We start from the raw sequence: 111,595 nt of genomic DNA on the forward strand, positions 1-111,595 counted from the left end.
TTTAAATTCATTTTTTGCTACGCGAGCTGTAAATTTAAAGACGCAATCAATATAATTTCGCAACAAATTAAATTAATTTCTTACATGCAGCATTTTTAAATTTCATTTAAGGATTTGCCGCTAACATTGCTCGTAATTTTTCACAGGGAGAAACAATGGCAATCAGTGCTAGAAATCAGCTTCACGTCGTAATCAGCGACGTAAAAACAGGTGCGGTAAATTCGCTAATCACAGCTAAAACCAGAGGTGGCGACGTGCTAAAAGCGACCGTGACGGTTGATTCTGAAAAAACTTTGGATTTAAAAGCAGGTAAAGAGGCGGTATTTTTATTCAAAGCCCCGAATGTCATCATTTCAAAGGGAGAAAATGATCTTCGCCTAAGTGCTGCGAACCAGCTAAAAGGCAAAATCACCGCCGTTAAAGAGGGCGCAATCAATGCTGAAATCGATGTCAGAACCGCAGGCGGCGAAAATTTAAGCGCGATCGTCACAAACAGCTCCGTTAAAAATTTGGCGCTAGCAGTCGGCGACGAAGTAACCGCGATCATAAAAGCTACTCAAATCATCGTCGGCGTAAAATAATCAGGCGTAACGGTGCGTGCGACAGCGATGTGCACGCTTTAAACATCACAAAATCGAGGAGCGAATTTTATAAATTCTGCTCCTTCTTCAAAAATCTCTTTTGATAAATCAAATTTCGTAGCAGCTCAAATAGCGCCGCAAGCGGTCTTTTCTCTCATGCGCGCAGATACACCCCGCGCGACATCCAGCCACAATCACACCAAGAGCGGTCTTACCTATTTTATCTTTTACCGCAGTGCGCGTTTCGCGCAGGCTTTGCGTCTATGCGGCGCGAAAGCCCCACTAGCACGAGATATCTATGAAACGCAGACCTCTCTTCACTCTGCTCGCTCGCTTATAGCAATGTGCTTTCATATTTTGCGCGCTCGCTACGCTACTTTGCTCGGTAATGACCGATCACCACACTTTTACAGCGGCTGGCTCAGCATATCTTTTCGCGGCAGCGGTACGATGTTTTGCAAAATACTACGCGATGCGGTAAACTTTAAAATTTAAACTCTCTAAGCGCGACAGAGACCGCTTCGCAAAAACCCAGACCTGATCCAAAGATCACGACACACACTTCACCCCCTACTTTGCCACTTGCTACGAAATTTAACCGCTCTTGCGCAAATAAACACGATGAGTTTTACGCCGATGACTTCGAGCCGAACGCCCATTCATGCCTCCATAGATGACAACATTAGCTAGCCGATGTGCACCTTTTAAATACGCTTGTACCTTGCAAGCAATCAACACTGGCTACGACGAGTGCACGCACGTATTAGTCGAGCCATCCATAGCGTGTTTCGATCCACTTTGAGCTTTTGTCGATCGGCTCGTTAAAAGCGGCAGTTTCGCGGCTAAAATTCGCCATCGTAAAATTTCAGCTCATCGCCGCGGGTAACGGGCACTTGCTTTGCTAAATTTGATACTCGCCGGGACTTAGTTCGCCTCGTAAAAGTTTGCCGAAGCGTGCGGCTGCGGCATCTACGACATCGTCACCAAACTCGCCGGGCTCAAATCCGCTGCTGACAAACGGCACAGCAAAGTCCATCCCGCAGTAGTTTGCTGCGATCTTAAGCGGCGTTAAAATTTCATCCAGGCTAAAGCCGATAGAACCCTGTTTGGAGTACTCGCTAAGCGGCGTACTAGCGCTTAGCGCAAGCTGCAGAACCTTGCCCCTAAGCGCGCCGGAACCCACCAGCTCGTGCGAAAAGACGATGTCGATATAGGCTTTTAGCATAGGCGGCACGTTTAGCCAGTACATCGGGTACAAAAATACGATGCGGTCGGCGCCCAATAGCGCGTCTTGCTCTGCGCGGGCGTCAATGCGCGCAGTATCGGTGCCGTAAAGTCCCTCCAAATGACGCACCTCTACGCCGGCAGCGCCCTTTGCGACCTGCGATAGGGCTTTGTTCACACGCGATGCGGCGAGATTGGGGTGCGATAAGATAACTAGCGTTTTCATATTGTTTCCTTTGTTTAAATTTGCGGAATCATATCGCTAAAAAGCTAAAAGTAGATTAAGAGGGCTTGCGAAAGCGAAGCGTTATTTTGCTTGTGAGGAACCTGGATTTGCGTGGCACAATAGATACGAGGCGCTCTCGTACCATACTGCCTCAAGGCATGTGCAACAAAATGTTTTTACGCGTGCCGCAAAGCAAGCCCCTAGCCCGCTCTTGTCTGGAACGATCTCGCTTGCGATCCACCCGATCGCGTGCGGCTGCGGCACGGGGCAAAATTTCATCCAAGCAAGGATAAATTTATGAAAAAAGATTAAAATTTAGCCGCGATTTGGGCTAGGAGCCCGAAAATTTCAAAAAAAGGACACGATATGCAGAGAAAAACACAGATCGAAGGCGAGTTTAGCGCAGAGGATCGCGAGCGCAAAATCACGCTGCAAGCGGGAGACGTAGCGCCCGCTTTTACGCTACAAAACGCCGACGGAGCGAGCGTCGCGCTAAAGGACTTCGCAGGCAAGAGGGTCGCGCTGTATTTTTACCCCAAGGATAACACCCCAGGCTGCACGACCGAAGCGTGCGAATTTAGCGCCGCGTACGATGATTTCATCGCCGCAGACTGCGTGATCGTAGGCATCAGCCCCGACAGCGCCAAATCCCACGCGGGCTTCATCGCCAAGCAAAGCCTAAAGCACATCCTGCTGAGCGACCCGCAGCACGAGGTAGCCAAGCTATACGGCGCGTGGCAGGTGCGCAAAAACTACGGGCGCGAGTATCTGGGCATCGTGCGCTCGACCTTTCTGATAGGTGCGGACGGCAAAATTTTAAAAGTCTATAAAAGCGTCAAGGCGAAAGATCACGCGGCAAAGGTGCTCGCGGATCTGCTAGCTGCTGGGAAATAAAGCGCCAAGCCAGCGTTTTGAAATAGGGCTCCGGCGCATTTGGGTGCTAAGCTTTAATTATGAAATTTATGCACTGAAATTTATTATGGAATTCCGGCGTCAAATTTAAGCGCCGAAGCTTCGGCATTAAAATTTCGCCTTAAAATTTTGCCTCAGAATTCCGACGCTAATTTGAAAATAAAATTTCAAAGCGGGGCTATATCTGCGATTTTAGCGGCAAATTTTATCGCCCCAAACCAAAATTTTAAAGGAAAAATAGGAAAAATTTAATCATCCTAGCTCGCCCCGACATCGAAAATTCGCTCATAAACAAGCGGTTTTTAAAAGAGGCTGCCGCGCAAAGCTTCGACGAGTTTATCGCTCTTTTCCTCGCCGCGCTCACGGACAAAAGCGCCGCGAAATATCCGCTTTCTTGCTTTGCGTAGCGGTATGCGATGCTAGCAAAGCGGTACTGCGAGCGCGAGTAAAACAGCGGCGGGGTGCGGTAAATTTTAGTCTCGTGAAAATCTGCACCGCGGATCACATCGGAAAGTAAAATTTCGCTCGATATTTAGAGCAAGACGCGGGAAAAAACGGCGCCGCAAATTATACAAGCCAAAAACCCGCCCGATGATTTGTAATAAATTTTGAGTTTAAATTTTACACGCTTAGGCCAAAGGTTTCGGAGCCTCCAAACAAGCCTCGGCCGCAAAAATTTTGATCTAAAATTTAAGCAGCCCGTCCTCGTCAAATTTAAAATCAGGCCCCCAAGCCACCTCCCAGTAGTATCCGTCCGGATCGGCAAAATACGCGTGGTATCCGCCCCAAAACGTATCTTGGGGGCTCCTTGACGATGGTGCCGCCTGCCTTTTTTACTAGCTCTATGACGCTAGCTACGTCCTCTTTGTTTTTTACGTTATACGCTAGCGTGATACCGCTAAATCCGCTGCCTCTGGGCGGATCGCTTTCGTTGATATCTCGCGCCAGCGCGTCCAAGGGATAGAGCTCAAATTTGGTCCCCGGCGTATTGAAAAAGCATACCGGCGGGTCGTCGTCTTTACAATCCGTCTCGTAACCTAGTCCGTCTCTGTAAAATTTCAGCGCCCTTTGCATGCTTCTCACGCCTAGGCAGACGCAGGTTATTTTATTCATTTTAGCCTCCATAAATTTTAACGTATCTATTTTGGTTTCTTGTGCCGTAGTCAAGCCTGCGCTCAAACAAGCCGTCGCCGCGATAGCCGAGCGCGCCGTTCGAACTTTTTAATCGCCGATCATTAAAATTTTAAAATTTCGCCTTCAAGCTCGGCGTTAAATTTTAAAATTTAAGCCGCCTTACCTAGCCCGCAAGCTAACTCAAAGCCCGCGCTTTACGGCTCAAACGAGCAGGCTTTTAGGTTTCCGCCCGTTAAGCCCTTTTTAAACCACTCTTTGCGCTGCGCCGAGGTGCCGTGCGTGAAGGAATCGGGCACGACGCGACCGCTAAATTTGCGCTGCAACGTATCGTCGCCGATCGCGCTGGCGGCATTTAGCGCCTCGTCGATGTCGCCAGCCTCCAGCACGCGCCCTGTTTTTGCGAGATAATGCGCCCAGACCCCCGCGTAGCAGTCCGCCTGTAGCTCGACTTTGACCTGAAGCGCGTTTTGCTCGGCTTCGCTGCGAGCGCGCCTTTTTAGAGCGGCGACCTGCTCCAGCGTACCGATTAAATTTTGAACGTGATGTCCTACTTCGTGCGCGATGACATAGGCCTGCGCGAAGTCGCCGCCCGCTTTGTATTTGTTCGCAAGCTCGTCGAAAAAGCCGAGATCGAGATAAATTTTATGGTCCCTCGGGCAATAAAAAGGTCCCGTCTGCGCGCTCGCAAAGCCGCAGCCGCTTGCGATCTGATCGCGGAAAAGCCGAAGTCCGGGCTCCTCGTAGCGCGCGCCCGCACTTTTAAATATCTCGCCCCAGACGTCCTCGGTTTGGGCTAGCACCGCCGAGACGAAGGCGAGCTTTTCCTGCTCCTGCGGGCTATCCGTCGGCTCTCTTTGCGTGCTGGCGCCCCCGTCTAAAAGCGCCAAAGGGTTGTAACCCATAAAATACGCTACGACGCCGATTACGAGCACTATGCGCCCGATCTTTGAGCCGAGCAAAAACCTAACGATCGGGATCAGCATCCCAAGCGAGCCGGAGCTCATGCGCATGCTGCTTGCGCGGTCATCTTCTACATTTGAGCTTCGTCTGCCGTCTTGCCATTTCATATTTTTCCTTTAAAATTTTTGAGCCATTATACTGAAATTTTAAAAAGAGCGCCGCCTTGCTTTTGTAAAATACTGCGCGCGTAGCGAAATAAATCTGAAATTTTGCTTATTTTAAATTTCTTTTAAGCTGTTTAAAATTTTAAATTCTATATAATCACCCTTTTTAAATTTAAAAGAAAGGAGAATTTGTGGCAAAAGACGACGTCATAGAGATCGACGGCAACGTCATAGAAGCGCTGCCGAACGCGACTTTTAAGGTCGAGCTCGATAACAAACACGTGATTTTATGTCATATCGCTGGCAAGATGCGGATGCACTACATCAAGATAATGCCGGGCGATCGCGTAAAAGTCGAGCTGACCCCTTACAGCCTCGACAAAGGCAGGATCACCTACCGCTATAAGTAAGGATAAAGTTAAATTTAGATATACTCGCGGTTTTGCGACTAAACTGTAGGAAGAAGTGTTTTCAAAATCCCCACTATTTTGAAAACAGTTGGTTTGATACTTTCGCTTTTGAAATTTCATTAAACCTAGGTGCAGTTTGCATTTAAAGTGGAGAAAATTTTAGGAGAGTGGAATGAAAGTTCGTCCATCCGTTAAGAAAATGTGCGACAAATGTAAAATTGTCAAGCGCAAAGGTGTTGTTCACGTTATTTGTGAAAATCCAAAACATAAACAAAGACAAGGATAAGTTATGGCTCGTATCGCAGGTGTAGATCTACCAAAGAAAAAAAGGATTGAATACGGACTAACTTATATCTACGGTATAGGTTTATTTACGTCGAGAAAAATTCTCGATGCGGCAGGAATTTCTTACGATAAAAGAGTCGCCGATCTGAGCGAAGATGAAGCCGCCGCTATCAGAAAAGAGATCCAAGAGCACTATATGGTCGAAGGCGACCTTCGCAAACAAGTGGCTATGGATATAAAAGCGCTTATGGACTTGGGCGGCTATCGCGGCTTAAGACACAGAAAAGGCCTTCCTGTTCGCGGTCAAAAAACAAAAACGAACGCCAGAACTAGAAAAGGCAAACGCAAAACCGTCGGCGCGGCAGCTAAATAAGGATTGAAATATGGCACAAAAAAAAGTAGTTAAGAAAAAAACCGTCAGAAAAAATATCGCCAAAGGCATAGTTTACATCTCCGCTACGTTTAACAACACCATGATAACCGTAACGGACGAGATGGGCAACGCGATCGCGTGGAGCAGTGCGGGCGCTTTAAATTTTAAAGGCAGCAAAAAATCCACCCCTTATGCGGCACAGCAAGCCGTCGAGGACGCGCTAAACAAAGCCAAAGAGCACGGCATCAAAGAGGTAGGCGTCAAGGTTCAGGGTCCGGGAAGCGGGCGCGAGACCGCCGTTAAAAGCGTAGGTAGCGTAGAAGGGATTAAAGTTACGTATTTTAAAGATATCACTCCTCTTGCGCACAACGGTTGCAGACCGCCTAAACGACGTCGCGTGTAATTATAAAAGGAGAAATTTATGGCTAGATATACAGGACCGGTTGAAAAATTAGAAAGAAGGCTCGGCGTCGATCTATTTATGAAAGGCGAGAGAAGGCTTGCGGGCAAGAGCGCGCTTTTAAAACGCCCTTACGCTCCGGGTCAGCACGGACAAAGACGCGCTAAACTAAGCGAATACGGCTCACAGCTTCGCGAGAAGCAAAAGGCTAAATTTATGTACGGCGTAAGCGAGAAGCAGTTCCGCAGGCTATTTGCCGAAGCGGCTCGCAGAGAGGGTAACACCGGAGCGATCTTGGTTCAGCTTTTAGAGCAGAGGCTAGATAACGTCGTTTACCGCATGGGCTTTGCTACGACTAGACGCTTTGCGCGCCAGCTCGTTACGCACGGACACATTTTAGTAGACGGCAAGCGCGTCGATATTCCTTCGTACTCCGTCCGCGCAGGACAAAAGATCGAAGTGATCGAAAAGAGCAAAAATAACCCGCAAATTTCAAGAGCGCTGGATCTTACTGCACAGACCGGCATCGTAGCGTGGGTAGACGTAGAAAAAGAGAAAAGATACGGAATTTTTTCTAGAGTTCCGGAGAGAGAAGAAGTTGTTATTCCTGTAGAGGAAAGATTTATCGTAGAGCTTTACTCGAAATAGTAGGTGCTAATATGAGAAAAATCACAACATCAGCTCATATGCCAACTGAAATAAAGGTTGAGAATGTCAGCGAAAATGTTGCTAAAATCATAGCATATCCCTTTGAAACGGGATATGCCGTCACTCTAGCTCATCCTTTACGAAGGTTACTTTATACGAGCACGGTCGGTTTCGCGCCGACTGCGGTTAAAATCGAAGGCGTAAGCCACGAATTCGACAGCATGCGCGGTATGCTCGAGGATATGGCGGCTTTTATCATAAATTTAAAGGGCTTAAGGTTTAAAATCAAGGGCGATTCCCTGCGCGAGGTCGTAGAATACAGCTTTAAAGGGCCTAAAGAAATTTACGGCAGCGACCTAAATAACGACGCCGTAGAGATCGTAAATCCAAGCGCTTATCTGGCTACGATAAACGAGGATGCCGATCTTAAATTTACGCTCATCATCGAAAAGGGTATCGGCTACGTCCCAAGCGAAGAGATCAGAGAAAATTTAGACGCCGATTTCATCGCGCTAGATGCGTTTTTTACCCCGGTAACCAAGGCCGTTTACGACATCGAAAACGTATTTGTAGAGGACAATCCCGACTACGAAAAGGTGGTCTTTACGATCACTACCGACGGTCAGATCAGCGCGATAGATGCGTTTAAAAACGCACTTGAGGCGATGTATCAGCAGCTAGCGGTTTTCAAAGGTATCGTAAATATCAGCGCTGCAGATACTTTCGGTAGAGCGATCCCCGCAAATTCCGAGTTTGCAAAGCTTTTTGAGAGCGTTAGCAATCTAAGCTTAAGCGCACGAAGCTTTAACTGCCTGGATCGCGCGGATATTAGATTTATCGGCGAGCTTGCGATCATGGAGGAGAGCGAGCTTAAAGACCTTAAAAATTTAGGCAAAAAATCGCTCGAGGAGATCAAAGCCGTAATGGAGGAGATCGGTTATCCTATCGGCAACCAAGAGCTCGGCGATAAAAAAGAGCAGCTAAAACGCAAGCTCGATGAGCTGAAGGCTCAAAGACAAAAGAATGAAGGACAATAAATGAGACATAATCACGGATATAGAAAGCTAGGGCGTACTTCGTCTCACCGTGCCGCCCTGCTTAAAAATTTAACCATCGCTTTAGTTGCTAGCGGCAAGATCGAAACTACGCTTCCTAAGGCAAAAGAGCTAAGAAGTTATGCCGAAAAATTGATCACTCGCGCGCGCAAGGGCGACAGCGAAGCGCATAGATTTGTTTTCGCGGCGCTTCAGGATAAGGCTGCGACAAATAAGCTGGTCACCGAGATCGCCCCAAAATACGCGGGCGTAAACGGCGGCTACACTCGCATCATCAAAACCCGCCTTCGCAAGGGCGACGCCGCAGAGATGGCTTATATCGAGCTAATCAGCAAATAAAATTTCGGGATCACTCCCGAAATTTCTTCTATGAAATTTAAAGCTTTACTTCCGCTTATTATCATCGCTGCGGGCTTGGCATGGGCATTGGACAATTATCTTAGCTATAAAAATATCGAAACGATCAACTCCGAAATTCCGCTAAAGCAGGCATTGGACGGCGAGCAAATTTCTAAAATCCGCGTCTATAAATCCAAACGAATTCTTGAAATTTTAACCTCAAAAGGCGTCGCAAAAAGCTACAAAATCGCCCTCGGACGCGAGCCTGAAGGACACAAAGAAGTTCAAGGCGACGGCAAAACCCCGGAGGGCAACTACACCATAAACGGCAAAAATCCAAACTCGGCGTATCATCTAAATTTAGGCATCTCCTATCCGAATAAAGCCGACGTAGCACACGCAAAATCCCTCGGCAAGAGCGCAGGTGGCGATATCAAAATCCACGGGCTACCGAACAAATTTAGCTACCTAGGGCAGAGTATCGCGGCGTTCGGCGACTGGACGGAGGGCTGCATAGCGCTCGTCAATGACGATATGGACGAGCTTTTTGAACACGTGAAAATCGGCACGCCGATAGAAATTTTGCCGTGACTGCACGCGCCTGCGCTAAAATTTCACAGCCGCGATCGATATAAAACGTAGCGTAAATTTTATCTACGAGCTTCAAAATAATGTTTGCCGCCCAGGCTTTCGTAGTCGTGAAATTTACGATTAAACTCGGAGTCTGTTTTTATAAAATTTAATCGTATCGGCGCTTGTCCTAATTAAATTTAGGCAGTTCCGCTTTAAATTTTACATACCGCTCAAAAATTTCATCTCAAATTTAGCCCTCGGTCTGGCTGAAATTTCATCCCAAATTTATGGCGCAAATAGTCTAAATTTAAATATACGCAAGCCCGATGATTTGCGAGTTTCGTCCTTGCCGAATCGATAAAATTTTTAAAATCGCGACTCGCCGTTCGTGGCGTATAAAATTCTTTGCGATCTATGGCGCAAAATCCGCGTCCTTGCGCAAAATTTCAGATTAAATTTCATCCCCGATAAGCCTTTTTTTATCGCTTTTGGATATAATGCGCCAAAACTAAAATAAGGAATTTTAATGATACCATTTACAGACGAAGAGCTTCTAGCCCCGGTACAAGATAGCTTAGAGCTGATCCGACCGATGCTGCAAAACGACGGCGGCGATATGAAGCTTTTAGGCATAAAAAACGGCGTCGTCTATGTCCGCCTTACCGGGCATTGCCACGGCTGCGCCGCAAGTGCGCAGACCCTAAAATACGGCGTCGAGCGCCAGCTTCGCATGGATATTCACCCCGAGCTTAGCGTCGTAAACATCCCCGAAGGCGAAGAGTTTGAACTATAAAAAACTGGGGCTAAAGGCCTTTTCGCGCGGAGAATTCGAGCTTGCGAAGCTGTATTTTTCGCTCGCATACGAAAAAAGCGGCGAGGAGGAAATTCTATTTTTGCTTGAACTTTGCCAGACCGCGATGGCAGACCGCGAAGAGGCGCTTATGCTCTTTGATTTTTACAACCTCAGCCCAAAAACTCAAACCGCGGAGCTTTTTAAAATTTTGAACTCCATCAATGAAAAGATCGCGAGTGAAGCGGCTTCCGAACCCGGCGCCGAGGATGAGATCGCCGTTATCGCTTATGCCGATTTTATGCGCGCGGTAGGCCAAAGAGGCTTTAAAGACGCCTTCGAATCGATCATTTTTTCATCCAAAATCGCCATTTCGGACAAAACCGAGATGATAGAATTTTTAGAAAATTTGATAGAAAACGGCTACTACGAAATGGGGCTTAATTACGTCGAGAGCTCGGCCGCCGCGTATGCAGGCGATGAACGCTTTGAAGCGCTGATGCAAAAAATCAAAAATCATGAAAATACGACTCGAAAATAATTTCATCACCGATAACTCCGCCGAATGCGAGGCGGGCTACTTTTTTATGCGCACGAGCGCGAACGCTAAATTTGCACCTGAAGCGGCGCAAAAAGGCGCACAGATCATCTCTATCGCGCAAACAAAGGAGCTTTTAAAGATCGATCCGCGCATCAAAATCGTAGGCATCACCGGTACGAACGGCAAAACGACGACCGCGGCGGCGATCTATTCGACGCTGCTGGATCTGGGCTTTAGCTGCGGTCTAAGCGGCACGCGCGGCGCCTTTATAAATGAGCGCAGAATCGACGAGAAGGGGCTTACGACGAGCTCGGTTTTTAAGACGATGAGCTATCTTCACGAAGCCGGCAAGCAGGGCTGTGAGTACTTCGTTATGGAAGTTAGCTCGCACGCAATCGCGCAAAACCGCATAGAAGGGCTAAATTTTGCGCTTAAAATTTTTACGAATTTAAGTCAAGATCATCTCGATTATCACGGCAGCATGCAAGAATACGCCGCGGTCAAGAGCTCGTTTTTCGCAGACGACGCGCCAAAGCTCATAAATGCCGACGACGGACATATTAAATTTAACCCCGCAAACGCCCTTACCTACGGTATCAAAAACGCCGCAAGCTTCGCCGTGAGCGGATACGGGCTAAAGGGCGGCATCGACGCGCTCCTGCGTACTCCAAACGGCGATAATGCGCAGCTTCAAAGCGATCTCATCGGCGAGTTTAATCTCTACAACCTTACCGCGGCGTTTGCGGCGGTTAAAATTCTAACCAAGCTGCCGAACGAGGAGATCGCAAAAGCTCTGGCAAACTTCGGCGGTGTCGAGGGTCGCGTGCAGATCGTAAATAAAAATCCGCTTGTAATCGTCGATTTCGCTCATACCCCAGACGGCATCGAAAAGGTGCTAAACGCGCTGCGCGCAAGCGGCGAGATCATCGCGGTTTTCGGCGCGGGCGGCGATCGCGACCACGGCAAGCGTCCGAAAATGGGCGCCATCGCGGAGCACTTTGCTAAAATCTGTATCGTTACGAGCGATAACCCGCGCAGCGAGGATCCAGACGAGATCATCGAACAAATTTGCTCCGGCATGCGCCGAAAAGATAAAATTTTAAAGATCGCGGATCGCAAAGAGGCTATCGCGCGCGCGCTAGATCTTGCCAAAAACGGCGAGATGATCGCTATTTTGGGCAAAGGCGACGAGACCTACCAGGAGATCAAGGGCGTGAAGCATCCTTTCAGCGACAAACAGGTCGTGAGCGAGCTCGTCGCGGCGCGAGGCGAGTCAAATTTAGACTAAATTTTAAAGGACGGCCGATGAAAATCGAAATTTTATCAAGCAAAATCCACCGCGCGCGCGTGACGGACGCCAACCTCAACTACGTGGGCTCGGTCACGATCGGACCCGAGCTCATCGAGGCTGCAGGGCTTTGCGAATACCAAAAAGTCGAGATCCTAAACGTCAATAACGGCGAGCGCTTCGCTACCTACGTGATCCGCGGCGAGAAAAAGGGCGAGATCTGCCTAAACGGCGCGGCCGCGCGCAAAGTCTGCGTCGGCGACGTCGTCATCATCGTAGCCTACGCACAGATGAGCGCCAAAAAAGCGAAAAATTTTAAATCAAAAATCGTGCAGGTAAACGAAAAAAACCAAATAACGGAGTAAAGATGTTCGAAGGAATGGATTTTTCAAAGATGGGGCAGATGCTCGATCAGATGCAGGCCAAGGCTAAGCAGATCGAGGAGGAGAATGCGCGCAAGGAATTTACCGTAAAATCGGGCGCGGGCATGGTCGCCATCAGGCTAAACGGCGCGGGCGAGGTGCTTGATCTAAGCATCGACGATAGTCTTTTTAACGACAAAGAGAGCTTGCAGATCCTGCTGATCTCGGCGATAGGCGACGCGATAAAACTCGTCGAAAATGAAAAGAAAGGCGCCGCAGCGTCCATGCTAGGAGGGCTCGGCGGCCTAGGCGATCTGCTCGGCGATAAGGGCTAAGCGTAGTTCAAAAATGGTGAAAATAGGCTTTTTAGAGAGGGCGACTACTTCCCGCCTAGCGAGCGGTTTGGATTCTACGGAGCGAGCGGCTTCTGCAGCGAACTAAATGAAGCCCGATTTTATAAGGCGGCGTTAAATTTAGATTTTGTGGCGATACGGTTTGCATAAAGCACGGCTCGCTTGATTTGACGCGAGGTTATTAAATTTCAACCTTAGCAAATCGGTCAAATTTAACGGGCGGCGCGAGGGCAAATTCTAAAATTTCGGCGAGCTGCTACGCTGCGGCGCAAAGTAAAATTTAACTCGCACGGCTTAAATGCAAAGCGGGCGAGCCGTTGCGCGACATCCGCGAGCAAATCGAGCGTAAGATGCGGCTCAAAAAAGCGGAGCATCCTTCGCCTCGCGCACTGCGTAAAGCTAGGGAAATTAAAATTTAAAATTTTAAGCGGCATGATTACTTATACGCGACGTACAAACGGCTCGCGACAGCAAAGTCTAAGCTGCGCGACGAAAAGGCATTCGAAGGGCGCGAATTTGCATTCGTCAAGGGCGCGCCCAAGTAGAGCAAATCAAAACCGCAAGGTAGGATCGATGGATATTTTAGAAAAATTTAAATGTTACTTGAAGCGCAACGAACTGAAGGCGTCTAGCTTTCATCCGTACTTCGAGGAGGCGCTCAATTACATGCTGCAGGCGGGCGGCAAGCATTTTCGCGCGCAGCTGCTGCTAGGCGTCGTCTCGGCGGTGGATGAGCGGCGCTTTGAGGGCGCGCTGGCGATCGCGATGGCGCTTGAGATGATCCACACCTACTCGCTCATACACGATGATCTGCCTGCGATGGACGATGCGGATCTGCGCCGCGGACGGCCGAGCCTGCATAAAAAATACGACGAGGTCACGGCGATTTTGGTGGGCGACGCGCTAAATACCGACGCGTTTTTGATCGCCGCGAGCGCGAACCTAAGCGACGAGATCAAGATAAAATGCATTAAAACTCTAGCGCGAAATGCAGGCAGCAGCGGCATGGTGCTCGGTCAGGCGATCGATTGCCGTTTTGAAAACAGTCCGTTAAAGCAAAGCGAGCTTGAGTTTTTGCATCTGCATAAAACGGGCGCGCTCATCGCCGCAGCGTTTGAGCTAGGCGCCATAATCGGCGGCCTAAAGGACGAGCTTGCGCATGAGCTTTATAAAATCGGGCTGAAGCTAGGTCTCATATTTCAGATCGAGGATGATATCATAGACGCCACGAGCGACGAGGCAAGTGCAGGCAAGCCCGTAGGGGCGGATGGCGCAAAAAATTCCTTCGTAAATTTACTAGGTCTTGCGGGCGCGAGGAGCTACAAGCAGCGCCTAATAGACGAGGTAAGCGGCGCGATGAGCGGCTATGACGAAAGCCTGCGCGATTTGGTTTTAAATTTGATAGAAAAATACCTGAAAGGATGAAAAATGTCGAGCGAGCAGCTAAGTAAAATTTCAAACACGATCAAATTTCTAAGCGCGGATATGATCCAAAGCGCCAACTCGGGCCATCCCGGCACGCCGATGGGGCTAAGCGACGTAATGAGCGTCTTTATGAGCAAGGTCCGCCATAACCCAAAAAATCCCGCGTGGCTGAACCGCGACCGCGTCGTATTCTCGGGCGGGCACGCAAGCGCGCTCGTGTATAGCTACCTCTACCTTAGCGGATATGATTTGAGCATGGACGATCTGAAAAGCTTCAGGCGCCTGCACTCCAAAACCCCGGGCCACCCGGAGATCACTACCCCGGGCGTCGAGATCGCTACCGGGCCGCTCGGTCAGGGCGTCGCAAACGCAGTCGGATTTGCGATGGCCGCAAAATACGCCGCGCATCTGCTAAACGAGGAAGAAAACGAGATCATCGATCACCGCGTCTATTGCTTCTGCGGTGACGGCGATCTGCAGGAGGGTATCAGCTACGAAGCGTGCGCGCTTGCGGGCAGACACAACCTCGATAATCTAACGATAATTTATGATTCTAATGGCATCACGATCGACGGCAGCACCGATATCGCGTGGTTTGAGGACGTGAAAGTGCGATTTGAAGCGCAGGGCTTTGAGGTCGCGCGCATCGATGGGCATAATTTCGATCAGATAGAATTTGTCCTTGACGAGGTCAAAAATAAAACAAAACCCTACCTCATCATCGCAAATACCACGATCGGCAAGGGCGCGCTCGAGCTTGAGGGCACGGCCAAGACGCACGGCGCACCGCTTGGAGAGGAGCTGCTTGCGCGCGCTAAGCAAAGTCTGGGCTTTGATCCCGCCCAAAGCTTCGTCGTAAGCGAGGACGTGCTTTTTGCGACGCGCGCCGCGGTTGAGAAAGGCGATTTGGAGGAGGGGCTTTGGAAGGAGAAGCTTGCGAAGCTAAGCGATGAAAAAAGAGCGCTTTTAAACGAGCTTTTAAATCCCGACTTTAGCAAGATAGAATTTCCAGATTTTAGTGGGCTTAAAGTCGCCACCCGCGATAGCAACGGTAAAATTTTAAACGCTATCGCAAACGCGGTGCCCGGCTTTTTGGGCGGAAGCGCCGATTTGGCGGCATCGAATAAGACCGAGCTAAAAGGCGGCGACGACTTTCCGTGCGGCAAAAATTTACACTTCGGCATCCGCGAGCACGCGATGGCGGCGATCGGCAACGCCTTTGCGAGATACGGGCTTTTCATCCCGTTTAGCGCGACGTTTTTTATCTTTAGCGACTATCTCAAAACGGGCGCTAGACTTGCGGCGCTGATGGGCTTGCGACACTACTTCGTCTTCACGCACGACAGCATCGGCGTAGGCGAGGACGGGCCGACGCACGAGCCTATCGAGCAGCTTAGCACCTTCCGCGCGATGCCAGGCTTCTACACTTTCCGCCCCGCAGACGGCAACGAAAACGTAAAATGCTGGCGCACGGCGCTTTCCCTGAATGCCCCCGCGGCATTCGTCTGCTCGCGCCAAGGGCTTGAGCCGCTACCTAAGGCGGTTTTGGGCGACGTACAAAACGGCGCGTATCTGCTAAGGCAGAGCAAAGAGGCGCAGATCACGCTCATCGCAAGCGGCAGCGAAGTCTCGCTCTGCTTAAAAGCGGCGGCAATCCTGCAAGAGCAAGGTATCGGCGCAAATGTCGTAAGCGCGCCGTGCTTCGAGCTTTTGTGCGAGCAGGACGCGGACTATCTGGCGCAAATCCTAGAGCCGCAAACTAAAATTTTAGCCGTCGAAGCCGCAAGTGCGCTTGAGTGGTATAAATTTGCAGACGCGGTACACGGCATGCAAAGCTTCGGCGAGAGCGGCAACGCGAGCGAGCTGTTTAAGCTTTTCGGCTTCACCGACGTCGCGATCGCAAAAGAAGCAAGGGAGCTTTTAGAGCAGTAGCGGAAAGGGTAAAATTTGAGCGAAAAAATCAAAATTTCGTATTTAGACGGATTTAAAATTTATGGGTTAAAAGCCCGCACGAAAAATGCGGACGAGCTAGGCGGGAGTGGTAAAATTCCCGCGCTGTGGGCGAAATTTATGAAAGAGTGCTATGACGGGCAGAGCGAGATTTACGGCGTCTATTACGATTACGAAAACGGCGCCGACGGACTTTACGATATCTTTATCGGCACCAAAGCGCCCCGCAGCGACGAAGCCTTGGAGATCAAAAGCGGCAAATACGCCGTTTTTAGTTTCCCGAATGAGCCGCAAAACGTAGCAAAATTTTGGAGCAAAATTTGGAGCTTTTTTGAGGCCGGCGAACTAAAAAGAGCGTTTGGAACGGATTTTGAGTTTTACAGCGGAGACGAGATCAAAATTTTCATCTCGGTTTTGTAGGGCGGCGCATGAAATTTATAAACGGCGAGTGATTTTTTGCCGCCGCGATAAAATTTGCTCGCGAAATGCTAAAATTCCTTGCTCGCAAAAGCCGCGCAGAGCGTAAAATGCTGCTGCTTTATAAAATTTCATCCATAAAGCGGTAAAATTCCGTACCCAAAACTACGCGCGAAAGCAAATTTTATGCCCAAAGCGCGCCGTACCTTAAGCCGTAGATTTAAAACGAAGTCTAAATTTGCGCCGTTAAATTTAAACCCCCGCTCGCAAAATCAGGCGAAATTTCACGCGGAATTTCATTTTTAAATCTGTTATTAAGCCATTTTTGGCTTAAATTACGTTTTCATTCGGGTAGATGTCCGAGCGGTCGAAGGAGCGCGCCTCGAAAGCGCGTAAGGCGTCAGCCTTCTGGGGTTCGAATCCCTATCTACCCGCCATTCATTCAAATTCCACCCAACACTCGGGAGCTAGATGAGCAATAAACTCCTTTCGATGAGCCTGCAGGAGCTGTGGCGGCTCTTTCCGATACGTCTCGTGCCGCACGATCCGCGCTGGAGCGAATACTTTAAGCAGGAGCGCAAAATTTTGCGCGGTCTGCTGCGAGATTGCGGCAAGATCAAGATCCACCATGTCGGCAGCACCGCAGTAAGCGGGATCTGGGCGAAGCCGATCGTAGATATTTTGATCGAGTGCTCGGATATAGCCGCCGCCAAACAGCACCTGATAGACGCGGGCTATCTGCTAATGAGCGAAAAGGGGAGCCGCTGCAGCCTAAATAAGGGCTACACCGAAGCGGGATTTGCCGAGCGCGTTTTTCACGTGCATCTGCGAAATTTCGGCGATGCGGACGAGATATTTTTTAGAGATTTTTTGCGAGCGAATGCGGATATCGCTGGGCGGTACGAGGCGCTTAAATTAGAGCTTTGCAAGCGATTCGAGTTCGACCGCGACGCCTACACTGCGGCAAAAAGCGAATTCGTGCTTAAATTTACGCGTATCGCTAAAGAAAATCTAAAATAGTCGCGCAAATTTGAGCCTCTGTGTATCAGCTCACTCACCAAGAGCGATAAAAATGGCTAAATTTTATAAACGAAATGGGTAGATAGCGCCGCGCCCTGTGAGCTTATTTTTATAAAATTTTGACCGTAATTTCAAATTTAAACGGCACTCACCCAGCTATCGTAGATAAATTTTACAAATCCAGCTAGCGGCAAAGTCATCCACAAAATGCGCCGTATCATCGCATCACACCAAGGGCTAAGGTTCATTTCCGCGCTTCAGTACAAGTTTAAATTTAAAAGCCTACGCGTCATAAATTTTAAACATCTCGCTAAAACATTGGCTCACAAACTCGCTAAATTTAAAGCGGCGAAAATTTTAAATTCCTCGCCGCTAGCTAGCCACACAAATCCGTCTGGCGCTTAAATTTAATGATCGCTCTTTAACCCCGCGCCGCAAAGCGGGATGATGCTATCTCCTTGTAGATCGCGGCTTTCTTTGTAGCGCAGATACGCCGCATAGGTAGCTGCGGTCGTATGCTCGACGTAAAATCCGCCGCGCGCAAGCGCCGCTCTGGCAGGCAGTATGTCGCTCTCGCTCGCTAAGATCACCTCTCGCTCGCCCGCATAGCTAGGGCCAAGAATTTCGCCCGCGCGCATCGGTCTTGCGATCGCGATACCCTCCGCTAGCGTCGGCTGCGGCTTAATCTCGCGCGCCGCGCCTTTAGCGTCAAAAAGCGGAGCGCAACGCTCGCCCTGAACGATGAAAATTTTTGGCAGCGCTTCGATAAGACCGCCCTCATATAGCTCGCCCAGCGCCGCTTGAGCGCCCAGCAGTAGCGTGCCGTTGCCCACGGGGATGAAGATATTGCGCGGCACCCTGCCCAGCTGCTCGTAGATCTCATAAATGTAGCTCTTCGTGCCCTCGTAAAAGATCGGATTATAAACGTGGTTGGCGTAATAGATCTGCTCCTGCGCGGCCTTTTTGCGGCACGCATCCGCCGTCTCGTCGCGGCTGCCGTCAAATACCGTGACGTGCGCGCCGTGGCTTTTGATCATATCGATCTTTTTAGGCGACGTGCCCTTCGGGACGTAAATTTCGCACTCGATGCCTGCGCGAGCGCAATACGCCGCCACGGCATTGCCTGCGTTACCGCTGGAGTCTTGCAGGACTTTTTTTACGCCGATATTTTTGGCATGCAGCACCAAAACCGCCGCGCCGCGGTCTTTAAACGAAAGCGTAGGCATCGCATAATCGAGCTTGAGATAGAGGTCTTCGCCAAATTTTACGCTCGCCGTGAGCCCCTCGCCCATCGAAATTTCTCTAAATTTAGCCGTATCGATGCCCATAAACCGGCGGTATCTAAAGATGCTAAACTCGCTTTGATCTACGAGCGCGGGGTTAAATTTAGGCGCATCGGAGTTTAGCTTATACAGCCCACCGCAGTCGCATTTATAGCACAAAGTATCGATGGGCGCGTGCTTGCCACATCCCGTGCAGATGAAATCGCTCATTTTCGCTCCTATTTTTTCTCTTTTATTTTTGCGACGGCCTCGATCTCTACGAGACAGCCGAAATGTAGAGCCGTAGTCGGCACCACGACGCGAGCGGGCTTGTGCGCGCCAAAAAACAGCGCGTACTGCTCGTCGATCACGTCCCAGTTCTCGACGCCCAGCGTATAGATGCGGCACATCCGCACGTCGTTTTTATCCGCGCCCGCGGCGGTCAGGACTGCCGCGACATTGCTTAGAGCCTGCGCAGTCTGCGCAGCAAGACCCTCCGGGATGGCTCCCGTGCGCGGATCCACGCTTAGCTGCCCCGAGACGTAGAGCGTACCGTCGTCGTCTAAGATGCCCGGCGCATAATGCCCCTTTTTCGGCGCGAAACCGGTTGGATAAATCTCTTTCATTTAAGCTCCTTTGCATATAAAATTTTATATAATTTTACTCTAAATTTATTAAAAATATATAACTATTTCTATAAATTTGCAAAATTTTAAAATTTAATCTAAATTTATAGATTTTTTTATATGAAATTTAAGGAACTCAAATTGAATCAGCTTTTGCAGACCTTTATACCGACTGCGCACCTTATTAAAAATACGATCGGCGATTGCGAAGTGGTTATCCACGATATGAGCACGCCGCAAAACTCCGTCGTTTTCGTCCTCGGCGACGTAACGGGCAGGAGGATCGGCCAAAGCTTCGATCATCTGGTAAAAGACGTGTTGCTAAGCAAAAATTTTGAAAACGACTGCACCGCAAACTACTACTTCACCGCGCAAAACGGCAAGCTCATACGCTCCTCGACTTCGCTGATCCGTAGCGCAGACGGCAAGGTAGTAGGCGCGCTATGCGTAAATATCGATACCTCAAGCGCCATGGCCGCATACAAAGCAATAAAAAATCTTCTGCCAAACGCAAAACTCGATAGCAAGCAGCCGCAAGGCGCAAATTTTACCGACGGAAGCTGCAATAACGCGGCATTAGATGAAGCGAACTTCAATGACGGCGTAAGTTTAGAAACGCAAAGCTCTAACAATTCGCAGCAAAATATCCTTGACATCGTCCAAGACCTGATTGCATCGGCTACGCACGATCTGGATGTAGAGCGGATGAAGAAAGAGGATCGAAAGCGCATCGTAAAATTCCTCGCGCAAAAAGGGATTTTTGAGGTAAAAGGTGCGGTGGAGCTCGTCGCAAAGGCGCTTAGGACGCAGAAAGTCACGATTTACTCGTATATGGATGAGGTAAAGAAGGAAAGCTAGCCGCGGTGCATAAATTTGATCTCAAATTTAATAAGCGTTGCACGCCTTACTATCAGCGTAGCCATACGGAGTGGTGCAAATTTTAATCTAAATTTGATGAATCGATCAAAAATTAGAGCATACTAATCCCTCATTTATACAGCATGTAATGGGATAAAAGCAAAACTCATCTATTACTCGAACTCGTAGCCCTTCGCGCTTTTTAATTTCTCGTCATAATCGACTCCGTTAGCAATTCGCTTGCGCGAAGCATTGAAATCCGCTCGTATCGGGCTTTTATGCTCGTCAAACTCAAGCGGCGCGACACCGATGATATCTGCTAGCAGATGTGCTAAATCATCGCTCATAAAAGGCTTATCTTTCGCCGCAGCCAGCCTCTGCCATAGCGTAGCATGATCGCTCAAAAACTCGCGCGAAGCTATAAAAAGCAGCGGGATTTCGTAAGTAAAGCGGCTTTCCATGCCGTGCCCAAGGCGTCCATTTTCGTATAAATTCTCGCCGTGATCGCTAAGATAGACGATGAGGCTGTCATCACCCGAAAAAATTTTAAAAATTTCATTTATGACAAAATCGTTGTAAAGCACGCTGTTATCGTAATACGCGATGACCTCTTTCTGCTTGGAAGTGAGTTTTGCCTTTACATCCGCCGCGCTAAACTTGCCAAATCCCTCGGGATAGCGCAGGCTGTAATCCATATGGCTCCCGATGAGATGGATCACGTAGAAATTTCGCTCGCTCTGCCCTGTTTTCGCCTGATTTATGAGTGGAAGCAGCGCTCCGTCAGGCTTGATGCGGACGGTTTCATAAAGATTGCTCTTTGAGAGGAAGGATTCCGCGTCCGCGCGATCGGCAGCGCTTTTGGCACTTAGCGCATGCGCGCCGAAAGCCTCTTGATTGCTGATCCAAAAGGTGCGGTAGCCACTTAGCTTAAACATATCAATGATGCTAAGGTTGCGAAACCAAGCCCTTTTGCGCTCGCTTTCGTAATCGCTGAAATTTAAAAGCCGCATCAGCACCTGATTAGTCGTGCCGTAAGGCGAGATTGTATCGCTAAATTTTATCAGATTACCGCTTGCTTCGAGACCCTCCAAAAGCGGCGTATTTTTAACGCCGTAGCCGTAGAGCGACATATGCCCGCGCTGCAAGCTCTCGCCGATTATTAAGATGATATTTTTGACACGAGACTTTTGCAAGGCGGGGTTTATAGCAGCATCAGGGTTTTTGGAATTTGAAATCGCGCTGGGGCTTTGCGGCGTAGAATTTTGAGATACAAAGCCCGAGGCGGCGCTTTGCGGATCTGAATTTGCGCCGCCATTTAAAACGCTTTCGTTCGCGTGCTTGGCCTCGTCATATCCGAGCTGCACTTCGCGCATATCAGTGATGAAATTTTTATCGCTAAGATAGTCTTTTATCGTAAAGGCAAACTCCAGCGGAACGTATTGCGATAGCTTGGTTATATAGCCCTGTTTGCCCTGGGAAGCTTTAGCGGCGATATCCGCGCAAAAGATCGTGCCATAGATAAGATAAAGCGCTGCTAGCAGCAATCTTAGACCGCTATGCGTTTGCTCCTTCTTTCTTCGCTCTGCTCTTAGCGCCGCAAAGATGCAGCCAAGTAGCACCGCTAGATATAAAATCGTTGCGGGGTTAAGAAACTGCGAAACAAACTCGCGCGTCTCTGCTGCATCGGTATGCACAAGCGCGTCGATCGCCACGACGTTGAAGCTTGAGTCGAAATTTACGATCAAAAATAAAGCCGCACTCGCAATCAGCGCAATTAGCGCCAGTAGCACCAATGAAACGAGCTTAAAAAATCGCCCGCTAAGCAGATAGCAGAGGTGAAAGATGAGCAAATTTATGATAAATACTACCGGGAAACTCTCGGCGATGTAGACAAAGATGGGTCCGTTAATCTGATAATGTATCTTAGCCCAGCATGCGAGCAGACATAGCGCCGTCGCTAGCCAAAATACCCTCCATACGGGACGTTCGCGCAGTGCGGTAAAAAAGCCGCGGTCGATTTTCATAAGCAAGCGCGCCACGAGCCCACCCACTTTCGTCCGCGCCACGAGCCCACCCATATTTGCTAGCGCTACATAAAATTTTTCTCTCATTTTATATTTCCTGCCTTGTACGAAGAGACGCGACGACGCGCACTCTGCGTAGCGCGACATGTTTTCGCTTTAAAATCAAGGCGCAATCTTAGCCGCTTAAAGCTTTGAGCTTGCTTACTTGCGCACCTTTACGCTTTAAATTTTACGGCTAAATTTTAAAGATACGGGGAGTTTGAGATTGGATGGCGGAATTTTGAGGCTAAATTTTAATTGAAAGCGGATCTAAGAGCGAAGCTACAAAATGAGGCTTTAAAAAAACAGAAAACATGAGCTAAAATCTCGGCTTTTAGAATTTTGTGGTTAGACCGCAAACCGTCGCAATAGATTTTAAAATTTCTAGTGCGATAAGTTTCCTTCGGATAAAATTTATGCATGAAGCGATCAAAGTAAAATTCTACAACATGAGCAGTGTAAAATTATTGAAAGCTAATCGCGAACAAAATTTTGCACTGATAAAAGTGTAAAATTTTAACTAGGCTGCATTAGCTTTTACGCGAAATTCTACGCGACGCTTAGGACTTCTACCTTACCATCGAAAACCGCCATGCAGTGCTCGTAGTGGCTAGTGCGAAGCCCGTCCTTGCTCCTCGTGCTCCACTTATCCTCGGCGATGACCGGCGTGCCGTCCTTTTGGCAGATCATCGGCTCGATGCAAAAGACCATGCCGTTTTTGATTTTAGGACCCGATTTTGGATTGTTGCCCTCCAGATAGTTTGGGATCTCAGGCTCTTCGTGCGGGTGCTTGCCGATGCCGTGGCCGCAGAAGCCGTATAGCGGCACGAAGCCGCGCGCGCGGATAAATTTCTCGATCTCGAAGCTTAGCTCTTTAAAGTGCATCCCTACCCTGATCGTTTTGATGGCAAACTCCAGCGTATCCTTACTGCATGCTATGAGCTCCTCGTCGGCTTTTGAAATTTTACCGACGGGCAGAGTGCGTGCGCTGTCGCCGAAATATCCGTTTAGCTTCGAGCCCAAATCGACGCCTAAGATATCGCCCTCCTGCAAGATCGTTTCGTCTGGGATGCCGTGGATGATGACTTCGTTTAGCGAGAGGCAGGCGGCGTTTGGAAAGCCGTATAGCCCCTTAAAAGCAGGATATGCGCCTTTGGAGGTGATGAAATCGTCGATCTTTTTATCGACTTCGAGTAGGCTAAGACCCGGCTTTATAAATGAAGTTGCATAATCAAGGGCTTGCGCGACGATCCTGTTCGCCGCACGAAGCCCCTCTAAATCTTTTTTTGTTTTAAGTAAAATCGCCATTTATAGCCCGACCGCGCTTAGGGTCTGATATTTGTTCATATAGATCTGCGCTTCGATGCGTCTCATCGTATCAAGAGCGACGGAGACGACGATCAGCACGCTGGTGCCGCCGAAATAAAACGGCACGCCCATAAATTTAACGAGTAGCCACGGGATGACGGTTACTAGCCCGAGATAGATCGAACCCCAAAACGTAAGACGGCTGGCGACTTCGTTTAAAAAGCTCGCCGTTCCCTCGCCCGGACGAATGCCCGGGATAAAGCCGCCCTGCTTCTTTAAATTTTCACTAATGTCCTTGGAATTAAAAGCAATTGACGCATAAAAATACGCAAAAAATATAACCAACACAAAGGTCAAAAAGTTAAAGAAGTAATTGCTAGGGCTTAGGAAATCGTGGATCTTTTGGATGATCGGATTGGTGCTTGCCTGTAAAATTGTAGTCGGAAACATCAAAATCGCGCTTGCAAAAATAGGCGGAATGACGCCGCTTAAATTTAGCTTGATCGGCACGTAATTCATAATGCGCTTGTTTTGATTCGCCATTAATACCTTGCGCGAAAACGATACTGGAATTCTGCGTTCACCTAGCTCCACATATAAAATTGCTCCGATAGTAGCCAGGATAATTAGCACGATCGCGATTAGCTTTAAAACGTTCATCTCACCGGTATTTACTAAATTTACGGTACTTCCGATCGCTCTAGGGATGGCGCTTACGATACCTGCAAAGATAATAAGGCTGGTGCCGTTACCGACGCCACGTTGCGTAATCTGCTCGCCGATCCACATCAAAAGCATGGTGCCTGCCAGCATCGAAATGCACGAGATGAAAACAAACTCGTTGGTATTCTCCGCCATTATCGCAGGCGCTCCGGTCTGTCCGTGAATGCCCTGCAAGCCGATGCTAACGCCAATGGATTGAACCATAGCGATTGCGATTGTAGCATATCGGATGATCTGCATATATTTCTGCATACCGTCGCGCTCTTTTTTGAGTTTGCCTAAATTTGGAAAGGTTGCGGCAAGCAGTTCCATAATGATCGAAGCGGTAATATAAGGCATGATGCCTAGCGAGATAACGCTGAATCGCTCCGCCGCGTTACCGCTAAACATATTAAACATTCCAAAAGCGTTGTTGCTATTGTTTTGAAAAAATTGCTTTATAACCTCAACGTCCACTCCCGGAACCGGCACGTAAGCTAGCAACCTATAGGCAAAAAGAAAGCCCAAAGTAATGAGAATTTTGTTGCGTAGCGATTTATTCATTATTTTTGTCCGCTAGACTTTACGTTCTCGTCTTTGATCTTGCTAGCGAGCGCTTTTGCGCCTACGCCGATTAGCTTGATCTTTTTAACGGAATTTGAAATTTTATGAACGGATTTGATGCTTTCGATCGTGATCTCGCTAAGATCTTTAATAGCTTCGATTTTATCGACATTGATCACGTAAGGCTTTTCAAATTTAGAAGTAAAACCCACCTTCGGAAGCCTTCGCTGAATTGGCTGCTGACCACCTTCGAAGCCTCTTTTTTCGTGAGAGCCGGTACGTGCGGTCTGACCCTTGCCGCCGCGACCTGCAGTTTTACCCAGACCGCTTCCTTGACCGCGACCCAAGCGCTTAGTAGCGTGAGTCGAGCCTGGGGCTTTTTTAAGATTTTCTAATCCCATCTTTTATCCTTGTTAGTGTTTTAACATACTAAGAGCTTTCATTGTAGCTCTTACGACATTTGAGGAGTTGTTCGAACCTAGCGATTTAGTGAGGATATCTTTAACACCCGCAAGTTCTAAAACCGGGCGCACGGAGCCGCCTGCGATAACACCGGTACCTTCGCTCGCCGGCTTAAGTAAAATTTTGCTTGCATTGTATTTAACTTCAATATCGTGAGTGATAGTAGAGCCGTTTAAATTTACCTTGATAATATTTTTAAACGCATCGTCTACCGCCTTTTTAATCGCGTCGGGAACCTCTTTGGACTTACCAAAGCCAAAGCCTACCAAGCCGTTTCTATTGCCTACTACGATAAGAGCCGTAAACCTAAACCTTCTACCGCCTTTAACGACCTTCGTAACCCTACCGATATTGACGATTACCTCTTCGAATTCTTCTCTATTATACTTTTCCACAATAATTCCTTTGGGTTATAGTTTGATGCCGTTTTGGCGTAGCGACTCGGCAAAGCTTGCGATTACGCCATGATACAAATAGCCATTGCGATCGAAAATCGCTTCAGAAATGCCTTTATCTTTTAGCTTGGAGGCTAAATCTTTAGCTAAGCTAGCCGCGCCCTCTTTGTTTGCCTTTAAATTTAAAACCTTACCGCTGCTGGCGCACAAAGTCGCGCTCGCTGCGTCGTCGATAGCCTGAGCGTAAACTGTCCTATTAGATTTGAAAATAGAAATTCTAGGGCAAGATGCGACGCCTGAAATTTTAGCGCGAATTCTTCTTTTTCTCTTGATTCGTAAAGAGATCTTTCTTTTTAATACGTTCTGTGTCATTTCTCAACCCTTATTTCTTAGCTGTTTTTCCGGCTTTGCGGATGATATGCTCTTCAAGATACTTGATACCTTTACCCTTATACGGCTCAGGCGGTCTGAATCCTCTGATCTCGGCTGCTACTTGACCTACTTGCTGCTTGTCGTCGCCTTTGATGGTTACGACGTTTTTATCTACGGAAATTTCGATTCCCTTTGGAGATTCAAAATTTATCGGATGCGAAAAGCCCAAATTTAGCTCAAGCACTTTGCCCTTCATCGCAGCTCTATAGCCGACGCCGTTGATTTCGAGCTGTTTTGAAAAGCCCTCGGTAAGACCAAGGACGATATTGTTGGCTAAAGCGCGGTATGTTCCCCAATACGCTCTGCTCTGTCTATCCTCACCCTTAGGTGAGAATTCTATCTTTCCGTCTTCGATTTTTACATCGACATGACCTTTTAAATCAAGCTCTTTTTCGTTATTCGATTTTTTAAATTTTAACGACGAGCCGTCAATCTTGACCTCAACTCCGCTCGGGATAGAGATCGGTTTTTTACCAATTCTTGACATAATTTTCCTTTTTATTTGTCTAGGGTATGTCTACTTTTACGAATGGATACCACAATGCCATAAAAAGTAGAAACTTCTTACCAGATCGTGCAAAGTACTTCGCCACCGACGCCCGCTTTGTGCGCGTCGATACCGCTCATAACGCCTTTGCTTGTGCTGACGACGACGGTTCCGTAGCCGTTTTTGAAGCGCTTGATCTCGTCTTTGCCTTGATATACGCGGCGACCCGGAGTCGAAATTCTTTTAACTTCGTTTATCACGCTTCTGCCCTTTTCGTCGTATTTAAGCACTACGTTGATGATCTTTTTATTGTTTTCCTCTACTACGTTGTAGCTCTCGATATAGCCCTTCTCCGCTAAAATTTTAAGCATGGCCTCAACGACGTTTGAGTGAAAAAGCTTAGTCGTATCTAGTCTTCGCATCGCAGCATTTCTGATGCGAGTTAATCCATCTGAAATAAGATCGTTAATCATCTCTTCTCCTTACCAGCTTGCTTTTTTTAGACCCGGGATCAAGCCCTCATTTGCCATCTTGCGAAGGCAAACGCGACAAATTCCAAAATCCTTATAAACGGAGTGCGGACGACCGCAAATTTGACATCTGGTATATGCGCGAGTGCTAAATTTAGCGGGGCGTTTCGCCTTGGCTACCATTGATTTTTTTGCCATATCATTTTCCTTTTGCAAAAGGCATGCCGAATAGTTCTAGCAATTTAAATGCCTCTTTATCGTTATTTGTAGTCGTTACGACGGTTATATTCATACCGTGAGTTCTTAAAATTTGATCGTATTCGACCTCTGGGAACATCAGCTGCTCTTGCAAGCCGAAATTGTAATTGCCGCGTCCGTCAAAGCCCGTTCTAGGTAGTCCTCGGAAATCCTTAACTCTAGGAAGCGCAATAGAGATCAATTTGTCTAGGAAGGCGAACATCTGCTCTTTTCGTAACGTAACCATTATGCCTACCGGAAAACCTTCGCGAACTTTAAAGCCTGCGACCGATTTTTTTGCATTGACGATAAGCGCTTTTTGGCCTGCGATCAGCGAGATAGTATCGGCCATATTTTGAAGCACTTTTTGATCTTTGCTCGATTCGCCCGTTCCTACGCTGATAACTATCTTTTCAAGCGCCGGGATAAGCATAGGATTTTTTATATCAAATTCTTTCTGCAAAGCAACTCTGATGGAATTAGCGTATTTATCTTTTAGTCTGCTCATAATCAACCCTCTACCAACGCAACGTTTGAAATATCCATAGGCATCTCTTTGCTTGTAAAGCCGCCTTGCGGATTTTGCTCGGTTGGTTTGATAGCCTTTTTAGCCATTTTACAACCCTCGACGATAACTTGAGCTTTTTTAGGAAACACGGCTTTGACTGTGCCGGTTTTGCCCTTATCGTCACCTGCAATGATCTTTACTTGATCGCCCTTTTTAATCTTAAATTTTACTGCCATTATAAAACCTCCGGAGCCAGCGAAACGATCTTCATAAAACCGCCGTATCTGACCTCTCTACCGATAGGACCGAAAATACGAGTGCCGATCGGCTCTTTTTTTGAATCCAAAATAACGGCTGCGTTCTCATCGAATCTAATTAGTGAGCCGTTGCCTCTGTGCAACTCTTTAGTCGTACGAACGACTACGGCTTTTACTACTTGACCGCGCTTAATCTTGCCGTTAGGGAGCGCTTTTTTTACAGAGCAAACGATGATATCGCCGATTGTAGCGTATCTTCTTTTGCTGCCGCCCAAAACTTTAATACACATAAGTTCTTTTGCGCCGCTATTATCAGCTACCGCAAGTCTGGTAAAACTCTGTATCATTATTCAACTCCTGTTTTCAAAACCGCTTTTAAGCGAAACGACTTTCTAGCGCTTAGTGGTCTGCACTCGATCGCAGATATGGTGTCACCGATCTTTACGATGTTATTTTCATCGTGGATCAGATATTTTTTAAACCTTTTTACGATCTTTCTATATCTAGGGTGCATAACCCTTCGCTCTACCAAAACGGTAGCTGTTTTATCGCCCGCCTTCTTTACGACTACGCCTTGAATTTCTCTTTTAAATGCCATAACCTATCCTTATTTCGCTTTAATAGCTGTATTGATTCTAGCGATATCTTTTTTGATAGCGCGAATCTCGTTAGGATTGCTTAGCTGCATAGTTTTTAGCTTTTGTCTAGCCGTAAATAAAAGCAACTTACTTTGTTTCAACATAGAATTTAGCTCAGCCAAATCTTTATCTTTCAAATCAGTATATTTCATTTTCGCTTTCCCTACTTACGATTTTCGTTTTAAAAGGTAGTTTATGAATTGAAAGCATAAGCGCCTCTTTAGCAACCTCTTCGCTAACGCCGGTCATCTCAAAAATGATCCTGCCCGGTTTTATATTCATTACCCACTCTTCTACGCCGCTCTTACCTTTACCCATACGAGTTTGTAGAGGCTTTTTGGTAAGCGGTTTGTCTGGGAATACCTTAATCCAAATTTTAGCTTGACGATTCACGAAGCGCGTCATCGCGACACGAGCCGCTTCGATCTGGCGAGAATTTACCCTACCCGCCTCTACCGCTTTGATACCGAAATCGCCGAACGTCAAGGAATTTCCTCTCGTCGCGTAGCCGCGATTGCGACCTTTCATCATCTTGCGGTATTTTGTTCTTTTTGGCATCAACATAACTATTTACCTCTTCTTGGTCTGCGTGTTTTTTTAGGCGCATCATCGGTCTTTTCAGCCTGGATGCCTTTTTGTAAAATTTCACCCTTAAAGATCCAAACCTTAATGCCGATATTACCGTAAGTCGTATGCGCTTCGGCGAAGCCGTAATCGATCCTAGCCCTTAGAGTATGGAGCGGAACGCGCCCCTCCAAATACCATTCGGTTCTAGCCATCTCAGCGCCGCCCAAGCGACCTGCGACGCAAATTTTAATTCCCTTTGCGCCTGCTTTTTGAGCGCCTTGGATGACCTTTTTCATAGCGCGGCGGAATGCAACGCGACGCTCTAGCTGCATAGCTACGTTTTCCGCAGCCAAAAGTGCGTTCGAGCCTACTTTGCGCTCCTCTTTGATATTGATGGCTATGTCTTTATTGACTAGCTTAACGACTTCGCTTCTTAAATTTTCGACCTCGCCGCCTTTCTTGCCGATGATAATACCCGGTCTTGCGGCTACGATCGTTACACGAATTTTCTTAGCCGTTCTTTCGATAAGAATTTGGCTAATTCCCGCATAATAAAGCTTAGCTTTTAAAAATTTGCGGATCTTGTAATCCTCGCCGATACTCTCGGAAAGCGTTGCTTTAGAAGGAAACCATCTAGACTCCCAATTTCTATTAATTCCTAATCTTAAACCGATCGGATTTACTTTCTGTCCCATTTACGCTTCCTTCTTACTTGGTTTTGCTACTTCGACGATGATGTGCGAAGTAGGCTTGCGGATACGGCTAGCCGTACCTCTAGCGCGCGGACGAAATCTCTTAAGCACAGGACCCGCATCCACTCGGCAGCTGGTAACTACAACCTCTTCAGGCTCAAAGCCGCCGTTTGCGACCGCGCTTGAAATCGCCGTAGCGATATATTTCGCGCCGCGATTAGGCGTAAATTCCAAAGTAGCAAGGGCAAATTCCGCATTCATGCCTTGAATTTGCTTCGCGATAAGTCTTGCTTTTGTCGGCGAAAGACGAACAAATTTAATAGTTGATTTACTCATATTCTATCCTTACTTGCCGATCTTTTTCTGCACGGAGCCTTTGTGGCCCTTGAAAGTGCGCGTAGGAGCGAACTCGCCTAATTTATAACCGATATGATGCTCGGTGACGTAAACCGGGATAAAATTCTTTCCGTTATGAACGTTAAACGTAAGTCCGATCATTTCAGGCACGATCGTGCTTCGCCTCGACCAAGTCTTGATCGGTTTGTTATCGCCGGCTTTCTTTGCCGCAACGACTTTTTTCATTACGTGATCATCTACGAAAGGACCTTTTTTTAGCGATCTAGCCATTTTTATTTTCCTTTCCTTCTTGAAATTATAAGCTTATCGCTCGCTTTTTTATGGCGAGTTTTATAGCCCTTCGTCGGTTTACCCCACGGAGTTACCGGATGGCGACCGGAGTTTTTCTTACCCTCGCCACCGCCGTGCGGGTGATCGACCGGATTCATCGCAGAACCTCTGGTTTGAGGACGGATACCTCTGTGGCGGTTACGTCCGGCTTTACCGATGACGACGTTTGCCCACTCTTCGTTACCCACTACGCCGATACTGGCCATGCACTCTGCAAGCACTCTTCTCATCTCGCCGCTAGGCAGACGTAAAATGACGTATTTTTCCTCTTTGCCCATAAGCTGAGCATAACCTCCGGCACTACGTGCCATTTGAGCGCCTTTGCCTGGCTTTAACTCGATATTATGCAGAATAGTTCCCACAGGGATGTTTTTCATCTTCATAGCATTGCCGGGTTTAATATCTAATCCGCCCTCGGCAGCAGTTACTACGTCACCCACTTTAAGATCGTTAGGCTTGATAATGTAACGCTTCTCGCCGTCTGCGTATGAGATCAATGCGATACGGCAGTTGCGATTCGGATCGTATTCGATCGCCTCGACCTTGCCAGCAACGCCGAATTTATTTCGCTTAAAATCGATGATTCTATAAAGTTTAGCAGCTCCAGCTTGTTTATGGCGGCTGGTAATGCGACCGTTATTGTTCCTTCCGGCTGCGGCAGGAATTTTAACAAGCAAACCTCTAACGCTAGCTTTTGCAGTGATATCCTCGCTGCTAAGCCCGGTCATAAATCTTCTACTTGGAGTATACGGTTTATAAGTTTTAATCGCCATTTTACGCCTCCACGCTTTCTAGGCTTGCACCCTCAGGTAGTTTGACGTAGAATTTTTTCACATCGTTTCTAGCGCCAGTCCTGCCTTTAAATCTTTTTACTTTACCGTCCTGTCTTAAAGAATTTATCTTTAGCGGAGTAATCCCGAAATAGTTTTTTAAAACGCTCTTTAGTCCGTTTTTCGTAACTGACGGGTTAGTTTGGATAACGACCACGCCGTTTTCTTGAAGACCGAGAGACTTTTCCGTATAAAGGATCGTTTTGATATCTGTTATATCTGCCATTTTAGTCCTCTTTCACTATTGATTCAAATGCCGCTTTTTCGAATACGACTGAGCCGTAAACTGCGATTAGGTAAGCATTGACCTCGCTTGCATCGATGACATAGCAATTCTTAAGATTTCTATAGGCCAAAAGAGTTTGCGCGTCTAGCTCGTTTTTAACGATCAGCGCATCTCTAACGCCTAGTTTCTTAATAAAATTTGCCGCGTCTTTAGTTTTGCCGCTTTTTAGCTCCAAATCGTCGAAGATAAAAATTTTACCCTCGTTTGCTTTCTCATTGATAGCAAATTCCAGCGCAAGTCGTTTTTGCTTTTTATTAACCTTCTGCTCGTAATTTCGCTCATTAGTCGGACCGAATGCGACCGCGCCGCCTACCCAGACATTGGTTCTGGTTGAGCCCGCACGTGCGCCACCGCGACCCTTTTGTCGCCACGGTTTTTTGCCGCCGCCGCTAACTTCGGCGCGAGTTTTAGCGTTAGCCGTATTTGCACGAAGCGAAGCAAGGTAAGATTTGACGTACAAATATAGATTGTGCGAATTAACCTCCGAAAATTTCGCAGGGATTTCAATTTCGCTTGCTTTTTCTAGTTTTTCGTTAAGCACGCTTACTTTACTCATTTTACTATCCTTATTCTGCCCATTGCGCCGTTAAATCCAGGAACCGAGCCTTTAAGCACTAAAATTTTATTCTCGGCATCAAAGCTTACGACTTCGTTTTTAGCGGTGATCGTTTCATTTCCAGTGTGTCCCGCCATCCTCATACCAGGCTGAACGCGACCCGGCCACTCGCAGTTGCCGATCGAGCCCGGTCTTCGGTGAAAGCGGCTGCCGTGCGCTGCAGGACCGCCTGCAAAGCCATGGCGCTTAATAACGCCCTGATAACCTTTACCCTTGGATTTAAAGCTTACTTTGACGATCTTGGCTTCGCTCAAAACATCTAAATTTTGATCGCCAAGCTCGGCATTTTCTAAGCTTAGAGTCGCAAATTTATTAAATTCCTTGCTTAGGCTATATTTCTTTTGAATTCCGGCGATAGCTTTGTTGTGCGCTTTGCCGTCTGCGTAGGCTACGATAGCTTTTTTCTCATCGCAAACTTCGCAAATTTTGGTATTGATAAGTCGTAAAAGCGTCACGGGCGTGCTGCTCGTGTCGATCGTCCTACTCATACCTATTTTTTCTACAATATATTCCATTGTTGTACCCCTTATTTGCCCATCGCATGAACTTCGACGTTGACTTCCGGAGCCAAATCAAGCTTAGTTAGCGAATCAACCGTATCTGGCGTAGCCGCTACGATGTCTAGCATACGAGCGTGAATTTTCATCTCAAACTGCTCTCTGGAGTCTTTATTTACGTGCGGAGATCTTAAAACGGTGTAGCGTTTAATCTTCGTAGGCATCGGCACGGGACCTCTGACGTCCGCACCTGTTCTTTTTACGGCTTCAACGATAGCCGAAACTGTGCGATCTAAAACTCGATGGTCATAAGCCTTGAGTTTTAACCTAATTTTTTGCATCACTTTTCCTTAATAAAGAACTTGTCGCAACGCGCGACCCTTTGTTTCAAACAAAAGACGCACATTATATAAAAGCGCTCCGGCTTTGTCAAGAAAATAGCCAAATTTTATGGAAATATTTCCTTTTAATAAGGAAAAATATATAGAATTTAGAAAATTTTTAGAGTGCTGGAAATTTTCAATACAAAAATTTTTAGATAAATTTAAAATAGATATAAAAATTTCATAGGATTTTTCAGATTTATTTCCTTTTAATAAGGAAAATTTTAAAATATCCACTATGAATGATCTGAAATTTTTTTACGAAAATCCGCCGGAATTTATGGGCTTTATCCCGCGCAAAAGAGGTATAGACTCGCCCAAAACCATAATCTATGGAGTGCTAAATTCTGGCAAAAGCGCCGTGCTGAAAAATGAAATTTCAGAACTTAAAAAAGACGAAATTTTATATCTAAATTTAGCCGATCTACGCCTTGAAGAGGCGGTAGCGAGTGATGCAATTTTTGCGGCTAGAAATAGTGCGGACAATACAAAGGCTAGCGAAGTAAACGAGCATGAAATAAACGGAGAAGCTACACTTGGCGCGGATATTTCGGATATAGAAGAATTTTATCGCGCCGCCGTAAAAAATACAGATACAAAAAACGCAAGCGCAAATGGCTCAAACAATGCAAAAAATGCGGAGTTCTACAGCGCAAAAAGCAGGAGCGAGAATTTCTTCCGCGAGATCAAAGAATTTTTAGCCGCCAACGAGCAAATTTCATCGCTTTTTTTAGATAATTTCAGTAGTGCAGATTTTGAAATTTCATCGCTTCAAAGCTTCGCCGAAGGGCTAAATTTAAAGCGTTTTATCATCTCTACGCGCGATAGAGAGCTTATTCTGCCAGGCTTTGAGCGGCTTGAGCTTTTGCCGCTTTCGTTTGAGGAATTTATTGCCTTCGACAAGCGCCACAACGAGATAAACTCGATGATTTCGGCGTTTTTAGCCCAAGGCGGCGGCGCAAAAAACCCCTTCATGGCGCCTGCCGAAATCTTAGAATTCGAGCAGAGGCTGCTTACGGCAAACTTTAGCCGCACGGAGATTTTAATCCTCAAAGAGTGCCTAAGCTTCGTCCACGCCGCATTTAGCGCAAATAAAATTTACACCGCGCTAAAGCCGCGCATCAAAATATCCAAAGACGCCGTATACGGCACTATCGCCAAACTTGAGCGGGAAAATTTCATCAGATTTTTAAGCAAAGCTGGCGAACCTACGCGCGCAAAAAAGCTATATTTTTCGCATTTTAATATGCGCGAAATTTTAACAAGCAAAAAGGACTTCACTAAAAAATTTGCCAACATCCTTTTCTGCGAGCTTTTGGGGCTAAATACGCCGATTTTTTACACAAAAGAGCTGGATTTTTACCTGCCTGCTATAAAGATGGGGGTTCTCGTCATTCCTTTCAGCGACGCGGACATTATCTTTTTAAAATTTCGTAAAATTTTAAGCGTGCTCAAGAGGCTCGGCATCACGAGCTTAAAAGTCGTTTCTATGACAAACTCCGGTAGGCTCGAGATTGAGGGTATTCGCTGCGATGTCGTGCCGTTTCATGAATTCGTGCTTAGCTTCTGATTTATTGACATCTCATATCATAAAAATACAAATTTTATGATATAATTTTGGCAAACCCATATCAATTATGCAAGGGAAAGCCGATGATCAAATTAAAAGATAAACTCATTTATGAAACGCTAAAACTGGTCGAATCGCAAGGCGAAGATGGGCTTTTGTGTCGCAATAAGCAAAGCGATGCAGAGTTTATGAGGCCCGTGAACGAATTCGCAGCTGCGAGTGGGCGCAACTACACCTCGATCAAATCGACTCTTGACATAATTCATAAAAACTGGGGTTATCTGCAGCGCGAAAGCATTAAGGATACGGGGCTTGACGCGGGCAAGGCGTCGAAGATTTTCATCTACCGCCTATGCGAGTCAGGGCGAAGCTTTATCGAAAAATACGAAAAAGCCCTCGTCCAAAACGCCGACAAATAGCCCAAAATTAAAAATTTTAAGCGCCGATTAGATAGAATTCTTTAATTTCACGTGGCGCGACAAAATTTCGTTTTTATGCGACTCACCTTAAAAAAAGGAGATGAAAATGCTAGATTTTATAGTAAAAATGTTCGCATGGAAAGCTGAGTGGGAGGTAAAAAAGGAATATGACAAAGAATTTGGCGATCTATCCTCCATGCGCTCAATCTTGCGCTTTATAATACTTCTTATCATACTTAGCATTTTGATTAAATTTCAATTAAGCTCATGAAAGATACATTTTTAGATATTGCGCTCGTTTTATTTGGCATCGCTATGCTCGTCACAATGCGACAAAAATCTTTATTAAAATTTACAATCTTCGTCGTGATTTTAGCGCTCGCCAGAGAGTTAATCATCAGATTTTACGCCTAGTTTCGGCAAAACCGACGCGGATGGAATTTAAAAATTTAAACGACAAAATGACGGCGCGACGGAATTCGGCGGGCGCAAATTTAAATTTCGCCATAACGGCACTATGCTTTTATCGTCGTTAGTAAATTCTACTGCGCTTCAAGAATTGCCGCATCTACAAATCCAGCCTTTATCGTCAATGATAGATTTATCCGCGCCGAGGATTTGCGCTTGATGCCACGCTTTCTGCTATTAGTGGCGGATTTCGCTCGTGCAAATGCGACGGAATTTCACTTGTGCGAACAAGGCGGATTTTTTGCGGTGGCAGCAAAAATCATAAACCAAATGAGCGGGTTAGAGCGTAAATTTTATAACGCTATAACGCTTAAATTCCGCAGAAGCCTAAATTGGCGCAATGCAAGTGCAGAATTCAATCAAAAAATTTCAAACTTAGTAGTAAAATTCCGCGCACCAAAATTTTAAAATTTTATTTCATAAAATTCCGAGATTTAGGAATTAAATTTTGCAATGAGACGGCAAATTTTACTTCGCAATTAAAATTCTCACCCAAACCATCCCCGAAAATTCTAAAATTTCATCATCATAAAATTTTAAAATTCCAATGTCGTATTGTAAATCTATTATTTTATAAAACGGAGCGAAAAGCGAAATCTTGCATAAATCGCACTCGAAAATTTCACGGATTCTCGCGCAAACTGGCTCGAAATTTCGCCCTGCCTACTCCACGTATCCGATAAATTCGCCATCGAAAGTATGCCTAACGTCGCCGCGAAAGTAAATTTTACCTCCATCTCCTAAGCGCAAATTTAGCATTTCGCCGCTTGCAGGTATCACGCGGATATCGGGAGCTAGCCCCATATTTTCGACGCCTGCGATGAAGCATGCTGCCATCCCCGTACCGCATGCGAGAGTTTCGGCTTCTACGCCACGCTCAAAGGTGCGCACTTTTAAAATTTTGCTTGCGAGGCGACTTTGAACTAACGCATAATTAACGTTAGCGTTATACTTTTCACGCAGATCGCGGGCTAGCGCGGCGTCGAACTCATTTAAATCGCTAACAAAAGTTACCAAGTGCGGCACTCCTGTGTTATAAAAATACCACGTTAGCCCTGCCTCCTCAAAGCTTTCGCCAAGGCGCTTAGGATGAGTTAACATTACCTCTACGTTAGCTACTAACGCGTGAGCGTTAGGACGCAGATTGAAAATCTCACCGAAGCTTACATTGCGTAGCTCGCCGCGCATACTCTCGCTCAAATTTCCGCCGAAAATACCGAAAATTTCGCCGCTAATTACGCCTGCGCCGCTTAGGAATTTCATACTCTGCGCGGCCAAAAAATTCTCATACGCATACATGCATACCGCGCGCGAGCCGTTGCCGCACATATCGGCGGTGCTGCCGTCGCTATTATAAAATTCCCACTCGAAATTTATCCCATCTATGCCGTTAAATTTAGGCAGCACGACGATGAGCCCGTCGGCGCCCACCCCTTCGCGCCTGTCGCATAGCTCGCGCGCCAGCTTGGATCTATCTTCTTTAACCGAGTCCGTAAAGATCACGAAATCGTTGCCGCTCGCATTATATTTTGAAATTTTCATCATCTACCTCGCAAATTTTTAAAATTACTAACATTCGCTAACGCTTTATTAAAATTTATCTCTATTTAAATTTAAGCCTGCCGCTTGTTTTGGGCTATTCCGAGAGATATTTTACTAACTCGCCCTCATTGGTTAGTTTATTTATCGTGTGCTTTTTACGCTTGATGTTAGGTCTCATCTCATAGCTTTTAAGTACTCGCAAGCATCAAATCTTCCGAGCTTGCAAGCTTTTTCATAAAGCTCGCGCGCCCTCTTTTTATCTTTCGTCACGCCCCAGCCCTTTTCGTATTGATACGCCAAATTTGAGCAGGCTAGCGGCTCGTCGCTTCTCTCGCACGCCTCGCTAAAATACTTCGCAGCAAGCGCGTGATCCTTTTGCCCGCCGTCGCCTTTGAAATACGTAACGCCCAAATTTACGCACGAATCCACGTATCCTTGCTCGCAAGCCCTCGTAAAAAATGTCCTGGCCCTGTCCGCGTCCTTTTTCACGCCTTCGCCGAGAGCGTAGCTAAGCCCTAGGTTATGGCACGCCTCTACCTGCCCCATCTTGCAAGCCTTAATCAAAAGCTCGATCGCCTTTTTCACGTCGGGATAGACGCCGAGCCCCTTTTTATAGTTGTATGCAAGGCTCGCGCACCCCTCGCTGCTGTTTTTCTTGCAAGCATCGCTGAAAAGCTCATTCGCCCTCTTGCGATCCTGCGCCACCCCCTGCCCGTCGTTGTAGAGCAGCCCCAAATAGACGCAGCCCTTCTGCTCGCCGAGCTTGCACGCCCTGTCGTAATAGCGCGCGGCCTGCCCGAAGCTTCTATTTGAGTCGTATGCATAGCCCAAATTTGCGCAATCCAGCGCGTTTTCCTCGCCGCCGGCGTCGCAGTTGCGCTGTAGCTCATTTATCACGCGGCTTAGTTTTTTACAATCCATCTCGCTCCCCGCGGCGCAGCCCTTCCTTAGATCGTCGATCTCTGCCGCAGCGCCCGTCGCAAACAGCGCGGAGAGCAAAACCGCTCGCGCCATAAATTTTAACCGCTCTTTAAGCGGCGCACTTTTAAAATTTTGAAATTTAGTGCCGCTTTGGGCGCGGCTACCGATCCTCATCATCTCTCCTTTATTTTCAACTCATCTCAATTTGCGTAGAAATTTTACGAAGTCTAGCGCAAAGGGCTAAATTTTATCTTTTAGCTCTTTTAAAAATCTCTCCACCGCAATCTTAAGCGCGGCAAGATCGCCTCCGTTATCTATCACAAAGTCCGCCATAGCGCGCTTTTGCTCGATATCCATTTGTAGCTCCACGCGGTGTTTTGCAGCGTCGTAGCTAAGCCCGTTTCGCTTCATCACGCGCGCGATCAGCGTATCTTTAGGCGCATAAACGACCGCTACTTTGTCAAAAAACTCATATCTCTTGCCCTCGAAAAATAGCGGAATATCGACAAAATAAAGCCTTCCTTTTGCCTCCAAAGCCTGCGCCTGCGATAAAATTTCAGCCGTTATCTTTGGATGCAGCAGCGCTTCAAGCTTTGCAAGCTCCGTAGGGTTTTTAAACACCAGCTCGCCTAGCTTTTTTCGATCTACCGAGGCGCAGGTGGCGGACGAAATTTCCTCGCCTGAACTAACGCGAAATTCCGGATGCAAGCCTAAATTTTCGGCCTGCGCGTCTTTTTGCACGACGTATTGCGAGCCGAAAATTTCAGCCACCTGCGCGGCGCAGCGATCCAAAACGTCATGCGAAATCTTATCGGCATCGATGATCTCAAATCCGAGCCCGGCAAGCAGTTCGCAAACCGCGCTCTTGCCGCTGCCGATGCTGCCCGTGATGACGATGGCGTGTTTAAATTTCAAGGTGGGCCTTTATAGCGTTTTTATTCGATTTTAGCTAAAATCTACGAAATTATACCATCTTGGAGGATAAAATTTGATAAGCTACAAAGACGCGGGCGTCGATATAGACGCGGGAAACGACTTCGTAAACGCGATAAAACCGTTCGTAAAAGCGACGCAAACTCCGCACGTTTTGGGCGGTATCGGCTCGTTTAGCGGCGCGGTGAGGCTGCCTGCGGGCTACAAAAAGCCCGCGATCCTAGGCGCTACCGACGGCGTGGGCACAAAGCTGCGGCTCGCGATCGACGCGCGCAAATTTGACGGCGTGGGGCAGGATCTCGTCGCAATGTGCGTAAATGATCTCATCTGCAACTTTGCCGAGCCGCTGTTTTTCCTCGACTACTACGCGACGGCAAAGCTTGAAATCAGCGATGCCAAAGAGGTCGTAAAAAGCATCGCCGAGGGCTGCAAACTCGCCCACTGCGCGCTGATCGGCGGCGAGACGGCGGAGATGCCCTCGATGTATGAGAAGGGCGACTTCGACCTTGCAGGCTTTGCCGTGGGTATCGCCGAAGAGGACGAGATCGACCGTTCAAAATTTGTCCGCGAGGGCGACGTACTCATCGCGCTTCCTAGCAGCGGTCTGCACTCAAACGGCTTCTCGCTCGCGCGAAAAGTGGTCGCCGAGCTGGAGCTAAAATTTGACGACAAAGTGGGCGATCGCGCGCTCATCGATGTGCTTTTGGAGCCGACTAGAATTTACGTCGCCGACTTTTTAAATTTAAAAGACAAGATCCACGCGCTCGCGCACATCACGGGCGGCGGCATCGTGGAAAATCTACCGCGCGTATTTCCGGAGGGGCTGGGTGCGAAGATCGAGCATGCCGCGATCCGCACGCCCGAAATCTTTAAAATCATCGCGCAGAAGGTCGAGCCCGCCGAGATGATGAGAACGTTTAACATGGGCGTAGGCATGATCGTCGTAGCTCCGAAAGAAAACGTAGCTTTCGTACTAGCAAATACCGATGGCTACGTTATCGGCGAGGTTGTAAAAGGCAGAGGCGTGCAGCTCGTGTAAATTTGAAGCGGTAAAATTTGCCGCTTTTTTGCCAAAGCAGAATTTATGTTTAGACTAAATTTTAAAGCCGGTATTGCGACAGCTTCCAAAAACAGCGCTGATAATTATTATATGATAGGCCTTGCGGACGACAAGTACGACTATAAGAACTATCTGCTTTTTCAAAGACCGATCAAGCTCGGGCGGTACGAGGACGCAGACGCACTGCATAACGGCTTATACGCAGAGTGCAACGGCGACGTATGCTATAACGGCTGTAAGGCTGTGAAAATCACTAGCGAGCTTATCGTTTTTGAGATCCAAGACAGCGTCATCACCGTGGATATCAGCGGCGTTAAAATTCCCAAGCGCTTCATGCAGTATTGTAAAGAAATTTTCGGCGATCTGCTCAGCATCGAGGGGTAAATTTAAATGCGCTTAACGGCACGCAAAATTTGCCTGGCGACTGCCGTAAATTCTATCTGGAGGATACTTACTCCGCATTCTTTGCGTCCGCTTTTTCGATGAGGCTTTTATACTCGTCCTCGCTTAGATGCTCCATCCATGCTACGTTTTTGCCGTCCTTTTCAAAGGTTACCGCGATGTGCTCGCCGTCTTCGTGCAGTCCGGCTCCATGCCAGTGTTTGATGCCCGGCGGACAAAGCACTACGTCGCCCGGGTGAGCGATTTGCACGATTCCGTCCGCCGTACCGGTGTAAATTTTACCCTGCGTTACGATTAAATTTTGCCCCGCAGGATGCGTATGCCATGCCGTGCGTACTCCGCGTGGAAAATGCACTAGCGCTGCTCCTGCATTTGAGTAAGGCGTCGCGCCGAAAAGCAGCGTGACCTTCGGCAGCCCGCCTGCAAAAATTTTATCACTCACCTTGTCATAGGCAGCGAGATTTTCCTTTTTAACCAAAACTTGCTTTTCCTGCATCTTTTCTCCTTTATTTATATTTTTCGCAATGCTCTCTTGCGCGCTTAAATTTAATGCCCACGCCATCGCCGCTAAACTCAAAATTTTAAGAATTTAGCGTTTATTTTTATCTTTCATTATGCTCGCTTTAAATTTAATCACAAATTTAAAGCCAAAGTGTGAGCTCGCCTAAAATTTCGCAAGCCACTCTTTTATCTCTTTTTCGCTTGCTCTCTCGCCGAAGTACTTCCCCGCTAGCCACTCGCCGCCGTTTGCTTTCTTGGCTAAATTTTTATCGCTATTTTCAAGCCCGGAGCTATAAACGGTGCAAAACGGGATCACCTTTTTGCCGCTAAAATCGTTGTTTTTTATAAATTCGTCAACCGGCCACGCAGCATCGTGCCACCAGATCGGATAGCCCACGAAAATAGCCTCGTAGCTCTCCCAGCCGGGGATTTTAGCGTTAGTTAGCGGTACGCTCCTAAGCGACGTATCATCATGCTCTCGGCTAACGCGACTTTTTGGATCGTTGTAGTTTAGATCAGCGTTCGTGTAGGGCTGCACGGGCTTTAGTTCAACTATCTTAGCACCTAAATTTTGTGCTATTAAATTTGCCGCTCTAGCCGTATTGCCGCCTGCTGAAAAATAGACTACGAGCGTCTTTTGGGGCTCAAATTTTATATTTCCTGCTGCACTTTCGCCCGCCGCGAATGAACACATAGCAAGCGCTCCAGCCATTATTTTGCTTAATTTTTTCATTTTATTTTCTTTCCTTTATCTCATCTGTTCTTGCCAAAATTTGACCGCCTCATCCAGCCAGCCCTGTGCTGCCGTGCCGGTGCCTAAGCCAAATCCGTGACCTAAATTTGCGTAGCTACGAAACTGCGTTTTAACGCCCGTAGCGGCTAAATTTCGTATCCGTCTCTCCATCACGCCGGGGCTTGCGATCCAGTCGTTTTCGCCAACGACGGCAAAGGTCGGCGGATCGTTTCGCGTAAAATCCGAATAGCCCGTATATTGCATTATCACGGCTGCAGGTCGCGGATGCGAGCCCTGCTCAAAAGCCTGCGTGCCGTAGCTTCCCAGCATCGCCGCAAGCCTAGCTCCGGCCGAGCCGCCCCACAGCGAATAAAACTCCGCTCCCACCTCAAGCTCTTTTGCATGCTCAAAAATAAAGCTAATCGCACGAGCAAGGTCTTGCGCCCCGCTCCTAGCGCCTGGGCGGTAGATCAACGCAAAGGCGTTGTAGCCCTTTTTAGAAAGCTCAAGCGCGTGCGGGAAACTATCATGCATCGCGCCCACATAGGCAAAGCCGCCTCCGGCGACCACCACTGCAAACGGCTTGCCCCGCTCGCCTTTAAAATAAAAAAGCCCAGTATCATTTTTGCGTGGATCGGCGGCTTTTTCGGTATTTGAGTAAATATCGTAAAATACCTGCTTGCCGGCTTTGGCGCGATCTTTTAGATAGTTTAAAATTTCAACCGTTTTATCGGCATCGATATGCTCGTACCACGTCAAATTTAGCTCGCCGAGCCTACCGCCGTTAAAGTAACCAGCATCTGTAGGAAAAAGCAGCCTGCCGTAATCACCAAACGCCGCATCATGGACGACGTCTGAAATTTTACTCTCTTTTGTAAAATTATCGTTCATTTGCCCTCCTGCTAACGCCGCCGCAAATAGCGCCGAAATCAAAAACTTTTTCAAATTTAACCCCTATAACCAAAAACCGCTAAAGACTTTTTAGGGCATCTCTTGCGTTTTGCAGCGCGACTTTTAGTTTGTCCGCACCGCCAGCCGCCGCATAAGCAGCCACGCTAACGAGCGCTAGCTGTTTGTTGCTAAGCGCCCCGCTAAGCTTTGCCGCGTGCGGAAGCTCGTTAAAATTTATCATCGCTTGCTCCTTTGCCGAGCTTAAATTTAAAGCGAATAAAATAGCTAAAACAATTCTAAAAATTTTCACCGCATACCCTTTGTTTTTATTCGTTTTTACAAATTTTCTCCGTAAAACTGGGCTAGCTTTTTCATCGCGACGTCCACGTATTCGGGCTTATAGTAAGTGTCAATATGTAGCGCTCCGTCTATCTTAAAGTACTCCTTCTTCTGCGTACCGCTAGCGCCCGCGAAAGCTCGCTCGCTCATATAGGCGCTGTCGGCTTTGGAGCCTACCATCATCAAAAGCGGCTGATTGATTAGATCCATATTGCTCGCAGCGTCGAAGTTCATGAGATCTAGCAGACTGCTTTTGGTGTAGGCGAAGGTGGAGTTTGGATGCGCGTGCGTGCGGTGGTAGTATTTTAGCCCCTCGCGGTAAAGATCGTTGGTGATTTTGGCTATCTCCTCGTCGGTTAAATTTGGATCCGGCACGTATTCAACCTCGCCCGTTAGCACCTCTTTGGCGCGTGCGTCGCTAGCGTCTTTTAGTCGTTGCTGGATAGTCGAAATTTGCGCGTCCAAAAAGCCGTTTCGCCTAGCTAGTCCGCTATCAAAAGCACTTAGCGTTGCCACGGCTTTGAAAATTTTATCAGTCTGCGCGGCTTTTAGCGTATATCCGCCGCCTCCGCAGATGCCTAGCACTCCGATACGGTCGCGATCTACGCCTTTAAATTTAAGCAAAAAATCGGCTGCCGCGCGGATATCCTCGATCCTGTTTGCAGGCGTATCGACGCAGCGCGGCATGCCCCCGCTAGCGCCCTGATAAGCCGCGTCAAAGGCGATCGTGACGTAGCCAAGCTCCGCTAGGCGCTGTGCATAGAGACCCGCTGTCTGCTCCTTCACACCGCCGTTTGGATGCGCCACGACGATGGCCGCGTAACTCTTGTTAGGATCAAAATTTGCGGGCGTATAGACGTTGGCCGCGATATCTAAGCCGCGAGATTTATAGCTTACCGGCGTCAAATTTACCTTGCCCGCCTCGTTTTTGCTTATCGCGTCGCCGTAAACCAGGCCGAACGGATTTTTAGCCGCATTTGCGGCAGCCTCTTTGCTCGGGTTGGCTAATGGGACTTTGAGTTTTTCTACCCTCTCGCCAGCATTGTTTTCTTTTGCATTTAAACTGCTCATAGCTACTGCTCCTCCTACTGAAATTTTCATAAAATCACGTCTTTTCATTGCTTGCTCCTTATTTATAGTTATTTAGTCTTTTGACCCATTGCGGGTCGCGGTGATCGAAAAATAGCGTCTTGCCTGTATCCAGCGCAGCGATAGCGGCCATATCATCAGGCGAAAGCGCAAAATCAAAAATATCGAAATTCTGCCTCATTCGCTCGATTTTTACGCTTTTTGGAATGACGGCGATACCGCGCTGAATTAGCCAGCGCAAAATAACTTGAGCCGAGCTTTTGCCGTATTTTTCACCGATACCGCTTAGTACGGCGTTTTTAAATATATCGTTTTTACCCTCGGCAAAGCTAGCCCACGACTCAAACGCTATGCCGTAGCCATCAAGCACGCGCTTTAACGCTTCACGCTGAAAAAATGGATGACACTCAAGCTGATTTACCGCAGGGATGACGCCGCTGTTTTCGCACAGATCGACGATCCGATCAGCGTAGAAGTTGCTAACGCCGATAGAACGGATGCGACCCTCTTTTTTAAGCCTACTCATCGCTCGCCACGCGCCGTAGGTGTCGCTATATGGCTGATGGATGAGATACAGATCGAGATAATCAAGCCCTAGCTTTTTCATCGACGCATCAAAGGCTTTTAGCGCTCTATCCTCGCTTACGTCGCTCACCCAAAGCTTTGTGGTGATAAACAGCTCCTCGCGTTTCACGCCGCCGGCTATCGCCGTTTTAACCGCCGCACCAACGCCCTCTTCGTTGCGATAAGACTGCGCAGTGTCAATGAGGCGGTAGCCCACGCTAATTGCGTCCTCAACAAATCTTTGAGCCTCCGCAGACTCCACCTGATAGACTCCGTAGCCTAAAATCGGCATTTTGTTACCGTCGTTTAAGGTTAAATACTGCATTTTTGCTCCTTGCAATTTTTATTTTTAAACTGAAATGATTATAGCAGTTTTTAAAAAAAAGAGGTAGAACGATCCTACAAAATCATTGCCTATTTCTGCAAATGTTATAAAAAATGCAAAATTTAGATCAAAATTTGTAGTTAAGCTGGTCCAAAATATAAAATTTAGACAAAGAAGTTTGTGAAATAAAATCAATGAGAGGGCAGCAGACCTGCCCGCACTAAATTTAAGCGCCCGTTATGGCTAAGACGTGCGCCTTAGGAGGCATGCCAAACATCCTGGAGTACTCTCTATTAAACTGCGAAGGGCTCGCGTAACCGACGGCAAATGCAGCCTCTGCGGCGTCTAAATTTTGATTTATCAAGAGATTTTTTGCCTCTTCGAGACGGATCTTTTTTTGAAACTGAAGCGGACTAAGCGCCGTAATACGCTTGAAGTTATGATAGAGCGACGATGCGCTGATACCGAGCTTTTTGGCTAAATTTTCGATATTTATCGCCTCGGCGTAGTTTGATTTTATCTCTTTGACAGCGCGCGTGACGCGGTTTTCTATGGTTTCTAGCATTGCGTATTGGCGTAGGAAATCGCCGTTTTCGCCCTTTAAGAGTATGTATAAAATTTCCTTTATCGCGAGCTTTGCTAAAAATTTAGCATCGTTTGGACGCTCTAGCAAACGGATAAATTTAAATACGGCTTCAAGCAGCTCATCATCTACTGCCCCAAGAGCCAGCCCTGCAAACTCGCCCTTTTTGCTCTCGGCGCCGCCTATACTCTCGATCACGCCCAAGATATCCTCTAGCTCAAAGTTGATCTTTATAGCTAGATACGGGCAGCCTTTGATCTTTGCAACGGCGGGGATATGCGTAGCGGCTAGCAGATAGCGCTGCTCATCGTACTCGTAAAAATCATTACCGACTTTGGCCAGTTTTGAGCCTTTAAAAACCATGCAAAGCGCCGGTTCGTAAACGCCGGTTAAAAACTCGGTCGGCACGCTTGCTCGGTAGACAAATAGCTCCTTTATATCGCTTTGTATCTTGCCGTCTGAGCTAAATTTAGCGTCCAAATACTTACAAATTTCATCTATCTTGCTCATTGTGCCTCCTTGATTTTTTGAATTTTAGCAAAATTTATAAAATAGCAAGCTGCGAATATCCACCGGCCCGCTTTCTCAAATTTAGCAAGTAAATAGGCAAAGTCGGCTAGCCAAATATTTAAAAGAGCTCAATCCAAAATAACAAATTCGGACGATTTAACGACCGTCCGAAAATCAAAAGTCAAAGCAAGGAGCTAAAGCCATAAACCGATTTACTCCATTTAAATTTATCTTGCCAGCTCAAGAATTTTAGTGATATTTTCGCGGCTGTAAAGCTCCGTCATATTCCACGCTTTAGCGTTTGTCGCGGCTACGTCTATGACCTCATTTAGCACCTTGCCTTCGATGCCAAGCTGCGCGAGGCTAGTAGGCGTACCGATCTTATCAAACCACGCCTTAAGTGCCGCAATGCCTTCATTCGCACTTTTAAGGTCAAAAATTTCACGAGCAAAACGCTCAAACGCGCTTAAATTCCTATCTTTATACCACCTCATCCACGCAGGCATTACCACGCTAAGACCAGCTCCGTGAGCGCAGTCCACGACCGCGTTCATCGCATGCTCGATCATATGATTCGGATAGCCGAAGCCGCCTACGCCCACGTAGGTTAGTCCGTTTAGCGCCATCGTCGCAGCCCACGCAAACTCGGCGCGCGCGTCATAATCGCTCGGATCTGCGAGCAGGATTTCAGTCGTGCGGATGACGGTTTTGATGTTGGCTTCGATATAGGCTCGAACGATGTCTGGGTGGACGCTAGCGGTAAAATACCCCTCGATGCTGTGCGCGATGATGTCGCTCGCGCTATATACGAGATACTCGCGGCTGACGGTTGCTTGCAGCTGCGGGTTTATGAGCGAGACCTTCGGGTATAGACACGGTGCGCTGATCGCGTATTTTTGTTTGGTCTGCTCCTTAGTCACCACGCCGCCGCAGTTCATCTCCGAGCCCGTCGCGGCAAGGGTGATGATGTCAAAAATTTTAAGCGCGGCGCTCGGGCTTTTGCCGGTGAAAAAATCCCACACGTCGCCCTCGTAGCAGGCGCCCGCGGCTACGGCTTTCGCCGAGTCCAGCACGCTTCCGCCGCCCACAGCAAGCACGCTATCGGCGCCAAATTCTTTAGCGAGCTTGATCGCTTCATTTACTTTACTTAACACGGGATTTGATTTTATGCCGCCAAGCTGGGTAAATTCTATACTGCTTGCCTTTAAGCTGCTCTCCACCACGTCCATCAGGCCACTCTTTCGCACGCGCTCGCTGCCGTATAGTACGAGAGCTTTTTTCGCACCCGCTTCCTTCATATACTGCCCGATATATTTTTCTTTATCCTTGCCGAATTCTATCCTCACGGGGTTGCAAAAACTAAAATTTGTCATCTTTTCTCCTTGAAATAAAGTTGCTAAATTATAGCCTTTTTTAAAATTTTGCGGTAGCACGATACTACAAATTCCTTGCCTAATCGTGCAAATTTAAATATAACCCGCGTAAATTTAAAGGAGCTTAGATGAACGAAGTGGATAAAATTTTAAAAGAAGCCGCAAAGATCGCAGATGAGCTATATCCCACCTACGGACACGTTCAGACGCCTATAGAGGCGCTTAGCTTCTACCGTCAAAAAAGCCCCAGACTTCATCGCGACGATCTATAAGCCTAACGTGTGCTTGCGCCTGCGCGGCGGCAAAATGGTAGAATTTAGCGGCAAGCAGTATCGCTACGACACGCAAAAATTCCTACTTTGCGCAAACGGCCTGCCGCTTTGGGGCGAGTAGAGCACTACCCGCTTCTATCGGTAAGCATTAAATTTCAAAGCGAGGACATTCTTGAAGCGCTAAAGGTGATAGAGAGGCAGAGCCGCGCGGGCAGACTTGAAAGCAGCCTATACTTCGGCGATATGAGCTACGAGATCGCGGACGCCGTTTCTAGGCTCATCTCTTTGCTACGGCGGGAGCCTGCGAGCCTAAAGCACCTCGGGCGGCTAGCGATAAAAGAAATTTTATACACGCTGATCTTGAGCGGCGCCGGGGGATTTCTCAGCCGCTTCGTTATGCAGGGCACGACGGAAAACTCCATCGCGCGCGCAATGAGGGAAATTAAAAGCCGCTTCAAAGAGCCGATCAACATGCGCGAGTTGGCGGCCGAGCTCGGCATTAGTCCGTCGTCGTTTTACCATAATTTCAAAAAAATTACCGCGCTAAGCCCACTTGATTTTCAAAAGCGCATTAGACTGCAGGAAGCTAGATATATCTTGCAAAATAGCGATAGCACGGCTTCTCAAGCGGCCTTTGACGTCGGATACGAAAGCCTGTCGCAATTCAGCAGGGAGTACGCGAGGATATTCGGCATGCCGCCTAAAGCTCACGCGCAGACGCTTCGAGGCTAAGAAGCAGGTAAAATTAAAACAGTCGGCTTGGATGAGCTTCGGCAATCTTAAAAATTTTATGTCGAGCGTAAGCCGAAATAACTACGCAATAAAGTAGCATCCGCGACAGAAACAAACGCCTGGTAGAAAAATAGGCACGTCATAAGAGGGGTAACCAAGACACAAGAGAATAGTTGCGTGCAGTATGGCTAGCACGCTGTAAGGGGGTATCACACTACAAGAAAGCGCGCCTATACCGTAACGATAACTGCCCCCACTCGCTTGCTGCTACGCTAAAAGTCATTGCCCATCTTGTTGCTAAATTTTATAATTTCAATCGTGTGGCGTTTTATCACGCGACCCGCATAGGCAAAATCAAGTCAATCGAAACTTTTTAAATAAATTTAAATCAAGCTAAAATAGAAAAAATTTTCTTAAAAATAGCTATTTTAGTATCATAAAATTTCATAAAAAATTTATTTACACTGATAAAAACACAATTTTTAATATGCGTCTAATAAGCAAAATAGTAATATTTTTACGATATTAAATTTCAGTAAGAAAGGAGAAAATATGGAATTTTTAATGGTTCTGATGTTTCTCGTCGCGGGCCTTTTGTTGTGGTTTAGACCTGAGAAAAAGCGCGCAGTTATGGGCTTTGGTATCGCGGGTATCGCTATACTCGTCATCATGATGGCGTGGGTGAATAAATTTGCCGTCGTGCCTATGGGAAATTTTTAGGAGCGAGTAATGGAAAATCAAAATTTCGCGAACGGCTCCGAAAATTTGCCGAGCTGGGGCGAAGATGAAAAGCGATTTTTCAATCTTTTCGCCCTCGCGGCACTCGCTCTCATCGCTTTGCCCGTAGGTATCGCATGCCTTGTTTTGGGCTTTGGTATGGGCGATAGTCCCTGCATCATGTGCTGGCACGAGAGATTTTGCATGGTAGCGATCTCATTCGTGGCTTTGCTGATCGTTAGATACGGATTTGCTGTCAAATACCTAGCCGTAATCCTCTTTTTAGCATGCCTTGGGCTATACGACGGCTTTTTGCATTACAGCCTAGACGGCACGGGCGGAGGATACCTCGACATAAAGCAGGGCTTCGGGCTCGAAATTTTAGGCGCGCACACGCAGTTTTGGGTCGTAGTGGTGCATTTTTGCGTCATTATATTTTTGGGCGTGATTTTGCTGCTAGGCAAAAACGTAGGTAAAATAATGCAAAAAAGCGAAGAGGGCGCATACGGCGCGGTTTTACCCAAATTTGCGCTAGGCAAAGTTGCAGTTGCGGTCTTTGCGATCATTATGGCTTTTAACTGCGTGCAGGCCTTTATCACCGCAGGCCCGCCGCCCTATCTAGCCTCCGCGACGCCTTCGCGCATGAGCATCGATCCGTCAAAGTGGTTTTGGGAGCTTGATCACTGGGAAGAAACCGAAATTGATTTTCGCGAAAGCTGGAATCCAAAACTACCGAATTTACCGAAGTGAGGCTGAAGATGAAAAGATTTCTAAATTTGACCCTATTGTGCGCCACACTGGCGTTTGGCGGCGAGTTTAATCTAAATCCTGCGGATGGCGCAGTGACAAATTTAACGCCTCTACGCAAAAGCGGCGAGATAACGCTAAATTTAAACAACAATAATCCCGTCACGGGGCTTGACTACGACGCGGCGAGCGGAAGCTTCTTGCTCGGTACGCTAAAATTCGAGCTCTACGAAATGGACGGCGAGCTAAAAACCGTAAAAAGCTATCTACGAAGCACGCCCGATTGGATAATGCAGATGGAAGAAACCGTCGCAGCGAGCTTTTTTAAAGGCTCGGTAGGGCTCATGAGCTATAATAAAACCTATGAGTTTTTCAAGCCCGCACCGAACCAAAGCAAAGAGGAAGCAAACAAAGCGTGGCGCTATCTGCACGACGGATACGAAAATTTCACGCTCGATTTCAAGGACCGCTACTCCACTGTGCGCGCCAAACAGCAGTTCATCCTTTCGTGGGATCACTCGGATTTCTACGGCGAGTTTTTTGTCGCTAGCGTGCCAGATAACATAAAGCAAAGCTGGAGCGTGGCGAGCTTTAGCGACGCCGACAATCTACTCTCGAGCGAGTTCGTGCCGAGCTTCGATGAGGCTCTCGGCGTAAAAGACGGCAGGGACATAAACGACTACTATATCACGGGTATGGATGCGCAAGGCGAGTTTGTTTATCTACTCTCGAAGCAATACTCAAGCATCCTAAAGCTTGATCCGCGCAGCAGAAAGATCGTGGAGATTTATAGCTTTGAAGGCGCGAGCGACGCGCATGCGCTAGCTGTCAAGGATGGAAAATTTTACGTCGCGTCTAGAGAAAACGGAGCGAATAAAGTTTTTGTTTTTGAGAAATGAAATTTAAGCCGTCTTTGGCGGCTTAAATTTAATTGATTTAAACGCAAATTCCACATCTAAAATTATAAAATTTTGATTAAACATTGGCTTCTAAAAAAATACATTAGTGCCGCTAAATTCCAGCGTCATTATATATGGATTATAAGTGCTGTGAAATTTTAAAGCTGCGGACGCCCGATATCGGCACTGCGATCCCCTCTTCTGTAACCGCGCCCCCGTGCTCGGTCTGCGTAAAATAAGCAAGAACATCGCCGCTCGCAAGCCCGTGCTTATCCAGATAGTGCGCGAGCAGCGCGGGCTCGTATATCACGAAGCCGCCCAGTTCGGAGAAAATTCGCCTTTTCATTCGCACCTTTCTTTGATCGCCGTGCGCATCGTACGCAGGAATTTTACCGTCCATTTGCCCTCTTTGTTTTTGTTTCGCAGCGCCGATGAAATTTTATCGCTTGCGCTTGCAGTAGACTAAATTTTATCCCTGCGATCGCGCCGCGGATGAAATTTAAATCCCGTTTTGCGCTTAAATTTACAGTCCGCGGTTTTTGCCGTCCATGCCTTGGCACTTATCTACGAGCCAGCGCCCGTCCTTGCGCACGAGCAAGAAGCGGCGCGCAAAGCCATGTTCGTCCTTGGCGTAGATGTAAATTTTATTTTTGCTCTCGCATTCGGCGTCCGTTAGCTCGTACCCGCCGTAGGTGCCGCCCTCCATCATCGAAAACGAAATGCCCTCGGGACGAAAGCCGCTGCGCCTAACTGGCGTGCAGTAGCGCGCAAAGAGCTCGTCGCACCTACGCTGCACCTCACCGTCATTCGCGTCATCAATTCGCGATGTAGCAAATTTCTCCCACTCGCTCATCGCCGCGAAAAATTCTAAAAGCGCACTCTGCGCCGCCGCCAGGTCATCTGGATCGAGCTTCTTTTTGCTCTTCGCGGCGTCTCTTTGTGCCTGCTCAAACTCTGCAATTTGTTCCTTGCTAAACTGCCCGCCGTCTAGATAAAACTGGATTTTCGTATCCGCCGCGGCTAGCAGCCCCGCAAAGCTCACGCGTGAATTGACTAGGCGCAGCAATTTTAGCTTTGGGATTTGTACGATCGCTTTTAGCCCCTCGTCCGTGATGCTGACGTTTTCGATACCGATGTGCTCGAGCTTAGCGTGTTCCGCAAAGTATCTAAAGCCCTCGCCACTTATCTTATCGCTATCTTGCAAAAATAGATACGCAAGCTTCGGTAGCGTGGCTAGATGCTGCAGCGCCGCGTCCGTAATTGCCGTAGCTATAAAGCCCATATTTACGAGGCTTTTTACCTCGCAGATGCGGCGCACCATCTCATCGGTGAGTGCTACGTTTTCGTAGTGATGGCCTTTGCAGTAGCGCTCGCTAACCGCGTCCAAAGCCTCCTGCATCGTGATCTGCTTCATCAGCTATCCTTTAAAATTTGATTTTAAAATTTTAGTGAAATTTTACGATTTGCGCAAGCGCTTAAATTTGCGCGCGGATTTGCTCGCGCAGCACGATTAAATTTTGCGCCGACGAGCGCTAAATTTTAGCCGCCGTCCACTCGCTTAAAATTTTACTAAAATCCTCTATCATCGCGGCGAAATCATACTCAAGCTTGCTTTGCTTTTGTGCGATCTGCTTTAGCGCCGTCAAAAAATATTCGCCCATCTTTCGCTTTTGCTCCATGGGCGCTAGCTCGCTAAACTCGCGCTCGAAATGTATCAGTGCGCCCGTTTTGCCCGTGCTTTTTCTAAACGGCGAATACTCAAATCTATTTCGCAAAAAGTAGCCGCCCGCGCGCTGCTCCTCCTCGCTCATCATTTCGCGCCTAAGCTCCCAGGCGCGCTGCGAGCTTAGGCGCGGCTTATCGGGCGCGATGATGTAGTTGGTTCGACAGTGCTCGTCATCAAAACTAAACGCGCAGCATAGCTTTATGTAGTTGATCGCGCAGCCGTAAATTTTAGGGCACATTTTGGCGTTAAGCGCCGGTTGTAGATCCTCAAATAGGCTTTCTATCACGGCGCGCGAGCTCTCGTAGCAGTTACTGATAGCGCGCGTGATACGGACCGGGTTTTTGGCTATCCAGTTGCGCTGGCTGTTTAGTTTGAGGTCACAAATGTCCTCTTTTACGGGGCGCGCGAGCGTTTTGCCCGCCGTATCCGGGCCGGCATGAAAGATAGTATCGCCGTCTTGCATCGTAAGCCCCGTTTTGCGCTTCGACCAATATGCCTCGACGAAGCGCGCCTCGCCGTGCGCATTTAAAAAATAGGTCGCGGGCTGCCCGTTGTAAAATTTCCCGCGCAGCGCTTCTAAGCTCTCGCGCTCGCCCCAGCCTACGATCGCTAGGCATTCGCAAATTTTAACGGCCCTGTTCCACTCGCTAGCGTTTTTATAAAAGGCGTAGCGGTCAAATTCGCCCAGCAGCCGCTCGCGGATTAAAATTCGATCCCAAGCGCGCAGAAAAATTTCTAGTTCGGCAAGGTTTTCTATTTCGTAAATTCGCTCTAAAATTTCGTTCATTATCGACCCTTAAATTTGCGTTTACAGCGCAAAATCGCCTTTGAGTTTTACGGCTTGCTTCAGGCGCGCTTTGCTCTAAATAAACTCGCGGTCGCCGCAAGGCAGAATTAGCTTTTTTCTCGGCTGCGCTTCTCTTCGATGCCGCTTTGTCCTTGCCTGCGCGCTAGCTCGTCAAGCAGGGCGTCCGGGTGGATATTGTGCGCCGCAAGTGCGAGCAGAAGGTGAAATAAAAGATCCGCTCCCTCGTAAATCACGTCGTATCGCGGCTCGCCCGCTCTGTGTTCGCCGAAGCCCTCGCGCGCGACGTCTACGTAAAGCTCGCTACGCGAGAGGTCCTTGCACGCCAGTGCGAACTCGCACGCCTCCTCGGCGATCTTTTTGAGATAGGAGTTTTCGCCCTTCGTGTAGAGCGAGGCGACGTAGGAGAGCTCGGACTCGCCGTTTAGCTTGCGATCCAAGCAAACGTGGTAAATTTCGTCCAAAATTCCGTATGGGCTTTTTTCTGCGGAGTTTTTGAGCGTAGAATTTTGCGAGACGGCGTCTAAATTTTGAGTGCTGCGCTCTGCGGAGGAATTCGTGAACGCAGAATTCGTCGCAGTGGAGCTTTGCATTGCGGAATTTTGCTCACCGCAGGAATCGGTAGAATTTTTGGGCGTTAAATTCTGCAAGCCGTCGCAGGAAGCAGAATTTTGCCCTGCGCGGGAATTCGCGGAATTTTTCCGCACGAGAGAGGCTGCAGAGCCGTGCTCTGCAAAATTTATCGCGCCACAAGCATTCAAACTCTCGAAATTTTCATCGTCTTTTTGCGGCGAAATCTCTTTGAAAAAACAGCTTCGCGCGCCCGTATGGCAGGCGGATCCGCCGCACTGCTCGACTTTAAGCAGCAGCGCGTCGTTGTCGCAGTCCAAAAAAGCGGATTTTACGAGCTGAACGTGCCCGCTCTCTTCCCCCTTTTTCCAGATGCGCCCCTTGCTGCGCGAGAAGTAGTGCGCGTAGCCGGTTTGCAGCGTCAGGCTTAGCGCCTCCTCGTTCATATACGCGAGCATCAAAACCGCGCCGTCGCCCGCGTCCTGCACGATCGCGGGGAGCAGCCCGCCTAATTTTTGCCAATCTACTTTCATCTTTGATCCTTAGTTTGCGAAGTCGCGCGCCTTAAATTTAGCCGCCGCACGCGGAATTTGAGTTATGAATTTACGAAGCGGCGCGCCTCGTAAATTTAAAGGACAAGCCTAGCGGCTAAATTTAAGCGATCACTAGGCTTAAGCCGCGACGAGCACGAGTTCTGCTCATCGTGAGCAATCTAGCTAACTACTAAGCTTAACTCGCAAAATCGCAAGTTAAGCTTATGCGTCCGGAGCAATTTGCTATTAAATTTAGTCTGCTAAATCTGGGCGTATAACCGCCTGAAATTTTAATTTTCCCGCTCGATGGCGCTTTGCTTCGCCTTATCTTTCGTATCGACCCAGATATTAGGCACCGCGCCGCCCGGCGTTAGGAAAATTTTTGCGTCGCTGTTTTCGCGCAACGCCTCGTTAAATTTAGCCTGCGTCTCGATCTGCTTGAGGCTTAAAAGATTTGCATCGAGGCTCTTTGCGACCTCTTTGTTGGCGTAAGCTTGCGCGTCGGCTTCGATCTTAGCGGCATCGGCGCGACCTTGAGCCTCGATTTTGACGGCGTCTGCGTTACCTTTGGCAAGAGCAGCCTTTTTAAGCGCCTCTTGATTCGCGCGCTCGACCTCGTATTTAGTGCGCTCAGCCTCCTGTTTGGCGATCTGTACGCTCTCGATCTGCTCCTTTACCTTAGCCGGCAGGATGATCTCGCGAAGCTGCACGGCTAGCAGATCTACGGGCGAATTCGGCAGTGCTTCGATATTCTTGCGGATGCCGTCGTCGATCGATTTGGCGATCTCGTCGCGTTTGGTAGGCAGCTCCTCGGCGGCATAGTTGCCGATGACGCTACGCACGACGTCCTTTACGCGCGGATCGATGATCTTGTCCTCCCATAAAAAGCCCCACTCGGCGATCGTGTTGGGTGCCGTGGCTTCATTGAGCCTGTATTGCACGGTGATGTCGATGCTGACGGGCAAATTTCGCGAGTCTAGCACCGAAAGCGAGTTTTTACTGATGATACCGCCCGTGGTGCCGCTTTTAGTAGCGATACCCGCGCTCATATCTTCGCTACTGGTGTAGTTTATGATACGCGTGCGAGTATCTACGACGAATACGTCCTGTATGAACGGCACGAAAAAGTGAAGTCCCGCGCCAAGAGGCGTCGGATCGTATTTGCCTAAATTTGACTTGATCCCCACTTCGCCGGATTGGATCGTGACGAAGGGTTTTGAGATCACGAGCAGCGCGATTATCGCGATTATCGCGTAAAGCACGCCGCTAAACTTGCCCATTCCTCCAAAATTAGGAATTTTAAAATTTAAATTCCCGCCTTTTTTGTCGCCATTTTTCTTATTAAAATAATCATTCAAATCCGCAGGCATGCTTTTCCTTATTTTACGTATGTGAGCCAGTGCTCAAATTTTGGGTCTTTGCCCGTGACGACAGCGAAATACGCCTTCTGCAAGCGGCTCGTGATCTCGCCCATCTCGCCCTTGCCGATGATCCTGCCGTCAATGTTGCTAATCGGCGTGACCTCCGCAGCGGTGCCGGTAAAAAACGCTTCGTCCGCGGCATAGAGCTGATCGCGAGCGATACGCTCTCTGCGGACCTCGTAGCCCAGGCTGCGCGCGATTTCTATGACTGAATTTTGAGTGATGCTCTCTAGGCTGGTGTCGTTTGGCGGAGTGATGATGACGCCCTCTTTTACGATAAATAGGCACTCGCCAGGGCCCTCCGCGACGAAGCCCTGCGGATCGAGTAGTATCGCCTCATCGTATCCCGCATCGACCGCTTCGAAATTTGCCATCTGCGAGTTGAAATAATTCGCGCTCGCTTTGGCTTTTGCCATCATCGAAAATTGCGCCGGCTTCATCCACGATGAAATTTTGGCTTTGATGCCCTTGCGTAGCGCCTCTTCGCCCATATACGCGCCCCACTGCCATGCTGCGACGATGACGTTTACCGAGCAGTCCTTGGACGAAACGCCCATCGAGCCGTAGCCGAAGTACGCTAGCGGGCGAATATAGACGGTCTGATCGAAGTGGTTTTTCGCAACGACGTCGATCTGAGCCTTACGGAGCTGCTCGAAGCTAAACGGAAGCTTGATTAGACAGAGCTTTGCCGAAATTTCAAGACGGGCAGTGTGCTCGTCTAGGCGAAAAATCGCGTAGCCTTTGTCGGTTTTATAGGCGCGCACGCCCTCAAATACGGCATTTCCGTAGTGCAAAGAGTGCGTCAAAACGTGAGTAGTAGCTTCCGCCCATGGGATTAGTTTGCCGTCTTTCCAGATGAGTTCGGCCTCTTGAATTTGTGCCATTTTTTAATCCTTTTGTTTAAAATTTAATCTGCGATTTTAGCTAAAACAATATTAATTTCTAAGAAATTTAAAAGCGGTTGAAATTTGGTGCGATTTTAAGACGCACAATGAGTCATGAGTTCAAATTTGGCCCGCAACTCGGTGCAGATGGCATTAAAATTCCACGAAAGAAAGCCCGATGCCGATCTTATTGACGCTGCGTTTATAATCCGCGAGACTTTCGCCGTAGCCGCCAAAGTAGCGTAGATAGCCGTAAAATCCGCTGTTAAAGATCGGGAAGCTGTAGTTTAGCTCGATCGCGCCACGGTTACTGCCGTCAAAATGTAGGTTGTTGCGCCACAGAGCGCTAAGTCGCTGCTTGCCGAAGGTGTATGATGCGCGCAGATCGCCGTAGCCCATATAATCCGCGATGTCCTCGTTCGTGCGGTCCAGCCAAAAGGCATACCAGGCTCTGGGGGTGATCGAAAATCCGCCCGCGCTCCACGTGCTTTGGACGTAGGCTTTATTCCACGAGCGCGATTCTGCGCCGCCTTTGCCGTTTGATTCGTGCAGAGCACCTATCTTTAGCTCATCCGCAAACGGCACCGGCGCGCTAACGTAGAGCTCGGGGCGGTAGTTGCTCTCGCGAAAGGGGGCACTATCCTGCGTGATCTGCCACCAGGAATTTTGCGCGTAAGCGAATGAAAATTTCTCTCCAAGCCCCAGCGCGTCGTAGGTAATCGGCCGCTCGAAGCTAAACTCAAAATGCAGCTCATCCGCCTTACGATCGGGTTTTTTGCTAAAATCGTGAGTAAAGAGCATGTAGATCGGCTCGTAGTATTTAAGCCCCAAAAATCCAAAATTTCGACCATTTTGCTCGCCTTGCGGCGCGGAATTTTGCAATAGGAAATTTCGTTCGTCCTGCATCGCAGAACTCGACGTCGTGGAATTCTGCGAGAGCGAGGCGGAATTCGATGATTCTAAATTTGACGCAGAGCCTGATGCGGCAGGGTTTGCGTCTGCAAAATTTGACGAAGTGGAATTTGGCGCGACAGGTTTCGGCGCGGCGGAATTTTGTGCGACAGAATTTTGTGACTCAGCGGAGTTTAAAACAGCGGTATCATCGTGTGAAGCGGGAGTTTGTGCGGACACGATAGAATTTTTTGCTGAATTTCGGCGCGACTTTTCGCCGCTTTCCGCTAGACTTGCCGCGGCGATCTTTTTGTAATAGATCATCGCGTTTTTGTAATCGCCCTTGGTCTCGTATTCGCTAGCCTTTGCGTATAGCTCGGATAGATCTTGCGCGGCTAGGCTCATGGCGCAAAGCGCGAACGCTAAAGCTTTAAATTTCATCTACGCCCTTTAAATCGTTTTGATAATTTATATTTAAAAACTGCTCTTTGTTTTTGAAATTTAACACTTTGGAATTTGCAGATCCGATGAGCGCGCCGATCTTATGCTCTTTCGCGCGGTAGAGCTCAAGCGCGCGCGGCGCAAGAGCTGCGTCAAAAAATCCGCACAAGCTATGTCTGTGTGCCTCGTCGCCTGCTACGCAAATTTGCCCCTCTTGCTCGCTAAGAGCGCGAATGGTGGAAATTTCTACAAAGGGCATGTCGGCGGGGATGATAAAAATGCGCTCGCCGCTAAAGGGCTTTAGCGCCGAATACAGCGCGCCCATCGGCGAAAATTCCTCAAATTCGTCGTAGATCATAGGAAGCGGAGGGTTAAATTTAGAGCTTTTGGCGCAGGCGAAAACCCGCTCAAACTCGCGGTTTAAGCGCGAAAAAAGAAAGTGCGTCATGCTGGGATGCCCGCGGAATGGAAACAGCGTTTTATCGCTGCCGAAACGCGAGCTTTTGCCGCCGCAGAGAATGACGCAGGTTTTCATAGAAATTTCACCGGCTTTCATCGATTTTATCGCGGCGAAATTTTAAATTTGAAAGTAAAATTTGAAAGAAGCGCGGACATATCAGTCTTTTTGCATATATTTGGCTTTGCCAAGGGCGTTGTTTGCGATGAACTGATAAAGGCTCGGCGCTTGAAGCTTGGCTAGCTCGGGGTATTTGACTTTAAGCGTCTTCCAGATGTCATAGACTCGCATGCCGCTTGCGTAAAGCTTCATAATCTCGCTAAAATGCGGATCGTAAAGGCTCGGCTTTTTATACAGCGAGAGTTTGCGGTCGGTATCCAGCACCGCGTTTGCCTCGATAAAAGCCGCTATATCGCGCTCACTTACTTTAGCAAAATCCTTTTCGTAATGAGCCTTCATATATTTTAAAATTTCTTTATTGCTAACGCCTTGGAAGTGCATTTTCTTTATCTCGAAGCGATACGCGTATAAGAAATCTTCGCTTTTTTTTGCGGTTGCGCGAAGTCTTGTTTTTTCATCTTTGAACGTCACGGAGATAAAGTGCGTAAGCCCGGGCGCAGTAACGGCGTTTTTGAACGCTTCGTCCTCCTCGCCGATCTTTTTTAGGATCGCCTTGACGGTGTAGCCCTCGGCAATAAGGTTTGAAATTTTATCTTTATAAGGTTTGTAGTCGAATCGCACGCGCCTAAAGCCCGTCTCGACGCTGATTTTTTTATAGATCCTCGCATGCTCTCTAGATGTAAAATACCTCGATTTCAGCCCTTTGCGGAGTTGTTCGGCAACCGCGGTAAAATCGTCATAATCGGCGATAGACGCGATTAATTCCTTTTCGTTTACGACCCTGCCGTTAACGACCGCGATGGTAATGACCTTCATATTTTCTCCTTTGATTGGGCACAATTCTAACTTAAAACTATAAACTCAAATTTAATTATTTATTATCAAGGATTGCGGAGGATTTGCGTTTGCAAGGCAGAATTTTAGGCGCTAAGATTTAGTATTTTGATTGATTTTTATATCTTTTTTGCGCTTGTTCTCACGCTGCTTTTTTATACTTTTTTGTGTAGAGATGAAGCGGGTTTGCAGAGATAAATTTTACCCGCAAACTTTAACTAAATTGCCCGCACAAATTAGCTTTTTTTAAACGAAAAAAGCTTTTTTATCTTCGTAAGCCCTAATTTCATACCGCTGTATTTCATCATACGAGCCATATTTGTCCACATTTCGCGCTCGTAGCACGGATGCGGGCAGTGGTGACAACGCGGTTTTTCGGTATGCGGGCAGGCGCCTAGTCGCGCGTAGGCATAGCGTAGCATCCGCTCGCAGTCGCTACAGAGATGAAAGTGCGTTTGCACAAGCCCCTTATCGTCTTTGTAGTCATGAAGCACGGCACCGTCTTTTTTAGGCGCATCCGCATGCTTGCCATCGCAGTAAATTTGAATAAATTTCGTCACCGTGTTTACTTCGTAAATAAATTTTTCGCTAGTCATATTTGATCCTTTGGGCGGATTTTATCTAAAAGAGACAAAAATACTCTTGAGCGCGCTCAAGCTAAAATTTATAGAATTTTAAAATTCCGCGGAATTTCGCTTTATCTTTCGACCTTGTTGCTTAATAGAGTCGCGATGAAGCGTGTTTTGTCGTTTGAAGCAAGCGCGATTTGCAAGCTCATCGTAAGCGGCACAGCCAAAAATAGCCCGCCGATACCAAGCACGAAGCCCCACAGCAGTAGCCCCGCAAGTACGCTGATTGTAGAAAGCCCAAGCCCTTGCCCTAAAAATCGTGGCTCGATGATATTTCCGATCGCTACGTTTACGACCAAATAGATTGCGATAGTCCAGATGCTAGAGCTTATATCCATCGTAGCTAGCGTCACGAAAAGTGTCGGAAAGACCGCTACGATCGAGCCAATGGTGGGGATGAAATTTAGCACGAAAGCTAAAATCCCCCACAGCGCAGCATATGGAACACCAAGCGTCCACAGCCCAAGCCCGATGAGCGCACCGGTGCAAGCTGAAGCGATAGTTTTAATTAGCAGATATTTTTTGAGGCTGGAGGCAAATTTCTTCACGAAAGTGTGTGTCGCGCGGCTACTTTGCGAAAAATAGCGGATTTTTTCGTCGATTACGGAGCTTTCAAAGACCATAAATGAAACCATTATAAAAATGAAAAATCCCGTCGAGACTATCGAGCCTGTTTTGCGCAGTAGTGCAGATAGCTGCGCGGCGGCTTCGCTCGGATCGATGCCTAGGCTTGCGGCGTTAAGCTCTATGCCGAATCGAGAGAGCTTTGCGCTCACGCCTCCTAGCACCTCTTCAAATTTTGCTTGAAGCTCGGGCAGGCGCGCTGAAAATTCCTTGATCGCATCGAAGATGACTGCGCCGAAAAACACTATAATCGCCACGAAAGCGAAAGTGATGATGAGGAAGCTAAAAACGCGCCCGACGCGGATCTTTTGGACATAAAGCACCAGCGGCGAGACGAGCACCGTGATGAAAATAGCTAGCAAAAATGGCACGACGATAGCCTGCGCGGCTTTAAGACCAGCCAGGATGATTATGACGCAGGCAACCGACATCAAGGACATTTGAAGCTTCAAGGATTCTCCTAAATTTGACATTTTCGCAGAGCTTTTACGCGAAATTTTGATGAAAGGATTTTAACTAAAATTCCATAAATTTTAAGACGGAATTTTAAAATTTCATCGCAAAATTCTAAGATGCGCGTAAATTCTTAGCGGGCGCAAGAAAAGTTAGAATTTTTTGCTAAAATTTTGCGAAATTTACATAAGTAGGATCAAAAATGAAACTTCCCAAACAGCTTTTAGATCGTTACGGCGCCGAGCGTCAAAGCGCGGGCGAGGCGCAGCGGACGGCGAATGAGATCGCCTTTGCGCCTGTAGTTTTTCAGGTAAGCAGGCTGATGAAAAAATTTGGAATTTTAAGCGCGCTTAATGAGGCGGAGGGCGGACTAAGTATAAGCGAGATCGTGAAGAAGCTCTCGCTTAGTGAATATGCCGTAAAGCTGCTTTTGGAAAGCTCGCTTAGCATCGGCACGGTGCTACTTAGCGGCGAGAAATTTGGGCTCAGCAAGGCGGGATATTTTCTACTCACCGACGAGCTGGTGGGAGTGGATATGGACTTCATCCACGACGTGTGCTACGAGGGGCTCTTTAAGCTCGAAGAGACGCTAAAATCGGGCAAACCCGAGGGGCTAAAGGTTTTTGGGCAGTGGGCTACGATCTACGAGGCGCTTTCGCATCTGCCGCCGCACGTGCGCAAGAGCTGGCTCGCGTTTGATCATTTTTATTCGGATTTGGCGTTTGAGCCCGCGCTAAAGATCATTTTCTCGCGCAAGACGGATAAAATTTTAGACGTAGGCGGCAACACGGGGCGCTTTGCTAAGCGGTGCGTAGGCTACGACGAAAATGTGCGCGTCACGATAATGGATCTTGCGGGGCAAATTTCGATGATGAAAGACGCCGTCGCAGGCGCGAAGGGTGCAGAGCGCATAGACGGGCTTAAGGCCGATCTGCTAGATCCCGCTACGCGCTTTCCGCGCGGCTTTGACGCGATCTGGCTTAGTCAGTTTTTGGACTGCTTTGCAGAGGAGCAGATCGTAAGCATCCTCTCGCGCGCGGCGGAGTCGATGAGCGCGAAGGCGCGGCTTTATATTTTGGAGCCGTTTTGGGACAGGCAGCGCTATGAAACCGCCGCGTATAGCATGACGCAGATCAGCGTATATTTTGCCGCCATGGCAAACGGCAATAGCAAAATTTATCACTCGGACGATATGGTTAAATTTGCGCAGCGCGCCGGGCTTAAAATTTCGCAAATTCACGACGGACTGGGCGTCGGACATACGCTGCTGTGCTGCGAAAGGGCGCGATGATGGACGCGCAAAGCTTAAGCGCGCAGCTAAATAAGCCGATTAAAATTTTGCTAGTGCTCTTTGGAATCGGAATTTTGGCAAATGTGGCGATGGAATTTTATGCGGAGAAAAAACGCGGCGAGCTAGAGCGAAACTTCTGCGAAAGCAAACAGATGCGAGATGCGCTAGTGCGGATAAACGAGGGCGCGCCGCGCAGGATCGACGATGCTACGACTTTAAAAGGCGCCGCATGCGAAGGTGATAGCTTCATATACGATTACGCGCTAAATAGCTCACCTAATTTAGACCTCAGCGCGCTAGACGCGGGCGATGAGGAAATTTTAAAAGAGATGCTGTTTGCCAAGGCGAAGGCCGGTTTTTGCAGCACGGATTTTTCGCGGCGCTTGCGGGAGCTTGGCAAAGCGATGGTGTTAAATTACGAGATAGAGGGCTTGCCGCCAATACAGCTAAAGCTTGATAAAAATAGCTGCGCGCGGTGAATTTTAAAACCCAAGCGAGGCATTTGATTAGCCGCGTTTTGTGTGGCGGTGCATTGGCCGGCTGACACATCTGCAAGCTTGTGAGGAAGCTCATGCTTTGACGCAAAATTTTATGTGAGCAGGTCGCGGATAAAATTTAGTAAGATTTCATCGCAGCAGGTGCAGCATCGCAATAAATCCTAAAATTTTGACCCAAAATCTATGATGCTGTTTCAAATAAAATTCCGTAACTTATAGAATTTCGCGCGAAAGCTTTACGCGGTGTTTGCGCTGCTACATAGATATAATTCCGCGTGAAATAGTCAAATTTTAATGAAAAACACCACTGGCAGAACCTGACGCATTAGATCGCGGTTTAAAAAGGACTCACGCGTTTAGCGCTCTGTGACGGAGAAATGCACGCTGATATGCGTCATGCTATACGCAGCGGCGCGGTAAAAGTTAAACAGAGATTTTAGCACGTTGCTTTTGCACAGGCGAAATCAAAAGCAGAGCGGATAAATTTTAAACGGATGCGGCGCGAGCGAGCAGGCAAAGGCTCACGCCGCGCTAAATTTTAAATCCCGCGCAAGCCCTACTTGCAGTCGCTAGGCTTAAATTCTACCCTTATAAATTCTTCGCCACTTTTTATCTTATAGCTCCATATCGCGCTGTTTATTAGCGGATGCATTACCTTCATCTGATTGCAAAAAATTTGCTTATTTTGGCTATCTATGACATTTTGTATCACGGTTTTTTGATCATTCCCGACACTGTCAAATTTCATCCCCATGCCGTCATTTAGCTCGTAGTTGTAGATGAAGCTGCCATCCTTGCACTCAGCGCCAGTTAACGTAGTAATCTCGTCGACTCGCATCGGCGCACTCTTATTGATACCTTCCACAGCCGCTTTGAGTTGGACATTATCGCAGCTTGGTGCCGCAAAAAGCGCCGCGAAAGCAAACGGAAGCAATAAAAACTTTTTCATAATTTTCTCCTTAAAAAATTTAGTAATGATATAAAAATTAATATTAATCGGTGCTTTAAATTTAGATCGAATTTTTGGTGCTGTGAATATGGAATTTTATGCAAGTGTAGCAGCGAACGCGAAAAGTTTGTTTGCGGAGTTTAGCCCTAAAATACGGAATTAAGCAGTATGTCAAGGTGCGGAATTTATCGGCTTGCCGCACTTAAATATAAGCTGCCAAGTTAATTTCATAACGTGATTTTACGGAATTTAACCCAGCTTGCGGGATTAAATTTGATGCCTAGAGCGCTGGCAAACTCGGTATCAAAAGGATTTAATGTCGCAGGCGGTATAAATCTTACAAGCAAGCGCGCATTTGAGTATTTTAAAGCTATGCTAATTATATCGCAGAGCTTAGGCGCGACGATCCGCAAGTGCGTGTCGTAAGATCGCCGCGACAAATTTTACCACAAGACGGCGGGCAAAAATAAACGACCAGATGCCCGCCTCACCACAAAAAGGCGTAAGCGCGATTAGTTATCGTTGATTACGTCCAAAATTTCTCTAGCGTGCACGGCGTAATCATTCGCCATAGATTTTTGAAAGATCCCGCCGATCTGCGCGTACGAGCCCTGACCGCCGCCGAAAAACTCCTCCTCGCCGAAGTTGCGCTCGTTTACGGCGATATTTTGGTTGTAGATCGGCTTTCCGTTTTTAAACATTTTTAAGCGTAGATTGTAGCGCACATAGGGCTTTGCCGAAACGTCGATGCCGTCGGAGCTGTAAAAGCCAAAGCCGAATGAGCTAAGCTCAGGCGCGATTACGAGCCCTTTGCCTTGCAGCGCTTTTTCGTCGTCGGTGACGCTTACGCGCCTTAGGTAGGTGCCAAAGAAGCGCTTTGCCTCGCCTGCGACGAACTCGCCGACGTCGATTTTAAGCTCATCGTCTCTGCCTAGCTTCGAGCTTGCGGCGTAGCTTTTCGTCCCCATTAGCTCGCTAGGGATATAAATGAGCGCGCTTTGCATGGCGTTAGTCGCGCTTATAGTATCATCAAACGGCGCTACGTCGGCGTTTTGATTAAACTGCGCTTCATATGCGCAACCGCTAAAAAGCGCGCAAATTATTGCGGCTAAAAAGAAATTTTTCATTGTTTGCTCCATGTGAAAATTTTTGTAATTCTACCCCGCGGGTCTAAATTTTACGCTGAAACGGGCGGAATTCCGCCCTTTAATCCAAGCTAAAAAACCGCCTAAGTTTTCGCTTAAACGTGTCTTTTGGAATTTGCGTATCGCTAAAATCGTCGCTCCAAATTTCATTTTTATCGGTAAACAAGCCTTTATTCTGCGCCTGCGGCATAAAGACCACTTTATCCGTAACTTGGACGCCTTTTTGCTTAAAATACTCTAGTATCTCATCCAGATCTCGCCTAGAATATATATTTATAAGGAAGTAATTTCTATTTTTGAACCTTAGCACGATATTTTTGCGGATTAAGCCCAAAGGCTCATCCGCTCTTATCAGCATATAAATTTTAAACGGCAAGATGAATAATATGAAATTTATCGTATGATATAAAAACAATACAGCCTTTCCTATGTGTACCCCTATGGACGACTTTTTATACAGCTCGTATGACGAAAAATAGTGAAATCTTCCGTAGCTATCGTATAGCTCTGATATAATGCAAAAACTCACCTTATCTATATCGCAGGCATTGCAAATTTTTATTATTTCCTCTTTCTTGACAAAATAAAAATCATTTAGCGCTTGATTTAGCAATCCAGGCTTATCGTCGAAAGCATTTATATAGCTGATTTTATTATTTTCCAATAAAAAATACGCGGGGCTGCCCTTTCTTTTAATGGGCCAAAGTAATGTAGCCGGTAACAATAAAAAGACTACTACGATAAACATAACTAAATCGGCACTAAAATGCGTGTAAAATTTCAAGTTTAACGGAGTAACTTCTAGATTGAATATTTTATATAAGCAACCGAGTGAAAGAAAAAGAACGATATTGTTTTGAAAGTAAACCGCTCTGTCTATGATTTTGATCGGCTCTTTGTCGTAATCCCTCATAAAATTCCTTTTCGGTATGATTTTTGACGAAGCGCATTTTATCACCGCCTCGCTTTCGACGCGTTTAAGAACGCAGGATATTTGCGGAGGCACCTGCGGCGAGGCGAGTTGCGACGAGCGGCGATCATCCTCGTTAAGCGGACGGACAATGTGAATCCTTGCGACTAATTATGAGGCTTTTTAGACACAGAGCGAGCTTGTTTGCGACCGCTTCGATGGCTGCTTCAAGCGCCGAGCGATCTCATCTGCGACTGCCGCGGATGGAATTTTGCTCGAAACCTAACCCCAATCTCGCCGTGAAATACTCGCGCAGCATCTGCCTTTGCGCTTCGTTTACGTTTAGCTTTATCCGGACATTCAGCGGGTCTAAATTTCACGCCTTAATGTCGTAGCTGAAATTTCTCAAAAAATATATGCGCAAAGCTTCGCGCTCGGCGCGGCTAGGACGGATGCAAAAAAATACCGCCGCGCCCGTATCGTCCCTCCCGCGCAGTAGCAGGCAGTCGCGCAGTCGTAGCCCCGCTCGTCCGTCTAGCCTTCGCGCGACGACGAGCTTTGAAGCGATCAAAATCGCAAAAATGCCCGCTGCTGCATAGATCGCAGCTTCGACAAAGCCGAATTTGATCGTCAAAAACACGCCCGCGGCGTATGCGAAAAGAAGCAAGAATTTTAAAATTTCTTGCAGTTTTAAAAACCGCTCGTAGCTTATAAGCGGCATGCGAAACGTCCGCACGAAGCCAAACGACGGCTCTATCAGATCGACGCATCCAAGCATAAGATCGTATTTGTCTAGCCCTCTGCGAAAGGATATTTTAAGTTCGTCAAATTCCACGCGTGCCGCCTCTTTGCTGCCACTTCGCAGATAAAGTAACGCTAAAAACATAAAAACGATCGTCAGGCTGGGCTTGGCTCGCTGCGAGCGTAGCGGGCTATCCGTATAAAACAGCTCCCCCGATCCGCCGATGTCTAAAGAGATAAAAATGCAAAAAAACGCAAGGATAGAGGCGGAGAAAATTCTATAAAACGTATCGTCGCAGATGAGGCTGAATTCGGGCTTTTGCATTAGTTTTTGTATAGCGGCGCGTCGGTGATTTTAAATCTAAATTTATTGCCTGTGCCGATAAATTTTACGAAGCTCGCTACGTCAAAGCCCTGCTGAGGCGCGCTTAGCGGCGGTTTAGCAAGGATCTCGAAGCTTAGCCCCGCGTAGTTGAAAAACTTGCCGCAGCGCCGAAAGCCGTGCCTGCCGTAGAATTCTATGCGGCGCAGGCGCTGCGCGAGATTGGGCACGTCCTCGTGCGGCGGCTCGACGTCAAGGACAATCTGCGCGCTTGGATTTTGCTCGGCGATGAGCGCGAGCAGCCTTGAGCCGATCCCCAGCCCGCGAAATTTCGCATCGATGCCGAGGTAGGCTACGTAAAAAATCCCGCCCTCCCCACCGCTTGGAATTTCACTCTCATCGTAGCGCGAAATTTCGCTTTCTGCGGTACCTGACGAAATTCTGCCCTCTGCGGCGCTTGATGAAATTTCATCCCTTCTGGCGCTTGATAAAATTTTGCCGCCCGCACCGCAAATCAAACGGTCCGCGTCGATCGGAATTTTGCTATCTGCGCTCGCGTTTAAAATTTTATCGCTACTAAGAGGCTGCGTTTTTTGGCTCGGGTTTTTGCCGCTTGTAACGCTAAAAAATTTTGCTTCTGAAAATTCCGCTTTACCGCTTGGAATTTCATCCTTTTCGCCTTCAAATTCCGCGCCGCTATGGGCTTTGGATCTTAAAATTTTATCCGCATTTAATTGAGGCGGCGGCTGTTTGTGGTGCAAAACCGCGCGCTTGTAAGTTTGCTCGGTCCTATAGACGCAAAACCCAACGAGCTCCTCGTCGCTTAAATTTTGCGCCGCCGCGCTTGAATTTTTACTTTTCAAGCTGGATTTTTCACACGTCGCATTAGATTTTTTACCTATCACGCTGCGATTTTTGGAATTAAAAGAGTTAAATTCTGCCGCGCTGCGGTTATCCGCATTGGAATTTTTACCTGTAGCGTCACGATTTTGGCTCGCTTTGCCGCGATCTTGCGATCCCACGCATAAATTTTCGCTCGCCGCCGTGCGATGTTTATTTGCCGCGCCGCCACCCAGGGCGCTAAAATCCTCGAATATCGCCGCGATTTCAAGCTGTCCTTTGCGTGACATTTTTAAAAAATTTTTTATGCTGATACGCTCGATTTCGGGGAACGCCGCGACATTGATCGCCTCTATGCGCGCGATCAGCGCCGAGTCCTCGCCGATACGCTCAAGTCTCATTTGCCCTCCTTGTCGCGATAGGCCTACCGCGTAAATTTAAAATTTGCCCGCCTAGCTCGCGGGAATTTCATCGCTCGGTCCTTAAATTTAATGAAATTTCGCAAAATTTAAAGGCGCCCGTCTAAATTTAATCTTCGCCGTAAATTCGCTTTAAATTCCCCAGCGTCGCGCTCGCGTTTAGCAGCAGCGCATCGGCGATCGCCAGCCGCGCCATTGCGGTAGCTACGACGCTGCCGCGCACGGCGATACACGGATCGTGCCGCCCGCGCAGCTCGCAGACCGTATCCGCGCCGCACACGTCCACGCTATGCTGCGCCATGAAAATGCTCGGAGTGGGCTTAAAATGCGTCACAATCTCGATAGGCGCGCCGCTGCTTATGCCGCCTAAGATCCCGCCTGCGTTGTTGCTTGCGAAATTTGCGCCGATCTTGCCGCCGTTGGTGCGGATCGCATCCTTGCTAGCGCGCATAAAATCGTTGTTTTCGCTGCCTTTTAGCGTACTTACTTTCACTCCGGCGCCGATCTGCACGGCCTTTACGCCGTTTATGCCCATCAGCGCGCCCGCAAGCGCCGCATCGAGCTTACCATACAGCGGCTCGCCGAGCCCAGCAGGCACGCCCGTAACGCGAGTTAGCACGCAACCGCCGATACTATCGCCCGCATTTTTGACGCTTAGAATTAGCTCCTTTTGCGCGCTCTCCGCAGCGGGATCGAGCGCGAAAATCTCGCTGTTTTGCGCAAAGTCGAAGTCTAAATTTTCCGCGTAAATTTCGCCCACGCCGCAGATTCCGCTTTTTACGGAAATTTTAAAGTGATCTAGCAGGATCTGCGCAAATGCTCCCGCAGCCACGCGCACGGCGGTTTCGCGCGCGCTTGCTCGTCCGCCGCCTCGGTAATCGTGCAGTCCGTATTTGGCAAAATATGTAAAATCGGCGTGTGCGGGGCGGAAAACATCCTTTAGATTTTCGTAGTCCTTTGAGTGCTGGTTTGCGTTGCGGATGATAAATCCGATCGGCGCGCCGGTGCTGCGGCCATCAAAAATTCCGCTTAAAATTTCGATCTCATCGGCTTCTTTGCGCGGCGTAGCGTATCTGCCGCCCGGTTTGCGGCGGTCAAGCTCGCTTTGGATATTTGAAATCTTGATCTCCACGCCAGCCGGAAAGCCGCCCAAAACGCCGCCGATTGCCGCGCCGTGGCTCTCGCCGAAGGTGCTAAGACGCAATCTCTCGCCGAAGGTATTCATAGTGCGTCTCCTTGATCGCCGCCGCTTTGTTTGTCCGTATCACGCCCGCTTTTTTTGCCGCCTCGATTATTATGCTCGCTTTTTGTGCTGCCCCGCGCCCGTCCGCCGCCATTTCTTGAGCCTTTTTTGCCGTTCTGAGCACAGTTCGCGCCGTTTTGTGCGTCGCTAGCGCATGCTGTTTGCTCGCTATTTGTTGCGCTAGTGCCGTGCGAGGCGCCGTTTTGTAAAAGCTCGAGCGCGATTTGCGCGCATTTTTGCTCGGCCTCCTTTTTGCTCGCTCCCACGGCGGATGAGAGCCGCCTGCCGCCAATAAGCGCCGCCATTTCGAAGCTTTTTTTGTGATCAGGGCCGCTCGAGCCTAAAAGGACGTATTCGGGCGTGACGCCGAATTTTGCCTGCGTGAGCTCTTGCAGCGCGGTTTTGTAGTCTCGCACGAGCTCGTTAAAGCTGATGCGCGGATAGAGGATTTCTAAAATTGCAGTCGCGATGCGGGCGGTGTTTTGCAGCCCGCTCTCAAGATAGACGGCGCCCATTATCGCCTCAAAGGCGTCCGAAAGCAGCGAGGGCTTCTCTCGCCCACCATTGCGCTCCTCAGACAGCGACATATTCAGGTTCTCGCCGATGCCCAAAAATTTTGCAAATTTAGAAAAGCTGCTTTCGTTCACGAGTGCGGCGCGCAGCTTGCTCAGATCGCCCTCGTCGCTACTAAATTTTTTGAAAAGATACTCGCCCACGATCAGATCCATCACCGCATCGCCTAAAAATTCCAGCCTCTCATTGTTGTGCCCGTTTTTGGCGCTTTTGTGCGTAAGAGCGATCTTGAGGTGGGTTAAATTTTTAAATTTATAGCCAAGTTTTTCTTGTAATTTTTCTAAATTTTGCATTATCAACCTTTTTATAAAATTCTACGAAATCCGCGGCGGCTCGCACGCAAACGGCATCCGGTGCGAACAAAACCTGCGCAAACGAAACGAACGCGAGCGCAGGTATAGCCCGCGCTAAATTTGTACTAATGCGCCGAATAAAACGCACTGACGCCGATCTGCGACGAATAAAATTTAAACGTGCCCGCTAATCCTAACGCAAATCGTGCCGAAGCACACTTGCCGCAAACGAAGTCCTCGCCAAAAATAGACCCGTCGCGAATAGAGTCGCGCCAAAGCCTGCTCACTGCTAACGAAATCTTCGCTAAGGCTCGATTACGTGAACGAACGCGCTAAACCGGCGGCGATAAAATTTACGCCGAAGCAGCTCTGCGTGCAAAGCAAACGCGGGTAAATCTATGCTAAATCCGCGTAACCGCAAGCTTCGCCGTAGAATTTCATCCCTTTATCGCTTCTGCGGCCGCGCGAGCCATAGCGTCGCACTCCTCGTTTTGCGGATGACCCGCATGTCCCTTGACCCAGGAGGCCTTAATCTCGTGAGGCGCTGCCGCCGCAAGGTATCTTCGCCACAGATCCGCGTTTTTTTTGCCCTTAAAATCGGTAACGACCCACTTTGCGAGCCAGGAATTTATCGCTTTAACGACATATTCGCTGTCGGTAAAAAGCTCGACGCAGCAAGGCTGCTTAAGCGCGCTAAGCCCCATTATAGCGGCCGTTAGCTCCATTTGATTATTCGTCGTCATCGCCTCTGCGCCGCTTGCCTTTTTTATCGCGTTGCCGTATTGCAGTATGTAAGCCCAGCCGCCTGCTCCGGGGTTTCCGAGGCAGCTGCCGTCGCTAAAAAGTTTGACCGATTTCACCGGTTTTCTCCGAAATTTGCGCCCTGATCTCCATGCTGCCTAGCTCGTAGCAGACTGGGCAGCGGTGCGAGAAAAGCCCCACCGAGCTTTTGCACTTCGCGCAGGTGTAGCTAAAGCTAAGCCCCGCGTCTTCAAAGCCCGCGTCTTTCATAGCCATAAGCGCGTTGATCTCAAAAATTTTACTCGCGCTCTGCGGCTTTTGATCGCTTTTTCCAAGCGCGTAAAAAAGCGCGTTGTACTCCGCATCCTGCGTATTTACCGCTGCAGGGAAATCATAGATCAGATCGATCGCCTGCTCGATCGGCGGGAAGCGATCGAAACCCTCCATAGGCTCTTTGTTTTTGATAAAAAGCTCCATGCAGAACCGCCCTGCGCCTTTGAAGTTTAGCTTTGAAATTTTAGCGATTTTCTTGTTAAACGGCGTATTGGCGTCGTTTGCGATAATTTGCGCGCGCTCGAACTGGCTTTGAGCATATACTTCGGCGTCCTGTTCGCGCAGCGCGTCAAGCACTTCAAGCGCCTCATTAAAGCGCTTCAGCCGCTCATAAATCACCGTAAGATGCGTAAGAGCCTCTTTGTTTCTCGGGCGTAGCTTCAGCGCCTGCAAAAACACCTCTTCGGCGCGTCCCAAAAAGCCCGCTTTGAAATATACGATACCGAGATTGGTGAGGATAAACTCCCTCTGTACGCCGCCGCTAGCCTTGCCTAGCGCGATTAGATAAATTTCTATCGCGCGCTCGAAGTCGCCGCTTTTGACGAAAGAGCTAGCCAAAATTCCAAGCGTCGGGATATCAATTTGCGGGCTTGCCAAAAGCTGTCTGTGCTCCGAGCTAAGCGCATCTAGAGTGTCAAATTTTTTGATAAAATTCTCTAGGCTCTGCCTCTCGTTTTTTTTAGAAAAAACTCCCCAAATGTAGCTTAGAATCGACACCAGTAAGATTATGCTTATTAGCATGATAAGCCCGAAAATCGGGTCGCGATCGTCTAAGAAAAAATTATCCAAATCAAACCTCGTCGCAAAAATAAAGGGCAATTATAGCAAAGTGCGGGTATAATTTCGCTTATGATTAAAAACGAAAGCATAGAAAATCTGCTGGCCACCGTAGATATCGTAGACGTCGTAGAAAAATATGTCCCGCTTAAGCGCAGCGGTGCAAATTTTGTAGGCGTCTGCCCTTTCCACGACGATTCGCACCCGAGCATGAGCGTGAGCTCCAAGCTTGGAATTTTTCACTGCTTTTCGTGCAAAGCGGGCGGCAACGCGATTAAATTTATCCAAGATTACGAAAAGATAAGCTTTCCAGAAGCGGTCGAAAAGCTTGCGGGGATGTATAATTTCGCGCTGCAATACACCGGCGCTAAGGTGCAGGAGCGCAGCGAAGAGAAGAAGGTGCTCGGGATTTTAAACGCCTACTACCAAAGCTGCCTTTATCAAAATCCCGCTGCCGTGAAATACCTGTACGATCGCGGACTGAGCGAACAAAGCATTCGCAAATTCGGTCTTGGCTACGCAGGAGCTAGCGCGCAGACGATCAGAGTTTTGCAAAACGAAGAAATTCCGCCGCAAGACGCGCTAAATGCGGGTGCGGTGAAGCAAAACGAGCGCGGGCTTTATGCTAGCTTCATTGAGCGGATCACCTTTCCGATCTACAACCACGCGAGCAAGCTTGTGGGCTTCGGCGGCCGCACGATAAGCGATAACCCGGCTAAATACGTCAATTCGCCGCAGTGCGCGCTGTTTGACAAATCTAAAATTTTCTACGCATTCGATCTTGCGAAAAAAAGTGCGATCGCCAAAAAAACCCTCATCATCACCGAGGGCTACATGGACGTCATCATGCTGCATCAAGCGGGCATAGACAACGCCGTAGCGGTGCTCGGCACGGCGCTGACACCCGCTCATCTGCCACTTATAAAGCGCGCGGAGCTTAACGTCGTGCTTAGCTTCGACGGCGACGCCGCGGGCATCAATGCGGCGATAAAATCGGCGCGGCTTTTGTGTCTGAATAAGATCGACTCAAGCGTCGCTATAATCGGCGGCGGTGCCGATCCTGCGGATATGATTGCGGCGGGCAAGGTGCGCGAGCTAGAGCAAATTTATGCTAGCGGCATGGAGAGCGGGGAGTTTCTGATCCGAAGAATCGCTAAAAAATACGACCTCGCCCGCCCCGTGCAAAAAGAAGCGGCGCTAAATGAGATCAAAGAATTTACCGCAGCGCTCGGCCCCGTGCTAGCCGAGTCCTATCAGAGCCTAGTGGCGCAAATTTTAAACGTCTCGCCCGCTTCGTTCAATCTCGCTCACGGCGGTAAAAATTTCGGCGCGGGCTTTGAGGAGCGAAATTTTAACGAGGGCGGGAGCTTCGGCTCTCGCGATTTCGGCTCTTACGAAGGGCGCGGCGCAGACGGTAGGGGCGGTGCGAGCGGGAGCTTAAACGGCGGAAATTTTGTTCGCGCGCAAAACACGGCGCGCTACGAAAGCTCTGCGCCGCCTGCGGCTTCGGCGAGGCTCGGGCGGACGCTACTGCGCCGCAAGGAGATCGCGGAGCTTCAGATTATAAAATCGATGCTGCTCGATGGCGAGATGGCACAGCTCGGGCTCGGCTGCTTGGAGCGGCGCGATTTTCGCATGCACGGCGATATTTTCGAGGCGTTTTTGGCTTTCGCTCGCAGCGACGGAAATTTTAAAAATTTCATCGCGGGCGAGGACGGCAATGTAGACAGCGCTTCTAAAAATTTTACTGCAGGCGGCGCGGGAGAAATTATCCGGGGCGAGAGCGTAAATTTAAAAAGCAGCGAGAATTTTATCGGGCAAGCCTCCGCAGGCGCCGTAAATTTAAAAGGCTCTTCCGCGCAGCAGGGCGCAAACAGCGGCGAGAAGCAAGAAGTAAACAACGTCGCAAAGCAAGGCGAAAAGAAAGCCGCAGCTCAAAATGCTCAAAACGCCGAAAGCGAAGCCCGCGAAAATCTGCGCGCGCTTGCGCTGGATGATGAAATTTTGCCGATTGGCGGCGCGGCGCTTTTTAACGACGCGTGCAAAATTTTACGCCGCAACGCCCTGCAAGATCTGATGCAAAAGCTCAAAAACTCCGACGCGCCCGACAAGATCGAGCGGATCTTGGAGTATCAAAAAAAGATCAATCAACTCAAGTAAAGGAACGAAATGAAGGCATTGGCGCTCTTTAGCGGCGGGCTTGACTCCATGCTCGCGATCAAACTCATCGTCTCGCAAGGCATCGAAGTGCTCGCGCTGAATATGGATATCGGATTTAGCGGCAAGGACGATAAGGGCGAGATCATGCGCCGCAGAGCCGCAGCCGCGGGGGCGGATTTTAAAAGCGTCGATATCAGAAGCGAGTATCTGCGGCAGGTGCTTTTCGAGCCCAAATACGGCTACGGCAAGCACTTCAACCCCTGCATCGACTGCCACGGATATATGTTTAAGACCGCGCTTGCGATGCTGCAAAGCGAAGGGGCGAGCTTCATCATCACGGGCGAGGTGCTCGGACAGCGCCCGATGAGCCAGCGCGCGCAAGCTCTAGCTCAGGTCGGCGGGCTTAGCGGCGATGAGGAGGGGTTGATCCTGCGTCCGCTGTGCGCGAAGCTGCTGCCGCCCACGACGCCCGAGATCAAGGGCTGGGTAGATAGGGGCGCGCTGCTTGACATCAGCGGGCGCGGGCGCACTAAGCAGATGCAGCTCGCGGCAGAGTTTGGTTTTGAGGATTACGAAACGCCAGCGGGAGGCTGTCTACTGACCGTGCAGAGCTTTAGCGAGCGGATCAAGGATGCGGTAAAATTTGAAAAGATCGAAACGCCTGAGGACGCTAAAATTTTAAAATTTGGACGCCATCTGCGCTTGCCGGGCGGCGCCAAGCTCATAATCGGACGCGACGAGAGCGACAACAAAAAGCTTGCCGCAGTGCAAAATCCGAAATTTAGCGAGATAAAATTTAAAGACGACGTCGTGGGCGCGCTAAGCCTGCTAAGTAGGGGCGCGAGCGAGGCGGATAGAGAACTTGCGGCGAGGCTGGCGCTGACCTACGCCAAAACGGACGCCACGCGCCGCTACGCCCTGCTCATAGAGGGCAGCGAGCTGAGCGCAAGCCCCTTTGAGAGCAAGGATGCTGCGCGCGAGTATTTTGTGTAAAATCTAAACCGCCTCAAGGTTGTATTTAATAGACATAAAAACGATGCATAAGCGCAACGAGCTACGATAGCAGATACAAGAGTAAAATTTAAAACGGCGGCGGTTGAAGCGAGCCGAAAAAGCGGGCGCCGCGAACTAAATTCGGCTATCGCAAGAGCCAAATAGGCATAAATTTAAAAGTGAGAGCCGTTAAATTTAAAAGCAAAAACGAGCAAATTTTATAAGCTTAAGGAGCGTTTATGGAGTATTTCAAGCCGTTTTTTGTAAAGATCGCAGGTCGCGCCAGAGAGGGCGACCATACGAGCGCGCATGATCAGATCATCGCGCCGCTACTGCAAAATGCGCTCGCCGCCTATGTCTATAACGGCCGCAAAGATAGCATCGTGGGGGCATTCGGTAGCGTAGAGCATCCGCCAAACTTAAACGAGTTTAGTTTTCTCGTGCGCGAGCGGGGAAATTTCGCCTCGATCTTTCGCGCGAATGCGTAAACGGCGCCGAGATCTTTTGGAACGCCTGCAGTTTTAGGCGCGGCTCGGTTATTATTTTATTGAACGGAGAGTTTGATCCGGCGCCTATTTTGCGCCGCTGCGCCGAGATAAGCATAGACGAGACGCCAAATATGGGCAACAACCCCTCGGCAACCAAACTTGCCAAGCGTGCGATGAGCGAGGGGCGGATCGCCGTGCTTTTTAGCGCTTCGAATGGGATAGAGTGAATGGATATCTATGCGCCAGGTGCCGTGCAGGATAAAATTTTAAAACTTGCGGATGAGATAAATCCAAATTTAGATTAAAATTTGGCGCCAACCTCGACTTGCGACGAGAAATTTAAAAGCCGAGCTCTGCATTAAATTTCACGCTGGATGGCATTATGCGCCCCTGTGCGTGCAAACAAAAACAGAGGTCGCGAAAATAGATTTCGCACCTATCGCCCTCTTCTTCTTGCCAAAAGATAAAACAAAATGATCGCTACCAAAACCACCGCGATTGCGGTGTAAATTTTACCCATGCCGCCGTAGCTTTTGGAGTCGTCGCTTAAATACAGATTTATTATCGCGCCGTTGTCCGTTGAAATTTCAAGCTTCGCGCCCTTTGCGCCGTTTAGCTTTACGCGCAGCATATTCGCCGCGGGGCTTGAAATCTCGGGCTTATCCATAAAAGAGTAGCTGGTTTTGTAGCTTTTCATCAAATCGTTGCAGTCTTTGGGAGCTACGAATATATCGTAAAACGCGCCGTTTTTCACGCTCAGATTTTCTCCGCCTTGCACGACGAAGTATCTAAATTTAGGCGCCTGCGTGATAAACTCCCACCGCAGCGTCTTTTGCTTCCCGCCCTGCTCGTAATTAAACTCTGCGCCGTATTTGTAGTCGAATTTAAAAACCTCTCTGCTGAAAAGCACGAACTGCCTGTCACTCAAAATCGCGTTAGGATCGGAGCTTTTGTCTAAAATTTTAACGTTTTGAAGCTCCCTGCCGCCTTCGTAAATTTTAAAACTTTTCATCGTTACGGGCGGCTGGGCGGAATCAAACTCCACGCTTACAGGATTTGCGGTGATTTTGCACTCTGGCATGGGATTTGGAATTTCATTGCTGAAAAACGCAAGCGCGGGCTCGTCGTTCGGGTAATAGACGTAAGGGCGCGAGTTTAGCGCGGTGGCGCTTTTAAACTTATCCTCCCTCATCCGTAGCGTTTCGTTTTTACACATCCCCAGTAGAAATTTGCCGCTTCCTTCGTCGTTTAAATTCTGCGAGCAAAAGGCGTTTAGGCGCGAATTTCCCATCTCAAAAACGTAGCTGCTTTTTTTGCCGTGCTCAAAATAGCCGATGCCGATCTCGTCCGAGGCAAAATCCAAAAATGCAAATCTATGGTAAATCGCGCTGAGTAGCCCGTCAATCGCGCTTTTAAGATCGCTTGAGTTATAGGATAAATTTTCCCGTACTGCGGCATTATAGCCTGCGTAAAAAGCGCGCTTTGACGGATTTTCGCCCGTAAAATTCGGCTTGCCCGGGCTCTCGTCGTGCGACATCGCCTCGTTTGCGACGACATATTTTGCGTGATTAAGCGCGGAGGTGTTTAAAATTTCATTCTGCGCAAGCTGATTTAGCCCTGACTTTGCGCGCACATTGTTGATGTAGCTTAGCGGATCGTCGTAAAAGGAAAAGCCGCTCATCGCAACGAGCGGCTGTTTTAAATTTGAGGGGGTATCTTCGCATGCGGCAAAAAGCGCGCAGATCGCCCCGAGGCCCAGGAGCCTAAGCCGTAGGGCCTGCTTTAGCAAACTCGACCCCCTCTTTTACGTCCTCGTAGCGTTTAAAATTCTCTTCAAACATCTTTGCTAGCTTATCGCGCGCGATATTATATTCCGCAGGATGCGTCCATGTGTTGATAGGATTTAGCAGCTTCGTCTCGACGCCTGCTAGCTCTTTTGGGATAGCGAGGTTAAATTTTTCAAAATTTTCAAATTCGCACTTTTTGATACTGCCGTCTAAGATCGCGTTTATGCATGCGCGCGTGGCTTTGATGCTCATTCGCTTGCCCACGCCGTACGCGCCGCCGCTCCAGCCCGTATTTACGAGATAGACGCTCACATTATGCTTATCGATCTTTTCGCCTAGCAGCTTAGCATAAACAGTCGGGTGTAGCGGCATAAACGGTTCGCCGAAACACGCGCTAAAGGTCGCCACGGGCTCGGTGATACCGCGCTCGGTGCCCGCGACTTTGGCCGTGTAGCCGCTTAGGAAATAATACATCGCCTGCTCTTTGGTTAGTTTTGCGACCGGAGGCAAAACTCCGAATGCGTCGGCTGTTAGGAAGATTATATTTTTCGGATGGCCGCCTGCGGAGCTTGGCTCATAGCCCTCGATATGATAGATCGGGTAGCTGACGCGGGTGTTTTCGGTCTTGCTGCCGTCTTTGTAGTCCACGACGCCAGCCTCGTTGGCGACCACGTTTTCAAGCAGCGCGTCGCGTTTGATCGCGGCGTAAATTTCAGGCTCGCTGTTCGGGTCTAAATTTATGCACTTCGCGTAGCAGCCGCCCTCGAAGTTAAATATCCCCTCATCGTCCCAGCCGTGTTCATCGTCGCCGATTAGCTTGCGGTTTGGATCAGTTGATAGCGTCGTCTTGCCCGTACCGCTTAGGCCGAAAAATAGCGCCGTGTCGCCATCTTTACCCACGTTTGCCGAGCAGTGCATCGACATCTTGCCCGCAAGCGGGAGCCAGTAGTTCATCATCGAGAAAATGCCCTTTTTCATCTCGCCGCCGTACCACGTGCCCCCGATAACCGCGACGTTTTCCTCGACGTTAAAGATAACGAAAACGTCGGAGTGTAGCCCGTCGCTCGCGTAATCTTCGTTTTTGCATTTGCACGCGTTGTAAACCACGAAATCAGGGCTAAATTTAGCCAGCTCGGCCTCGTTTGGACGGATGAACATATTTTTTACGAAATGCGCCTGCCATGCGACTTCGGTTACGAAGCGAACCGATTTTTTGCTCTTTTCGCTCGCGCCGCAAAATGCGTCTTGGATAAAGATTTCCTTGCCGCTTAGCTGGGCTTTGGCTTTGGCTAAAAGCTTATCGAAAAGCTCTTTCGAGATGGGCTGATTTACCTTGCCCCACGCGATGTATTTTTGGCTCGGATCTTGTTTTACGAAGTACTTATCCTTGGGGCTGCGACCCGTAAAGATGCCCGTGTCCACCATAAAGGTGCCGTTGCTTGACACGCGCCCTTCATTCATAGCCTTTTCAAGCTCGAAAAGCTCGTCATAGCTTAGGTTGTGGTTGATTTTTTTGATATCTTTAAGACCTAGTTTATCCAGATCGTTCGGAGTTGTCATTTTGCGTCCTTTTTAAATTAAATTTTGATAAAAGATTGCGCTATTATAGCTTAAAATTTAGGTGAGTTCGCTTAAGCACCGAGGATGATCGCCATGAAATTTAGGCGGAAGCACCGCCCAAATTTGGAATTTATCTTAAAATCGCGAGCACTTGATCGGCATCGACCGTATCGCCTTGGGCGACTAAAATTTTATCGATTATGCCTTTGCGTGGGCTTTCGATATTTATCTCCATCTTCATCGCTTCAAGAACGATGACATTCTGCCCCGCCTTAACAGCGTCGCCTTCCTTTATTAAAATTTTAAATACATTACTAGGAAGCGTCGCTTTTATATCGTTATCGTCCGTACCGCTTGCCTTGCTTTCGGGGCTAGCTTGCACTTGCGGCTTTGCGGGCGCTGAGGTATCGAAGCTAACGTCGTATCGATCGCCGTTTACGAGCACATTTTGTCCGGCAAATTCTACGCTGTAAATTTTGCCGTTAATTTTAACGTCAAATTTACCGTTTTTAGAAATACCGTTTTGATGGCTTGCAGCGGGCGCTACGTCCTCTTTTTTACGACTCATCACCTTACCCTCGCCTTTTAAAAACGCGATACCCTTTTCTTTGCACGCAAGCGCGATAAATATGTTCTCCTCGCTAGGCTCGATGCCCTGCTCGCGTAGAATTTTCTGCGCATACGCGACGCTCTTGCTCTCGTCTGCATCGGCAATATCTACGGCGTGTTTGGTCGTAGGCTGTAGTCCCAGCTGCTCCGCCGCCATCTTAATCACGCCTTCATCCGGCTTAACGGGCGTTTTGCCGAAATAGCCTAACACCATCTTGCCGTAGCCCTCGGCGATCTTTTTCCACGGGCCGAACATTACGTTGTTAAACGCTTGCTGAAAATAAAACTGACTGACCGGCGTCACGCTCGTGCCGAAGCCGCCCTTTTCGACGACCTCGCGCATAGCCTTGATGACGGCCGGAAATTTGTCTAAAATTTTATTATCGCGCATCATCTGGGTGTTTGCCGTAAGCGCGCCTCCGGGCATCGGCGAAAACGGAATGAGCGGGCTTACCTGCGTAGCCTCGGGCGGCATGAAGTAATCCTTCAAGCACTCGCCCAAAACCTCTTCGTATTTTAAAATTTTCTCTGCATCCAGGCCCAGGTCGAAATTTTGCCCCTTTGTCGCGTGCAGCAGCGTAAGGATGTCCGGCTGGCTCGTGCCGCCGCTTACGGGATGTGCGGCAAGGTCGATGCCGTCTACGCCCGCAACGAGCGCAGCCTGGTAGCATGCGACGCTAACGCCCGCCGTCTCGTGAGTATGTAGGCGAATATGCACGCCGTCGCCTAAAATTTTACGCGCCCGCTTGATCGTCTCATAGACCTTCTGCGGGCTGCTGGTGCCGCTTGCGTCTTTGAAGCAGACGCTATCAAACGGAATCTGCGCATCTAAAATTTGACGCAGAATTCTCTCATAAAACGCAGCGTCGTGCGCGCCGCTGCATCCCGGCGGCAGATCCATCATCGTAACCACAACTTCGTGTTTAAGGCCATGACGATGTATGCACTCGCCGCTAAATTTTAAATTTTCCACATCATTTAGCGCGTCGAAATTTCGAATTGTCGTCGTGCCGTGTTTGGCAAAAAGCTTGGCGTGCAGATCGATGATCTCGCGGCTGCCTGTATCGAGCGTGACGGTATTTACGCCGCGGCTAAGAGTTTGCAGATTCGCCTCAGGCCCCACGATGCTTCTAAATTTATCCATCATCTCAAAGGCGTCTTCGTTTAGGTAAAAATACAGGCTCTGAAACCGCGCGCCGCCGCCGAACTCAAAGTGCGTGATGCCCGCGTCTTTTGCCGCGCTAACGGCAGGCAGGAAATCCTCCATCGCCACGCGCGCGCCGAAAACTGACTGAAATCCGTCGCGAAAGGTCGTATCCATAACGTCGATAAGCTTTTTAGCCATTTTTAGCTCCTAGGTTAAATTTAGCGTGAATTTTAATATTTCTAGCCTAAAAAAGCTTTTAAACCAAAAACCCCCGGAAAGATTGCGAGCGTTAATAGCACTAGAATTTGCAATAAAATAAAAGGCAGTACGCCCTTGTAAATATCCGTGGTATGGATTTGCGGAGGCGTCACGCCCTTTAAGAAAAATATCGAAAATCCAAATGGCGGCGTCATAAACGACGTTTGTAAATTTACAGCGATTAAGATCGCAAACCATACGGGATTAATATGCAAAGACTCTACTATCGGCAAAAGTATCGGCAAAATGATATATGAAATTTCGACATAATCGAGAAAAAACCCAAGCACTATGATAACTACCATCGTAAGCGCGATAAATCCCCATGCTTGACCGGGCAGATTTTCCATAAAATTTTTTACGACCTCATCTCCACCCGTGTAAGAAAAAATCATCGAAAATGCCGTGGCGCCCATCAAAATCATAAAAACCATGCCCGAAATTTTAGCGGTATTTTTTAGCGCGTCATAGATCAGTCTAAACGAAAACGTGCGGTATAAGACAGCTAGCGCTATCGCACCCAAGCAGCCTACCGACGAGCTCTCCGTAGGCGTAGCGATGCCCGCAAAAATAGATCCTAAGACGAGCAAAATCAGCACGAGCACCGGCACGACGTTTTTAAGCGCGATAAAAATTTGCTTTGATTTGCTAAGCCCCTCTAGCGGCGGAACAGGCGGCGCATAATCTTTGCAAATATATGAAATAATCGCAATATAAATCACGTAAAAACCCACTAGCACGAGCCCAGGAATAACTGCTGCAGAAAAAAGATCACCTACCGAAACAGAAAGTATATCGCCTAAAATAATCAGCACGATCGAAGGCGGGATAATCTGCCCAAGCGTACCCGCGGCAGCGATAGTGCCAGTAGCCAGTGGCTTATCGTAGCCGTATTTCATCATCACGGGCAAACTGATAACGCCCATAGCGATGACAGTCGCACCCACGATGCCCGTCGTAGCCGCAAGTAACGCGCCCACCAAAACAGTGCTGATCGCCACGCCGCCTCGTACGCCGCCGAATAAAAATGCCATCGACTCTAATAAGCGCTCCGCAAGGCGAGTCTTTTGCAAAATCATACCCATCAAAATAAAAAGCGGCGCCGAAATTAATAGCTGATTTTCCATAATCGAGTAAATTCTATTAGGCATCAGTGAGAAAAACTGCCTGCTCATATCCTCGAAAGCTTCGGTTAAAATTTCAAAGCCCTGCGCGTAATCCCACGCCTCACTAAGTCCGTAGATAAAGCCAAAAATCACCGCCACGGCTCCGAACGTAAACGCAACGGGAAAACCGAGCAACAGCATAAAAAGCGCTGCCGCAAACATTACTATGCCTATCATAGCTCGTCACCTTTTATCTTGCCATGGCAAAATTCCGCCCAAGCGCGAAAAGCGTAAAATTTATAGAATTTTAAATTTAAGCTCATTTTGCCCTCACACACTCTGCGCGCCCGAAGAATTCCCACTAAGAAATTCCGAGCCTTTGTTTTCCCTAACATCAAGCAGGGCATTAATATTTTTAATCAAAAACCCAAATGCGTAGATAAATAAAAACGCGTAGCTAAGCGTGATTGCGGACTTGATGATCCAAAGATGCTGCATGCCGCCAGGATTCGCGCTGGCCTCATGGCTCGTATAAGCCTCGCTTACATAATCGATCGAAAAAAACGCCACGAGCGCCACGAAAGGCAAAATGAAGAATATCGTACCTAAGATATTTATGAGCGCTTTTGCAGTGGGGCTAAATTTTTCGTAAAAAATATCCACGCGAACGTGGGCGTTTTCTTTGAGCGCGTAGGTCACACCGAATAAAAACATCGCCGAATATAGCCACCACGTAAGTTCTTGCATAGCGACGGAATTTGCGGCTGGAAAAAGATAACGCGCCACAACATTGTAAAAAACGACTATAACTAAAAGCGCCAAAAATACGATACTCAATACGCCTAAAATATTTGCGAACGCATCAAAAGCTCTTTCTAATTTGCGTAAAAAATTCCTCAAAATTTTACCCTTTGCTTTAAATTTTTGCTATAAAAGCTGGAATTTTAGCAAAAATATCTGCAATTTATTATAAAATCATGCGAGGAAAGGATTTTTATGATTTTAAAATTTCAAAACAGATACTCTAAAAAATTTCTCGCTTTTTGCGCTATCTGGGCGCTTTTTTGGCTAGCGTTTTCATATTTTTTCTTGCAAAAATTCCTTTTTATCTATCCGGAAAGCTTTAGCATTCACGTGAGATTCGCACTTTGCGCCATAGCGCTAGGAGCGGTGATTTTAGCGGTTTGCGGCAAGGACGTTTACGGCGTGATCTGCGGATATGCGGTGTGGTTTTACGGCGCGACGCTGGGCTTCGTATCGTCATTAAATTTAGCTAAAATTCACACGGTACTGCGAGGGAGCGGAGATATGAGCGGGATGAGCGGCTGTGGTGGAGCGGTGAAATTTTTAAATTTTGATCTAAGCGTAGTGCCAATTTTTAAGCCATTTAACAGCTGCGCATTCGACGTACCAGCGGTGCCAACCGATACAACGCTAGACGGACTGCAAGCCAAACTAACGGCGCTTTATAGCGGAGGTTGGTATCTATTCCCGGCAAGTAAAAGCGTGGATCTGGCGCAATTTTGGAGCTTTATCTTTATATTTTTCGCAATTATTTGGATGGTTGGAATTTTGCTTGGATTTTTGAATAAAAAGGCGCAGAGATAGTCCCTGCGCCAAAGAAGCTACTGCTTAATAATCAATAAAGCGTCAGACGCATAGACGGTATTTATATTCTTTAACCCCGGCATATCCCATACCTGAGCGCATAAACCATCCATCTTTTTTGTAAGAGTAACCTTGGTTTTGCTATCGACGGTATATGTAGCACAAGTCTTGCCTTTTACGGTAATAGGATTTTTAACATTCGTCATGTTATTAAAACCTGTCGTGCTATTATCATACTCGCCTTGCGAAGTATAATAAGCCATTAGATCAGTCAGCGATGTAGATACATTCTGCGCTGCTCTAACGACTTCTGCATCATCGCGTGTAGCTGCTAGTCTTGGAATGGCAATTGCCGCCAAAACACCTAAAATCACGATCACGAAAATTAATTCGATCATAGTAAAACCCTTCATGTTTTTATCCTTTGATAAAAAATTTTGGACTTATATTATAGAGCGTTTACTATAAATTTAACTTAAAAATTCTTTGCAAATTCTAACATTTTGGATAAATTTTTCATCGCATTCGCACCTACCGCCAAATAATGATTATTTATCAGGCTTTTTCCGTTATAAAGAGGCGCCTTCATCGTCTTGAGATCCACTACCGCTCCGCCGCTTTGATGCAGCAAAAAATCCCCAGCGGCGATGTCCCAAAGTGAGCAGTCGCTAAATCTCGCATACGCGCTGGCGCCTCCCTCGGCTAAGATGCAAAATTTTATCGCAGAGCCTTTGCACATTAGTTGCATTCCAAATTTCTGCGCGAATTGCACGTATTTTGCGGATCTACTATAGTGCCCTTGCATGAAGATTTGCGGCGCGCTAGCGGGGCGAGCGAGCAGCGCGCCGTTTTTATAGACTCCGCCGCCATTCGAGCTATATATGTCGCCGCTTACGGGCACGCCGATCGCCGATAAAATCGGGCGCCCATGCTCGATCAGCGCGATGCAGACGCAAAACTCGCCGTTGCGCGCGATAAACTCCTTCGTGCCGTCCAGCGGATCTATGAGCCAAAATCTCTCCTCGCTCATGCGCTGCTTGCTATCCAGCACGCATTCTTCCGAGCAGATCGCGATGCCGCTAGGCTCCAGGGTGCTCATTATTACATCATTTGCCGCGAGATCCGCATTCGTAAGCGGCGATCTGTCCGCTTTGATGAAAATGTCGAATTTATCGTAGTTTTGCATTATCGCGGCATTTGCCTTTTTTGCGGCGTCCGTCGCGAGTGCTAAAAGCTCATCCAAGCCCACTTTCGCTCCTTAAATTTAACGGTGATTCTATCAAATTTAAAATTCCAAATGTCTAAATTTACACAAGTAAAAACAGCTGAAATTTTAAAACCCTTTAGAATTTTAATATTCTTTTTTATATAATTGCTAAAATTTTTTAAAGGATCAACATGACCCCAGTCGTATTAGATAGCGTTAAACACGCGGATTTGCAGTATCACGCGGATGCATTCCCTACCGCGCCTTTCGTGCCGGTGATCGCACCGGAGATCCCGTTTTGCGCGGACAACCTCGTTATCGTATTTACTATCGAAAAAGAGCCCAAAATGGTGGCGCTGCTAGGGCGCACCAAAAACGTTCTAATCGATAAGGATTATAAAGGAACGGTGCCTTCTTCGGTGCAGAATTATCCGTTTTTCCTAGCCCAGATCGGCGAACAGACCGCGATCTGCTTCGATAAAGACGCACAGCAGATCAAGGGCGACGGAGAGGCGCTTTTTAAAGACGGTAAGCCGACGCCGTTTTTACAAAATTTAAAAGAGGTGATGAAAAATTACGCCGATTTAGATATGCGCACGCGCGTTGCAGCGGCGGAATTTCAAAAGGCGGGGATTTTAGAAGCCAAAGAGCTCGGTATCAACTCTAGCGGCAAGGAATCCTCCCTGCTGAACGGCTTTTCGGTCGTAAATCGCGAGAAGCTTTTGAAGCTAAGCGATAAAAAACTCGCGGATTTCGCGCGCCGCGGATATCTAGAGCTAGCATATTTCCACTTAAAAAGCCTTGCAAATTTTCAGCGCCTGGGCGATAAGATCATGCAGCTCGACCCGCCGACCGCGCCGAAAGAAGCGAAAAAATAGACGTTTTCGCCTCCTAAGTAGCTCATAATTTTTAGGATTTAATATCGCGGATTTATAAAACTTGCAAAACTTACGATTGTTTCGGGGCTTGAAGTTGCCATAACCGCATGCGAGCTTGAAGCCCTAGGAGGCTTTATTCGCGGCTAAACTAAATACACCGCAAATTTAGTTCTAAAATTTTAGCATAGGGTTTTATAACAAAATTTTGCAACAACACAGTATGCAAGATTCCACGCTGAAAATTTCAAGCGAGAAATTTTACTATAAAATTATATTAAATTTAAAATTTAATTTAAGTAGATCGATTTATAAAATTTTATCCACACTGCCTAAAACTTTAGTTTTAAATTTAACCTAAGCCACGCTCTTGCGCCGAAATTCCATCCGCGATTTATAGAAATTCCTGCGGCTCGTATATTTGCACGCCGTGCGCATCGCTGAGAGCCGCATTTATCATCGCGCGAGCGATACTTGCGCCGCTAAGAGGTCTAAATTTACCGAGCACGCAGGCGGGCAGCAGTTTAAAAACCGCCGCCGCGAGCCGTTCTAGCGGGCGAGCATCAGGTCTCTCGCCCAAGATTATCGGCGGACGGACGATCTGAAGACTCTCAAAACCAAGCTCGCTCACGCGCCGCTCAATACGTCCTTTGGCGCGCAGATAAAAGCTTGGCGAACCCTCGTTCGCACCCGGAGATGATACGAGCACAAAGCGCCGCACGCCCGCTGCTTTGCCCCACTTCGCCGCCGCATAGACGTAGTCCACGTCCACGCGCAAAAACGCCTCGCGCGAGCCCGCCTGCTTCATCGTCGTGCCAAGCGCGCAAAAAATTTCGTCAAATTTATGCGGTGCGATATCCGAGATACCCTCAAAATCAATGATCCGCGCGCGAAGCTTAGGGTGGCAAAAGCCTATCTCGCGGCGCGCCCATACCTCTACCTCATCGTAACCGGGACTCTCGCAAAGCTCGCGTACCAGCTCTCTGCCCACGACGCCCGTAGCGCCTAGTACAAGAGCGGATTTTCCCATTTTCGCTCCTAAATTTCTTTAAATTTTATCGCATTGTATTGTGTGGTTAAATTTTACTTTTACCGTGCCAAAAATTTCGTCTAGTTTGCAAGTAGGGCCCAAAAATTGCGCGCTTGAGCTCGCATCGCAAGTCAAATACATAGCTCACGCGTTAAATTTCAAAGCCACGTTCAGCGCGAAATGTACATCAAATCAGCTTAAATTTTATTTATAAGACTATGGCGGTCTAGAAGCCGCTGTTTCGTCCCGACGCGTTAAATGCGTAAATTTAGCGTTTGCCCGCGTAGTCAAATCGCGGGGCTTGCAAGCTGAACTCAAAATTGTTTCGATCCACCGGCCCACACACGCGTCGCTGTCGTAAAGCGTAAGCAAGAATTCCGCCATCTCCTCGCTTGAGTGATAGCGCTTAAAAGCCACGTCATAGTCGTAGCCCGCGTCATCCGTCGCCACGGGACCAAAAATTCCGTCCTGCAGGGTAAAATTTCGCGGCGGAATGAATGAGCTAAATTAAAATCAAATCTGCACGCGGAGTAGAAAGCGCCCTAGCTAAGCTTGCGCCGCCGCCAGCATTATGATCTGCTTAACCACCTCGCTCGCTGCCTTTAAAGAGCCTACGGGCAGATACTCGTAGATCGAGTGGAAATTATGCCCGCCGGTGAAGAGGTTCGGGCATGGCAGCCCCTTTGCCGAGATGACGGCGCCGTCGTAGCCGCCTCGCATAGGCTTGATCTTAGGTTCGATGTTTAGGCTTTTAAAAGCCTGCTTCGCAAAGCGTATCGCCGGCGCATCATCGTTTTTCAAAAAGTTATAGACGTTTTTGTATCGATCGTTTAGCGAAATTTCGATCCGATCGCCCCAGATCGCGCGAAGCCCGTCCGCAGTTTTTTGCAAAAATTCCATACGCTGCTCGTATCTTTTCTCGTCAAATTCCCTCACGTCGATCTTTAGGACTGTCTTTGCGCTGTTGCCGCTAAGCTCCTTGACCCAAAAATAGCCCTCCTTGCCATCGGTGTATTCGGGCGCCTCGCCCGCGGGCAGTAGCGAGATAAACTTATGCGCCAAAAGCAAGGAATTTACGAGCTTGCCCTTGGCGTTCATCGGATGAGCGGACTGGCCTTTGAAGGTAACGACGCAATCGCCCGCGTTCCAGTTCTCGTAGATAAACTCGCCGATGCCGCAGCAATCAAGGCAGTAGCCGAAGTCTGCGCCTATCTCGCTTACGTCCAGCGCCTTTGCGCCCCTCAAGCCCTGCTCCTCGTCCGGCACGAAGCAAGCGATTATCTCGCCGTGTTTGATCTGCGGATTTTGGACGAAAAATTCCAGCGCATTTACGATCGCGGCGATCGCCGCCTTATCGTCGGCGCCTAGCAAGCTAGTGCCGTCCGTTACGATGATCTCGTCTCCTTTATAATCCTGCAGCTCCTCATTTTCGCTCTCTTTAAGATAGATCTCTAGCTCTTTATTCAGGCAGATATCGCCGCCTTCGTATCTTACGATCTGAGCTTTAGTATCATTCGTCTGCTCGGCACTGGTATCAAGGTGAGCGAAAAACGCTATGCTCGCAGCGGATGCGTCTAAATTTGAGGGAATTTTAGCGATTAAAATCGACTTTTCGCTAAGGCTGATATTTTTTATGCCCAGGGCTTCTAGCTCGCCTTTTATGAGGCTTGCGAGCTCAAGCTCCTTGGGATTTGAGGGCATTATGCCCGCAGCACCCGCGGTTCTATTTGTGGTGGTGTTGATCTTGGTATAGTTTAAAAACCTCTGCACGATATCCATATTAGGCTCCTTTTACAAAATGAAAAATGCGATGACACAGACGGATAAAAACATACCCAAAGCCGTTCTTTTAGCGATCTGAATAGGGCTTACCATCGCAAGTCCCGCGCAAACGATGCAAGCGCCTGCGATCGGCGATGCGCTCCTGCCTAACGCGCCGCTTATCGCAACCGCCATACCGAGCTTATCTTGTTCAAAACCTAACGCGTCGGCGTGCACTGTCACGGCGGTATTAAACGCCATCGCCGCCGCATCTCCCGAGCCCGTTACGACGCCCATAAAAAACGGAACGAAGGTGCCACCGAATTTTACGTACCCCTGCTCGCCCTTCAGCCACTCGATTACGAAATCGATCGCTCCGCACGCGCTAAGTCCCGCGACGAAGACGCCCGCTGCGATGATGATACCCATGATCTCGGCATACGCGCTACCCATGCCCTTGAAAAATTCCTTCGTGATCTTTTGAGGGTTGGTCATAGTAATGACGATGGTGACGATAGCGCCCAGTAGCATCGCCTCGGCGACGCCCATCTTGGTCCATTTAAGAAAGGAGATCGTGTTGAGCTTGGACGTACCGCCGATGATCAAGATCACCAAAGGCACTAGCGGCATAAGCGCGTGCAAGACGTTTAGCTTCTGAGGCTGCGCGTCCAAATTTGAACCGGCGGCAGATGCGGCAGAGCTTGACGCAGTGGAGCTTGTACCGCCTTCTCTTTGCTCTAGATAATTCACCCCCCTGGTGTAGTCTTTGCAAACTATCGCCGTTATGCTAATTACGATCAAAACTACGATCAAAGCGGTAATCGCGCTAGAAAACTGCACGGCGATGACGTCCTGAACCATGTAGGAGGGGTTGTGCGCCTTTACCATATCGGCTACGAATACGTTGTGCGCCGAGCCCGGGCTCAAAACGCCGCCGAAAGTGCCCGCAAAAACCGCCGCACCCGCCATCTCAGGCTTAATGCCTGCAGCCATTAAAAGCGGTATCATCGTAGCGCCGACCGCAGCGGAGCAGCCCGCAGCGGAGGGGATCGCGATATTTATGAAGTACGTAAGCGCCACGACGATAGGGATCAGCAAAAAGCCCAAATTCCCAAGCGGCCTGGTAAGTAAGCGGATCAAGGCTCTGTCGCAGCCGGTAAATTTCATCACGAAGGCAAAACCCATGCTGGCGCAGATCGCTTTAATGAGCCCCGCCTTAGTCATATACGAGGTAAAGGCGCCCAGCCCGTCCAGAGGCTTTAGACAAAGCGCGCACAGCACCAGACCCACGCCGATAAGCACGGTTTTAGTATCCTTTTTCATGATTAGCAAAGCGACGACTGCGACGATACCCGCAAGCGCCAAAAATAGCCTAAACGTCTGCACGATAACTCCTTTTAAATTTTAAATTTACTTCCCACGGCGATGCGTGAGATCTCTTTTTTATACTCGAATTTCAGCACGTCCGCATGCCCCATCGCCTCGCACTCGCTTCCGTTTATCAAAAACGCGCTACCCTCGGGCATAGCATAGACGCTGTCGTTTTGATTGACGATCAAAAACTCCTCCAGCCGCTCCTCCCTGCTCTCGCCGTTGTGGTTTGAAATTTTACCGCTTATGAAGTGCGGATTGATCTGATACGGAAAGATCCCCAGAGCTACCGGCGAGGGCGGGAAGACGATCGGCATATCATTGGTAGTCATCATCGTCTTGCCCGCGACGTTTGCGCCCGCAGACCAGCCGAAATACGGCGTACCGCTATCCACGGCGTCTTTGATCACGCCTAAGAGATCAAATTTATAAAGCTCATTTAGCAACACGAAGGTATTGCCGCCGCCGACGCAGATCGATTTGGCATTTCTAACGGCGGCTTTCATATCGGCGAATCGGTGGATCGATCTGATATTGTTACTCTCCAAGCAGTCCGCGACCTTCTGCTCGTATTGATCGTTCGTGCGCCTAACGCCCGCAAACGGAATGAATAAAATTTCATCCTCCCAAAGACCTCCTAAAAATTCCTTGATCCACCCCTTGCAGTGGTTCAGATAGTCGCTATCTTTGTAACTGGAAGCGCTTAGAAGTAGTGCTCTTTTCATCTCATCTCCTTTAAATTTTGCCGTTTAACTTATACGCGCAGCGCAGATACACGTCCACTCCAGCAAGCAGCGAGTCCTCGTCGAAGTCGAATTTGCCGTTGTGATGCCCCGCCGCAAGCGTCGTGCCGATCATCAAGTATCCGCTTTTGCCGCCCGCATCTTGCACCGAGCGCATAAAATGCGCAAAGTCCTCGCATGCGCCGAAGTTTAGCTCCCTTACGATTTTATCATCGTCGATAAACGGCGATGCTTTCGCCGCATCCTCGTAAAGCTGCGTGGTAGCCTCGTCGCTATCGCCGCCTGCGGTACCGCCCGTAACCTGCACATCGTAGCTGACGCCGTAAATTTTAGAAACGCCCTCTACTATGTCCATACACTTGGCCTTCATAAACTCATTCAGTTCCGTGCTCTCGCCGCGCGTCTCGCACGCGAGATAGCCGTTAGGCGCGATGACGTTGCGTCCTTCGCCCGCGCGCAGCACGCCGACGTTGATACGCGTGACGCCGTCTGCGTGCCTGGTTATGCCGTGCATATCAAGCGCCATCTCGGCTGCGGCGAGCAGGGCGTTGGCTCCGTTTTGCGGTGCGCCCGCGGCATGAGCGGACTTACCTTTTAAGCTTACGTCGAATTTAGTGGTCGCAAGCAGCTTCTTGGTGCCGCAGATAATGCCTCTCATCGTGTTCGCCTGAAAGCCGATATGACCGCCAAGCAGATAATCCACGCCCTTGGTGACGCCCGCAGCTTCCATGCCTACGGCGCCTCTGGTACCCTCCTCGGCGGTTTGAAAGATAAATCTAAATTTACCGCTAAAATCGTCTAGGCTCTGCGCGATCAGCTTCGCTAGAGCAAGTCCCATCGTGATATGCCCGTCGTGCCCGCACGCGTGCGTGATGCCGCTAATGTCGGAGCGAAAGCCCTCCTTAAAAGGGCGGTGATCCGCGTCCGTGCTCTCGGTCACGTCCACGCCGTCTATGTCAAATCTAAAAGCGACCGTCTTACCCGCGCGCCCCGTGTCTATTTCGGCAACTAGGCCCGTTAGCCCATCCTCCATCGCATCAAGAAATTTTATCTGATCTGCATTTAGCAGCCCTTCGGCGCGCTGTTTCGCCTTCTCGCAGGCATCCTTGCTACCTACGCCCTGTCTGGCTTCGGGCTTTACCACATCGCGACCGAGCTTTATCTCATAGCCCAAGCGCTGCATACGATCTGCGATAACCGCGGTCGTAAAAAAGGTAAACCAGCCCGTCTCGGGATGCGAGTGAAAAAACCTGCGATCCCCGATCATCTCGCTTTTTAGCGCCTCTACTTTTTGTGCGATAGCATCCATCTTTTCTCCTTTATTTTTTAGCTAAGCTTAACATCGCCGCGGCTAGAACCTTCGTAGTAGCAAACGCGTCGTGCCAGTTTATGCTTTCATTTACGTTGTGGCTGATACCGTCCTTGCACGGTACGAAAAGCATCCCAACACGATCCGCAAGCTCCGTCATATTCATCGCGTCGTGTCCCGCACCGCTAGGAAGCCTTAGGCTTGGAATTTTAAGCTCGCCGGCACAGCTCTCAAGCAGAGCTATCATCTCCCCATTTAGCTTTACGGGGCGATCCTTGATGAGATTTTTTAGTTCAAATCTGCACCCTCGGCGAGCGCAAATTTCATCTATCGCGGTGCAAATTTTATCGTCCGCCGCCCTAAGCGCATCCTCGTCTATATCGCGTATATCAAGACCTAGCGTGCAGGAGCCGGGGATCACGTTTAGCACGCCCGGTATCGCATTTGCATAGCCCGTCGTCGCGACCGTGGTTTTGCCCTCCTTTGCGATCCTCTCCGCGCTTAAAATGATCTCGCTAGCGCAAGCCAGGGCGTCGCAGCGCATATCCATCGGCGTAGCGCCGCTGTGATCGGCTCTACCCTCGATCCGCAGCTCGTATCGCACGGGCGCGGCAATACCCGTGACGATGCCTATTGGGATACCCCGCCTCTGCAATACCGGCCCCTGCTCGATATGAAGCTCGATATAGCTATGAAAGCTGGATTTTGGCAGGACGCAGCTTTTTAAATTTGCGGGATTTAGCCCGAAAGCCTGCATGGCGTCAAACAGCGAAATTCCGTCTTTATCCTTTAGCTCGCCTAGCCGCTTTTGCGAGAGCTTGCCGCTAATTATCTTGCTGCCTACGGTCGCCATTTTAAAGCGGCTTGATTCCTCGCAAACAAAGACGATGAGCTCCAGCGGGCGCGCAAGCTCCTCGCCGCTATCTCGCACCGCGCGGATCGCCTCCAAAGCAGCCATGACGCCTAGCGTACCGTCATAAAAGCCGCCCTGCGGCACGCTATCGATATGCGAGCCAGCACTTACGGACGGTAGATCGGGATTTTTAACGTCAATAAATTTAGCGAAAATATTGCCCGTATCGTCGATTTTGATCTTGAAATTTTCTTTTTGAAGTAGCGATATGAGGAAGTCGCGCGCCTCTTTGTCCTCGCGCGAAAATGCAAGCCGCGTGAGCCCACCGCCCGCTAAAGCCCCGAAGCGGCTTATCTGCTCGAACTCGCTTTTAAGGCGCTGCATGTTTATCTCCATAAATTCCCCTTTTCTTAAAAAATTTATGTGTACGGCATTTTAATATTAAATTTATATAACAAAGCTGAAATTTACCTATCGCAGTGGCAAATAGGGCGCTAAAACGGCACGCGAGCAGAGCTGTTTTAAAATAGCGTTTAAATTTCATTTTGCCTTTTAGGCTTTAAAATCTCGACGAGCCTACTTAACTTCAGACTAAACGGATATAATTATCGCAAAATTTAATGAGGAACAAGGATGGAACAGGGCTCGCTAGAGGGGCTTTATGAAAAGCTAAATGGGCTTAAAAGCGTGATAGATAAGGAGGAGTGTCTGTTTGACGCGATAAGAGACGCCGTAGAGGCGGGAAATTTCGAATTTGCCGCGCAAATTTGCGACTTTGTGCTAAACGACGAATTTGAAAAATTCGGCGCGGTTTTAAGAACGAGAGCGCTCTTATGGCTCACGGACTACATCGCGCAAAATTTAAAAGAAAGCGAATACCCGAATTTCGACGACTTTACGGATTGCCTGTGGAAATTTAAATGGATAGTCTCGGGCATCGCCAAAAGCTCCGTGATCGAAAAGGAACTCATAGACGAGGCAAACGAGGCGATGCTGTTTTACTACGAGCGTTTGGAGCTCTCGCTGGCGGCCTACTACAAGGCTTTGATGAATCAAAACATCGATATGGGCGATGCTAGAGAGGCGAAGGCAAACTATGAGCTGTGGAAAAAGCTCGCTAAAGACGATATGGGTGACTGCGAGGCGTGCGAAGCAAGCGATGAGATCGCGTATTTAAATTTTGCAGGCGAGCATGCGGCGGCGCTTGAGCTTGCCGCACCGTTGCTCTCGGGCGAGCTAACCTGCTCCGAGGTGCCGCACATAACCTACGCGCCGATACTTTTTAGCATGATAAAGACGGGCAAGATAGAGGAGGCAAAAACCCTGCTGCCAAAGGCCGCGGCGACGATCGAGTCAAATCCTCGTGTTATAAATCAGATCGCCCCGCTAATCGAGATCGCCGTTAGGCTGGATGAGCGCGAGACGGCTCTAAGCTTAGCTCGCAAACACTCGCACGCCATACTCGATAGCAACGACGATCTGAACGACCTGCGATTTTTCATCGCCGTTAGCGCGTTCGGCGATGAGAGCGACTACAAAACGGCTTTGGAGCTAGCAGGTAAATTTGACGCTAGAAATCAAAACTTCTACTACGCCGATTATCTGAATAAATTTTACGAGGAATTCGGAGTTTGAAATTTGACGGTTTAAAGACCCAGTGTGCTTTGCCCGCAAAGCAGATGACCACCTCTAGCGCGTGCGGCGAGATAGTTTAAAATTTGCAGCTCGATACTATTTCACGCTCGCAACGGCGAGCGCGGTCAAGTTTACGCCGAACGGGCGCAGGCGGCTCGTGCGATAAATTTTATACCACTTACTCGCGCACGTCGGCAGCCGGTCGTCAAGATATGCGACACAACACACATATGGCATAAATCTTAAATTTTATTTGGTGGGATGAGAACAAAAATGCCGCAGCAGCCCACATCATCCGCTAAACCGCGCGGACGGAAGCAAATATCTGCGGCGGCAGGATGTGCATTCTAAATTTAGCCGCCTTGGTCGACGTAAAATCTAAATTTAAACCCGGCATAGCGCTGGTCTCGCAGTGAAAACACGCACAAATCACAGCGTATCTCATGCTAATACTCAATTTAGCGGCAAATTTAATAGTGGGTTTAAAAGCGCGGTACGACGAAATTTTAAAGTAAAATTTCGAATAGAATTTAAAATTCAGGGATTCAAATAAAGCTTTAAAATTTCAAGAGAATTTCACTCTCTGGAATTTTAAGCTTTAGCGTTAGCATGTAGAAAAATTCAAAGCAGTAATTAAGCAAGAAAAGGCATTGAGACCGTTATACTTTGACTCTAAACATTGCCTATACATTTTTTCACAAACTCAAAACCAAGTGGCGTAAGCGTTGTTTTATTATATCCGATCGGTATAGTACCGGTACCTATTAAAACTTGGCTAGGGATGTCTGATTGTGTTATTAATCCTAATCTCATAAGAGAGCTTATGTTGAAAACAAAGCGATCTTCATCTATATCTAAATGTTTTAAAATTTCATTTTTTACGACTACTGCTTTAAGAACTCTGTCTAAGCTAGGGTATTCTCTTTTATTGATTATAACTTCATAGTAAAATTTTAATATTTTTGCTTGCACAGGAGTTATCTCTTTTAATATATTCATAAAAATCAAATTATCTTTATCTTCATTATTGCTTACAGAATCCACAATAAGTTTTGCCCACATACTTTGCAATGTTTCGTCTTCTTCTAAAATAGCATGCTGTTCAATAACTGCAAGTTCTTTTAGACCTATATTGGTAAGTTGCTCCTTTGTAAAATTTAAACTCTTTGCTTCTTCTTGTATTTTCTTAGCAAGTTTTAGTTGATTTATTTTTCTTCTTGCTTTTATCTCATCCGCAACAATTCCAAGAAATTCAGTTATCGGGCCAAAAATATCACCTAAAACGCTTGTTAATGCCTGCGTTGGCTCTTTGCCGGCAGAGAGCTTCACACCATCTTTTGACAATTCAACTTCCAAATCTTTACTCATAATAATCCTTTAATATTTTATACACATATTATATCGAAAGTAGTTGAAAAATATTTTCTCCTTCGCCTCAAAAAACCTTTAAGCCGCGAACCTCACCTCGAGTTTCACCGTTTATTCTCATCTTTTTTTTCCGGACTTAAATTTATCTCGCTATAAAACACGCGCGACGACGTATCTAGCACGTCGTCACCTAGATTTAGCGGCAAATTTAATAGCAAAATTTTAAAGCGTGGCGCGACGAAATTTTAAAACAAAATCTCAAGTAGATTTTTAAATGTAAAATTTAAAGCGGAATTTTAAATGTAGAATTTCAAAAAAATTTTAAAATTCCAAGAGTATCAACCCTTGGAATTTTAAATTCAGTGCTTGGCTAGGTAATTTGTGTCGTAGTTATTATCCACGAAATCGGGGTTGTTCATCATCCTAAGATGAAAATCGCGCGTCGATTTTATGCCGCCGATGATGAGCTCGTCTAGCGCGACCTTCATTTTTGCGATCGCGCGCGCGCGGTCCTTGTCGTAGACGATGAGCTTGCCGATCATGCTGTCGTAGTAAGGCGGCACCGAGTAGCCCTCATAAACGTGGCTATCCATTCGCACATTTCTGCCGCCCGGAGCGACGTATTTTGTAATTTTGCCCGGGTTTGGCATAAAGCTTTTAGAGTCCTCGGCGGTGATGCGGCACTCAAGCGCGTGTCCGCTAAATTTTATCTCGCTTTGAGGCAGCAGCTTCTCGCCCTGCGCGATGCGGATCATCCACTCGATCAGATCGAGCCCGCTTCGCATCTCGCTTACGGTGTGTTCGACTTGCAGACGGGTATTCATCTCGATGAAATAGAATTTCTTATCCTTGCTATCGTATAAAAACTCAAACGTTCCCGCGCTTGCGTATCCGATTGCCTTAGCGGCGCGAACCGCCGTTTCGTGCAGGCTCTTTCGTGTCGGCTCGTCCAAGATCACGGCGGGGCTCTCTTCGATCAGCTTTTGGTGGCGGCGCTGCATCGAGCAGTCGCGCTCTCCGATATGAACGACGTGTCCGTGCTCGTCGCCTAATACTTGAACCTCGATGTGGCGCGGGTTTGTGATATATTTTTCCATATACATCGTGCCGTCGCCGAATGCACTCATCGCTTCGCTCTCTGCCGACCAAAAGAGCTTTTCGATATCCTCTTCGCGCTCGACCACGCGCATTCCGCGCCCACCGCCACCGGCTGCGGCTTTGATGATGACCGGATAGCCGATTTCGGCGGCTAGCTTGCGTGCTTCTTCGACGCTTGCGATCGCGCCGTCGCTGCCAGGCACTACGGGGATGCCCGCGCGCATCATCACTTGCTTGGCCTTGCTCTTATCGCTCATTAAAGTCATTGCCTCGACGCTCGGGCCGATAAATTTAATGCCGTGCTTAGCGCAAATTTCTACGAAATTTTGACTTTCGCTCAAAAAGCCGTATCCCGGAAATATCGCGTCAGCTTCGGTTAGCTCGCAGGCTGTGATGATCGCGGGGATATTTAGGTAACTATCGCTACTGCGCGGTCCGCCTATACAGACCGACGCGTCGGCGTATTTCACGTAAAGCGCGTCCTGATCGGCGGTAGAGTGCACGACGATAGCTTGCTTGCCCATCTCCTGGATCGTGCGAAGCGCGCGCAGAGCGATCTCGCCACGATTTGCGATTAGAATTTTTTTAAGCTCCCTCATAGCTTCTCGACCTCAAACAGCGCCATAGCGTATTCGACCGGCTGTCCATCTTCGACGAGGGCTTTTTTGATGCGGCAGTCGAATTCCGCTTCGATCTCATTCATAATCTTCATCGCTTCGATGATGCCGATCGTATCGCCCTTATGTACGACCTGACCTACGCTTACGAACTCTGCCGCACCAGGGCTTGGTGCCTTATAAAAAGTACCTACCATCGGGCTGTCGATCGTATCCATCGCGCCTTTTGTAGCGGGCTTATCGCCCACGAGCACATTTACCGCAGGCGCAGCAAGCTGCGGGGCAGGTGTCGGTGCGGCGAGCTGAGGCGTGCTACCACCGCATGGGCCATATTTTTTTATCTCGATTTCAAAATCTTTATCTTTAATTTTTAGCTCATTAATGCCCTGCTTCTCGCCGAAAAAGTCCATTAATTCTTTGATTTCTGCTTTTGTCATAAATTTCTCCTGAAAAAATTTGCGAAATTCTAGCTAAATTTTTATAATTGTTTCTTTAAATGGATTTTTACGAGAGCTTTTAAAAGGCGCGGCACGGAATTTGCGGCGGATTTGCAAACTAATTTTAAGGATTTATAGGCTGCAATTTGCCTCGTTCATTTTAAGCTCGAACTTCGCAAGCGAGACACGAAATTTTGCCGTAAGGGCGCAGGATGATTTTAAATCCTTCAAAATTTAACGCTTAATTTTACGACCGAAATTCTACGCCCAGGCTCAGAGCGCAAAAATGCCGCGCTTTGCTTTAAAATTCCACTTTTGGGCTCGTATCAAAATCCTGTACCTTGCTTTTTTTTAAAATTTCGCGCTGAAATTTTGTTTTAAAACCCCGCGCCGAGATTCTACCCGCGCGGGATTTCTGCGTTAATGTGTCGCAAAAAAGCTCTGAATTTTCGCTTTATCGCTCGTTTTGCTAAGGGCCAGCATCAGCAGCACGCGCGCCTTTTGTGGATTTAGATTATCGGCGGTTAAAAAGCCTAGCTTAGCGCCGTCCACCTCTGATCCTACGCTAGTTGAGCCGCTGCCCGTGCGGCTTGAGCGCACGACGATCACGCCCGCTTCGCTAGCTTTTGCAAGCGCAGCCTCCGTATCGGGGTATAAATTTCCGTTTCCCATGCCGGCTACCACGATGCCCTTAGCACCCTTTTGTACGGCAGTCTCTACGAAATCGCTCACGTCCTGCGGATGCGCGTAAATAATATCGACGCGCGGCAAGGATTTGAAATCCTTGATATTAAACTCGCTTGCGACGGTGTGTTTGCGAAGCGGTGCCATATAGAAATTTACGACTCCGTAATTCACGGTGCCGATTTTGCCGGAATTCGGCGAGGCAAAAGCCGCAACGTTAGTAGTATTTGTTTTCGTAACCTCGCGTGCGGCGTGAATCTCGTCGTTCATCACTACAAGAGCACCCTTTTCGCGAGCGTTTTTGTCTGCCGCGACGGCAACGGCGTTGTATAGATTAAGCGGTCCATCAGCACTCATCGAGTCTGCGTTTCGCATCGCATCCACCAACACGATCGGTTTTTTAGATTTTACTACCAGGCTTAAAAAATACGCCGTCTCCTCCATCGTATCGGTTCCGTGCACGATGACGATGCCGTCGACGTCGTTTTTGGTAAGCAGCTCGCTTACGCGGTTTGCGAGCTTGAGCCAAATTTCATCATTCATCTCCTGCGAGCCGATATTTGAAATTTGCTCGCTTTTAATCGTAGCTAAATCCCCCAACTGCGGTACTGTCGCTAAGATATCTTCTACGCCCTTTGAGCCTGCGGTATAGTTGCCCTCCGTGGCACTTGCGCTGCTTCCCGCGATCGTACCGCCGGTAGCTAAAATATAAATATTTGGCTTCGCAGCAGCCAAAGATGACGCGATAAAAAACGTAATAAACGCAAATTTCTTGAGTAGTCCCATAGTTGCTCCTTAAAAAGTGATAAAATTTTTATAATTTAAGCAAAATTCTAGCATAAAATTTTTATTATATTTTATTTTGCTGCTATAATGCGCGAAAAATTTTGATTATTTTAAGGAAATTTTATGGGACTGAAAAGCGATAAATGGATCAGACAGATGTCGCAGCAGCACGATATGATAACGCCCTTTTGCGAGGAAAATATCGGCCGCGGCGTCGTTAGCTACGGACTTTCGAGCTACGGATACGACATACGCGTAGCGCGCGAATTTAAAATTTTTACAAACGTCGGCGGAACGGTCGTCGATCCTAAAAATTTCGACGCAAAAAACGTCGTGGATTTTGAGGGCGACGTCTGCATCGTGCCGCCGAATTCCTTCGCGCTAGCGCGCACCATCGAATACTTCAAAATGCCGCGCGACGTGCTTGCGATCTGCCTCGGTAAAAGCACCTACGCGCGCTGCGGCATCATCGTAAACGTAACGCCATTTGAGCCCGGTTTTGAGGGACACATCACGATTGAAATTTCCAACACCACGCCGCTGCCTGCAAAAATTTACGCGAACGAAGGCATCGCGCAGGTTTTGTTTCTGCAAGGAGATGAGCCGTGCGAGGTGAGCTACTGCGACAAAAAGGGCAAATACCAAAGCCAAAAGGGCATCACGCTGCCTAGAATTCTAAAGGATTAAACAATGAAAAATTTAATCATCGTAGAATCCCCGGCAAAAGCCAAAACTATCAAAAAATTTTTAGGCGATGACTACGACGTCGTCGCTTCCAAGGGACATATCCGCGATCTGCCGCAGAAAAAATTCGGCATTAAAATCAAAGATAAAAGCTTCGAGCCAGAATACGAAATCAGCGCCGATCACGATCAGATCGTAAAACAGATAAAGACGCTCGCCAAAAAGGCGGATCAAATTTACCTCGCGACGGATGAGGACCGCGAGGGCGAGGCGATCGCCTATCATATCGCCGCTTCGATCGGCAAGCAGGCGCAGGAGCTACCGCGCATCGTGTTTCATGAGATCACCAAAAGCGCGATCTCAAACGCGCTAAGTTCGCCGCGCAAGCTCAATATCGCAAGCGTAAACGCCCAACAAGCACGCCGCCTGCTCGATCGCATCGTGGGCTACAAGCTAAGTCCGCTTTTAAATTTAAAGATCCAGCGCGGCTTAAGCGCGGGTCGCGTCCAAAGCGCCGCGCTTAAGATCGTCGTCGATCGCGAGCGCGAAATTTTAAATTTTAAACCGGTAGAATTTCACAGCATCGACGCGGTTTTTAAAAAGGACTTAGAAGCCGAGCTCGTGGAATTTCGCGGCGAGAAGATGGAAAAGCTCTCAGTCAAAAACGCAGCGCAGGCTAGCGAGATCGTCCTGACGCTGCAAAAAGACAAATTTAGCGTAGAGAGTATCGAGAGCAAATCGCGCAAAACAAACCCTTACCCGCCGTTTATGACCTCGACGCTGCAGCAGGCGGCGAGCACGGCTCTGGGCTTTAATCCGCGCAAGACAATGAGCCTCGCGCAGAGCCTTTATGAGGGCGTCAATACCAAAAACGGCGGCGCGATCACCTACATGCGAACCGACTCACTAAATATCGCCAAAGAAGCGATCGCGGCAGCTCGCGAGTTGATCGGAGAGCACTTCGGCGAAAAGTATCTGCCCAAAAGCGCGAATTTATACGCCACCAAAAGCAAAAGCGCGCAGGAGGCGCACGAAGCGATACGACCTACCGATCTAAAGCTTACCCCCGAGCTCGCGCAAAAAATCCTGCCTCGCGACGAATACCGCCTTTACGCGCTCATCTACAACCGCTTCGTAGCCTCGCAGATGAGCCCTAGCGTCTCGCAGATCCAAACGATCATCGTGCGCGGCGAAGAGGGCGCGTTTAAGATCAGCGGGCGCAAGGTGGAATTTGACGGATTTTACAAGGCTTACGGCGATCTGGATAAGGATAAAATTTTACCGAGCCTTAGCACGGGCGACGCGATGAGCCTGCAAAGTCTAAGCTCGCAGCAGCACTTCACCGAGCCGCCGGCACGCTATTCGGAAGCAAGCCTCATCAAAAAGCTCGAAAGCCTAGGTATCGGCAGGCCCTCGACCTATGCGCCTACCATCTCGCTGCTTACTGCGCGCAACTACGTCAATATCGAGCAAAAGCACCTGGTGCCGAGCGAGATCGCCTTTAAGATCACCGAGATGCTGGAGCAAAATTTTAAAAACATCGTCGATAGCGAGTTTACCTCCAAAATGGAAGAGAAGCTCGACGACATCGCCGAAAACAAAGCGGACTGGCAGCAAATTTTAGCGGATTTTTACTACCCTTTTATGGACGAGATCGCCAAAGGAAAAACGTCGATCGCAAGCCAAAAGCTAGCCGAAAAGATCGGCGAAGCATGCCCGAACTGCGGCGGCGAGCTACTTAAGAGGCAGGGCAGATTCGGCGAGTTTATCGCTTGCTCGAACTATCCGAAGTGCAAATACTCGCGCAACGCGGACGCCAGCGCCCAGGGGGCGAGCGAGGAGAAGGCGGCGCCCGAAGTGCTAGATGAAAAATGCCCGCAGTGCGGTAAAAATTTGATCAAGCGCAAAGGCAGATACGGCGAGTTTATCGCTTGCGAGGGTTATCCGAAGTGCAAATACTCGCGCAAAATCGAGGGCGAGGCGAAAGAGAAAAAGCCACTCGTCTCCACGGGCGTCAAGTGCCCGAGCTGCGGCACCGGCGAGATCGTCGAGCGCTTCTCCAGACGCGGCAAATTCTACGGCTGCACGAACTACCCTAAATGCGGCTTTGTAAGCAACTACGCGCCGATCGCGCGCGCATGCCCGCAGTGCGGCAACTCATACATGCTCCGCAAAGAGCTGAAAAAAGGCAACTTCGCCGAGTGTCCGCAGTGCAAGTTTAAAGAAGAGATCGATTGATAATAGGCGTCATCTCGGACTCTCATCGCGAAACAAAGGTCGCTGCCAGCGCCATAGAGTGGCTGCTCGCGCGAGGCGCCGATCTGCTCGTGCACGCAGGTGACATCGTCGAGAGCGAGACGCTGCGGCTTTTGCGACAAAGCGGCAAGCCCTACTTCGCGGTTTTAGGAAACAACGACGAAGCGCTTATTGAATTTAAAAATGAGTTCAACCTGTACGATGAGCCCTTCTGCACGGAGTTTGCCGGGCTGCGACTAAAAATAATGCACCATCCGTTTTATCTCTTTGACGAGGAGCCCGCGGCGCAAAATGAAGCTGGCGGATTAAATTTAGACGCGGGTGCGGATCGCGCGGCAAATTTTCGCAAGGATTTCGGCGCAGACCTAGTCAAAAATTCTAGCTTTAGCGACGAAGTAGGTTGTGGCGTAAATTTAGGCTCAGGCTGCGGAGCGGATTGCGGGGAAATTTTAATCGCAAATTCTAAAGCGGTGGATCGCTCGGTAAATTTAAACTCAAATTTTAATACTGCGAGTGCAGATAGAATTTTAAACGGCGCGCGCAGCACAGATGTAAATTTTAAAAACATAGTTAGCGCGAGCGCAAATTTAAAAAGCGGGCAGTCCGCAAGTCCAAATGTAAACTTGAGCTTGAATGCAGGCGCGAACTCAAACGCAAATTTAGACTTAGATTTGAATGCAGACCTCGCTTCAAGCCCGAACGCAAATTTAAACTCAAATGAAAACGCGAATTTAGCCGCTGATATGAGCCCAGATATGAACTCTAAAGCGAGCTTGAGTGCGGATCGCGCAGCAAATTTAACGGCGCCAAATTTAAGCGCAAATTTATCCGCGCCGAACTTGGGCTCAAATTTGACCGCGAATTCTGACTCCAACACAAGCGGCGAAAGTAAAAATCGAGGTCCGTGTGGGCGAGGCGCAGGCAAAATTCCAACTATCAAAATTTACGGCCACACCCATTTTTTCGCCGCGGCGGTGGATAAAAACGGCGCGCTCGTACTAAATCCTGGCGAGATTTGCGGGCGCAAAAAGCGGCTTTTCGAGTTTGCTTACGTTGTAGCGCAAGGCGGGAAGCTCCGCGTATTTCACGTCTGCGCCGCGCCCGAAAAAGCTCTAAAATGGCGCGAACGCGAGATAAAACTATGAATGAAATTTACGTCCTAATCGCGCTATCGTTTTTGATCTTTGCTTCGCCCTTTTTGGCTAGCTTAGCTAGAATTCCGCTCTCGCCCATGGAGATCATGCTTGGCATCATAGCCGCAAATTTAGGGCTTTTGCCGCCAAGCGCGACCTTCGATCTAGCCGCGCAGATCGGCTTTTGCTACCTTATGTTTTTGGCGGGCTGCGAGGTGGATTTCCGCGCGCTGCTTGCGATGCCGCGTAAAATTCTGCGGCTGATCCTAATCTTTTTGGCGCTGCTTTATATCCTAAGCGCGCTTGCGGTTTGGATGTTTGAACTGCCGCAGATGCTTATCATCGCAGCGCCTCTGATGAGCGTCGGGCTGCTTTCGGCGCTGTATAAGGAGTACGGCAAGGATCAAGCGTGGCTCAATCTCGCGATGCCTGCGGGCGTGATCGGCGAGCTCATCAGCATCGCCGCCCTCACGGTGGGCGGCATCTACCTTAAAAACGGCTTCGGCGTCGAGATGGCGCTTCATATCGGCGCGCTTTTGGGCTTTTCGGCGGCAGCTCTAGCGGTTTTTAAAGGGCTTGAAATTCTATTTTGGTGGTTCCCCGCGCTAAAAACGGTCATCATGCCCAAATACGACAAAAACGAAAAGGACGTACGATTTGCGATGGCGCTGTTTTGCCTCATCTGCGCCGGAGTAATGCTTTTGGGGCTTGAGGTCGTAATCGGCGCCTTCATCGCAGGCACCTTTCTGCCGACCTTTTTCTCGCACAAGGACGACCTCATCGAGAAGCTATCGTCGTTCGGCTTTGGCTTTTTGGTGCCGATATTTTTCATACACACCGGAGCCGTGATCAAGCTAGAAGCGCTACTTATGCCCGGAGTGATGAGCTTTGCCGCGAGCCTAGCGGCGCTGATGTTCGGCATCAGACTGCTTGCGAGCGCTACATTTTTAAGCACTCTGGGGCGCAAAGGCGCGGTGCTTTTCGCGCTATCGCTATGCATGCCGCTAACCCTCGTCATCGCCACGGCGACACTTTTTTACTCCACCGCCGCGATCTCGCAAGAGATATACTTCGCGATGATTATCGCCTCACTCATAGAGGCGCTCGCGTCGATGATTTTGATAAATTTTATTTACAAGAAATTTTAGGGCGGGGTTTTAAAATTTTAAGATTATAGGATTTTGGAATTTTAGAATTTCAAAATTTCGCGAAATTCTAGAATTCTATAAAATTTGATTTATGCGGGACTAAAATGGAGTTAAATTTAAAGCTCTATTTTGCGGCGCAATCGGTTAGGTCTTGGAGTGCCATGGTGTAGTTTGGCTCCTCTCCGAACAAATCACGATCTCTATATGCCTCTAAAATTTCTTTTATTAAATACAAAATATCTTGCTTATTAAGACTTTGCGTATGATTTGGTTTTAAATCTAGGAGTTTCCAGATTCTATGAAATTTTTCTGGTTTTAAAGTTCTGTTTATAATAATTTCATAATCCATAATTACCTCTAGGAATTCATTATTATAATATAGAATCCAAATAGTCTCTGTACTAAGCGCATGATCAAACTCATTACTAGGAAAGTTATAAAGACACCACATCCAACAATTTCTACTTTTGTCAATAAATTCTTTATACGGCGGATTATATTTATAAAATATTTCACTCAATCCATACTTTTTATCATCCTCTTTAGTGATGATTGCATTTTCAAACGCCATCTGCGCTCCTTGGAATTTAAAATTTAGCGTGCAAGCGGAAATTTCAAGCGCAAAGTTATGCGAAATCTGCGACGCAATCGAAAACGACAAGCATGGAAATTTCAAACTCGCCGCACTCAAAGATGGACCGGCGCGCTTGCCGCGACTGCTAACTCGCCGCGGATATACTTGCTTCCGTTCGCTGCGGCAAAGCAAGCGCGGCTCGTCAGCAAAGCTAGCGATAAAATTAATTGCAGTAACCCATCCGCAAAATGGCATAACTGCACGATTTGCAGACGGGCTAATAAAGCCAAAGCGAGCCGATTAAAATTTAAACTTTAGCTTACGGCGCTTAAAAGCCGATTAATCTTAGACGCGGTGCAGGCAGTGTGCCGCAACACGGCGTCTAGGCTTTAAGCTACATTAAGACCGGAATTTTGGTCTTTTGTAGGAAGTATTTTGACGCGCCGCCTAAGAAAATTTCTTTTATGCCGCTGTCTGAGTGCAAGCCCGCGACTATGAGGTCGAAATCGCCCGCGTCGGCGTACTCTAGTAGCACCTGTCCCGGGATCTTGCCCTCGGCATTTAACGCCTCAAAAACATCGATTTTAACGTCATGCAAGGCTAGATAGTCGCTTATACGGCGCTTCGTTTCGGCAAGATCATCTTGAAGGTAGTGGTTTGCCGTGATGACGGTAATAGATTTGGCGCGCTGTAAAAGCTCTAGCCAATTATCGAGCGCTCTTGCAGACGCCGCAGTGCCGGTAAGCGAAACTAAAATTTTATCCGCCCTAAACTCCTGTAGCTTGCGCGGTATGACGATGCAAGGCTTGCCGCTTTTGGTGACCGCCGCTTCGAACGTGCCGGTGATAGAGCCCGTAGGCGGCACCGAGACCAGTACTAAATCGCAATATTTAGAGTATTTCTCGACCAGCTCGGAGCGGATGCCTACCATATGCCTCAAAGCGGCGCTATTTGGGACGTGATCGTCGTCGCTTTGATCTAGGCCTAGCTTGGCGCATTCAGTGTCGAAGATAGCTTTGATCACCTCGCGCTCGGCCCTCATCTCATCGCCCGCGGATTTTAAAAATTCCTCCATCAGCACGCCGCCTTTTAGCGTCATACGAACGTTGTAGATCATCTTAGGATCGAGCTGGCACGCCATTATGTTGATGTGCGTGCCGAAAAATTTATTTACGAGTAGCGCTCCGTGTATGCGCTCGGCTAGCTCCTCGCCGCCGCCGATAGGGAAAAATATCTTTTTAAGCTGCATCTTTACGCTCCTATTAAAATTTTAAGCTAATTCCAGTGAAATTTTAGTGCCTTTCTGATCGGTCACGCGCACTCGCACCACATCGCCCGCCTTGTAAGGCGTCGTGATAAATTTAGCGCGCAGCAGTCCGTCCACGCCGTCTCGTAGCGAGATGAAGGTACCGAAATCCAGCACGCTTTGCACCACGCCATCAAACTCCTCGCCGATCTGAAATTTTACCTCTTTGCGTTCATTGCGCGGCTTGCGGAAATCGCGAGAATTTGAGACTATCGATAAAATTTTCTCTTTCGCGCCCGACACGCCGCTAGCTTTGGCGCCTTGGATCTTAACCTCGCCCTTTTCGCGATCCAGATCGATATTTACGCCGAAGCTTTCGGTGATCTCTTTGATGACCTTGCCGCCCTGACCGATGATATCGGGGATTTTGCTCGCCTCGACGCTAAAAATTTCAAGCTTCGGAAGCACATCTTCATTTATGACGATCGCTGCGTCCGCCTGCTCCATAAGGCCCAGAATATGCGCGCGAGCCTGCTTTGCCTGCGCGAGAGCCTCTTTTAAAACCTCCAGGCTGATGCCGCCGAGCTTGATATCCATCTGAAGCGCGGTGATGCCCTCATAGGTGCCCGCGACCTTAAAATCCATATCTCCGTCGTGATCCTCAAGCCCCATTATGTCGGTTAGCACGGCATGCTTGTCGCCCTCAAAAATCAAGCCCATCGCGACGCCCGCAACAAGCTTTAGCGTAGGCACGCCCGCCGCCCGAAGAGATAGCGCGCCGCCGCAGACCGAAGCCATCGAGCTTGAGCCGTTACTCTCTAAAATTTCGCTCACTACGCGGATAGACTGCGGCGAGTTTAGATCGATGCTTGGATATAGTGCTCTTTTGGCTAAATTTCCATGTCCCAGCTCGCGTCTGCCCGGGCTTTTGAGCGGGCTTGCTTCGCCGACGCAAAAGCCCGGGAAGTTGTAGTTAAACATAAATCTATCGCTGATCGGCTCGAGCTGCGTTAGGCTGTCGCTTAGCTGCGCGTCGCTATCGCCGCCTAGCGTAGTGACGACCAAAGCCTGCGTCTGCCCGCGCGTAAATAGGCAGCTTCCATGCGCGCACGGCAGGATATTGGTCTCGATACTGATCGGGCGCACCTCATCAAGCGCGCGTCCGTCGGCTCTGCGGCGATCCTCGATGATCTGCGTGCGGATGATGCCGCGCTTATACTTGCCGATGACGCTAGAGACTACCTCTTTGCTCCACTCGTTTTGCGCCGCGATCTCGGTCGTTAAAATTTGATCCACGATTTTATTCAGCTCCGTAGCGCGCTCGCTCTTTGCCATCTGATTGATCGCAGCTTTAACGGCGTCTTTGTAGTTTGCATCGATGAAATCCGCGATATCCTCATCCTCGATCTCGGGCTTGTACTCCAGGCTCGCATCCAGCTTTTTAAACGGCAAAAAAGCCTCTTCGTAAGCGCTTGAGCCCGCACTTATCGCCTTTGCGGCAAAATCGATCGCATCCACCATCAGATCTTCGCCAAATTCATTCATCTGCTGCGCGCCGCCATTAATCTGCGGCAGGGAGCGCATCTCGATCATCAAAAGCTCATCGCCGACGCCGGCTACGTAAAGATCGAGCGCGCTGGCTTTAAGCTCGGAGTTGCTCGGATTTAAGATGAAATTTCCGTTTTGATAGCCGATGCGGACGCCGCAGACGGGCGCTTTAATCGGGATGTCGCTAAGATATAGCGCCGCAGACGCCGCATTAAGAGCGACGACTTGCAGATCAACCTCCGGATCTGCCGATAGCACGTAAACTACGATCTGCGTCGGATATGCATAACCCTTCGGGAAGAGCGGGCGCAACGAGCGGTCTATGATGCGGCTCGTTAGCGTCTCAAAATCGCCAGGCTTGGTCTCGCGCTTGATGTAGCCTCCGGGGATTCTGCCTGCCGCGTACATCTTTTCGATATATTGCACGGTAAGAGGCAAAAAGTCCTCCTGCACCTGCGTCTCTTCACGCGCTACGGTAGCCAGCACGACGGTATTTTTCACACGCAAAAGCGCCGCACCCGCGGCTTGTTTCGCAACTTTGTCGATATCGAAAATTTCGGTATTGCCATTTACTTCAATTTTGCACTGCATTAATTTTCTCCTTGTTTTTGTTAGTCTCGTGAAACGGCAGATAAAGCGGGCATTTGTTTAAAATTTGCATTATCTCCTCCGCGCTTGAGAGCGTTTTTTCTTTGTAATAAAAATCCACATTCACAAAGTCTCTGATCTTGTGAACGGCATAAATTCCATCTACTAGCATGGCGATCTCATCTGCATTATCGCTGCCGATAACGGGCGTGGCATAAAAGATCGCTTTGGCGTTTAAGCTTACGAGCGTCTTTATGCAAGTAAGCGCGGTCAGCCCGCTCTCACACCCCTCATCTACCAAGATGACGTTTTTTTTCTCTAAATTTCCCAAAAGCTCGCCCTTGCGAAATTTATACATATTTTTTAAAATTTTCTCCTCATAAAGTCTGTTTGCCTGCCCGTAAACGTAATCCAGGCTGATGCCGAAGCTTCGCACGAGCTCATCTACCATCACGATCTCTTGGGTCTCGCTTACGCACGCGATCGCGCATTCAGGATTATTTGGCGCTAAAACGGGCTCAGTAAATAAAAACTCATAGGCAAGCCCTAATTTTAGAGCAAGATGGTTTGCGATGCCAAGCGACTCCAGAGACTGAGCGATTATTAGAAAATTTTCGTTTTTGATCACGGTAGCGGGTAAAATTTCTGCGAGTTTCATCGCGGCATCGATTTGGTTTTCAAACATCAGCTCAGCTCTAGGCGTCATTATTTTTCGCTTCCGTATTCGCTATCTACCGAAAAATCATACCCTACTCCGCCGAACGGATAGAAATTTACGAGAAAGTAAATTCCGCGCTCCTTGCTTGCTTTGCTGTAGCCCGTCGTACTGGTATTTTTAGGCTCAATATCCTCTTGATACACAAAAGAGTAATTCCAGCATTTGCGCGTATGAGAAAGTCCCACGCGCCACATTTTAGAATAAGATCGCTCCAAGTCGTAATCCCAACGACCGAAAATTTTATTATTCCTAGGCAAATTTACCGAAGCGTTTACGATGCCGTAGTTATCTTTCGTATAGCGTTTAGGCTCCATGCTTAGCTTTTCATATTCGTAAGCGTGGCTGAGTCCAAAGCTAAAATCGTCGTTGGAGTAGTTGGCGTAGGTATAGACCTTATCGAAGCTTTTATATTTATGCGAGTAGGTAAAGCGGTTTCCGATATTTAGCCCATTTGCAAAATACGCATCGATGCGGTGTTCTAAATCGTCGAACTCATGATCGTCGAAGTCATATCGCTGCTTGACACTATGGCGTAAAAATTTACGTCCGTCTTCATTATAAAAAAACTGCGTCATACTTAAAGCTGCATTTTCGTGAGTGTATTCGTCACTAAGCTCACTTAAGAAGTTATCCTCCCAATAAAGCGAGTCTTGCAAGTTACCCAACCGCGAACGATCTACTGCACCGCGAGCAAGGTCGTATTTATACTGATGATACTTTAAAATTCTATCCTCGATGTCGCCTTGCTGCCAGCTTGGAATTCTAAAATCCGCCCTCCAGCTCATCGTATGATATAAGCTATCGTAAGCCCTGGCTACGTCGGTGTAGAGCGAAAGCTCGGTGTATTGATTAGCGTAGAAAGTGCTTTTATCCTCGTCAAGATCTCCGTTTGCGTAGTAGAATTTATCGTGCCAATCGATATTAGTCATATACACTCGCTCGGTAAAGGCGAAATTTAAATAATCCGCCAGTAGCGGCGTGCTTATACTAATCGGTACGTCAAACTCGTATTGGCGAGCAGTCGCGCCCTCCCATCTGGTGTAATTACGCGCTTTTGCATCAAGCGAATAGATCAAATTTGGCAGTCCCAAATCATTGCTAAATTTATGATATTGTAGCGTCGGCAGCTCTTGGACGGTATCTTCGTTGCGGAAGGTATTATCGGCGTTTAGCTTGCTCGTATCGATGTAGTAGCGTCCGTAAGCGCCAAAATAGTGCTCGTCTGAGGTCAAATAATAATTCAGCCGTGAAGTTACGAGCGAATTATCCGCATCGTTGCCAAGACCTCCCTTTTCCTTCAGATCGTAATATTCCAGATCGTTTAGCTGGGTAAAATCGATCCATAAATTTTCTCGCAGATCGCCATCTAGCAGATAGGTCGCAAGCTTGCTGCGATCGTATTGAACTTCAAAGCCGTGATGGCGCTCGTTTTTGTATTCGAGGCGTTTTTGCGCCCGCGAGAAGTTATCGAAAACTCCTCCTCTAATCTCGCCGTAAGAATACGGCGACTCCGTAAATCGAAATGTCCCGTATACGCCAAAGCCCCTGCGCGTGCGCACCTGCGGATCGAGCTGAAAATCCCAGCTGTCGTAAGGCGCAAAATAGATCGGCTGCTTATAATAGATCCCCTCCTTACTGATATAACCGGCCTCGGGAGGTAGCAAGCCCGTGCGGCGCGTGCGGTCGGTCGGGAATCCGAAATACGGCAGATAGAGCACCGGCACATCACCCACGTAAAATCTTGGATTGAAAAGATGGAGGAATTTGCTCTCTTTATTTAGCATGCCGCTGCTAAATTTGATGCGCCAATCAGGATCGGTGACGTTGCAGCTAGATACGCTGGAGCCCTCCACGCGGTAATACTCGCTGTCGCTGCAACTGGCGTCGTTTTGCATCCAAAGCTCAGAGTCCTTGTCCATCATAAAATTTACGTAGGCTTGCTGCTTATCGTTTTTCAGATC

The 111,595-nt window shown here is 48.3% G+C and carries 125 protein-coding genes, 1 tRNA gene and 4 pseudogenes (1 of these 130 cut by a window edge); 47 read left to right on the forward strand and 83 right to left on the reverse strand.

The genetic code is table 11. The features are described from left to right. Window positions 1-155: 155 nt before the first annotated feature. Complete coding sequence (locus QZ176_RS01250; RefSeq protein WP_005869837.1) at window positions 156-581, forward strand: TOBE domain-containing protein; 426 nt, start codon at window positions 156-158, stop codon at window positions 579-581. Window positions 582-1,482: 901 nt separating this feature from the next. Here QZ176_RS01250 and QZ176_RS01255 read toward each other — a convergent pair. Next, the gene (locus QZ176_RS01255) at window positions 1,483-2,031 is read right to left on the reverse strand and encodes an NAD(P)H-dependent oxidoreductase (protein WP_295150587.1); all 549 of its coding nucleotides are present in this window, start codon (window positions 2,029-2,031) and stop codon (window positions 1,483-1,485) included. A 160-nt stretch (window positions 2,032-2,191) separates the two neighbouring features. Here QZ176_RS01255 and QZ176_RS01260 point away from each other — a divergent pair, with 160 nt between their 5' ends. Beyond that, window positions 2,192-2,332, forward strand: a complete 141-nt coding sequence (locus QZ176_RS01260; RefSeq protein ID WP_295150589.1) for a hypothetical protein — start codon at window positions 2,192-2,194, stop codon at window positions 2,330-2,332. A 65-nt stretch (window positions 2,333-2,397) separates the two neighbouring features. Next, window positions 2,398-2,925, forward strand: coding sequence for a thioredoxin-dependent thiol peroxidase (bcp, locus tag QZ176_RS01265; protein ID WP_295150590.1), 528 nt, complete (start codon window positions 2,398-2,400; stop codon window positions 2,923-2,925). Window positions 2,926-3,626: 701 nt separating this feature from the next. Here the strand turns inward: bcp and QZ176_RS01270 are convergent. Both QZ176_RS01270 and QZ176_RS01275 read right to left on the reverse strand, forming a co-directional pair. Then, window positions 3,627-4,056: pseudogene (locus QZ176_RS01270) on the reverse strand (VOC family protein). 215 nt (window positions 4,057-4,271) lie between these two features. After that, window positions 4,272-5,144 (reverse strand): neutral zinc metallopeptidase, encoded by an 873-nt coding sequence (locus QZ176_RS01275; protein ID WP_295150595.1) that lies wholly within the window; start codon window positions 5,142-5,144, stop codon window positions 4,272-4,274. Between the two features lie 188 nt (window positions 5,145-5,332). Here QZ176_RS01275 and infA point away from each other — a divergent pair, with 188 nt between their 5' ends. From infA to QZ176_RS01365, 18 genes are all read left to right on the forward strand, one after another. Continuing rightward, window positions 5,333-5,551, forward strand: coding sequence for a translation initiation factor IF-1 (gene infA / locus QZ176_RS01280; protein ID WP_005869854.1), 219 nt, complete (start codon window positions 5,333-5,335; stop codon window positions 5,549-5,551). 172 nt (window positions 5,552-5,723) lie between these two features. Then, window positions 5,724-5,837 carry a 50S ribosomal protein L36 gene (gene rpmJ, locus QZ176_RS01285; RefSeq protein ID WP_005869855.1) on the forward strand — a complete coding sequence of 38 codons (114 nt, stop codon included), beginning with the start codon at window positions 5,724-5,726 and terminating at the stop codon, window positions 5,835-5,837. Window positions 5,838-5,840: 3 nt separating this feature from the next. Next, complete coding sequence (rpsM, locus tag QZ176_RS01290) at window positions 5,841-6,209, forward strand: 30S ribosomal protein S13 (RefSeq protein ID WP_005869856.1); 369 nt, start codon at window positions 5,841-5,843, stop codon at window positions 6,207-6,209. A gap of 10 nt (window positions 6,210-6,219) precedes the next feature. Next, window positions 6,220-6,612, forward strand: a complete 393-nt coding sequence (gene rpsK / locus QZ176_RS01295) for a 30S ribosomal protein S11 (RefSeq protein WP_177387174.1) — start codon at window positions 6,220-6,222, stop codon at window positions 6,610-6,612. Between the two features lie 18 nt (window positions 6,613-6,630). Continuing rightward, window positions 6,631-7,257 carry a 30S ribosomal protein S4 gene (gene rpsD / locus QZ176_RS01300; protein WP_005869858.1) on the forward strand — a complete coding sequence of 209 codons (627 nt, stop codon included), beginning with the start codon at window positions 6,631-6,633 and terminating at the stop codon, window positions 7,255-7,257. Between the two features lie 11 nt (window positions 7,258-7,268). Beyond that, window positions 7,269-8,294 carry a DNA-directed RNA polymerase subunit alpha gene (locus QZ176_RS01305; RefSeq protein WP_177387178.1) on the forward strand — a complete coding sequence of 342 codons (1,026 nt, stop codon included), beginning with the start codon at window positions 7,269-7,271 and terminating at the stop codon, window positions 8,292-8,294. Further along, window positions 8,295-8,651, forward strand: coding sequence for a 50S ribosomal protein L17 (gene rplQ, locus QZ176_RS01310; RefSeq protein ID WP_295150599.1), 357 nt, complete (start codon window positions 8,295-8,297; stop codon window positions 8,649-8,651). Window positions 8,652-8,681: 30 nt separating this feature from the next. Beyond that, the gene (locus QZ176_RS01315) at window positions 8,682-9,242 is read left to right on the forward strand and encodes a L,D-transpeptidase family protein (protein WP_295150601.1); all 561 of its coding nucleotides are present in this window, start codon (window positions 8,682-8,684) and stop codon (window positions 9,240-9,242) included. A 508-nt stretch (window positions 9,243-9,750) separates the two neighbouring features. Further along, entirely contained in the window at window positions 9,751-10,017 is a 267-nt protein-coding gene (locus QZ176_RS01320; RefSeq protein WP_295150604.1) for a NifU family protein, read from the forward strand. Beyond that, window positions 10,007-10,555: a histidine kinase gene (locus QZ176_RS01325; protein WP_295150608.1), complete on the forward strand. Its 549-nt coding sequence runs from the start codon at window positions 10,007-10,009 to the stop codon at window positions 10,553-10,555. Before QZ176_RS01320 ends, QZ176_RS01325 begins: the two co-directional genes overlap by 11 nt. Beyond that, window positions 10,533-11,843: a UDP-N-acetylmuramoyl-L-alanyl-D-glutamate--2,6-diaminopimelate ligase gene (locus QZ176_RS01330; protein WP_295150611.1), complete on the forward strand. Its 1,311-nt coding sequence runs from the start codon at window positions 10,533-10,535 to the stop codon at window positions 11,841-11,843. Before QZ176_RS01325 ends, QZ176_RS01330 begins: the two co-directional genes overlap by 23 nt. 17 nt (window positions 11,844-11,860) lie before the next feature. Continuing rightward, on the forward strand, window positions 11,861-12,208 hold the full coding sequence (panD, locus tag QZ176_RS01335; RefSeq protein ID WP_295150614.1) for an aspartate 1-decarboxylase: 348 nt from the start codon (window positions 11,861-11,863) through the stop codon (window positions 12,206-12,208). 2 nt (window positions 12,209-12,210) lie between these two features. Further along, window positions 12,211-12,540 carry a YbaB/EbfC family nucleoid-associated protein gene (locus tag QZ176_RS01340; protein ID WP_295150617.1) on the forward strand — a complete coding sequence of 110 codons (330 nt, stop codon included), beginning with the start codon at window positions 12,211-12,213 and terminating at the stop codon, window positions 12,538-12,540. Window positions 12,541-13,131: 591 nt separating this feature from the next. Further along, window positions 13,132-13,983 (forward strand): polyprenyl synthetase family protein, encoded by an 852-nt coding sequence (locus tag QZ176_RS01345; protein ID WP_295150621.1) that lies wholly within the window; start codon window positions 13,132-13,134, stop codon window positions 13,981-13,983. Window positions 13,984-13,986: 3 nt separating this feature from the next. Next, window positions 13,987-15,915 carry a transketolase gene (tkt, locus tag QZ176_RS01350; protein WP_295150623.1) on the forward strand — a complete coding sequence of 643 codons (1,929 nt, stop codon included), beginning with the start codon at window positions 13,987-13,989 and terminating at the stop codon, window positions 15,913-15,915. A gap of 27 nt (window positions 15,916-15,942) precedes the next feature. Beyond that, entirely contained in the window at window positions 15,943-16,353 is a 411-nt protein-coding gene (locus QZ176_RS01355) for a GyrI-like domain-containing protein (RefSeq protein ID WP_295150896.1), read from the forward strand. A 346-nt stretch (window positions 16,354-16,699) separates the two neighbouring features. Beyond that, window positions 16,700-16,787 (forward strand) — tRNA-Ser (locus QZ176_RS01360). Window positions 16,788-16,821: 34 nt separating this feature from the next. Then, window positions 16,822-17,370: a GrpB family protein gene (locus QZ176_RS01365; protein ID WP_295150626.1), complete on the forward strand. Its 549-nt coding sequence runs from the start codon at window positions 16,822-16,824 to the stop codon at window positions 17,368-17,370. 407 nt (window positions 17,371-17,777) lie between these two features. Here the strand turns inward: QZ176_RS01365 and QZ176_RS01370 are convergent, their stop codons facing one another. Continuing rightward, window positions 17,778-18,863 (reverse strand): threonine synthase, encoded by a 1,086-nt coding sequence (locus QZ176_RS01370; protein ID WP_295150628.1) that lies wholly within the window; start codon window positions 18,861-18,863, stop codon window positions 17,778-17,780. An 8-nt stretch (window positions 18,864-18,871) separates the two neighbouring features. Beyond that, window positions 18,872-19,258, reverse strand: coding sequence for a RidA family protein (locus QZ176_RS01375; protein ID WP_295150631.1), 387 nt, complete (start codon window positions 19,256-19,258; stop codon window positions 18,872-18,874). A gap of 141 nt (window positions 19,259-19,399) precedes the next feature. Between QZ176_RS01375 and QZ176_RS01380 the strand changes: the two genes are divergently transcribed. Further along, window positions 19,400-20,116, forward strand: a complete 717-nt coding sequence (locus tag QZ176_RS01380) for a PAS domain-containing protein (protein ID WP_295150634.1) — start codon at window positions 19,400-19,402, stop codon at window positions 20,114-20,116. A 173-nt stretch (window positions 20,117-20,289) separates the two neighbouring features. Here QZ176_RS01380 and QZ176_RS01385 read toward each other — a convergent pair whose 3' ends face one another. The 23 genes and pseudogenes from QZ176_RS01385 to rpsJ all read right to left on the reverse strand — a co-directional run bounded on the left by QZ176_RS01385 (window position 20,290) and on the right by rpsJ (window position 33,155). Beyond that, entirely contained in the window at window positions 20,290-22,227 is a 1,938-nt protein-coding gene (locus QZ176_RS01385; protein WP_295150637.1) for a phosphoethanolamine transferase, read from the reverse strand. Window positions 22,228-22,728: 501 nt separating this feature from the next. Further along, window positions 22,729-23,487: a type I methionyl aminopeptidase gene (gene map / locus QZ176_RS01390; protein WP_295150640.1), complete on the reverse strand. Its 759-nt coding sequence runs from the start codon at window positions 23,485-23,487 to the stop codon at window positions 22,729-22,731. Then, entirely contained in the window at window positions 23,488-24,753 is a 1,266-nt protein-coding gene (gene secY, locus QZ176_RS01395; protein WP_295150643.1) for a preprotein translocase subunit SecY, read from the reverse strand. Further along, a complete protein-coding gene (rplO, locus tag QZ176_RS01400) occupies window positions 24,753-25,154 on the reverse strand; it encodes a 50S ribosomal protein L15 (protein WP_005868985.1) in 402 nt (133 codons plus the stop codon). The genes secY and rplO overlap by 1 nt, the downstream gene beginning before the upstream one ends. 12 nt (window positions 25,155-25,166) lie before the next feature. Next, window positions 25,167-25,610 carry a 30S ribosomal protein S5 gene (rpsE, locus tag QZ176_RS01405; protein ID WP_005868986.1) on the reverse strand — a complete coding sequence of 148 codons (444 nt, stop codon included), beginning with the start codon at window positions 25,608-25,610 and terminating at the stop codon, window positions 25,167-25,169. A gap of 15 nt (window positions 25,611-25,625) precedes the next feature. Beyond that, window positions 25,626-25,982, reverse strand: coding sequence for a 50S ribosomal protein L18 (gene rplR / locus QZ176_RS01410; RefSeq protein WP_005868987.1), 357 nt, complete (start codon window positions 25,980-25,982; stop codon window positions 25,626-25,628). A 10-nt stretch (window positions 25,983-25,992) separates the two neighbouring features. Beyond that, a complete protein-coding gene (gene rplF / locus QZ176_RS01415) occupies window positions 25,993-26,529 on the reverse strand; it encodes a 50S ribosomal protein L6 (protein ID WP_177387630.1) in 537 nt (178 codons plus the stop codon). 77 nt (window positions 26,530-26,606) lie between these two features. Further along, entirely contained in the window at window positions 26,607-27,002 is a 396-nt protein-coding gene (gene rpsH / locus QZ176_RS01420) for a 30S ribosomal protein S8 (RefSeq protein WP_005868989.1), read from the reverse strand. A 9-nt stretch (window positions 27,003-27,011) separates the two neighbouring features. Next, window positions 27,012-27,197 (reverse strand): type Z 30S ribosomal protein S14, encoded by a 186-nt coding sequence (locus QZ176_RS01425; RefSeq protein WP_005868990.1) that lies wholly within the window; start codon window positions 27,195-27,197, stop codon window positions 27,012-27,014. A gap of 1 nt (window position 27,198) precedes the next feature. Then, the gene (gene rplE / locus QZ176_RS01430; RefSeq protein ID WP_295150648.1) at window positions 27,199-27,744 is read right to left on the reverse strand and encodes a 50S ribosomal protein L5; all 546 of its coding nucleotides are present in this window, start codon (window positions 27,742-27,744) and stop codon (window positions 27,199-27,201) included. 2 nt (window positions 27,745-27,746) lie between these two features. After that, window positions 27,747-27,980, reverse strand: coding sequence for a 50S ribosomal protein L24 (gene rplX, locus QZ176_RS01435; RefSeq protein ID WP_005868992.1), 234 nt, complete (start codon window positions 27,978-27,980; stop codon window positions 27,747-27,749). Continuing rightward, entirely contained in the window at window positions 27,980-28,348 is a 369-nt protein-coding gene (rplN, locus tag QZ176_RS01440) for a 50S ribosomal protein L14 (protein ID WP_005868993.1), read from the reverse strand. The genes rplX and rplN overlap by 1 nt, the downstream gene beginning before the upstream one ends. After that, complete coding sequence (gene rpsQ / locus QZ176_RS01445; protein WP_295150651.1) at window positions 28,348-28,599, reverse strand: 30S ribosomal protein S17; 252 nt, start codon at window positions 28,597-28,599, stop codon at window positions 28,348-28,350. The genes rplN and rpsQ overlap by 1 nt, the downstream gene beginning before the upstream one ends. Window positions 28,600-28,608: 9 nt before the next feature. Next, complete coding sequence (gene rpmC, locus QZ176_RS01450) at window positions 28,609-28,791, reverse strand: 50S ribosomal protein L29 (protein ID WP_005868995.1); 183 nt, start codon at window positions 28,789-28,791, stop codon at window positions 28,609-28,611. Further along, complete coding sequence (rplP, locus tag QZ176_RS01455) at window positions 28,778-29,203, reverse strand: 50S ribosomal protein L16 (protein ID WP_005868996.1); 426 nt, start codon at window positions 29,201-29,203, stop codon at window positions 28,778-28,780. The genes rpmC and rplP overlap by 14 nt, the downstream gene beginning before the upstream one ends. Window positions 29,204-29,205: 2 nt before the next feature. Then, on the reverse strand, window positions 29,206-29,901 hold the full coding sequence (gene rpsC / locus QZ176_RS01460) for a 30S ribosomal protein S3 (RefSeq protein ID WP_005868997.1): 696 nt from the start codon (window positions 29,899-29,901) through the stop codon (window positions 29,206-29,208). Between the two features lie 21 nt (window positions 29,902-29,922). Further along, a pseudogene (rplV, locus tag QZ176_RS01465) lies at window positions 29,923-30,234 on the reverse strand (50S ribosomal protein L22); the annotation flags it as partial. 9 nt (window positions 30,235-30,243) lie between these two features. Further along, window positions 30,244-30,525, reverse strand: a complete 282-nt coding sequence (gene rpsS, locus QZ176_RS01470) for a 30S ribosomal protein S19 (RefSeq protein WP_005869002.1) — start codon at window positions 30,523-30,525, stop codon at window positions 30,244-30,246. 2 nt (window positions 30,526-30,527) lie between these two features. Beyond that, window positions 30,528-31,358 (reverse strand): 50S ribosomal protein L2, encoded by an 831-nt coding sequence (rplB, locus tag QZ176_RS01475; protein WP_295150655.1) that lies wholly within the window; start codon window positions 31,356-31,358, stop codon window positions 30,528-30,530. 1 nt (window position 31,359) lies between these two features. Next, entirely contained in the window at window positions 31,360-31,641 is a 282-nt protein-coding gene (locus QZ176_RS01480; RefSeq protein ID WP_295150658.1) for a 50S ribosomal protein L23, read from the reverse strand. A 1-nt stretch (window position 31,642) separates the two neighbouring features. Beyond that, complete coding sequence (gene rplD / locus QZ176_RS01485; RefSeq protein ID WP_005869006.1) at window positions 31,643-32,257, reverse strand: 50S ribosomal protein L4; 615 nt, start codon at window positions 32,255-32,257, stop codon at window positions 31,643-31,645. After that, the gene (gene rplC, locus QZ176_RS01490) at window positions 32,254-32,832 is read right to left on the reverse strand and encodes a 50S ribosomal protein L3 (RefSeq protein ID WP_295150660.1); all 579 of its coding nucleotides are present in this window, start codon (window positions 32,830-32,832) and stop codon (window positions 32,254-32,256) included. The genes rplD and rplC overlap by 4 nt, the downstream gene beginning before the upstream one ends. A gap of 11 nt (window positions 32,833-32,843) precedes the next feature. Next, the gene (gene rpsJ, locus QZ176_RS01495) at window positions 32,844-33,155 is read right to left on the reverse strand and encodes a 30S ribosomal protein S10 (RefSeq protein WP_005869011.1); all 312 of its coding nucleotides are present in this window, start codon (window positions 33,153-33,155) and stop codon (window positions 32,844-32,846) included. A 280-nt stretch (window positions 33,156-33,435) separates the two neighbouring features. Between rpsJ and QZ176_RS01500 the strand changes: the two genes are divergently transcribed. The 3 genes from QZ176_RS01500 to QZ176_RS01510 all read left to right on the forward strand — a co-directional run bounded on the left by QZ176_RS01500 (window position 33,436) and on the right by QZ176_RS01510 (window position 35,457). Beyond that, entirely contained in the window at window positions 33,436-34,767 is a 1,332-nt protein-coding gene (locus QZ176_RS01500) for a hypothetical protein (protein ID WP_295150664.1), read from the forward strand. An 83-nt stretch (window positions 34,768-34,850) separates the two neighbouring features. Next, the gene (locus QZ176_RS01505) at window positions 34,851-35,186 is read left to right on the forward strand and encodes a hypothetical protein (RefSeq protein WP_295150665.1); all 336 of its coding nucleotides are present in this window, start codon (window positions 34,851-34,853) and stop codon (window positions 35,184-35,186) included. Between the two features lie 106 nt (window positions 35,187-35,292). After that, window positions 35,293-35,457, forward strand: a complete 165-nt coding sequence (locus tag QZ176_RS01510) for a hypothetical protein (RefSeq protein ID WP_295150667.1) — start codon at window positions 35,293-35,295, stop codon at window positions 35,455-35,457. An 860-nt stretch (window positions 35,458-36,317) separates the two neighbouring features. On the opposite strand, the gene dapF is transcribed toward QZ176_RS01510, so the two are convergent. The 3 genes from dapF to coaE form a co-directional block, all read right to left on the reverse strand. Beyond that, window positions 36,318-37,196 carry a diaminopimelate epimerase gene (gene dapF / locus QZ176_RS01515; RefSeq protein WP_295150668.1) on the reverse strand — a complete coding sequence of 293 codons (879 nt, stop codon included), beginning with the start codon at window positions 37,194-37,196 and terminating at the stop codon, window positions 36,318-36,320. A gap of 174 nt (window positions 37,197-37,370) precedes the next feature. Next, complete coding sequence (locus QZ176_RS01520; protein ID WP_295150671.1) at window positions 37,371-38,291, reverse strand: tetratricopeptide repeat protein; 921 nt, start codon at window positions 38,289-38,291, stop codon at window positions 37,371-37,373. 66 nt (window positions 38,292-38,357) lie between these two features. Continuing rightward, entirely contained in the window at window positions 38,358-39,032 is a 675-nt protein-coding gene (gene coaE / locus QZ176_RS01525; RefSeq protein ID WP_295150674.1) for a dephospho-CoA kinase, read from the reverse strand. A gap of 73 nt (window positions 39,033-39,105) precedes the next feature. Between coaE and purM the strand changes: the two genes are divergently transcribed. Beyond that, window positions 39,106-40,089 (forward strand): phosphoribosylformylglycinamidine cyclo-ligase, encoded by a 984-nt coding sequence (gene purM, locus QZ176_RS01530; RefSeq protein WP_295150677.1) that lies wholly within the window; start codon window positions 39,106-39,108, stop codon window positions 40,087-40,089. Window positions 40,090-40,134: 45 nt separating this feature from the next. Further along, the gene (locus tag QZ176_RS01535; protein WP_295150680.1) at window positions 40,135-40,494 is read left to right on the forward strand and encodes an Imm10 family immunity protein; all 360 of its coding nucleotides are present in this window, start codon (window positions 40,135-40,137) and stop codon (window positions 40,492-40,494) included. 67 nt (window positions 40,495-40,561) lie between these two features. Here QZ176_RS01535 and QZ176_RS01540 read toward each other — a convergent pair whose 3' ends face one another. The 8 genes from QZ176_RS01540 to QZ176_RS01575 form a co-directional block, all read right to left on the reverse strand. Continuing rightward, the gene (locus QZ176_RS01540; RefSeq protein WP_295150682.1) at window positions 40,562-41,008 is read right to left on the reverse strand and encodes a cupin domain-containing protein; all 447 of its coding nucleotides are present in this window, start codon (window positions 41,006-41,008) and stop codon (window positions 40,562-40,564) included. 168 nt (window positions 41,009-41,176) lie between these two features. Then, on the reverse strand, window positions 41,177-41,746 hold the full coding sequence (locus tag QZ176_RS01545; protein WP_295150684.1) for a flavodoxin: 570 nt from the start codon (window positions 41,744-41,746) through the stop codon (window positions 41,177-41,179). A 15-nt stretch (window positions 41,747-41,761) separates the two neighbouring features. Further along, window positions 41,762-42,637, reverse strand: coding sequence for an alpha/beta hydrolase (locus QZ176_RS01550; RefSeq protein WP_295150686.1), 876 nt, complete (start codon window positions 42,635-42,637; stop codon window positions 41,762-41,764). Window positions 42,638-42,716: 79 nt separating this feature from the next. Next, entirely contained in the window at window positions 42,717-42,947 is a 231-nt protein-coding gene (locus QZ176_RS01555) for a hypothetical protein (protein ID WP_295150689.1), read from the reverse strand. 26 nt (window positions 42,948-42,973) lie between these two features. Further along, complete coding sequence (locus QZ176_RS01560; RefSeq protein WP_295150691.1) at window positions 42,974-44,095, reverse strand: alpha/beta hydrolase; 1,122 nt, start codon at window positions 44,093-44,095, stop codon at window positions 42,974-42,976. 10 nt (window positions 44,096-44,105) lie between these two features. Continuing rightward, a complete protein-coding gene (locus tag QZ176_RS01565; protein WP_295150694.1) occupies window positions 44,106-44,954 on the reverse strand; it encodes an aldo/keto reductase in 849 nt (282 codons plus the stop codon). A 226-nt stretch (window positions 44,955-45,180) separates the two neighbouring features. Further along, window positions 45,181-46,047 (reverse strand): AraC family transcriptional regulator, encoded by an 867-nt coding sequence (locus tag QZ176_RS01570; protein ID WP_295150696.1) that lies wholly within the window; start codon window positions 46,045-46,047, stop codon window positions 45,181-45,183. Window positions 46,048-46,274: 227 nt separating this feature from the next. Further along, on the reverse strand, window positions 46,275-47,420 hold the full coding sequence (locus tag QZ176_RS01575; RefSeq protein WP_295150698.1) for an iron-containing alcohol dehydrogenase: 1,146 nt from the start codon (window positions 47,418-47,420) through the stop codon (window positions 46,275-46,277). A 128-nt stretch (window positions 47,421-47,548) separates the two neighbouring features. Here QZ176_RS01575 and QZ176_RS01580 point away from each other — a divergent pair, with 128 nt between their 5' ends. The 6 genes from QZ176_RS01580 (at window position 47,549) to QZ176_RS01600 (ending at window position 50,787) form a co-directional block, all read left to right on the forward strand. After that, window positions 47,549-47,692 carry a hypothetical protein gene (locus tag QZ176_RS01580; RefSeq protein WP_295150701.1) on the forward strand — a complete coding sequence of 48 codons (144 nt, stop codon included), beginning with the start codon at window positions 47,549-47,551 and terminating at the stop codon, window positions 47,690-47,692. A gap of 34 nt (window positions 47,693-47,726) precedes the next feature. Further along, window positions 47,727-47,813 carry a hypothetical protein gene (locus tag QZ176_RS10395; protein WP_365951405.1) on the forward strand — a complete coding sequence of 29 codons (87 nt, stop codon included), beginning with the start codon at window positions 47,727-47,729 and terminating at the stop codon, window positions 47,811-47,813. Next, a complete protein-coding gene (locus QZ176_RS01585) occupies window positions 47,801-48,424 on the forward strand; it encodes a helix-turn-helix domain-containing protein (RefSeq protein ID WP_295150704.1) in 624 nt (207 codons plus the stop codon). Before QZ176_RS10395 ends, QZ176_RS01585 begins: the two co-directional genes overlap by 13 nt. 552 nt (window positions 48,425-48,976) lie before the next feature. Beyond that, window positions 48,977-49,144 carry a hypothetical protein gene (locus tag QZ176_RS01590; protein ID WP_295150707.1) on the forward strand — a complete coding sequence of 56 codons (168 nt, stop codon included), beginning with the start codon at window positions 48,977-48,979 and terminating at the stop codon, window positions 49,142-49,144. 9 nt (window positions 49,145-49,153) lie between these two features. Continuing rightward, entirely contained in the window at window positions 49,154-49,891 is a 738-nt protein-coding gene (locus QZ176_RS01595; protein WP_295150708.1) for a disulfide bond formation protein B, read from the forward strand. 8 nt (window positions 49,892-49,899) lie between these two features. Next, window positions 49,900-50,787, forward strand: a complete 888-nt coding sequence (locus QZ176_RS01600) for a hypothetical protein (RefSeq protein ID WP_295150711.1) — start codon at window positions 49,900-49,902, stop codon at window positions 50,785-50,787. Between the two features lie 139 nt (window positions 50,788-50,926). Here QZ176_RS01600 and QZ176_RS01605 read toward each other — a convergent pair whose 3' ends face one another. The 12 genes and pseudogenes from QZ176_RS01605 to QZ176_RS01660 form a co-directional block, all read right to left on the reverse strand. Further along, window positions 50,927-51,187: a hypothetical protein gene (locus QZ176_RS01605; RefSeq protein ID WP_295150714.1), complete on the reverse strand. Its 261-nt coding sequence runs from the start codon at window positions 51,185-51,187 to the stop codon at window positions 50,927-50,929. Between the two features lie 123 nt (window positions 51,188-51,310). After that, window positions 51,311-52,201 (reverse strand): NTF2 fold immunity protein, encoded by an 891-nt coding sequence (locus QZ176_RS01610; RefSeq protein ID WP_295150717.1) that lies wholly within the window; start codon window positions 52,199-52,201, stop codon window positions 51,311-51,313. A gap of 118 nt (window positions 52,202-52,319) precedes the next feature. After that, the gene (locus tag QZ176_RS01615) at window positions 52,320-53,300 is read right to left on the reverse strand and encodes a hypothetical protein (protein ID WP_295150720.1); all 981 of its coding nucleotides are present in this window, start codon (window positions 53,298-53,300) and stop codon (window positions 52,320-52,322) included. A gap of 107 nt (window positions 53,301-53,407) precedes the next feature. Beyond that, on the reverse strand, window positions 53,408-53,911 hold the full coding sequence (locus tag QZ176_RS01620) for a phosphoribosyl-ATP diphosphatase (protein WP_295150898.1): 504 nt from the start codon (window positions 53,909-53,911) through the stop codon (window positions 53,408-53,410). A gap of 189 nt (window positions 53,912-54,100) precedes the next feature. Continuing rightward, window positions 54,101-54,421, reverse strand: a pseudogene (hisI, locus tag QZ176_RS01625) (phosphoribosyl-AMP cyclohydrolase); the annotation flags it as partial. 290 nt (window positions 54,422-54,711) lie between these two features. Then, complete coding sequence (locus QZ176_RS01630; protein ID WP_295150723.1) at window positions 54,712-55,791, reverse strand: SPFH domain-containing protein; 1,080 nt, start codon at window positions 55,789-55,791, stop codon at window positions 54,712-54,714. Window positions 55,792-55,799: 8 nt separating this feature from the next. Continuing rightward, window positions 55,800-56,726, reverse strand: coding sequence for a branched-chain amino acid transaminase (locus tag QZ176_RS01635; RefSeq protein ID WP_295150725.1), 927 nt, complete (start codon window positions 56,724-56,726; stop codon window positions 55,800-55,802). A 153-nt stretch (window positions 56,727-56,879) separates the two neighbouring features. Further along, the gene (locus QZ176_RS01640; protein WP_295150727.1) at window positions 56,880-58,058 is read right to left on the reverse strand and encodes a phospholipase A; all 1,179 of its coding nucleotides are present in this window, start codon (window positions 58,056-58,058) and stop codon (window positions 56,880-56,882) included. Next, on the reverse strand, window positions 58,048-58,593 hold the full coding sequence (locus QZ176_RS01645; protein ID WP_295150730.1) for a molybdenum cofactor guanylyltransferase: 546 nt from the start codon (window positions 58,591-58,593) through the stop codon (window positions 58,048-58,050). The genes QZ176_RS01640 and QZ176_RS01645 overlap by 11 nt, the downstream gene beginning before the upstream one ends. A gap of 81 nt (window positions 58,594-58,674) precedes the next feature. Then, on the reverse strand, window positions 58,675-59,451 hold the full coding sequence (locus tag QZ176_RS01650; protein WP_295150733.1) for a hypothetical protein: 777 nt from the start codon (window positions 59,449-59,451) through the stop codon (window positions 58,675-58,677). Window positions 59,452-59,705: 254 nt separating this feature from the next. Continuing rightward, window positions 59,706-60,065, reverse strand: a complete 360-nt coding sequence (locus QZ176_RS01655) for a nitrous oxide-stimulated promoter family protein (protein WP_295150735.1) — start codon at window positions 60,063-60,065, stop codon at window positions 59,706-59,708. Between the two features lie 101 nt (window positions 60,066-60,166). Then, entirely contained in the window at window positions 60,167-61,174 is a 1,008-nt protein-coding gene (locus tag QZ176_RS01660; protein WP_295150738.1) for an AI-2E family transporter, read from the reverse strand. Window positions 61,175-61,377: 203 nt separating this feature from the next. On the opposite strand from QZ176_RS01660, the gene QZ176_RS01665 reads away from it, so the two are divergent. Further along, window positions 61,378-62,466: a class I SAM-dependent methyltransferase gene (locus tag QZ176_RS01665; protein WP_295150740.1), complete on the forward strand. Its 1,089-nt coding sequence runs from the start codon at window positions 61,378-61,380 to the stop codon at window positions 62,464-62,466. Next, window positions 62,466-62,945 carry a hypothetical protein gene (locus QZ176_RS01670; protein ID WP_295150743.1) on the forward strand — a complete coding sequence of 160 codons (480 nt, stop codon included), beginning with the start codon at window positions 62,466-62,468 and terminating at the stop codon, window positions 62,943-62,945. Before QZ176_RS01665 ends, QZ176_RS01670 begins: the two co-directional genes overlap by 1 nt. A 574-nt stretch (window positions 62,946-63,519) precedes the next feature. Here QZ176_RS01670 and QZ176_RS01675 read toward each other — a convergent pair. The 3 genes from QZ176_RS01675 to QZ176_RS01685 form a co-directional block, all read right to left on the reverse strand. Continuing rightward, window positions 63,520-63,912: a hypothetical protein gene (locus QZ176_RS01675; protein WP_295150746.1), complete on the reverse strand. Its 393-nt coding sequence runs from the start codon at window positions 63,910-63,912 to the stop codon at window positions 63,520-63,522. Window positions 63,913-64,424: 512 nt separating this feature from the next. Then, window positions 64,425-65,039 (reverse strand): hypothetical protein, encoded by a 615-nt coding sequence (locus QZ176_RS01680; RefSeq protein ID WP_295150748.1) that lies wholly within the window; start codon window positions 65,037-65,039, stop codon window positions 64,425-64,427. 79 nt (window positions 65,040-65,118) lie between these two features. Then, window positions 65,119-65,970: a hypothetical protein gene (locus QZ176_RS01685; protein WP_295150750.1), complete on the reverse strand. Its 852-nt coding sequence runs from the start codon at window positions 65,968-65,970 to the stop codon at window positions 65,119-65,121. Between the two features lie 170 nt (window positions 65,971-66,140). On the opposite strand from QZ176_RS01685, the gene QZ176_RS01690 reads away from it, so the two are divergent. Beyond that, entirely contained in the window at window positions 66,141-66,362 is a 222-nt protein-coding gene (locus QZ176_RS01690) for a hypothetical protein (protein WP_295150753.1), read from the forward strand. On the opposite strand, the gene QZ176_RS01695 is transcribed toward QZ176_RS01690, so the two are convergent. The 6 genes and pseudogenes from QZ176_RS01695 to QZ176_RS01720 form a co-directional block, all read right to left on the reverse strand. After that, on the reverse strand, window positions 66,344-67,033 hold the full coding sequence (locus tag QZ176_RS01695) for a hypothetical protein (RefSeq protein WP_295150754.1): 690 nt from the start codon (window positions 67,031-67,033) through the stop codon (window positions 66,344-66,346). The two genes, QZ176_RS01690 and QZ176_RS01695, sit on opposite strands and share 19 nt — an antisense overlap. Further along, window positions 67,033-68,271, reverse strand: coding sequence for a GNAT family N-acetyltransferase (locus tag QZ176_RS01700; RefSeq protein WP_295150756.1), 1,239 nt, complete (start codon window positions 68,269-68,271; stop codon window positions 67,033-67,035). The genes QZ176_RS01695 and QZ176_RS01700 overlap by 1 nt, the downstream gene beginning before the upstream one ends. A gap of 127 nt (window positions 68,272-68,398) precedes the next feature. After that, a complete protein-coding gene (aroC, locus tag QZ176_RS01705; protein WP_295150757.1) occupies window positions 68,399-69,514 on the reverse strand; it encodes a chorismate synthase in 1,116 nt (371 codons plus the stop codon). Window positions 69,515-69,735: 221 nt separating this feature from the next. Beyond that, window positions 69,736-70,398: pseudogene (rnc, locus tag QZ176_RS01710) on the reverse strand (ribonuclease III); the annotation flags it as partial. A gap of 437 nt (window positions 70,399-70,835) precedes the next feature. Continuing rightward, entirely contained in the window at window positions 70,836-71,258 is a 423-nt protein-coding gene (rnhA, locus tag QZ176_RS01715; RefSeq protein ID WP_295150759.1) for a ribonuclease HI, read from the reverse strand. Next, the gene (locus QZ176_RS01720; protein ID WP_295150761.1) at window positions 71,236-72,261 is read right to left on the reverse strand and encodes a tetratricopeptide repeat protein; all 1,026 of its coding nucleotides are present in this window, start codon (window positions 72,259-72,261) and stop codon (window positions 71,236-71,238) included. The genes rnhA and QZ176_RS01720 overlap by 23 nt, the downstream gene beginning before the upstream one ends. Window positions 72,262-72,321: 60 nt before the next feature. Between QZ176_RS01720 and dnaG the strand changes: the two genes are divergently transcribed. From dnaG to QZ176_RS01740, 4 genes are all read left to right on the forward strand, one after another. Further along, window positions 72,322-74,409 carry a DNA primase gene (gene dnaG, locus QZ176_RS01725; RefSeq protein ID WP_295150763.1) on the forward strand — a complete coding sequence of 696 codons (2,088 nt, stop codon included), beginning with the start codon at window positions 72,322-72,324 and terminating at the stop codon, window positions 74,407-74,409. Between the two features lie 9 nt (window positions 74,410-74,418). Next, window positions 74,419-75,402, forward strand: coding sequence for an argininosuccinate synthase domain-containing protein (locus QZ176_RS01730; protein WP_295150764.1), 984 nt, complete (start codon window positions 74,419-74,421; stop codon window positions 75,400-75,402). A 239-nt stretch (window positions 75,403-75,641) separates the two neighbouring features. Beyond that, on the forward strand, window positions 75,642-75,890 hold the full coding sequence (locus QZ176_RS01735; RefSeq protein ID WP_295150766.1) for a hypothetical protein: 249 nt from the start codon (window positions 75,642-75,644) through the stop codon (window positions 75,888-75,890). A gap of 59 nt (window positions 75,891-75,949) precedes the next feature. Further along, complete coding sequence (locus QZ176_RS01740; RefSeq protein WP_295150768.1) at window positions 75,950-76,117, forward strand: hypothetical protein; 168 nt, start codon at window positions 75,950-75,952, stop codon at window positions 76,115-76,117. A 209-nt stretch (window positions 76,118-76,326) separates the two neighbouring features. On the opposite strand, the gene QZ176_RS01745 is transcribed toward QZ176_RS01740, so the two are convergent. The 5 genes from QZ176_RS01745 to QZ176_RS01765 all read right to left on the reverse strand — a co-directional run bounded on the left by QZ176_RS01745 (window position 76,327) and on the right by QZ176_RS01765 (window position 83,257). Beyond that, on the reverse strand, window positions 76,327-77,679 hold the full coding sequence (locus QZ176_RS01745; protein WP_295150770.1) for a CAP domain-containing protein: 1,353 nt from the start codon (window positions 77,677-77,679) through the stop codon (window positions 76,327-76,329). Further along, the gene (pckA, locus tag QZ176_RS01750) at window positions 77,654-79,237 is read right to left on the reverse strand and encodes a phosphoenolpyruvate carboxykinase (ATP) (protein WP_295150772.1); all 1,584 of its coding nucleotides are present in this window, start codon (window positions 79,235-79,237) and stop codon (window positions 77,654-77,656) included. Before pckA ends, QZ176_RS01745 begins: the two co-directional genes overlap by 26 nt. Window positions 79,238-79,367: 130 nt before the next feature. Further along, entirely contained in the window at window positions 79,368-81,191 is a 1,824-nt protein-coding gene (locus QZ176_RS01755; RefSeq protein WP_295150773.1) for a biotin/lipoyl-containing protein, read from the reverse strand. A gap of 41 nt (window positions 81,192-81,232) precedes the next feature. Then, on the reverse strand, window positions 81,233-82,594 hold the full coding sequence (locus QZ176_RS01760; protein ID WP_295150774.1) for a TRAP transporter large permease subunit: 1,362 nt from the start codon (window positions 82,592-82,594) through the stop codon (window positions 81,233-81,235). 93 nt (window positions 82,595-82,687) lie between these two features. Next, window positions 82,688-83,257, reverse strand: a complete 570-nt coding sequence (locus QZ176_RS01765; protein WP_295150776.1) for a TRAP transporter small permease subunit — start codon at window positions 83,255-83,257, stop codon at window positions 82,688-82,690. A gap of 96 nt (window positions 83,258-83,353) precedes the next feature. On the opposite strand from QZ176_RS01765, the gene QZ176_RS01770 reads away from it, so the two are divergent. Next, complete coding sequence (locus QZ176_RS01770) at window positions 83,354-83,965, forward strand: disulfide bond formation protein B (protein ID WP_295150778.1); 612 nt, start codon at window positions 83,354-83,356, stop codon at window positions 83,963-83,965. Window positions 83,966-83,982: 17 nt separating this feature from the next. Here the strand turns inward: QZ176_RS01770 and QZ176_RS01775 are convergent, their stop codons facing one another. Both QZ176_RS01775 and QZ176_RS01780 read right to left on the reverse strand, forming a co-directional pair. Continuing rightward, entirely contained in the window at window positions 83,983-84,378 is a 396-nt protein-coding gene (locus tag QZ176_RS01775) for a prepilin-type N-terminal cleavage/methylation domain-containing protein (RefSeq protein ID WP_295150780.1), read from the reverse strand. 62 nt (window positions 84,379-84,440) lie between these two features. After that, window positions 84,441-85,214: a 3'(2'),5'-bisphosphate nucleotidase CysQ gene (locus tag QZ176_RS01780; RefSeq protein ID WP_295150782.1), complete on the reverse strand. Its 774-nt coding sequence runs from the start codon at window positions 85,212-85,214 to the stop codon at window positions 84,441-84,443. Window positions 85,215-85,363: 149 nt separating this feature from the next. Between QZ176_RS01780 and QZ176_RS01785 the strand changes: the two genes are divergently transcribed. Continuing rightward, window positions 85,364-86,050, forward strand: a complete 687-nt coding sequence (locus tag QZ176_RS01785; RefSeq protein WP_291938682.1) for a SapC family protein — start codon at window positions 85,364-85,366, stop codon at window positions 86,048-86,050. 391 nt (window positions 86,051-86,441) lie between these two features. Here QZ176_RS01785 and QZ176_RS01790 read toward each other — a convergent pair whose 3' ends face one another. The 7 genes from QZ176_RS01790 to QZ176_RS01820 form a co-directional block, all read right to left on the reverse strand. Continuing rightward, on the reverse strand, window positions 86,442-87,077 hold the full coding sequence (locus tag QZ176_RS01790; protein WP_295150784.1) for an NAD(P)H-binding protein: 636 nt from the start codon (window positions 87,075-87,077) through the stop codon (window positions 86,442-86,444). Window positions 87,078-87,293: 216 nt separating this feature from the next. Beyond that, the gene (locus QZ176_RS01795) at window positions 87,294-87,527 is read right to left on the reverse strand and encodes a hypothetical protein (protein ID WP_295150785.1); all 234 of its coding nucleotides are present in this window, start codon (window positions 87,525-87,527) and stop codon (window positions 87,294-87,296) included. A 96-nt stretch (window positions 87,528-87,623) separates the two neighbouring features. Beyond that, on the reverse strand, window positions 87,624-88,856 hold the full coding sequence (pepT, locus tag QZ176_RS01800; RefSeq protein ID WP_295150786.1) for a peptidase T: 1,233 nt from the start codon (window positions 88,854-88,856) through the stop codon (window positions 87,624-87,626). A 12-nt stretch (window positions 88,857-88,868) separates the two neighbouring features. After that, window positions 88,869-90,224: a C4-dicarboxylate transporter DcuC gene (gene dcuC / locus QZ176_RS01805; RefSeq protein WP_295150787.1), complete on the reverse strand. Its 1,356-nt coding sequence runs from the start codon at window positions 90,222-90,224 to the stop codon at window positions 88,869-88,871. Between the two features lie 11 nt (window positions 90,225-90,235). Continuing rightward, a complete protein-coding gene (pepE, locus tag QZ176_RS01810; RefSeq protein ID WP_295150789.1) occupies window positions 90,236-90,934 on the reverse strand; it encodes a dipeptidase PepE in 699 nt (232 codons plus the stop codon). A 10-nt stretch (window positions 90,935-90,944) separates the two neighbouring features. Beyond that, entirely contained in the window at window positions 90,945-92,261 is a 1,317-nt protein-coding gene (locus tag QZ176_RS01815) for an amidohydrolase (protein WP_295150791.1), read from the reverse strand. A 10-nt stretch (window positions 92,262-92,271) separates the two neighbouring features. Continuing rightward, a complete protein-coding gene (locus QZ176_RS01820; RefSeq protein WP_295150792.1) occupies window positions 92,272-93,510 on the reverse strand; it encodes a Zn-dependent hydrolase in 1,239 nt (412 codons plus the stop codon). Between the two features lie 237 nt (window positions 93,511-93,747). On the opposite strand from QZ176_RS01820, the gene QZ176_RS01825 reads away from it, so the two are divergent. Next, window positions 93,748-94,749: a hypothetical protein gene (locus tag QZ176_RS01825; RefSeq protein ID WP_295150794.1), complete on the forward strand. Its 1,002-nt coding sequence runs from the start codon at window positions 93,748-93,750 to the stop codon at window positions 94,747-94,749. A 672-nt stretch (window positions 94,750-95,421) separates the two neighbouring features. On the opposite strand, the gene QZ176_RS01830 is transcribed toward QZ176_RS01825, so the two are convergent. The 4 genes from QZ176_RS01830 to QZ176_RS01845 all read right to left on the reverse strand — a co-directional run bounded on the left by QZ176_RS01830 (window position 95,422) and on the right by QZ176_RS01845 (window position 99,688). Continuing rightward, window positions 95,422-96,117: an Abi-alpha family protein gene (locus QZ176_RS01830; protein ID WP_295150796.1), complete on the reverse strand. Its 696-nt coding sequence runs from the start codon at window positions 96,115-96,117 to the stop codon at window positions 95,422-95,424. 359 nt (window positions 96,118-96,476) lie between these two features. After that, window positions 96,477-97,814 carry an acetyl-CoA carboxylase biotin carboxylase subunit gene (locus tag QZ176_RS01835; protein ID WP_291938702.1) on the reverse strand — a complete coding sequence of 446 codons (1,338 nt, stop codon included), beginning with the start codon at window positions 97,812-97,814 and terminating at the stop codon, window positions 96,477-96,479. Beyond that, window positions 97,811-98,269 (reverse strand): acetyl-CoA carboxylase biotin carboxyl carrier protein, encoded by a 459-nt coding sequence (accB, locus tag QZ176_RS01840; RefSeq protein ID WP_295150798.1) that lies wholly within the window; start codon window positions 98,267-98,269, stop codon window positions 97,811-97,813. Before accB ends, QZ176_RS01835 begins: the two co-directional genes overlap by 4 nt. Window positions 98,270-98,689: 420 nt before the next feature. Next, window positions 98,690-99,688 carry a type II asparaginase gene (locus tag QZ176_RS01845; RefSeq protein ID WP_295150900.1) on the reverse strand — a complete coding sequence of 333 codons (999 nt, stop codon included), beginning with the start codon at window positions 99,686-99,688 and terminating at the stop codon, window positions 98,690-98,692. Between the two features lie 174 nt (window positions 99,689-99,862). Between QZ176_RS01845 and dcd the strand changes: the two genes are divergently transcribed. From dcd to QZ176_RS01865, 4 genes are read left to right on the forward strand one after another with little or no spacing between them, the layout of a single operon-like run. Then, complete coding sequence (gene dcd / locus QZ176_RS01850) at window positions 99,863-100,426, forward strand: dCTP deaminase (RefSeq protein WP_295150800.1); 564 nt, start codon at window positions 99,863-99,865, stop codon at window positions 100,424-100,426. 3 nt (window positions 100,427-100,429) lie between these two features. Continuing rightward, window positions 100,430-102,661, forward strand: a complete 2,232-nt coding sequence (gene topA / locus QZ176_RS01855) for a type I DNA topoisomerase (protein ID WP_295150802.1) — start codon at window positions 100,430-100,432, stop codon at window positions 102,659-102,661. Next, complete coding sequence (locus QZ176_RS01860; RefSeq protein WP_295150804.1) at window positions 102,658-103,824, forward strand: metallophosphoesterase family protein; 1,167 nt, start codon at window positions 102,658-102,660, stop codon at window positions 103,822-103,824. Before topA ends, QZ176_RS01860 begins: the two co-directional genes overlap by 4 nt. Further along, window positions 103,797-104,960 carry a cation:proton antiporter gene (locus QZ176_RS01865; protein ID WP_295150806.1) on the forward strand — a complete coding sequence of 388 codons (1,164 nt, stop codon included), beginning with the start codon at window positions 103,797-103,799 and terminating at the stop codon, window positions 104,958-104,960. The genes QZ176_RS01860 and QZ176_RS01865 overlap by 28 nt, the downstream gene beginning before the upstream one ends. Before the next feature lie 124 nt (window positions 104,961-105,084). Here QZ176_RS01865 and QZ176_RS01870 read toward each other — a convergent pair whose 3' ends face one another. From QZ176_RS01870 to QZ176_RS01890, 5 genes are all read right to left on the reverse strand, one after another. Then, a complete protein-coding gene (locus QZ176_RS01870; protein WP_295150808.1) occupies window positions 105,085-105,531 on the reverse strand; it encodes a hypothetical protein in 447 nt (148 codons plus the stop codon). A gap of 397 nt (window positions 105,532-105,928) precedes the next feature. Further along, window positions 105,929-106,783, reverse strand: coding sequence for a universal stress protein (locus QZ176_RS01875; protein WP_295150810.1), 855 nt, complete (start codon window positions 106,781-106,783; stop codon window positions 105,929-105,931). 21 nt (window positions 106,784-106,804) lie between these two features. Next, window positions 106,805-108,919 carry a polyribonucleotide nucleotidyltransferase gene (locus QZ176_RS01880; protein ID WP_295150812.1) on the reverse strand — a complete coding sequence of 705 codons (2,115 nt, stop codon included), beginning with the start codon at window positions 108,917-108,919 and terminating at the stop codon, window positions 106,805-106,807. Further along, on the reverse strand, window positions 108,903-109,622 hold the full coding sequence (locus tag QZ176_RS01885) for a phosphoribosyltransferase family protein (RefSeq protein WP_295150814.1): 720 nt from the start codon (window positions 109,620-109,622) through the stop codon (window positions 108,903-108,905). The genes QZ176_RS01880 and QZ176_RS01885 overlap by 17 nt, the downstream gene beginning before the upstream one ends. Next, window positions 109,622-111,595 carry the 3' portion of an LPS-assembly protein LptD gene (locus tag QZ176_RS01890; protein ID WP_295150816.1) on the reverse strand. 285 nt of this gene lie beyond the right edge of the window, so 1,974 of the gene's 2,259 nt are visible here — the last part of the coding sequence; its start codon lies off the right edge, out of view; the stop codon is at window positions 109,622-109,624. The genes QZ176_RS01885 and QZ176_RS01890 overlap by 1 nt, the downstream gene beginning before the upstream one ends.

The sequence above is a fragment of the uncultured Campylobacter sp. genome, from assembly GCF_905373215.1.
In the GTDB taxonomy this organism is placed as follows: domain Bacteria; phylum Campylobacterota; class Campylobacteria; order Campylobacterales; family Campylobacteraceae; genus Campylobacter_B.

Excerpts from the sequence above, each read along its gene's own strand:
- QZ176_RS01250 (WP_005869837.1), top strand. The coding sequence starts at position 156 with ATGGCAATCAGTGCTAGAAATCAGCTTCACGTCGTAATCAGCGACGTA.
- QZ176_RS01255 (WP_295150587.1), bottom strand. The coding sequence starts at position 2,031 with ATGAAAACGCTAGTTATCTTATCGCACCCCAATCTCGCCGCATCGCGT.
- bcp (WP_295150590.1), top strand. The coding sequence starts at position 2,398 with ATGCAGAGAAAAACACAGATCGAAGGCGAGTTTAGCGCAGAGGATCGC.
- QZ176_RS01275 (WP_295150595.1), bottom strand. The coding sequence starts at position 5,144 with ATGAAATGGCAAGACGGCAGACGAAGCTCAAATGTAGAAGATGACCGC.
- rpmJ (WP_005869855.1), top strand. The coding sequence starts at position 5,724 with ATGAAAGTTCGTCCATCCGTTAAGAAAATGTGCGACAAATGTAAAATT.
- rpsM (WP_005869856.1), top strand. The coding sequence starts at position 5,841 with ATGGCTCGTATCGCAGGTGTAGATCTACCAAAGAAAAAAAGGATTGAA.
- rpsK (WP_177387174.1), top strand. The coding sequence starts at position 6,220 with ATGGCACAAAAAAAAGTAGTTAAGAAAAAAACCGTCAGAAAAAATATC.
- rpsD (WP_005869858.1), top strand. The coding sequence starts at position 6,631 with ATGGCTAGATATACAGGACCGGTTGAAAAATTAGAAAGAAGGCTCGGC.
- QZ176_RS01305 (WP_177387178.1), top strand. The coding sequence starts at position 7,269 with ATGAGAAAAATCACAACATCAGCTCATATGCCAACTGAAATAAAGGTT.
- rplQ (WP_295150599.1), top strand. The coding sequence starts at position 8,295 with ATGAGACATAATCACGGATATAGAAAGCTAGGGCGTACTTCGTCTCAC.
- QZ176_RS01315 (WP_295150601.1), top strand. The coding sequence starts at position 8,682 with ATGAAATTTAAAGCTTTACTTCCGCTTATTATCATCGCTGCGGGCTTG.
- QZ176_RS01320 (WP_295150604.1), top strand. The coding sequence starts at position 9,751 with ATGATACCATTTACAGACGAAGAGCTTCTAGCCCCGGTACAAGATAGC.
- QZ176_RS01330 (WP_295150611.1), top strand. The coding sequence starts at position 10,533 with ATGAAAATACGACTCGAAAATAATTTCATCACCGATAACTCCGCCGAA.
- panD (WP_295150614.1), top strand. The coding sequence starts at position 11,861 with ATGAAAATCGAAATTTTATCAAGCAAAATCCACCGCGCGCGCGTGACG.
- QZ176_RS01340 (WP_295150617.1), top strand. The coding sequence starts at position 12,211 with ATGTTCGAAGGAATGGATTTTTCAAAGATGGGGCAGATGCTCGATCAG.
- QZ176_RS01345 (WP_295150621.1), top strand. The coding sequence starts at position 13,132 with ATGGATATTTTAGAAAAATTTAAATGTTACTTGAAGCGCAACGAACTG.
- tkt (WP_295150623.1), top strand. The coding sequence starts at position 13,987 with ATGTCGAGCGAGCAGCTAAGTAAAATTTCAAACACGATCAAATTTCTA.
- QZ176_RS01365 (WP_295150626.1), top strand. The coding sequence starts at position 16,822 with ATGAGCAATAAACTCCTTTCGATGAGCCTGCAGGAGCTGTGGCGGCTC.
- QZ176_RS01370 (WP_295150628.1), bottom strand. The coding sequence starts at position 18,863 with ATGAGCGATTTCATCTGCACGGGATGTGGCAAGCACGCGCCCATCGAT.
- QZ176_RS01375 (WP_295150631.1), bottom strand. The coding sequence starts at position 19,258 with ATGAAAGAGATTTATCCAACCGGTTTCGCGCCGAAAAAGGGGCATTAT.
- QZ176_RS01385 (WP_295150637.1), bottom strand. The coding sequence starts at position 22,227 with ATGAGAGAAAAATTTTATGTAGCGCTAGCAAATATGGGTGGGCTCGTG.
- map (WP_295150640.1), bottom strand. The coding sequence starts at position 23,487 with ATGGCGATTTTACTTAAAACAAAAAAAGATTTAGAGGGGCTTCGTGCG.
- secY (WP_295150643.1), bottom strand. The coding sequence starts at position 24,753 with ATGAATAAATCGCTACGCAACAAAATTCTCATTACTTTGGGCTTTCTT.
- rplO (WP_005868985.1), bottom strand. The coding sequence starts at position 25,154 with ATGGGATTAGAAAATCTTAAAAAAGCCCCAGGCTCGACTCACGCTACT.
- rplR (WP_005868987.1), bottom strand. The coding sequence starts at position 25,982 with ATGACACAGAACGTATTAAAAAGAAAGATCTCTTTACGAATCAAGAGA.
- rplF (WP_177387630.1), bottom strand. The coding sequence starts at position 26,529 with ATGTCAAGAATTGGTAAAAAACCGATCTCTATCCCGAGCGGAGTTGAG.
- rpsH (WP_005868989.1), bottom strand. The coding sequence starts at position 27,002 with ATGATTAACGATCTTATTTCAGATGGATTAACTCGCATCAGAAATGCT.
- QZ176_RS01425 (WP_005868990.1), bottom strand. The coding sequence starts at position 27,197 with ATGGCAAAAAAATCAATGGTAGCCAAGGCGAAACGCCCCGCTAAATTT.
- rplE (WP_295150648.1), bottom strand. The coding sequence starts at position 27,744 with ATGAGCAGACTAAAAGATAAATACGCTAATTCCATCAGAGTTGCTTTG.
- rplX (WP_005868992.1), bottom strand. The coding sequence starts at position 27,980 with ATGGCAGTAAAATTTAAGATTAAAAAGGGCGATCAAGTAAAGATCATT.
- rplN (WP_005868993.1), bottom strand. The coding sequence starts at position 28,348 with ATGATACAGAGTTTTACCAGACTTGCGGTAGCTGATAATAGCGGCGCA.
- rpsQ (WP_295150651.1), bottom strand. The coding sequence starts at position 28,599 with ATGGCATTTAAAAGAGAAATTCAAGGCGTAGTCGTAAAGAAGGCGGGC.
- rpmC (WP_005868995.1), bottom strand. The coding sequence starts at position 28,791 with ATGAAATATACTGATTTGAAAGATAAAGATTTGGCTGAGCTAAATTCT.
- rplP (WP_005868996.1), bottom strand. The coding sequence starts at position 29,203 with ATGTTGATGCCAAAAAGAACAAAATACCGCAAGATGATGAAAGGTCGC.
- rpsC (WP_005868997.1), bottom strand. The coding sequence starts at position 29,901 with ATGGGACAGAAAGTAAATCCGATCGGTTTAAGATTAGGAATTAATAGA.
- rpsS (WP_005869002.1), bottom strand. The coding sequence starts at position 30,525 with ATGGCTAGATCGCTAAAAAAAGGTCCTTTCGTAGATGATCACGTAATG.
- rplB (WP_295150655.1), bottom strand. The coding sequence starts at position 31,358 with ATGGCGATTAAAACTTATAAACCGTATACTCCAAGTAGAAGATTTATG.
- QZ176_RS01480 (WP_295150658.1), bottom strand. The coding sequence starts at position 31,641 with ATGGCAGATATAACAGATATCAAAACGATCCTTTATACGGAAAAGTCT.
- rplD (WP_005869006.1), bottom strand. The coding sequence starts at position 32,257 with ATGAGTAAAGTAAGCGTGCTTAACGAAAAACTAGAAAAAGCAAGCGAA.
- rplC (WP_295150660.1), bottom strand. The coding sequence starts at position 32,832 with ATGGAATATATTGTAGAAAAAATAGGTATGAGTAGGACGATCGACACG.
- rpsJ (WP_005869011.1), bottom strand. The coding sequence starts at position 33,155 with ATGCAAAAAATTAGGTTAAAACTCAAGGCTTATGACCATCGAGTTTTA.
- QZ176_RS01500 (WP_295150664.1), top strand. The coding sequence starts at position 33,436 with ATGAATGATCTGAAATTTTTTTACGAAAATCCGCCGGAATTTATGGGC.
- QZ176_RS01505 (WP_295150665.1), top strand. The coding sequence starts at position 34,851 with ATGATCAAATTAAAAGATAAACTCATTTATGAAACGCTAAAACTGGTC.
- QZ176_RS01510 (WP_295150667.1), top strand. The coding sequence starts at position 35,293 with ATGCTAGATTTTATAGTAAAAATGTTCGCATGGAAAGCTGAGTGGGAG.
- dapF (WP_295150668.1), bottom strand. The coding sequence starts at position 37,196 with ATGAAAATTTCAAAATATAATGCGAGCGGCAACGATTTCGTGATCTTT.
- QZ176_RS01520 (WP_295150671.1), bottom strand. The coding sequence starts at position 38,291 with ATGAGGATCGGTAGCCGCGCCCAAAGCGGCACTAAATTTCAAAATTTT.
- QZ176_RS01535 (WP_295150680.1), top strand. The coding sequence starts at position 40,135 with ATGTTTAGACTAAATTTTAAAGCCGGTATTGCGACAGCTTCCAAAAAC.
- QZ176_RS01540 (WP_295150682.1), bottom strand. The coding sequence starts at position 41,008 with ATGCAGGAAAAGCAAGTTTTGGTTAAAAAGGAAAATCTCGCTGCCTAT.
- QZ176_RS01545 (WP_295150684.1), bottom strand. The coding sequence starts at position 41,746 with ATGAAAAAATTAAGCAAAATAATGGCTGGAGCGCTTGCTATGTGTTCA.
- QZ176_RS01550 (WP_295150686.1), bottom strand. The coding sequence starts at position 42,637 with ATGAACGATAATTTTACAAAAGAGAGTAAAATTTCAGACGTCGTCCAT.
- QZ176_RS01560 (WP_295150691.1), bottom strand. The coding sequence starts at position 44,095 with ATGAAAAGACGTGATTTTATGAAAATTTCAGTAGGAGGAGCAGTAGCT.
- QZ176_RS01565 (WP_295150694.1), bottom strand. The coding sequence starts at position 44,954 with ATGCAGTATTTAACCTTAAACGACGGTAACAAAATGCCGATTTTAGGC.
- QZ176_RS01570 (WP_295150696.1), bottom strand. The coding sequence starts at position 46,047 with ATGAGCAAGATAGATGAAATTTGTAAGTATTTGGACGCTAAATTTAGC.
- QZ176_RS01575 (WP_295150698.1), bottom strand. The coding sequence starts at position 47,420 with ATGACAAATTTTAGTTTTTGCAACCCCGTGAGGATAGAATTCGGCAAG.
- QZ176_RS01580 (WP_295150701.1), top strand. The coding sequence starts at position 47,549 with ATGAACGAAGTGGATAAAATTTTAAAAGAAGCCGCAAAGATCGCAGAT.
- QZ176_RS10395 (WP_365951405.1), top strand. The coding sequence starts at position 47,727 with ATGGTAGAATTTAGCGGCAAGCAGTATCGCTACGACACGCAAAAATTC.
- QZ176_RS01590 (WP_295150707.1), top strand. The coding sequence starts at position 48,977 with ATGGAATTTTTAATGGTTCTGATGTTTCTCGTCGCGGGCCTTTTGTTG.
- QZ176_RS01595 (WP_295150708.1), top strand. The coding sequence starts at position 49,154 with ATGGAAAATCAAAATTTCGCGAACGGCTCCGAAAATTTGCCGAGCTGG.
- QZ176_RS01600 (WP_295150711.1), top strand. The coding sequence starts at position 49,900 with ATGAAAAGATTTCTAAATTTGACCCTATTGTGCGCCACACTGGCGTTT.
- QZ176_RS01605 (WP_295150714.1), bottom strand. The coding sequence starts at position 51,187 with ATGGACGGTAAAATTCCTGCGTACGATGCGCACGGCGATCAAAGAAAG.
- QZ176_RS01610 (WP_295150717.1), bottom strand. The coding sequence starts at position 52,201 with ATGAAGCAGATCACGATGCAGGAGGCTTTGGACGCGGTTAGCGAGCGC.
- QZ176_RS01615 (WP_295150720.1), bottom strand. The coding sequence starts at position 53,300 with ATGAACGAAATTTTAGAGCGAATTTACGAAATAGAAAACCTTGCCGAA.
- QZ176_RS01620 (WP_295150898.1), bottom strand. The coding sequence starts at position 53,911 with ATGCAAAGCTCCACTGCGACGAATTCTGCGTTCACGAATTCCTCCGCA.
- QZ176_RS01630 (WP_295150723.1), bottom strand. The coding sequence starts at position 55,791 with ATGCCTGCGGATTTGAATGATTATTTTAATAAGAAAAATGGCGACAAA.
- QZ176_RS01635 (WP_295150725.1), bottom strand. The coding sequence starts at position 56,726 with ATGGCACAAATTCAAGAGGCCGAACTCATCTGGAAAGACGGCAAACTA.
- QZ176_RS01640 (WP_295150727.1), bottom strand. The coding sequence starts at position 58,058 with ATGAAATTTAAAGCTTTAGCGTTCGCGCTTTGCGCCATGAGCCTAGCC.
- QZ176_RS01645 (WP_295150730.1), bottom strand. The coding sequence starts at position 58,593 with ATGAAAACCTGCGTCATTCTCTGCGGCGGCAAAAGCTCGCGTTTCGGC.
- QZ176_RS01650 (WP_295150733.1), bottom strand. The coding sequence starts at position 59,451 with ATGAAGGTCATTACCATCGCGGTCGTTAACGGCAGGGTCGTAAACGAA.
- QZ176_RS01655 (WP_295150735.1), bottom strand. The coding sequence starts at position 60,065 with ATGACTAGCGAAAAATTTATTTACGAAGTAAACACGGTGACGAAATTT.
- QZ176_RS01665 (WP_295150740.1), top strand. The coding sequence starts at position 61,378 with ATGAAACTTCCCAAACAGCTTTTAGATCGTTACGGCGCCGAGCGTCAA.
- QZ176_RS01670 (WP_295150743.1), top strand. The coding sequence starts at position 62,466 with ATGGACGCGCAAAGCTTAAGCGCGCAGCTAAATAAGCCGATTAAAATT.
- QZ176_RS01675 (WP_295150746.1), bottom strand. The coding sequence starts at position 63,912 with ATGAAAAAGTTTTTATTGCTTCCGTTTGCTTTCGCGGCGCTTTTTGCG.
- QZ176_RS01680 (WP_295150748.1), bottom strand. The coding sequence starts at position 65,039 with ATGAAAAATTTCTTTTTAGCCGCAATAATTTGCGCGCTTTTTAGCGGT.
- QZ176_RS01685 (WP_295150750.1), bottom strand. The coding sequence starts at position 65,970 with ATGAGGGATTACGACAAAGAGCCGATCAAAATCATAGACAGAGCGGTT.
- QZ176_RS01690 (WP_295150753.1), top strand. The coding sequence starts at position 66,141 with ATGAGGCTTTTTAGACACAGAGCGAGCTTGTTTGCGACCGCTTCGATG.
- QZ176_RS01695 (WP_295150754.1), bottom strand. The coding sequence starts at position 67,033 with ATGCAAAAGCCCGAATTCAGCCTCATCTGCGACGATACGTTTTATAGA.
- QZ176_RS01700 (WP_295150756.1), bottom strand. The coding sequence starts at position 68,271 with ATGAGACTTGAGCGTATCGGCGAGGACTCGGCGCTGATCGCGCGCATA.
- aroC (WP_295150757.1), bottom strand. The coding sequence starts at position 69,514 with ATGAATACCTTCGGCGAGAGATTGCGTCTTAGCACCTTCGGCGAGAGC.
- dnaG (WP_295150763.1), top strand. The coding sequence starts at position 72,322 with ATGATTAAAAACGAAAGCATAGAAAATCTGCTGGCCACCGTAGATATC.
- QZ176_RS01730 (WP_295150764.1), top strand. The coding sequence starts at position 74,419 with ATGAAGGCATTGGCGCTCTTTAGCGGCGGGCTTGACTCCATGCTCGCG.
- QZ176_RS01735 (WP_295150766.1), top strand. The coding sequence starts at position 75,642 with ATGGAGTATTTCAAGCCGTTTTTTGTAAAGATCGCAGGTCGCGCCAGA.
- pckA (WP_295150772.1), bottom strand. The coding sequence starts at position 79,237 with ATGACAACTCCGAACGATCTGGATAAACTAGGTCTTAAAGATATCAAA.
- QZ176_RS01755 (WP_295150773.1), bottom strand. The coding sequence starts at position 81,191 with ATGGCTAAAAAGCTTATCGACGTTATGGATACGACCTTTCGCGACGGA.
- QZ176_RS01760 (WP_295150774.1), bottom strand. The coding sequence starts at position 82,594 with ATGATAGGCATAGTAATGTTTGCGGCAGCGCTTTTTATGCTGTTGCTC.
- QZ176_RS01770 (WP_295150778.1), top strand. The coding sequence starts at position 83,354 with ATGATTTTAAAATTTCAAAACAGATACTCTAAAAAATTTCTCGCTTTT.
- QZ176_RS01775 (WP_295150780.1), bottom strand. The coding sequence starts at position 84,378 with ATGAAGGGTTTTACTATGATCGAATTAATTTTCGTGATCGTGATTTTA.
- QZ176_RS01785 (WP_291938682.1), top strand. The coding sequence starts at position 85,364 with ATGACCCCAGTCGTATTAGATAGCGTTAAACACGCGGATTTGCAGTAT.
- QZ176_RS01790 (WP_295150784.1), bottom strand. The coding sequence starts at position 87,077 with ATGGGAAAATCCGCTCTTGTACTAGGCGCTACGGGCGTCGTGGGCAGA.
- pepT (WP_295150786.1), bottom strand. The coding sequence starts at position 88,856 with ATGGATATCGTGCAGAGGTTTTTAAACTATACCAAGATCAACACCACC.
- pepE (WP_295150789.1), bottom strand. The coding sequence starts at position 90,934 with ATGAAAAGAGCACTACTTCTAAGCGCTTCCAGTTACAAAGATAGCGAC.
- QZ176_RS01815 (WP_295150791.1), bottom strand. The coding sequence starts at position 92,261 with ATGGATGCTATCGCACAAAAAGTAGAGGCGCTAAAAAGCGAGATGATC.
- QZ176_RS01820 (WP_295150792.1), bottom strand. The coding sequence starts at position 93,510 with ATGGAGATAAACATGCAGCGCCTTAAAAGCGAGTTCGAGCAGATAAGC.
- QZ176_RS01825 (WP_295150794.1), top strand. The coding sequence starts at position 93,748 with ATGGAACAGGGCTCGCTAGAGGGGCTTTATGAAAAGCTAAATGGGCTT.
- QZ176_RS01830 (WP_295150796.1), bottom strand. The coding sequence starts at position 96,117 with ATGAGTAAAGATTTGGAAGTTGAATTGTCAAAAGATGGTGTGAAGCTC.
- QZ176_RS01835 (WP_291938702.1), bottom strand. The coding sequence starts at position 97,814 with ATGAGGGAGCTTAAAAAAATTCTAATCGCAAATCGTGGCGAGATCGCT.
- accB (WP_295150798.1), bottom strand. The coding sequence starts at position 98,269 with ATGACAAAAGCAGAAATCAAAGAATTAATGGACTTTTTCGGCGAGAAG.
- dcd (WP_295150800.1), top strand. The coding sequence starts at position 99,863 with ATGGGACTGAAAAGCGATAAATGGATCAGACAGATGTCGCAGCAGCAC.
- topA (WP_295150802.1), top strand. The coding sequence starts at position 100,430 with ATGAAAAATTTAATCATCGTAGAATCCCCGGCAAAAGCCAAAACTATC.
- QZ176_RS01865 (WP_295150806.1), top strand. The coding sequence starts at position 103,797 with ATGGCGCGAACGCGAGATAAAACTATGAATGAAATTTACGTCCTAATC.
- QZ176_RS01870 (WP_295150808.1), bottom strand. The coding sequence starts at position 105,531 with ATGGCGTTTGAAAATGCAATCATCACTAAAGAGGATGATAAAAAGTAT.
- QZ176_RS01875 (WP_295150810.1), bottom strand. The coding sequence starts at position 106,783 with ATGCAGCTTAAAAAGATATTTTTCCCTATCGGCGGCGGCGAGGAGCTA.
- QZ176_RS01880 (WP_295150812.1), bottom strand. The coding sequence starts at position 108,919 with ATGCAGTGCAAAATTGAAGTAAATGGCAATACCGAAATTTTCGATATC.
- QZ176_RS01885 (WP_295150814.1), bottom strand. The coding sequence starts at position 109,622 with ATGACGCCTAGAGCTGAGCTGATGTTTGAAAACCAAATCGATGCCGCG.